The organism is Streptomyces sp. NPDC031418 (assembly GCF_055581605.1).
In genome coordinates this window covers 55,700-148,673 of record NZ_JBVIJC010000022.1, presented here as the reverse complement: position 1 = coordinate 148,673, position 92,974 = coordinate 55,700, and the positions used below count along the sequence as shown (strand labels likewise).

Below are 92,974 nucleotides of genomic sequence, written 5' to 3'. Positions count from 1 at the left end.
ACAAGGAAGGGGGGGGGGGGGTAAGGACAGGCAGCGGCAACGCAAAAAAGACGGAAAAGAAAAAGACACCCCCCCCCCCCCCCCCCCCCCCCCCCCCCCCGGGGCGTCGGCGCCGTGGCCGACCCGATCCGAAAGAGAGGCCCAGCCCCTCTCCCCGCCCCGCCGGGCCTCGGCGTACGGTTCCAGGCCGGACTCCGTCACCCACCGCTGCTCGGCGAAGAGCCGGGTGCCCCGGGCGCACAGCGCCGCGTCACCGCGGGCCCGGGCGGCGAACTCCTCCGGTGTGTGCCCGAACAGCTGCCGTAACCGGGCCGACCGCCCGAGCAGTTCGGTGAGCAGGGGCCGCTGGCCGGGGTGCCGGCGGGGAGCGCCGTCGCCGTTGTGCAGCACACCGTGCCGGTTGACGTACGTGTACACGCCCGGCAGCACCGAGCCGTCCGCCAGCTCGACGCGTACGTCCGGCGAGGGCAGCCACGCCCGCCGGAAGTTGCCGTCGGGCAGCGGCACCCCCTCGCTCGCGTCGATCGCCTCCAACTGCCGCCGGTCGAGCCAGATGACGAACAGCTCGCACCACCCGCGCCGCGCTCGCACGGGGGAGGCGGACACATAACCCAGCCGGCTCACGTGCGCCGAGACACCGATGTCCACGCCGGACACCCGGGCCCGCACCATGGGCAGCGGCGCGTCGATGCGGAACTCGGCCATCTTGTGCCGCAGTTGGCCGGGGCTGGCGTTGGAGCCGACCGCGAGCACCGGCGCCCGGTCGGCGTGCACCAGGCGCTCCAGCGGCAGCATCCGGTCGCCGTGCAGCAGCCCGGAGTCGGCGGGCCAGGCGCCGGGATAGGCCAGCGGATGATCGCGCGGAGCCACGGCGAGGCCGAGTTCCTCCAGGGTGCGCCCGGTCATCGGCGGCTCAGTCGGCGGGCGGCAGCTCGCCCGAGCCCCGGGTGATCAGCCGGGTCGGCAGCTCGATCCGCTCCGGCGCCACCAGCGTGCCGTCGAGCTGGCGGAAGAGCCGGTCGGCCGCGGTACGGCCCAGAGCGGCCGAGTCCTGGGCGACCACCGTGACACCCGGCTGGAGCAGGTCGGCCAGTTCGAAGTCGTCGAACCCGACCAGGGCGACCGGGCGGGACCGGGACCGCTCGGCGAGGACCCGGACCACCGTGACCGTCACCCGGTTGTTGCCCGCGAAGACCGCGGTGACCGGGTCGGGCCCGCCGAGCATGTCCTCCGCCGCCCGGCGCACCCGCTCCGCGTCCGTCGCCCCGAGGGACATCCAGTGCTCCGCGACGGGTATCCCCGCGTCCTCCATCGCCGCCCGGTAGCCGCGCAGCCGCTCGGCCGCGGTGTGGATGCGCGGCATGTCGCCGATGAACCCGATCCGGCGGTGGCCGTGGGCGATGAGATGGGCCACGCCGTCGCGGGCGCCGCCGTAGTTGTCGGACAGCACCACATCCGCGTCGATCTTCCCCGCCGGACGGTCCACGAACACCGTCGCGACGCCCGCCCGGATCTCCGGCTCCAGATAGCGGTGGTCGTCCCCGGCCGGGATCACCACCAGACCGTCCACCCGCCGGGCGCACAGGGCCAGCGCCAGCTCCTGCTCGCGCTCCGGGTCCTCGGCGCTGGAGCCGTTGATCAGCAGGGCGCCGTGGGCGCGCGCGACCTCCTCGACGGCGCGGCTCAGCGGGCCGTAGAACGGGTCGGCCAGATCCTCCAGCACCAGCCCGATGCTGGCCGTACGGCCCTTGCGCAGCACCCGCGCGCTGTCGTTGCGGCGGAAGCCGAGCGCGTCGATCGCCTCCTGCACCCGGCGCTCGGTGTCGGGCGTGACCCCCGGTTCGCTGTTGACCACCCGGGAGACCGTCTTCAGCCCGACCCCGGCCCGGGCCGCCACGTCCTTCATGGTGGGGCGGGTGCCGTAGCGGGTGCCGGGGACGCGGTCTGCGCGGCGGGTGGTCTCGGGCACGGTGCGCCGTCCTGTCTGATCGTCGGTCATGTCCGCCACCGGGGTGCATGATCCGTGGGCTTGTATGAGGATGTGGCGTCGAGCATAGAGTGTGGACAACGTTGTCAGATGCGCGAGAGACTGTCCACCGCTGTCTGTCGGCCTGCGCCCCACCGCTTGACCGGCCTGTCTCATTCTGGGTTCTCGAGCTTCAACGGGGAGATCTGACTCTGATGCACACCGACCTCGTGGCAGCACTGGACATCGGCGGCACGAAGATCGCCGGCGGGCTGGTGGACGGCCGTGGCCGGATCCTGGCCCGCGCCCAGCGCGCCACCCCCGCCCAGCAGGACGGAGAAACGGTCATGCGGGCCGTCGAGGAGGTGCTCGGCGACCTCGCCGGATCGCCCCTGTGGGACCGGGCCGGATCGGTCGGCATCGGCAGCGCGGGTCCGGTGGACGCCTCGGCGGGCACCGTCAGCCCGGTGAACGTGCCGGGCTGGCGGGACTATCCGCTGGTCGACCGAGTCGGCGCGGCCACCGGGGGGCTGCCGGTCGAGCTGATCGGCGACGGCGTCGCCATCACCGCCGCCGAGCACTGGCAGGGCGCCGCCCGCGGCCACGACAACGCCCTGTGCATGGTGGTCTCGACCGGCGTCGGCGGCGGCCTGGTCCTGAACGGCCGGCTGCACCCGGGCCCGACGGGCAACGCCGGGCACATCGGCCACATCAGCGTCGACCTCGACGGAGACCCGTGCCCGTGCGGCTCGCGCGGCTGTGTGGAGGGGATCGCCAGCGGCCCCAACATCGCCCGCCGGGCCCTGGAGCAGGGCTGGCGGCCGGGTCCCGACGGGGACACCTCGGCCGCCGCGGTGGCCGAGGCCGCCCGGGCGGGCGACCCGGTCGCCCGGTCCTCCTTCGAGCGAGCGGCACGGGCCCTGGCCGCGGGTATCGCCGCCACCGCCACGCTGGTGGAGATCGACATAGCGGTGATCGGCGGCGGTGTGGGCAAGGCGGGCGACATCCTCTTCACCCCCCTGCGCAAGGCCCTCGCGGACTACGCGACCCTGTCCTTCGTCCGCCGCCTCACGGTCGTCCCGGCCCGGATGGGCACGGACGCGGGCCTGGTCGGCGCGGCAGCGGCGGCCCTGACCCGGGGACCGGCTGTCCACGGCTAGGCGCTTCCGCCGGACGTCAGCAGCTCAGCCGTGCATCCGCCCAGTCCGCGTGGTCGGAGTCGACGCCGTCGCCGCCGTCGGTGACGACGAGCCGGATCACCTCGGCACCGGTGACATCCGCGGTGACCGGCCGGGCCGGCATCGCGTTGGTCAGCACTCCGGTGGAGGCGACCTTGGTGCCGTCCGCCCAGATCTCGAAGGCCACGGTGCCGTCCGTGCCCTTCTCGTCGTCCACCCCGACCTCCGCGGTCACCTCGGTGCAGCTCCCGCCGGTGTAGAAGGAGACGTCGCTCAGGGCGTGCACGCCGAGCCCCTTGGCGTGCACCGCCCCGCCGATGGTGATCGGGTGCCCGTCTCCCGCGGCGTTCTCCCCGTTGCTGGTGTCGCGCTCCACCGGCCCCCAGCCGTTGACCGCGGACAGCCACGGCAGATCGCTCAGGTAGGACGTCCCGGAGGGCGGGGGTACGACGACCGTGGCGGTCAGGGGCAGCACGCCGTCGACCCGCTCCCCGGACGGCCCGCGGTAACTCGTCCTGAGGGTGAGGCCGTAGGACCCGGTCGGGGTGCCGGCCGGGGCGGTCACCCGCCAGCCGGTGCGCAGCGAGCGGCCGGTGGCGAGGGTGGTGGCCGTGGTCGCGGAGGCGGGCCGTACGGTCCACCCGTCGGGGCCGGTCAGCGAGACGGACACCGTGTGTGCCGGGGTACGGCCGAGATCGGTGACGGTGCTGGTCAGGGTGGCCGGGGTGCCCGCCTTCAGCAGGGGGTTGCCGTCCAGGCCGAGTTCGACCGCGGGCGGATGGGCCGCCCAGCGCGGGTCGGCCGAGACGCGCAGCAGGACGGTGCCGTGGGCCGGGACGGTGGCGGCGAGGGTGCCGGCGGTGTTGTAGCTGCGGTGCTGCCACAGGTCCCGCAGGGTGTAGGCGTCGGCGGCGGGCAGGCCGACCGCGCTCGCGGTGGTGCTGATCCGCTGGGCGGTGCCGGACTCGTTGAACAGGGCGACCGCGCGGCTGCCGTCCCGCATCTCCTTGGCGACGACCCAGCGTCCGCCCGCCGAGGAGACGACCGTGCCCTGCTTGCCGAGCGGGTCCTGGTCGACCGCGATGACCTCCTTGTTGCCGAGGATGCCGAAGGTCGCCGGGGAAGCCTTGCGCAGATCGGTGCCGATGAGCAGCGGCGCGGCCATGACCGACCACAGCGAGAAGTGCGAGCGGTACTCGGTGTCCGTCATGCCGCCGTTGCCGACCTCCAGCATGTCCGGGTCGTTCCAGTGGCCCGGGCCCGCGTACGGCGCGAGCGGGAGGTTCTGCTTCAGGATGGACAGCATCGAGGACCAGTTGTCGCTGATGTCACCGGTGGTCCGCCACAGGTGGCCGACGTCCGAGGCCCACTCCCAGGGCTTGTTCTCCCCCCATTCGCAGATGCTGTAGACGATGGGCCGCCCGGTCGCCTTGAGCGCGTCCCGCATGGTCCGGTAGCGCGAGCGGGCGTCGACGCCCTGGTTGTTGCAGTTGTCGTACTTGAGGTAGTCCACGCCCCAGCCGGCGAACTGCCGGGCGTCGCTGTACTCGTGGCCCAGCGCGCCCGGGAAGCCCGCGCTGTTGCAGGTCCTGGTGCCGGCGCTGGTGTAGATGCCGAGCTTGAGCCCCTTGGCGTGGACGTAGTCGGCGACCGCCTTGATGCCGTGCGGGAAGCGGGCCGGGTCGGGCACCAGCTTGCCGTCCGCGTCCCGCTGCGGCAGCGCCCAGCAGTCGTCCAGGTTGACGTACTGGTAGCCGGCGTCCTTCAGTCCTTTCGCCACGAAGAGGTCCGCGATGCCCTCGACCATGGTCTCGTCGAAGTCCGCCCGGCAGTGCGTGGAGTTCCAGTTGTTGAAGCCCATGGGCGGGGTCGCGGCGAGACCGTCGGCCAGGGCGGGGGCGAGGGGCTGTGTGACCGGGACCGCGACGGCGGGGGCGGCCAGCCCCGCCGTGCACAGCAGGGCGGCGGCGAGCGCTCCGGCCGCTCTTCGCAGGGGTGTGCGGGTCGTGCGGGGGTGAGGCTGACGCATCGTCGATCCTCCGACTCGCGGAAAGGCGGGATGACGGCAGGCGCTGCCCGAAGGCATGCACGCGTCATCGGTGCGCGTTTACGGTAGGACCTGTCGGACTCTGTTGGAAGAGCTGTGTCCGCTGTGTTCGATGACCCGTCAGAAGCCCTGATGCAGCGGGTGGTGCAGGGCAGGACGTTCGGATCTGTTCGTCCCGGCGGTGGTCAGGGTTCGTCGCCGACCCGGCCCCAGCCGGGCAGCGGCGGCTGGGGCCAGACGGGCGGATCGGGCAGCGCGCGAGCGGGTCCGTCCACCGTCAGGGCGTGGGCCGAGGTGCGGCCCGCGAGCCAGCCGAGGAGCTGGTGACCGGTCCCCGCGACCGAGGGACCGTCCGCCGAGACGGACCAGCGCCGCCCGAGATCGACGGCTTCGGCCGAGCCGATCGGGAATCCCTGGGCGCGCAGCGTGGTGAGGGTGTCGTCCAGGGCCCGGACGACGTACAGATCCGGCCAGTCGGCGGTGGTGTAGCCGGTGCCGAGGTCCAGGTGATGGGTCTCCAGCTCGCGCAGACAGCGCAGCAGGAGGTACCGGGCCGGGTGCCGCCAGCCCGCCAGCGCCGGGACGAGCCGGTCCCAGGCGGGCGCGGGCAGCGCGTGCGCCTCGGCCGCGAACCGGTCGAGGCTCTCCCGCAGGCGGGCCGTCAGGTCGCCAGGGGGCAGTACGGCGTCCCGCTCGACGCCCGCGGCCAGCGCCGCCGCGTCCGCGCGTGGCCCCGGCGCGCGGCCGGTGTGCGCGAGCCGCAGCAGCCATACATAGGCGTCCGCGCTGTGGGCGACATGCGCGAGCAGATGGCCGCGGGTCCAGGGCGCGAGCGCCGTGGGAGCCCGCAGCTCCGCGGCGGTCAGGCCGGCCGCGGCACGGACCATCCGCGCGGCCGACCGCTCGGCCTCCGCCAGCAGGTCCGCACCGGCCGTGCCGGATGCGAGGGAACCGTTCACGCACACTCCCGATCCGTTGCGCTCCGGCTCACCGGAACTCGTGGACGACCTCGATCCGGCCCACGATATGGCGGTTGAACTCGTCCAACTCCTCGGCGGGAACCCACAGTTCGAGGATCGTCTCACCTCCGGCCCGCTGCACCGGGTACCGGCCCAGAAACTCGGAGTCCACCTCGAAGCGGGTCACGAACCCCGCGCCGTCGTGCCTGACGTTCCAGTCCCGGGCGATGCGGATCGCGTAGTCCTCGTTGAGGACGGGGTAGAAGATCGGCTGCTCGGGCAGCCGGGGCGGCCAGGCACGCCACTGCGTCGCGCGCACCAGCTCCAGCTCCTTGGGGCCGGTGGGGCGTCAGAGGGTCGTGGTGGGGCGTGGGCCGGTCATGGTGCGCTTCCTGAAGTACGGGGGCGAGACGCCCGCATCGGAGCGGGCGGGACGAGATGCCGGACGATACCGGCGTGCCGAGCACCCCGGCCAGCCGTTTTCGGCGCACCGGGTGCGGGCGGCCCCGGTGGGCGGCGGACGCGGCCCCGCCCAGGTTCGGCCGCCGTTGGATTGCCGCGTGACCCCTGGCCGTCCCGGCAGTTGATCAGCGCATGAAGAAGCGCAGCATGCTCGCCCTCGCGACCCTCGCCACCGGATTCGTCGTGGCCGCCGTCACCCCGTCCCACGCGGCCGCCCCCGCCGCGGAACCTGGCCCCCTCGGCGGCCTCAACCTTCCGGACACCCTCGACTCCGCCGGCCACCTCGTCAGCCAGGACAGCTTCTCCGTCGACGACCACGCCCTCGGGCAGAACTAGGGGCGACCCCACGGCCGTACGGCGTGTGTGCCGGTGTCCCCGCCGCCGGGGGCACCGGCACTCCTGTGCGGGCGCCCTCACCGGGAGGGGGTTTCCGTGGCAGGGTGTTGCGGGCAAGCCACAGGGGGCCGACACAGGAGGGGGAGTCCGTGACCGTCGTCTGGATCAACGGCGCGTTCGGTGCGGGGAAGACCGCGACCGCACGGGAACTGATCGAGCTGGTCCCGCACAGCACGCTCTTCGACCCCGAGGTCGTCGGGGCGGCGCTGCCCCACCTGCTGCCGCCGAAGCATCTCGCCGAGGCCGGCGACTTCCAGGACCTGCCGATCTGGCGCCGGCTCGTGGTGGACACGGCGGCCGCGATGCTCGCCGAGCTGGGCGGCACCCTCGTGGTCCCCATGACCCTGCTGCGCCAGGAGTACCGCGACGAGATCTTCGGCGGCCTGGCCGCCCGCAGGATCCCCGTGCACCATCTGCTCCTCGCCCCGGCGGAAACGATCCTGCGCGAGCGGATAGCCACCCGGGACGTCCCGCCGGACCTGCCCGACGGCGAGCTGCGGACCCGCCAGTGGGCCTACGACCACCTCGAGCCCTACCGCGCCGCCCTCGCCTCCTGGCTGACCGCCGACGCCCACCTCCTCGACACCAGCGAGCTCACGCCGTACGAGACCGCCGTGCGCATCGCCGACGCCGTGGGCAGCGGCGCCGTACCCGCCTGCGACATCGTGCAGACGCCCGAGCCGACCGCGGAGACGCTCGCCGCGGGGGTGCTGCTCTTCGACGAACAGGACCGGGTGCTGCTGGTCGACCCCACCTACAAGCCCGGCTGGGAGTTCCCCGGCGGAGTGGTGGAACCGGGCGAGGCCCCGGCCCGCGCCGGGATGCGCGAGGTGGCCGAGGAGACCGGGATACGGCTCGCCGAGGTGCCCCGGCTCCTCGTCGTGGACTGGGAGCGGCCCGCGCCACCCGGCTTCGGCGGGCTGCGGCTGCTCTTCGACGGCGGCCGGCTGGCGGCCGATGCGGCGTCCCGGGTGCTGTTGCCGGGGCCGGAGCTGCGCGGCTGGCGCTTCGCCAGCGAGCAGGAGGCCGCCGAGATGCTGCCGCCGGTGCGGTACGAACGGCTGCGCTGGGCCCTGCGCGCCCGCGAGCGCGGCACCGCGCTCTATCTGGAGGCCGGCGTACCGGTCGGCTGAGGCCCGCTGACCGGGATTCAGCCGGCGGCCGCCCCGCGCAGCGCGGCGGCGGCGTCCCCCACGACCGGGTCCCCGTGCCCGAAGCACGCCACGTCCGCGTCCAGCCCGGCCAGCCGCCCCAGCGAATCGAGCAGGCGAGGACGGTCGAGGTTGAACACCCCCGGGATCACCGTGCCGTCCACCGGCGACGCCGCCACCGTGTCCCCGGTGAACAGCACGCCCTGATCAGGAAGGAACAGGGCGATGCTGCCGTCGGTGTGCCCCGGCACATGGACGACCCGCGCACCCCCGCCGAAATCCAGCACCGCGCCGTCGGGGACACCGGTGACCGCGCGCGGGGGCACCGGCCGATCCTCGGGCAGGGCGGCGAGCGCCGCGGCGTGCAGCGGCCGCTCCCACTCCACCAACCTCGGTGGCGGGCCCGCGAGTTCACCCCGGACGAACGGAGCGTCCAGGGGATGCGCCAGCACCTCGGCACCGCTCAGCGCGGCGAACTCGCCCGCCCCGCCCGCGTGATCCTCATGAAAATGGGTCAGCACGATCCGCCGTACGTCCCCGGGGGCGCGCCCCAGCGCCGTGAGCGCTTCGGCGATGACCCGCCCGGACCCGACCGGCCCCGCGTCGATCAGCGTCGACTCCCCGCCGTCGGACCAGAGATAGGCCTGACCGACTGGGAAGCGGAACAGGTGCAGGTGCGGCAACAGCGCGATGACGTCCATGCACCGACCGTAGGCAGCGCCCCCACCGGAGCACGAGAGCGCTCTGCCGTGGGCAGAAGACGTCAGCGCGTGGAGGGGGCTGGCGGGAATGCCGTCGGCAGATGGCGCCAGTGCTTGGGAACCCAGCGGCGGAGGGTGCCAGCGGGGGTCGTGCTCCCCGGGCAGCTGTCGGCACATGGCGTCAGCGTGTGGCGGGGTCGCCGGGGAGCCGTCGGAACATGGGGTCAGCCCGCGCCGCTGTCCCCGACCGGCCTCGGCTGACGCCAGTGTCGCCGGACAGCCCGCAGGTGGAGGGCGCGAGCCCATGCTGCTGTCGCCGGGCAGCCGTCGGCAGTTGGCATGAGCGCCTGGCGTGGTCGCCGGAATGCCGTCACCAGATGGCGTCGGCTCACCCCGCTGTCGTCGTACCCCCGTCGGCCGAAGGCATCAGCCCACGCCGCTGGCACCGCGCGGTCGCCAGGATGCCGTCAGCAGGTGGCTTCAGCCCACCGCGCGGTCACCACCCTGCCGACGGCAGACCGCCTCAGCTCACCGCCCGTCACCACCGTGCCGGCCGGCGGCAATCGCCTCAGCCCGCCGCGTAGTTGCGCAGGAACAGGGCCTCCGCGACCGACAGCCGCTCCAGCTCCTCCGGGGACACGCTCTCGTTGACCGCGTGGATCTGTGCCTCCGGCTCGTTCAGGCCGATGAGCAGGATCTCCGCCTCCGGGTAGAGCCCGGAGAGGGTGCTGCACAGCGGGATGGAGCCGCCCTGACCGGCGTACTGGAGGGTCTCGCCCGGGTAGGCGACCGCCATCGCGTCGGCCATCGCCTGGTAGGCCGGGCTGGAGGGGTCGGCGCGGAAGGCCTGGCCCTCGCCGATCTGCTCGGTGGTGACCCGGGCACCCCACGGGGTGTGCGTCTCGAGGTGGGCCTGGAGCAGCTTGCTCGCCTGCGCCGCGTCCACGCCCGGCGGCACCCGCAGGCTGATCAGCGCGCGGGCGCTGGCCTGCACGGACGGGGTGGCGCCGACGACCGGCGGGCAGTCGATGCCGAGGACGGTGACCGCGGGGCGGGCCCAGATGCGGTCGGCGACCGAGCCGTCACCGATCAGCTCCACGCCGTCCAGCACCTTCGCGTCCGCGCGGAACTGCTCCTCGGTGTACTCCAGGCCCTCCCAGGTCTCCGCCGCCCCGAGCCCGTCGACCGTGGTGGAGCCGTCCTCGGCGCGCAGCGAGTCCAGGACCCGGATCAGCGCGGCCAGCGCGTCCGGCGCGGCACCGCCGAACTGGCCCGAGTGCAGGTTGCCCGCGAGGGTGTCGATCCGGACCCGGACCAGGGTCATGCCGCGCAGAGTGGTGGTGACCGTCGGCAGACCGACGCGGAAGTTGCCCGCGTCGCCGATCACGATCGAGTCGGCCGCCAGCAGCTCCGGGTGCTGCTCGGCGTACCGCTCCAGGCCGCCCGTGCCCTGCTCCTCCGAGCCCTCGACGATCAGCTTCACGTTCACCGGGACTCCGCCGTTCGCCTTCAGGGCGCGCAGCGCGAGCAGGTGCATGATGAAGCCGCCCTTGCAGTCGGCGGTGCCACGGCCGTACCAGCGGCCGTCCCGCTCGGTCAGCTCGAACGGCGGAGTGGTCCAGCCGCTCTCGTCCAGCGGCGGCTGCACGTCGTAGTGGGCATACAGAAGAACCGTTTTTGCGCCCTCGGGTCCCGGCAGATAGCCGTACACCGACTGGGTGCCGTCGGGCGTGTCGAGCAGGGCCACGTCGGTGCAGCCCTCGGCGCGCAGCGCGTCCGCGATCCAGTTGGCGGCGGCCTCGCTCTCGCTCCTCGGGAACAGCGTGAAGTCCGCCACCGACTTGAAAGCGACCAGCTCGCCCAGCTCCGCTTTGGCCCGGGGCAGCAGCGAGGCGACGGTCTCGGCGACCGGATTCGACGACATGGGCACGCTCCTCGTGGGTGCGACGTTTACCTGGTGAGTAACCCGATCCTCCCACAGTGGCCTGCGACGACGGCCGCCGTAGGATGCGGGGGACACTTCGGCAGCGGCTTGATCGGAGCAGTAGACCATCGTGAGCGGCGAGAACTCTTCGGCGGACGACGTGCAGCAGGTCTGGGACGTCGTCGTGGTGGGCGCGGGACCCGCGGGGGCCTCGGCGGCCTACGCGGCGGCGGTCGCGGGGCGCCGCGTCCTGTTGCTGGAGAAGGCCGAGTTGCCCCGCTACAAGACCTGCGGCGGCGGCATCATCGGCCCCTCGCGCGACGCGCTGCCGCCCGGCTTCGAGCTGCCGTTCCGGGACCGGGTGCACGCGGTCACCTTCTCGAACAACGGCCGCTTCACCCGCACCCGCCGCTCCAAGCAGATGCTGTTCGGGCTGATCAACCGGCCCGAGTTCGACCAGCAGCTGGTCGAGCACGCCCAGAAGGCGGGCGCCGAGCTGCGTACGGGCGCCACCGTGCAGCGGGTCGAGCAGCACGGCTCGGCGGTGCCGGACCGGCGCACGGTCGCCGTGGTCCTCCAGGGCGGGGAGACGGTGCTGGCCCGCGCGGTCGTCGGTGCCGACGGCAGCGCCAGCCGGATAGGGGCCCATGTCGGGGTCAAGCTCGACCAGGTCGACCTCGGCCTGGAGGCGGAGATCCCGGTCCCCGAGCCGGTCGCCGAGGACTGGAAGGGGCGGGTGCTCATCGACTGGGGCCCGCTGCCGGGCAGTTACGGCTGGGTGTTCCCCAAGGGCGACACGCTCACCGTGGGAGTGATCTCCGCGCGCGGCGAAGGCGCGGCCACCAAGCGGTACTTGGAGGACTTCATCGCCCGGCTGGGGCTGGCCGGCTTCGAGTCCGCCATCTCCTCGGGGCACCTCACCCGCTGCCGTGCCGACGACTCCCCGCTCTCCCGCGGCCGGGTCCTGGTCTGCGGCGACGCGGCGGGACTGCTGGAGCCGTGGACCCGCGAGGGCATCTCCTTCGCGCTGCGCTCGGGCCGGCTGGCGGGGGAGTGGGCGGTCCGCATCGCCGAGGCGCACGACGGCGTCGACACCCGCCGCCAGGCCCTGAACTACGCGTTCGCGATCAAGGCCGGGCTCGGCGTCGAGATGAGTGTCGGCAAGCGGATGCTGGCCCTGTTCGAGCGGCGCCCCGGCCTCTTCCACGCGGCCCTCACCGGCTTCCGCCCGGCCTGGCGGGCCTTCCGCGACATCACCCAGGGCTCGACCTCGCTCGGCGAGATCGTCCGCACCCGCCCGATCGCCCAGCGCGCCCTGACCGCGCTGGACCGGGGTCCGTCGGCTCCGGTGGAGGCGGAGGCGGAGGACGCGTCCGCCTCCTGAGGAGCGGGCCGGCGGGCCGGGGGCACATCCCTGCCGCGCCGGAGTCCCGAGGGGGCGTCCGCCGGCCGGGCCGGCGGACGCCTCACCGGGTGACGGTGATGCGGAACACCGGGTGATCGGGGGCGGCCGCGAGCAGCTCCGCATCGGAGGACGCGGCCGTCACCCCGTTGAAGTAGTCCTTGACCTGCCAGCCCCACCGCTCCAGGTAGGTCCGCAGCACCGGCACCTTCTCCGCGTCGGGCAGCTCCACCGCGGTGAACGCGCGCACCCCGCGGCCGACGCGCAGCTCCCCGCCCCCGGCGGCCCGCATGTTCCGAACCCACTGCGAGTGCCCGCGCGCCGAAACCAGATACTGCCCGCCCTCGTACGTGTGCGGGTTGACCGGGATGCGCTGCATCCGGCCGCTCGTCCGGCCCCGCACGGACAGTTCCGCGGAGCCGGCGAGGCTGAGCCCGTGCCGGGCCAGCCAGCCGATCACGCTGTTCAGGCGGACGGTCATCGGGCTGCCCTTGAGGTAGTACGGCGAAGACGACGACATGGTGACCCCCACGGTCCGGGAGAGCGGTGCTCTCGCTTGCCCTCAGTCTGGAGCAGATCGGTGCTCCGAAGCAAGAGCACTGCTCTCTTTTGTGTGCACCGCTCTCGTTCGTGGCACACTGCTGGCATGAGCACCGCACAGGGCGCCCGCGCACGGGTCAGGTCGGAAGTCACCGCGGCCATCAAGGAAGAGGCCCGCAGACAGCTCGCCGCACAGGGGGCGGCGAAGCTGTCACTGCGTGCCGTGGCCCGCGAGCTGGGCATGGTCTCGTCGGCCCTGTACCGCTACTTCCCCAGCCGCGACGATCTGCTGACCGCCCTGATCATCGACGCCTACGACTCCCTCGGCGAGGCGGCGGAGAAGGCTCTGGGCGCCGCGAGCGACGCCCCCGCGGTGGCCCGCTGGACCGCGGTGTGCGAGGCGGTGCGCGGCTGGGCACTGGCCCATCCGCACGAGTACGCGCTGATCTACGGCTCGCCCGTGCCCGGCTATGCCGCCCCCGAGACCACCGTCCCGGCCGCCTCCCGGGTCGGCCTGGTCCTCATCGGCATCGTGCGGGACGCCCACCGGAGTTCCGGCCTCGCCGAGCTGAGCCTGTCCGACGGGCTGCGCCCCGAGGCCGAGCGCATGGCGGCGGACCTCGTCCCGGACCTGCCGCCGGAGGCCGCCGCGGCGCTGGTGGCGGCCTGGGCCCAGCTGTTCGGGCTGGTGAGCTTCGAGCTGTTCGGCCAGTTCCACAACGTGGTCGAGGACCGGGCCGCCTTCTTCCGTCACGCGGCGGCGGGGCTCGCCCACGGCGTGGGGCTGCGCTGACGCGTGGTGCCGCGCTGGCCCGGCGGCCGATCGTCGCCGTACTCCTTGGCGAGTACCCGTGAGCGGGAGCGGGAGGACCGCGCCCAACTCGCCGTCCTCGCCTACGAGTCCGGGTTGGTGCGCCCCGGCCGGCCGGGCTGAGCCGCCCGGCGGAAGCGCCACAGCACACTCACCACCCGCACCACGAACACGGCCAGCGCCAGAAACAGCCCGAGCCGCGGCAGCACCAGGGCCATCGGCTTCGGCAGGTCGAACAGCAGCACCGGCCCGGCCACGGCCCCCAGCACCACGAACGCCGCGAACGCGGCGCTGGCCAGCGCGTACCCGATCTCGACCGTCGCCGCGTCCCGCTCGGCCGCGGTGCGGCGTCCCCCGTAGGTGTCCATGACCCCAGTGTGCCCCAGCGCCCGCCGCCGATACGCGGGCGCGCCCGGGCGGGCAACTGCCGCCGCCGGGCGCGCTGTCGGGCTGTCGTCGGGGACGGCTCAGTCGTGCACCGCCACCCGCTCCGCCTCCGTCTGTGCCGCGGCGGACCGGGCGACCACGAGGGAGGGCTGGGTACGACGGCTGCGCATCCCGGTGAGGGTGAGCAGCAGCCCGGCCAGGGCGACGCAGGCGACCACGGCGAAGCCGGGACGGTAGCTGTCGAGGACGGCCTGCGGGGTGGGGTGCGCCGGGGCGTGCGCGGTCACCACGGCCGTCACCACCGCCAGGAAGATCGCGCCGCCCACCTGTACGGAGGTGTTGAGCAGTCCGGAGACCATGCCCTGCTCATGGTCCTCGACGCCGTTGGTGGCCTGGATGTTGAGCGAGGGGAAGACCAGCGCGCAGGCCGCGCCGATCAGCAGCATGGAGGGCAGCACGGCCGCCGCGTACACCGGGTGCAGGTCGACGCGGAGGAACAGCGCGTACCCGAGGACCATGAACGCGAAGCCGGCCGCGATCAGCCGCGGGGTGCCGAACCGGTCGACGATCGCGCCGACCTTGGTGGAGGACACCGCCACCAGCGCGCCCGCCGGCAGGAAGGCGAGCGCCGTGTGGAGCGCCGACCAGCCGAGCAGGGACTGCATGTAGAGGGTGGTCAGGAACTGGAAGCCGACGTACGACCCGAAGAAGGCGACCGCGCCCAGCTGGGCCCGCAGCTGGCTGCCCGAGCGCAGCACGCCCAGCCGGATCAGCGGGCTCGGCGAGCGCCGTTCCACCCGCACGAACGCGGTCAGCAGCACCACCACGGCCAGGAAGGACAGCAGGGTGCGGGGCGCGGTCCAGCCGGTGTCCGGAGCCTGCACGACGGTGAAGACCAGGAGCAGCATCGACGCGGTGCCGAGGACGGCGCCCGGGATGTCGTAGCCGGCGTGCCGCTCCTCGCGGGCGCTGCGCGGCAGCAGCCGCAGCCCCGCGGCGAGGGCGATCAGTGCGACCGGCGCCGGCAGCAGCATGGTGAAGCGCCAGCTGGCCTCGGTGAGCAGGCCGGAGAGGACCAGGCCCATCGAGAAGCCGGTGGCCGCGCAGGTGGTGTAGATCGACAGGGCGCGGTTGCGCAGCGGGCCCTCGGGGAACGTCGTGGTGATGATCGACAGGCCCGCCGGTGCCGTGAAGGCCGCGCTCAGACCCTTGATGAAGCGGCTGGCGATCAGCAGCGGACCGGAGTCCACGACCCCGCCGAGCAGCGAGGCGAGCGCGAAGACGCCGAGCGCGACGAGGAACACCTGGCGCCGGCCCAGCAGATCGGCGGTACGGCCGCCGAGCAGCAGCAGACCGCCGTAGCCCAGGATGTAGCCGCTGACGATCCACTGCAACGTCGAAGTGGACAGATGCAGGTCGGAACCGATGGACGGCAGGGCGACACCGACCATCGACACATCCAGCGCGTCCAGGAACATCGCGGCGCACAGCACCAGCAGGGTGCCCCAGAGCCGAGGCGTCCAGCGCCCGTCGGACGGGGTGGGGGTGAGCGGAGAGGTCATGGCCGGGACACTACATGCACGTGCATCGAATGCAAATGCATTTAATGCCGATGCAACAAAATCGTTTTTCTGCTACGGTGCGCTCATGGCGGCTAAGAAGCCTGAGCAGGCGCTTGTGGAGCAGTGGCGGGACCTTCTGTCCCTGCATGCCCGCACCCAGTGCGAGGTGGACCGGGCGCTGCACCAGCACGGTCTGTGCGCCAGCGACTTCGAGGTGCTCGACCTGCTGGCCGAGGGTGCGGCGGCGGACGGCGGCTGCGCCTACCGGGTGCAGGAGATCTCCGAGCGCGTCCATCTCAGTCAGAGCGCGCTGTCCCGGCTCATCGGCCGGCTGGAGAAGGACGGCCTGGTCGAGCGGGGCATGTGCGCGGAGGACCGGCGGGGCGTCCGGGTCGCCCTCACCGCGAAAGGGCGCGCGCTGCACGGCGAGGTACGGCCGGTGCAGCGCGCGGTACTGGCCCGGATGCTGTCCGACGCGGACTGACCGGGCGCCGGATCCTCCGGCGGGGCGTCAGATCGCGGACGTCTCCCGCCACAGCTCGGCCAGCGACCGGTCGCCGGTCACCTGCGGCACCGGCAGCCGGTTCCACAGCGCCAGGTACAACTGGTCGGCGGGGCCCGACAGTTCGGCCTCGGCCGGGCCCGACTCCGCCCGCTCGGCCACCGGCGGCTGGTCCGACAGCCGTACGGTCCACACGGCATCCGGTCCCGCGTCCGTCGCACGCACCCGCAGCACCCGCGGCTGCTCGGTGCGCACCCGGCTCCGCTCCCGGGCGTGGAAGCCGCGCAGCAACTCGTCGATGCCGTCGGCCGCGAAGTCCACGGCGATCGGGGACGCCACACCGTCGCGCGCCATCTCGGCGTCGTACCGGTGGACGGCCGTCTCGTGCGCCTGGCGCCGGGTCCAGAAGGCGAGCGGGGAGGGGCTGTTGGGCAGGAAGGTGAAGCACTCCACGTCGGCGGGGGCGGCCGCGAGGGTGTCGACCAGCAGCCGGTGACTGTCCCGGTACCAGTCGACCAGCTCGGCCCCGTCCAGGTCCGGCTGCTCACCGAAGGGCTGCCGCTCGCGATGTCCGTCGGTGATGAACGACGCGGCCCACCGGTGCACCGCACCCGTGTGCCGCAGCAGGTCCCGCACCTGCCACTCGGGGCAGGTCGGCACCTTGGCCTCGGTGCCCGATACGGCGGCGGCCGCCGCGAGCAGCCGGCCCTCGCGGTCCAGTGTCTTCAGGAAGTCGGCAGTATCCATGGGGCGAGTGTGCCGGATGGAGGGCACTCGAAGACCGCGATTTTCCGGCGCCGGCCGGACCTGACGGACAGCCCGGCGCACCGCCGCCGCAGCCGCGTCAGTGGCCCAGCGCCCGCCGCGTCGACACCCCGACGGCGGCGGCGACCGCGGCGAGCACGGCCACGCTCGTGAGCGCGGCGGAGAGCGAGAACCACTCGGCCATGAAACCGATCGCGGGCGGCCCGAGCAGCATGCCGCCGTAGCCCAGCGTGGAGGCGACGGCCACCCCGGACGGCCCGGTCAGGGCACCGGCCCGCTCCACGGCGACCGGGAAGAGATTGGCGAGCCCGAGCCCGGTGACGGCGAAGCCGGCCAGCGCGGCCCACACGGAGGGGGCGAGCGAGCCGAGCAGCATGCCCGCCGCCGCGACCGTGCCGCCGGCGATCACGGTCCGGGCCCGGCCGAGCCGGGCCAGCAGCGTCGTCCCGGTCAGCCGGCCCAGGGTCATGGCGAGCGCGAAGCACGCGTACCCGACGGCGGCCGTGCCCGCGGAGGCCGCCAGGTCCTGCTGGAGATGGAGGGCGCCCCAGTCGGCCATGGCACCCTCGCCGTAGGCGGTGCACAGCGCGACCAGCCCGAACACGAAGACCAGCTGCCGGGATCCGCCGGGCCGGGGTGCCCGCCCCGGGTCCGGCGCCGCCGGACGCGTCCCCGGCGGGGGCGCGGGCGGCTCCAGCCGCAGCAGGGCGCGCCCGGCCGCGGCGGTGACGAGCAGTCCGATCACCGCCAGGCCGAGCAGATGGCGGGTGGGGGAGAGGGTGCCGGCGACCAGTCCGCCGAGCCCCGCGCCCAGCATTCCGCCCAGGCTGAAGGCGGCGTGGAAGCTGGGCATGACCGGCCGGCGCAGGGCGGCCACCAGATCGACGGCGGCGCTGTTGAAGGCGACGTTGATCCCGCCGTACGCGCCGCCGAACAGCAGTAGTACGGCGCCGAGGGCGGGCGCGGAGTGGGTGAGCGGGGGCAGGGAGATGCTGAGGGACAGCAGCACGGCACAGACCACGGTGACCGGATGGCTGCCGTAGCGGCGGCACAGGCGCCCGGTCAGGGTCATGGTCAGCACGGCCCCCGCGGAGACGCCGAGCAGCGCGAGCCCGAGCGCACCGGCGGAGGCGTGCGTCTGGTGCTTGATGTCGGGGATGCGGACGACCCAGCCGGCGAAGAGGAAGCCGTCGACGGCGAAGAAGGCGGTGAGCGCCGTGCGCAGGCGGCGCAGGGAGCTGCCGGGACCCGGCACGACGCTGTGCGTTCGGGTTTTGTTTATTTGCGGCACAAACTCAGCGTAGGGTGGGCACGGGAGGTGCCGCAAGGGCGCGGTGGCGCCCGCGGGAACGGTCGCGAAGCTGTACGGCGACGACGGGAGATGCCGGGTGCAGGAGTCGCCCGGTGTGCCGGCAGGGGCTCGCCGAACTCTCCCGGCTCCGCCCCGACTTCCTGAGGGGTGCCGCGGCAGGGCTGCGACCCGGCATGGGGGTTGCACCGGCGATGGGCGGGTTCTCGCCGTCACCCGGGGCTGCCCCGGAGGCGGGCGGGTTCTCGCCGTCACCCGGTCCGGCGACTGCCTCCGCCTTCGCCGGTGTACGGCGCACCGGTTGCCCCGGCGTCCGGCCCCGGGCGTCCATGGACCCCCGAGGCCGCCTTGACCTGCGGCGACTTGGGGCCACTGGCCGGAATGTGCGGTCAACATGGCCCGCTGCGCGGCCGCTTAGGGCCCGTCGCCCACAGTCCCCGCGCGAATACAGGACGGTTAATGCTTGCGCACGAGCTGGTTGCGGGCGGGTGAGCGCGCCATGATGGCCCCATGACGTTGGCCTCGCGCGCATTCGCGCAACTGGCGACCTGGCCGGATCTGAATCAGGCGGTACCGAGCTGCGGGCTGGGACAGGCCGTCAGCTCGGCGCAGGGCGAGATCGCCCACTTCCACTCGGACCGTGATGTCGATCTGCGGCTGACCGCCCGGTGCATCCGGCGGTTCGCCAAGGACCTCCGGGGCTCGGGCGCGATCCGGATCGTGCCGGGCTCCCAGTGGGTGACCCTGCGCCTCGACGCCGCGAGCGACGTCGACCTGCTGCTCACCCTGGTGAGCGTGGCGCTCCAGGCCCAGCAGTCCTGGCCCGACCCGGCCGACCGGCCACCGGTGGGGTGCAACGACCAACGCGGGGCGGGGTTCGTCAGCGCCGACCACAGCGGCAGGTGAGGTCCGGGCCGGCGGGGGCCCGGCGGTTCACACGGCGAGGACGCCGACGCCCGCCTCCTCGAAGCGCCGCACCATGCGCTCGTCCACCGCCGTGTCCGTCACCAGGGTGTTCACCAGTTCGGTGCCGCAGATCCGGGCAAACGCCCGCCGGCCCAGCTTGCTGGAGTCCGCGGCGACCACGACCCGCTCCGCGCGCTCGCACAGCAGGCGGTTGATCGCCGCCTCCGCCTCGTCGTGGGCCGCCGCGCCGTGCCCCGCGTCGAAGGCGACGACACCGAGCACGGCCACATCGAGCGTGATCTGCCCGAGCACCCCGTCCGCGAGCGGGCCGATGAGTTCGTACGACTGCGGACGCGCCACCCCGCCGGTCACCACGATCTTGAACTGGGGGCGCACGGCCAGCTCGTTGGCGATGTTCAGCGCGTTGGTGACGACCGTCAGCGCCGGTGAGCCGGTGGCCAGATCCCCGCGTACGGCGAGCGCGCGGGCCACCTCTGTGGTGGTCGTGCCGCCCGTCAGCCCCACTGCCTCGCCCGGCGCGAGAAGGCCGGCCACCGCCTTGGCGATCCGCTGCTTCTCGGAGGCGCGCCGCGCCGTCTTGTAACGCAACGGCAGTTCGTACGACACCCCGTGCACCACCGCGCCGCCCCGGGTGCGGACCAGCATCTGCTGTTCCGCGAGCTGGTCGAAGTCCCTGCGGATCGTCGCCGCCGACACCGCCAGCTCGGCCGCCGCCTCCTCGACCTCCAGCCGGCCGCGCTCGACGAGCAGCTCCAGCAGCGCCTTCCAGCGGGCGTCCCGGGACATCCCCACCCTCCGTTCTCCGGTCGTTCTTTCGACCTCCCGTGACCCTAGCGCACCTCTCTCTGCGCCTAGATGCTTGATTGTGCTCGAAAATTCGCTATATCTTGCAGGAACAATCAGCAGGGAGGGTGTCGGCATGACATATGTCGAGGACGAGCTGAACAGCCAGCCCGAGTGCTGGACCCGGGCGGCGGCCGAGGCCGGACGGCACCGCGAGGCGCTCCCGCGCCCCGGCGAGCGGGTCGCCGTCGTGGGCTGCGGGACCTCGTACTTCATGGCGCAGGCGGTGGCCGCGCTGCGCGAGGGCGCCGGGCAGGGCGAGACCGACGCGTTCGCCGCCTCCGAGTTCCCGCACGGGCGGTCGTACGACCGGGTCGTCGCCCTCACCCGCTCCGGCACCACCACCGAAGTGCTGCGGCTGCTGGGCGAGTTGGGCGACCGCACGGCCACCACCGCGATCACCGCCGACCCGGACACCCCCGTCTCCTCGGCCGCCGGACACCTCGTCGTCCTGGACTTCGCCGACGAACGCTCCGTCGTCCAGACCCGGTTCGCCACCACCGCCCTCACCCTGCTGCGCGCCCACCTCGGCCTGCACCGCGAGTCCACCGTCACCGACGCACGCACGGCCCTCCGGGAACCCCTGCCCGAACAGCTCGTCGACCGCACCCAGTTCACCTTCCTCGGGCGCGGCTGGACGGTCGGACTCGCCCACGAGGCCGCGCTGAAGATGCGCGAGGCCGCGCAGTGCTGGACCGAGTCCTACCCGGCGATGGAGTACCGGCACGGCCCGATCAGCATCACCACCGAGTCCACCGCCACCTGGATGTTCGGCGAGGCACCCGACGGGCTCGCCGAACAGGTCCGTGCCACCGGCGGACTGTGGACCGCGGGCACCCTGGACCCGCTCGCCGAACTGGTCCGCGCCCAGCGGCTTGCGGTCGCCGTCGCCGCCGCGCGCGGCCTCGACCCGGACCGGCCCCGCCACCTCACCCGCTCGGTGATCCTCGCCTCCTGACACCGCGCCCGGAAGGACACCTTCGTGCCTCTCGCGTCAACCGGTGAGCTGGTCGCCCGGGCCGCCGCGGCCCGCTCCGCCGTCGCCGCGTTCAACGTCATCACCCTGGAACACGTCGAGGCCGTCATCGCCGGCGCCGAGTCGGCCGGTGCGCCCGTCGTCCTCCAGGTCAGCGAGAACGCCGTCAAGTTCCGCTACGGACGGCTGCTGCCGCTGGCCCGCGCCGCGGTCGCCGCCGCCGAACGCGCCGCCGTGCCCGTCGCCTTGCATCTCGACCATGTGCAGAGCGACGACCTGCTCCGCCAGGCGCCCGGCGCGGGCTTCAGCTCGGTGATGTACGACGCCGCCCGGCTGCCGTACGCCGAGAACCTGGCCGCCACCCGGGCCGCCGCCGACTGGGCGCACGCCCAAGGGCTGTGCATCGAGGCCGAGTTGGGGCAGATCGGCGGCAAGGACGGCCGCCCCCCGCTGGACGCCCACGCCCCCGGCGCCCGCACCGACCCCGACCAGGCGCGGGACTTCGTCCGCCGGACCGGGGTCGACGCCCTCGCCGTCGCCATCGGCAGCGTGCACGCGATGACCACCCGCACCGCCGCCCTCGACCACGGCCTGCTCAAGCGGCTCTCCGCCGCCCTGCACATCCCGCTCGTGCTGCACGGCTCCTCCGGCGTGCCGGACGACGGACTCGTCGCGGCGGTCGCGGGCGGCATCGCCAAGGTCAACGTCGGCACCGCCCTCAACGCGGCCATGACCCGCGCCATCCGCACCTTCCTCGCCGCCCGCCCCGAAGCCGTCGACTCCCGCACCTACCTGAGCGTGGGCCGCGAGGCGATGGCCACCGAGGTACGCCGCATCATCGGCGTGCTGGGCGCGACGGCGACGCGGGGGTGATGGGCTGGTGGTTGTTGGGGGTGTGTGGGCGCGGTGGGCATGCCGACCGGCCACACGCCCGCGCGCGCCTCTGTGAGGTGCTCAGCCCCGCTTGACCGCCCGCAGCACCACGAACTTCGGGTCGCTGGCCACCAGCTCGCTGTTGCCGAACAACCGCCTCAGCTTCACGTGGTACCCCAGGTGCCGGTTACCGATCACCCACAGCTCGCCGCCCGTCCGCAGCGCCCGCTTCGCCCCGGTGAACATCCGCCACGCCGTCGCGTCGGTCGTCGCCTGATGGGAGTGGAACGGCGGATTGTTCAGGACCAGGTCCACACTGTCGTGCGCCACCCCGGCCAGCCCGTCCCCGACCCGGAACTCCGCGTGCCCGGGCACCCCGTTGGCCTTGTACGTCGCCTCCGCCGAGGCGACGGCCTGGAACGACTCGTCCACGAACAGCACCTCGGCCGACGGATCGGCCAGCGCCACCGCCGTACCGACGACACCGTTGCCGCACCCCAGGTCCACCACGCGCCCCGCGCCCGGGGCGGGCAGATGCCCCAGGAGGAAACGGGTGCCGATGTCGAGCCGGTCGGCGCAGAACACACCGGCGTGGTTGACGACCGTGCGGCCGGAGATCGCGCCGATGCCGTCCGGCAGCGCGTAGCTGTACGGCCACGGGTTCGCGGGCCGCTCCAGCGCCGGGTCCGGGGTGCAGAAGATCAGCCGGGCCTTCTGCCGGGCCAGCGAGGTCCGGGTCGGCCCGAGAATCCGCTCGAACAGCTGAAGCGTGGAGGTGTGGATCTCCTTCACCATGCCGGTGCCGACCACGACCGTGCCCGCGTGCACCCCGGGCGCCAGCCGCAGCAGCTGGTCCTCCAGCAGCGCCAGGCTCTTCGGCACCCGCACCAGCAGCACGTCCACCCGCTCCGGCGGCGGGTCCTGGGTGGTGAGCAGCTGGACCGCCCCGGGCTGCACCCCGGCGCGCGCCAGGTTGCCCCGGGTCGCCTCCTGGCTCAGGAAGGAGTCGGTGATCTGCGTCGGCCGGTGCTCCGCCAGGGCGGTCACCAGCGCCCCCCAGCGATCGCCGACCACGACGACCGACCCGGTGAGCGGCACCCCCTCCTCGGCCAGATGGCTCAGCAGGTACGCGTCGGAGGCGTCCCAGGCACGCAGCCGGTCGCGGGGATCCTCGGGGAAACGGGTCAGCTCGACCTCGCCCCACGGTGTCGTCATACGCTCGCTCATCGTGCCTCCAGGCTAGCGGAGCCGCAGCTCAGCGAGGGTGGGGGCAGGATGGGGGCATGGATGCGGAGCTGTTTCCGAGGGAGCGCGCGCAGGTCGCGCCGGGCGCCGTGCACGTCCCGGACTGGCTCGACCCCGACCGGCAGCGCGAACTCCTCGCCGCCTGCCGGGCGTGGGCGCAGCCCCCGGCAGGCCTGCGCACGGTGCGCACCCCCGGCGGCGGCACGATGACCGCGCGGCAGGTCTGTCTGGGCTGGCACTGGTATCCGTACACCTACGCCCGTACGGCCGTCGACGGCGACGGCGCGCCCGTGAAGCCCTTCCCGGCCTGGCTCGGCGCACTGGCCCGGCGCGCCGCCGCCGACGCGCTCGGCCCGCAGGACCACCACGCCTACGACATCGCACTGATCAACTTCTACGACGGCACCGCCCGCATGGGGATGCACCGCGACAGCGACGAGCTGGCGGACGCGCCGGTGGTCTCACTGAGCCTCGGCGACAGCTGCACGTTCCGCTTCGGCAACACCGGAACCCGCGCCCGGCCGTACACCGATGTGGACCTGCGCAGCGGCGACCTGTTCGTCTTCGGCGGACCGTCCCGGCTCGCCTATCACGGCGTGCCGCGCGTGCATCCGGGCACGGCACCGCCCTGGCTGGGCCTGACGGGACGGCTGAACATCACCCTGCGGGTGAGCGGCCGGTAACCGGCGGCGCGGGCCACCAGCGGAGCGGATCATGGGAGACTCGCCCTCATGAGCGGCAAGGATTCCCGGACGGCGGGGGAGCGGACCACCTCGAGGGCGCGGCTGGACCGGGGGCGCGGCGCGCTCGGACCCGCGCTGGAGCTGGTGCACACCGGACGCGCCCCGACCCGGGCCGTGCTCACCGCCGAACTCGGCGTCACCCGCGCCACGGCCGGAGCCGTGGCCGCCGAACTGGAGGCGCTGGGCCTGATCCGGGTGGACGCCCGGCCGGGCGCGCCGGCCGGCGCCCAGGGCCGCCCCTCGCACCGGCTGGAGGTCGCCGAGGACGGCCCGGTGGCCCTCGCCGCACAGGTCCACGCCGACGGCTTCCGGGCCGCACTCGTCGGCCTGGGCGGGCGCATCGTGGCGACCGCGCCCGGCTGCGAGACCATCGACGCCGACCCGGCGAAGGTGCTCGGCTCCGTGGTGGAGGCGGGCGCCGAACTGCTGCGCAGCACCGGCCGCCGGTGCGTGGGCGCCGGACTCGCCGTGCCGTCCGCCGTCGCCGAACCCGACGGCCTCGCCCTCAACCCGCTGCACCTGGCCTGGCCCGTGGGCGCCCCGGTGCGCCGTATCTTCGCGGAGTGCGTCCGCGAGGCCGGGATCACCCAGCCCGCCTTCGCCGGCAACGACGTCAACCTCGCCGCCCTCGCCGAGCACCGGCACGGCGCCGGCCGGGGCGCCCGGGACCTGCTGTGCGTGGCCACCGGCCACCGGGGCGTCGGCGGCGCGCTGGTGCTGGACGGCCGTCTGCACACCGGGAGTTCGGGCCTCGCCCTGGAGGTCGGCCACCTCACCGTCAACCCGGAGGGCCGCCCCTGTCACTGCGGCAGCCGGGGCTGCCTGGACGTCGAGGCGGACCCGCTGGCGCTGCTGGTCGAGGCGGGTCGGGAGCCGGGCCCCGAGGTCTCGCTCCTCCAGCAGGCCGACGACCTGCTGCGCACCCAGTACGACGATCCCGCCGTCCGCACCGCGGCCGAGGCCCTGATCGACCGCCTCGGCCTCGGCCTGGCCGGACTGGTCAACATCCTCAACCCCGACCGGATCATCCTCGGCGGCCTGCACCGCACCCTGCTGGACGCCGACCCCGGCCGGCTGCGCGCGGTCGTCGCCGACCGCAGCCTGTGGGGGCAGAGCGGCGGTGTACCGATTCTGCCGTGCACCCTGAACCACAACAGCCTGGTCGGCGCGGCGGAACTGGCCTGGCAGCCGGTGCTGGACGACCCACTGGAGGCACTGCGGTGACCCGCGACCAGGCCGCTGACGGTCTCCCTTCGAAGGACCTGCCCATTCCCGGTCTCCCTTCGAAGGACCTGCCCGCGGTGGAACTGCTGCCCGCCGGACGCATCCGGCTGGTGGAGACGGCCCCGCCCGGGCTGTCACCGCAGCACCGCTCACTGATGGACCGCCGCTGGGCGGAGGCGGTCCGGGCCAACCCCGCGCTGTTCGACGGCCCGGTGGCCGCCCTGACCGGACTGGCCCGCGACGGATCCGACGGCCTGGTCCTGTCCTGGGCCCGGGCCACCTACCGCTGCCGGACGCTGCGCGGAGTGCCGGACGCCCCCGTGCTGTGCTCGCTGTTCGTGTCCGTGGTGCAGCCGTGCCCGGACGGGCGGGTGCTGGTGGGCCGCATGTCCGCGTCGACGGCGACACCGGGCCGCTGGCAGCTGCCCGGCGGGACCCTCGAACCCCCGCCCGCCGACGCCGGGCTGGACGGCACGAGCCTGCGCCTGCACGCGGCCCGCGAACTGGCCGAGGAGACCGGATCAGACACCCCGGCCGACGCCCTGACCCCCTGGCTGACCACCCGGAGCGCCCGCGGCAGCGTCGGCGTACTGTTCCTGGCCCCGCCCCGCCCGGCGCACGAACTCCGCGCCGACTACGCTCGGTTGGTGAGCCAGGAGACCGCACGCGGCGCGGACCCCGAGTTCGACCGCGTCGAACTGATCGGCTCCCCGGCCGACCTCGCCCGCCTCCCCGGCCCCCGCACCGACTACCTGGAACCGGTGCTACGGCACTACATCCGGACCTCGCCCTGAACCAGGGGACCACCCCGCGGCCGTATCCGGCACATTCCCCGGCCGGGACCGCTGCGCCCAGCGGACCGCCGGCGGCGCCAGCAGCCCCGCACAGACGAACACGGCGCCCATGGCGATCCAGCCCGGCTCGCCCGCGCCGAGACAGAGCCAGGCCAGCGCGGACGGCGCTGCCACGCCGGCCAGTCCGCTGCCGAAGCTGAACACACCCGAGTACTGGCCCTGCGCATGGGCCGGGGCGAGCGTGTAACGCAGCTCGAACGAACCCGCGGCATGGCGCAGTTCACCGAGGGTGTGCACGCCCACCCCGGCCAGGATCAGCAGCACCGCGGCCCAGCCGGGCAGGCCGGCGGCCAGACCCATGAGGGACATCCCGGCCAGGAAGGCGAGGCCCGCCTGCCGCCAGGCCCGTGCGGCCCTGTCCGTGGTGTCGACCCGGCCGCCGGTCCTGACCTGGAGGAAGATCACCATGACGGTGTTGAGCAGCACACCGGTGCCGGCGAACCAGCGCGGCGCGTGCGTGTGACCGACGATCCACAGCGGCAGCGCGAAGAGCAGCACCGCGCCGTGCAGGGACATGATGCCGTCGAGCATGGTGATCAGCAGGTACCGGTGGTCCCTGAGCGCCGTCCAGCGGCCCGTGCCGGCCGTGCCCGCCGGGACCGGCACGGCCGGCAGCCCGGGCAGCCGGCTGACGATCGCGGCGGTGGCCAGGAAACTGAGGGCGTTGCCCAGCACGAGACAGAGATACGCCGTGTGCGTGTCCAGCTGCACGACGAGCGCGGCCGGCAGGGCAGCGAGGGTGTGGGCCAGGTTGACGGCGGCACGCAGGTAGGCCCGGAACCGCGCCGGTTGCGGACCGGCGAGAGCGCGCACCAGCGGTGCACGGGCCGCTCGGCTGGCCGAGCCGGCCAGCTCGGTCAGGCAGACCACCACCGTGAACAGCCAGAACGAACGGACCAGGACCAGCATCGACATGGCCACGGCCTGCGCCGTGAGCGTCACCAGGTACACCCCGCGCGGGCCGCGCCGGTCGGCGATCCGCCCCACCGGGATCCCGGAGAGCAGCCCGACCAGGGCACCGACACCCATGCCGAGACCGACCCGCGCCGCCGACAGGCCCACGGAACGGGTGAAGAAGACGGCGGCCGTCAGCGCGAACACGCTGCTGCCGAGCATGTTCACAAAGCTGGCGACCGCCAGGGTCCGCCTCGGGCCCGGCTCCGGCAGGATGCCGCGCGCCACGAGCCAGGACCTCTCGCGGCTGCGGTTCGCTACCTGTGTTCTCAACGATCCCCCCTCTCCGCCCGTCGTCGTCCGACGGGGCCCACTGCGCCGACGGGGGAGTATGCGGAGCGCGGAGCGGCTAGGAAAAGGCCTGTTCAGCGGGGGAAGAGTCACATCCGGAACGGGAACGATCCCGGTTGCCCGCAGCGTTGGAGATACAGGAGAGGGCCGCCCGGAAGGGGCTGCGGGGGGGGGTGCCCCTATCTGTTTCGTCAACCCTGGTGGGGTCGGCTTGTAGGGGTTGATCCTGGTTTTCGGGAACGTCCCGCGAAGCGGGATGTTCCCGGCGGATCGGGTGGCTGATGGGCAGCCCGGTGGCCGGCAGGGCCGGAGTGGCCGTGCCGGTGCGCGGGCGTGATGGGGCCCGGAGGGTAGGGGCGGTGGAGTCGTCGCTATGCGGCGAGGTCGACGTCGCCCGGGGTGCGTGGTTCGTAGAGGGCCCCGGTGCGGATCATCGCGTGGATGACGTTCACGCGCTGGCGGGCCAGGCGGAGGATCGCCTGGGTGTGGGTCTTGCCGCGTGCGCGTTGCCGGTCGTAGTAGATCCGGGAGGACGGGTCGGACTTGCAGCCGATCGCGGCGAACGCGGCCTGGAACAGGGCGCGTTTGAGGAGGCGGTTGCCGCAGTGGGGTGCGTGCTCGCCGCGGATGGAGGTGCCCGAGGACTTCGTGGCGGGCGCGAGTCCGGCGTAGGAGGCGAGGTGTCCGGCGGTGGGGAAGCCGGTGCCGTCACCGATCGCGACGATCACGGCCGCTGTGGTCCTGACGCCCAGGCCGGGGAGAGACGTCAGGAGGCGGAAAAGAGGGAGGGTCTCCAGCAGGGCGGCGATCTCCTGCTCGGCCTGGCGGCGCTGGGTGTGGGCTGCGGCGAGCTGGGCGGCCAGGCCGGGCACGATCAGCGCGCTGGCCTCGGTGCCCGGAACGACAAGGGCCTGCTCGGCGAGCGGTTGGAGGTCTCCCCCGACACTCCGGTGACGGTCCGTCTGGAGGTGGCGGGCGCGCCCCGCTGCACGATCCGCTTCGTCACCGACCAGGGGGTGCTGTTCACCAGCGATCCGCTGCCGGTTTCCGGTTCGGGGGTGGCCGAGTGGCGTACGACCCCGGCGCACGCGGCGTATGTACGGGCGGAACTGCGCCATGAGACGGCGGCGGGGCCGGTTCCCGGGGCGCTTGCGGCGTTCACCAATCCGGTCTTTCTCGGACGTCGGTGAAGCTTTCTTTCGAGGCAACCGCGTCGCTTTTTTTCTCATCCTGTTCACCAGCACCAGATCGCAACTGACCGCAGAACAGGACGTCTTCGTGATCCTCAAGCCCACCCGCCGCGGCGTCGCCGTGGCCGCCGCGCTCGGGGCGCTCGCCCTGGTCCTGCCCGAGTCCGCGCATGCCGCCCCGCAAGGGGCCTCGGCCCTGAAGTGGGGTGCCTGCCCAAAGAGTTCGGACGCCCCGCGCGGCACGTACTGTTCCACCCTCAAGGTGCCGTTGGACTACGCGAAGCCGGACGGCCGCCAGATCACGCTGACGCTGTCGATCGCGGGTGCCGTGAACGCCGAGCGCACCCTGGTGGTGAACCCGGGCGGGCCCGGTGAATCAGGAATCTCCCTGGCCAAGACGGTGTGGAGCTCACTCCCGCAGAACCTCTCCGAGAAGTACAACGTCGTCAGCTTCGACACCCGAGGGGTCGGCGCGAGCACCCCGGTCTCCTGCGGGGACACCTCCGGCCTGATCAATCACCCCGCCTCGCCGTACACCCCGGCGAACGCACAGCAGGAGCTGAAGCGCCGCGACGTCGCGAGCAAGATCGCCCAGCAGTGCCAAGGCAAGTCCGGTGCTCTGCTGCCGTACATCACCACCGAGAACGCGGCCCGCGACATGGACGCCATCCGCGCCGGGCTCGGCCGTACCAAGCTGGACTACCTCGGTTATTCGTACGGTACGAAGCTGGGCGCCACCTACGCGACGCTGTTCCCCCAGAGCACCGGCCGCATGATCCTAGACAGCGTGGTGGACCCGACAGTCACCACGTACGCCACGCAGTTCCAGCAGAACCCGGCGCTGCAGAAGCGTGCGGAGCAGTTCTTCACCTGGGTCGCCAAGTACGACAGCAGCTACCACATGGGCGCCACCGAGGCCAAGGTCTCGGCCGCGTGGGAGGCGGCCCGCGAGAAGCTGGACGCGCACCCCGCCGGGGGCCGGGTCGGCAGCGCCGAGCTGGATGACCTGCTGGCTTCCGCCATGTACACCAACGTGGAGTGGGGATCGGCTGCCGACATGGTCGCCAAGTACCAGGCGGGTGACACGAGCGCTCTGCTCGCCGCCGCGGACCAGCTGGCGTCCGGCGGCGGCGTGAACGCGGCGCAGCTCGCGTACAACTGCGTGGACGACGCCTGGCCCCAGGACTGGAACACCTGGCACAAGGACACGGTCGCGTCGGCGGCAAAGGCACCGTTGTTCGCCTGGCTGAACACCTGGTACAGCGCACCGTGTGCCTACTGGAAGACGGCGCCCGTCAAGCCGGTGAAGATCGGCTCGTCGAACGTCCCGCCGGTGCTGCTGCTCCAGGCCGCTGACGATGCGGCTACGCCGCTGGTCGGTGCGCAGCAGATGCACAAGGTCATGACCGGCTCGCGGCTCGTCGTGGCGGACGGCGGCAACCACGGCCAGTACCTGTTCGACGGCAACTCCTGCATGGACGCCCAGGGCAACAGCTACCTGCTCACCGGGAAGCTGCCGGCCAAGGACACGACCTGCAAGGGTGTCGCCGCGCCTACGCCCTGAGGCCACAGGCATCCACAGCGTCCGAGGCGGACGTCATGGCCGCCTCGGACGCTTCGCCGGTTCCTCTGCCTTCTGTGCGCGTCTTCTGCACGCGGGGGGCCCTATGGGCTTCGTCAAGGAAACCAGGGTGCGTTGTGTTGCCGGTGGGGTCAGCATTGCTTGGTGTCTGAGCTGCTGTGGGATGACGTGAAGGATTTCTTCGACCTTGAGTGGGAGGGGTGCCTTCCGGATGTGTGGGTCGCTGGGACTCTGGTTGAGGATTGGCAGGCGGTCCTCGATCTGATCGATGCGAGTGGCTGGCGGAGTGAGTACTCCGAGGGCGGTGTGGTCATGCCGCTGCCGCGTGCTGAAGAGGTGCTGTCGCGGCCTGCTGATGCCGAGTGCGCGGATCTGCGGGTCTGGCCGGTTCCGGATGTGTTGGCGATCTTTCGGTTGGAGTCGGCTGACGAGATCGGTTTCGACGTGGATCTGCGGGAGTTGCAGGGGCAGGAGCGGCTGGACGTGCTGTGTGGGTTTCTTCGTGCGATCGGGCGTCGACTGGGCAAGCCAGTGGTGATGACGCCCGAGGGTGACTGGGAGCGAAGCCACCCGGTGCTTGGGTTCGATGTCGAGTCCGACGAGGTGGTATTGCTGGCGAATCCGCAGGTCAGCTGACTGTTGCAGCCAGGCGCACTTCGTAGAAGGTGCCGTCGCGGAGCATGGCGAAGAGGACATCGGCCCGGCGTCGCGCGAGGCAGAGCAATGTCTGGGTGTGATGCTTTCCCTGGGCGATCTTCTTGTCGTAGTAGGCCCGGGAGTCCGGGTCGCCCAGAGCGGCGAATGCGGAGAGGAAGAAGGCCCGTTTGAGCTGCTTGTTTCCTCGTCTGGAGGGCTGTTCGCCGCGGATCGAGGAGCCCGAGCTGCGGGTTGCAGGGGCGAGACCCGCGTAGGCGGCGAGATGGCCGGCGGTCGGGAAGGTGCTGCCGTCGCCGACCTCGATCAGGATCCGGGCTCCGGTCCTGACGCCGACCCCTGGCATCGACGTCAGGACTTTCGAAAGAGGGTGCGCCTCCAGCAGTTCCTCGATCCGGCTGGCCAGCAGCTTGCGCTGGTCAAGGACGGCCGTCAATGAGGCGGCCAGGCTCGGGACGATCAGCGCGGCAGCCTCGGTCCCCGGAACCGTCACGGTCTGCTCGTCCAACGCGGCGAAGATGTCCTCGACCAGCCGCTCGGCCATCCGCGGTGCCTTTGGCCGCAGCAGGGTGACCAGCTGCCGACGGCCGGCTTTGCGGATCTGGGCCGGAGATCCGAACCGTTCCAGCAGCGTGAGGACGGCCGGGTGCTGCAACCGCGGCCCCAGCACCCGTTCCAGCGAGGGGTGGATCTGGGTCAGCAGGCCGTGCAGCCGGTTAGCGACCCTGGTCGCCTCGCCGGCCAGGTCGTCGTCGAAGCCCACGATCATCTCGAGCTCGGCGATCGTCTCGTCCTCTCCGTCGATCGCCCGCAGCGTGTGAGGCATCGCGCGAGCGGCGTCGGCGATGATGAACGCGTCCCTCGCGTCGGTCTTGGCTTCGCCGGGGTAGAGGTCGGCGATTCGCCGCATCGTCAGCCCCGGCAGATAGGCGACCGGGCAGCCCAGGTCCCTTGCCACCGCCAGCGGCAGAGCCCCGATCGAGGCTGGTTGGTCCACCACGACAAGTACGGTCCCGTGCTTGGCCTGGAGCTTCGCGAACAGCTCGCGGAGCTTGGGTTCGGTGTTGGGCAGGCGCTTGTCGAACGCCTTCTTCCCGGCTGGGGTCAGGGCGGTGGCGTGGTGTTCGCCCTTGCCGACATCCAGTCCGAGGAAGACGTCGATGTCGCCGGTGTCGATCACGTGCAGGCCCCTCCATCACGCTTTCGTCCGGCCTTGCCAGGGCATCGAGCTGCCACATCCACGTTACGGAGAGCTCTTCCGGCCCGGGTGAAGCCGGTGCTCAAGCCCCTCATCAGCGGTCCGTCGATGCCTCCGGACCCGGTGACACCACCCCCCGGATCATCAACAACAAGGGGGGGAAGTCATGCCGGACCCGAAGGCCGGAGGCCCCATTGCGGGGCCACGAAGACGGTAACGGGGGGGCTGTCGGCCGGTCGGGGCGGAGCGGTCAGACGGCCCCGGCACGCCGGCGCGGGCGCGCGACCAGTTCCCCGCCGCAGTTGGGGCAGACCTGCTCCAGCGCCTCGCCGCACGCCTCGCAGAACGTGCACTCGTACGAGCAGATCAGGGCCGGCCCCTCCGCCGGCAGGACGGTGGTCGTACAGCGCTCGCAGCGGTCGCGCATCTCCAGGGGCATGGCGGATCGTCTCCTCGGCATGAACAGGCGGTATGTCCCGCCCATCCTCCGAAGCCGGGGACCGCGCCGAAACCAGCGGCCGGGACAGGAACCGACATGATCGAGCCACGGTCCGCCCCGCCCCGCCTCACTTCCAGTCGACGCCGAACGCCCTCCCGGGATGCTCGCCGAGGATGCGGTCCACCAGCTCCGCACCCACCGCCGCCACCAGCCGGTCCCGCACCCGGCGCAGCAGGTACGGCATCCCCGGGCCGCCGTCGACCGAGCGCGCACCGGCGACGACGGTGTCCCCGCCGAGGAGCAGCCGGTCCCCGAACCCGGCCTCGGCCAGCGCCCGTACGGCCTCCGGCATGCGCCAGTCCGTGGCGTGATGGGCCCGGGACGGCCCGTCGAAGGCCAGCCAGCAGCCGGACGCGGCGGCCTCCCGCTGCACCACGGGATCGGGCGAGCGGTTCAGATGCCCGAGCACCACCCGGTCACCGGGCACCCCCAACTCGCCGCACAGCAGGTCGAGTACGTCCAGCGGACCGGTGCCCAGTTCCAGGTGTACGGCGATGGGCGCGCCGGTGGCATGGTGCGCCTCGGCCGCCGCGGCCATGGTCCAGCGGGCGTGCGCGTCCAGGGCGTGGAAGCCGCCCGCCACCTTGATCAGCCCGGCCCGCACCCCCGTCGTACCGATGCCCTCGGTCAGTTCGGAGACGAACACCTCGGCCAGCCGACCGCGCAGCCCGTCCAGCAACTCCGTGCTGTAATGCGCCGCTTGGTGCAGCCCCGTGGCGCACACCAGCCGTATCCCGGTCCTCCCGGACAGCGCGGCCAGCTCCCCCGCCCGCCGGCCCATGCCGTACGGCGTCCACTGCACGACCGCGGCGCCGCCCGCCGCCCGGAACGCCTCCAGTTCGGCCTCGGCGGCGGCGACATCGGCCAGCGCCTGCCCGGGGAGCTGCGGACTGCGCAGGAAGAGATGGTCATGCGCGTCGCACACGCCCAGCTCCTCGGGCCGGATGTCCCCGAGGACCGTGCGGACGCCGGTCACCACTGCCGCCCGCGGGGGAGCAGGGCACGACCGGGGGCGGAGAGATGGAGCACCTGGAAGACATCGCCGTCGGCCTTCGGCGTGTCGTGCTCCCAGAGGGAGAAGTGGACGACCTCCCACGCGCGCGTGTCCACGGCGGACGCCGCCAGCACCGCACCGTCCTCCGCAGCCAGCCGCTCGGTCTCGGCCGCCGCCTCCGCCATGAACGCGGCCAGCTCCACGCCCTCGGGCACCGGCAGCCGCCTGCGTACGGCGAACGACGCGGCGGAACCGGAGGCGCTGCCCTCCTCGAACGCCAGCCCCGTCCACTGCCGTATCTCCGGCCGCCCGAAGCTGTCGACCGGCCCCTGGAACAGCCCTCCCCACAGGAAGCCGTTCATGCCTTCCATGGTGTTCCAGAGGTAGAACGGTCCGTACTGGTTCACCGGGGAGCCGTGCACCCCCCGCTCGCGCATCACATAGGTCTTGATGCCCAGGCCGTCCCAGTCGTCCAGGAGATGGCCGACGCGGTCGACGCGGGAGCGGATGACGCCCATGTCGTAGTCCGCGGGCAGGGTGAACTCGTACTGCATCGCATGCATGCGGGCTCCCTCTCAGGCGGGGTAGTCGTCGTCGTGGACATGGGCGTCCCACTCGGTCGTGGTGCCGTCCGCGGCGGCCTCCACCACGGCGAGGTGGGTCATGAAGGTGCGCGGCCCGGCGCCGTGCCAGTGCCACTCGTCCGGTTCGATCCAGACGGTGTCGCCCGCGCGGATCTCCTCCACCGCACCGCCCCTGCGCTGCACCAGCCCCTCGCCCTCCAGGACGTGCAGCACCTGTCCGTGCGGATGCCGGTGCCAGGCCGTGTGGGCGCCGGGGGCGAAGTGGACGTTGAACATGCGCAGCCGGGAAGGGGCGGCCGGGGCGGCTATCTCGTCCAGCCAGACCGTGCCGGTGAAGTTCTCCGCCGGGCCCCGCACGGTGTCGGGACGCCGTCTGGTGATGTGCACGTGGCTCACTTCTCCTGTCGGGCGGTGGGGGCGAGCAGGGAGAGCAGTCCGCGGACGCCCGCGTCGAAGGCGGTGGGGGAGCCGGAGGCCCGGGCGAGGACATAGCCGCCCTGCACGGTCGCGACGACCGCCGCACCGATCTCCGCGCCGTCCAGCTCGGGCGCGAACTGCCCCTGCTGCTTGCCCTCCTCGACGATCCCGGCGATCCGCGACCGGATCCACGCGATCGTCTCGTCCACCGGCGCGCGCAGCTCGTCGCTGGCCATCACGTCCGGGTCCATGGTCAGCCTGCCGATCGGGCAGCCGCGCAGCACATCGCGCTCGCGCAGCAGATACGCCTCGATCCGCTGGTACGGCGTGCCCGGACCGTCCAGGGCCCGCTCGGCGGTGGCGCGCAGCTCCTGCGCGGTCCGCCGGATGGCGGCCAGGGCGAGGTCCGGCTTGCCCTTGAAGTGGTGGTACATGCTGCCCTGGCCCGCGCCGGCGCGCTCCAGGATCGCCTTGGGGCTCGTGCCCACGTACCCGCGCTCCCACAGCAGCTCACGGGTGGACTCGATCAGTCGTTCCGGGGTGCTCATGAGATCACTGTACATACTAGTAGTTACAGTTCGCCAGTCCCCGGTGCCGGTGCGGTGGGCCGAGCGGTCGTACGGCAGGACGCCGCGCGCCCCGCGGGCCGTGGCCCGCGGGGTCGACGCGAGGGTTGGTCACCGCCCGGTCAGCCGGGGACGGCCGACCGGGCGGGAGCCTGCGCGGCGGCGTGCGCCACCGCGGGTGCGGTGGCCGCGCTTGCCGGTGCGGGGCCGGTACTCCCCGGCGCGCCCGCGCTCGCCACCGGAGCCACCGACAGCGGCGCTCCTGCTCCCGCGCCCGCGGGTACGGCGGTCCCGGCGCCGACGGGGGTGGCTCGGGGTGTCACGGCGGCCGGTCCGACGCGGACGGGCTCCGGAGCGGGCCGGGTCTCGGGCGCGGTGTGCGGCGCGTGCGCCGGCTGGGTGCGCACCGCTGCCGTCGCGGGCAGCGTGAACCACACCACCTTGCCGTTCTCGCCGTCGGGCCGCGCGCCCCAGCTCTCGCTCACCGCGGCCACCATCGCCAGCCCCCGCCCGCAGGTGGCCAGCGGGGTGGCGTCCAGCGGGTCCAGGGCGTCGGTCAGAGCCGGCGCGTCCGACAGGTCCACCGTGTCCGTCGCGCCCGCGGCCTCGGCCGGTACGGGGAGGCGCGGGTCGTTGTCGCGCACCGAGACGGTGAGCCGGTCCGGCAGCAGCTCCAGCTCGACGGTGCACGACTTGTCGGGTCTCGCATGCCGGTGGACGTTGCTCAGCAGCTCCGTCACACCGAGCGCGGCCCGGTCTATCAACGGGTCCAGATGCCAGTAGCGCAACTGCGCAGATACGATTCTGCGGACCTGGCCGATCCGCGACGGCAGGGCTTGGAGCTCCACCGTGCAGTGCCTGCTTGGATGACTGATCACGGCTGCGACTCCCCGATGTAGAGGTCCTGAAGGACCGGAAGAACACGGAGAACAACGGATCCAGCAGGGTGCTTGCGTCCAAACGTCCGCCTGCTGTCGTGGCCGGCGGGCTGGTTCGCAGCGTTATCGCCGGTAAACCCAGAGTGACGTGAGACCAGCGTGACGCAGCGGAAGCGCTCCCGCAACTCGCCGCGACCGGATGACCCCGCTCGGCGCCCGCGCCCGGGAACCGGCACGCACGCGCACCGGCGCAGCGGTGCACCGGCCGGCATGCAGGCACACCGGCGCCCGGGCGGCGCGGTGTTCAGTTGCCGCGCCCGGCCGCGCGCCGTACCGCCTCGATGAACCGCCGTGCCGTGGGTGGCCCGGACCGGCCCGGCGCCGGGTCCTGCTCGCCCAGTGTGAGCAGATACCGCGTGCCGTTGAGATCGGCCAACGCCCGGTCGTCCGGGGCGTACCACGGCTTGGACGCGCGCACCGCCTGCACCGGCGCGCTGTCGATCTCGCTGCCGTAGCTGGTCAGCAACTCCAGCCTGCCGCCGTTGATCCGGACCTGCCCGGCCCGGGTGAGCGAACGCATCCGCTTGCCGATCCGCACGCCCGTGGCCGTGAACTCCGGCTCCGCCATTCCCTGCCGCCCCCTTGCGCCTGTTCCCGTGGCTCTCCTGCTCCTGACTGCGCCCCCGTTCGGGACGATCGTCCCGTCGCGTGCAGTCTGCCCCGATGCGGCGAGGAGCACCAGTACGCACGAGGCACACGAGTACGGAGCCCGGAGCACTCGCGCCAGTGCGCCCCGGCCGCCTCGCACGCCTGTGCCCCAGCGTGCCTTGGAGTGGCTGAAAGATGTGTTTATGCAGGTGGGAAGCGGTGCTAAAGATGCCTATGCTCGATGTGTCGGCCACGCGAGGCGTCGTCGGCGCACAGCCTAAGGAGCCCGCCGTGAGCATCACCCCCCAGACCCGGACCGGCGCCACCCTCGACGTCGACCGCAGCGACGCCGCCTACCGTGACTGGCTCAAAGAGGCCGTCCGCAAGGTCCAGGCCGATGCCAACCGCTCGGCGGACAGTCACCTGCTGCGCTTTCCGCTGCCCGAACACTGGGGCATCGACCTCTACCTCAAGGACGAGTCGACGCATCCGACCGGCAGCCTCAAGCACCGGCTCGCGCGCTCGCTGTTCCTCTACGGCCTCTGCAATGGCTGGATCCGCCCCGGCCGCCCGGTGATCGAGGCGTCCAGCGGCTCGACGGCCGTCTCGGAGGCGTACTTCGCGAAGCTGATCGGCGTGCCCTTCATCGCGGTCATGCCGCGCACGACCAGCGCCGAGAAGTGCCGTCTGATCGAGTTCCACGGCGGCCAGTGCCACTTCGTGGACGACTCCCGGAAGATGTACGAGGAGTCCGCCCGCCTCGCGGCGGAGACCGGCGGCCACTACATGGACCAGTTCACCTACGCCGAGCGGGCCACCGACTGGCGCGGCAACAACAACATCGCCGAATCCATCTTCCGCCAGATGGAACTGGAGCGGTTCCCGGAGCCCACCTGGATCGTCGCCACGGCCGGCACCGGCGGCACCTCCGCGACGCTCGCCCGCTACGTCCACTACATGCAGCACGACACCCGCATCTGTGTGGCCGACCCGGAGAACTCCTGCTTCTTCGAGGGCTGGACCACCGGCGACCCGGACGTCACCTGCGACTGCGGCTCCCGGATCGAGGGCATCGGCCGGCCGCGCATGGAGCCGAGCTTCGTGCCCGGCGCGATCGACCGGATGATGAAGGTGCCGGACGCGGCCAGCGTCGCCGCCGTACGGGCCCTGGAGCGGGCGATCGGCCGCAAGGCGGGCGGTTCCACGGGCACCGGACTGTGGAGCGCGCTGAAGATCGTCTCCGAGATGGTGGCCGAGGGCCGTCGAGGCAGCGTCGTCACCCTGCTGTGCGACCCGGGCGACCGCTACCTCGACAAGTACTACTCGGACACCTGGCTCGAGGAACAGGGCCTGGACATCACGCCGTACACCGCGGCGATCGAGACCCTGCTGACCACCGGGGTGTGGCCGGAAGACTGACCCGGAGGGGGCGAACAGCTCACTCGAACACGCCAGGCGGGGACTCTAGGCGAGCCGCCCGTCCAGAGCCGTCATCGCCTGTCCGAAGGCCCGGCCCACCGCGGGGCGGGCCAGGCGGCACGCCAGGCGGAACGGGGAGGTGCCGTCGAGGGCGAAGGTCATCCGCACCCGGGTACCGGCGCCCGCCGGATCGAGGCGCCACTCCTCGACCCAGGCCCGGGCGCCCGGGACGTCGGTCACGTCGACCCGGTAGGCGTACACCGCGGGCGCCTCCGCCTCCAGCACCGTCTCCCGGAAGCGGACGCCGCCGCGCAGCCGTACCTCGCGACCGCCCTCGGTGGGCCGGGCGGAGGCCACCGCGGAGAACCACTGCGGCCAGCCGGGCACATCCTCGGCGAGCGCGTGGAAGACCCTGCCCGGGGCGGCGGCCAGCTCCCGGGTGAAGGCGAGCCGCACCGGCGCGGACGCGACGAACTCCGCTCCGACCGGACGCAGACGCTGAGCCATGACGGCGAACTCCTCGTGAAGTCCCGTAAGTCCGCGGCGAACGCGGGGCGTTGACGGTCAGCGTAGTTGACGCTGCGTCAGATGTCCTCGTCCGATTCGGATTCCGGTTCCGGCTCGCCCGCCACGATCAGCCGCGGCAGATACTCGGAGATCTCCGCGCGCGCCGCGGCCGGCAGGCCCGCGTCGGTCACGAGCGTGTCCACCTGCTCCAGCGTGGCGAACGAACTCAGGCCCACCGTGCCCCACTTGGTGTGGTCGGCGACCACCACGACCTGGCGCGCGGAGTGCACCAGGCGGCGGTTGGTCTCGGCCTCCGCGAGGTTCGGCGTGGACAGGCCCGCCTCGACCGATATCCCGTGCACCCCGAGGAACAGCAGGTCGAAGTGGAGCGCGGCGATCGCCTGGTCGGCCACCGGCCCCACCAGCGAGTCCGACGGGGTGCGCACCCCGCCGGTCAGCACCACCGTGGCCGCGCCGGGCCGCTGCCCCGCGGTGCGCTGCGCCGCGTGGAAGACATCGGCGACCCGCACCGAGTTCGTCACCACGGTCAGGTCCGGCACCTCCAGCAGGTGCTGCGCCAGCGCGTAGGTCGTCGTACCGCCGGACAGGGCGATCGCCGTGCCGGGCGTGACCAGCCGGGCGGCGCTGCGGGCGATGTCCTCCTTGGCGCTCAGCTCCAGCCCGGACTTCGCCTCGAACCCGGGCTCGTGGGTGCTCGCCTCGACCACCGGTACCGCTCCGCCGTGCACCTTCTCCAGCACACCCTGGCGGGCGAGCGCGTCCAGGTCCCGGCGGACGGTCATGTCCGAGACGCCGAGCTTGCGGGTCAGCTCGTTGACCCGCACTCCGCCCCGGCGCCGGACCTCGTCCAGGATCAGGGCGCGGCGCTGCTCCGCGAGCAGGTTCTGATTCTCGCTCACGTACGCTCCGGTCCTTTCGCCGCCACTCGTCCGAAACACCCTCCGCGAAGGTGCGCGGGCGTCCATCTTTTCACGGGCGGGTACGGGGTGCGCCACCAGCCGTACACGATGCGCACACGCCACTGCGGTCACTGCTGTCACACCGGCCCCACTGCTGTCACACCGGCCCCGCCGCTGTCACCCGGATCGGGGAGAGGGGGTGAGGAGAGGCGTGCCGCCCCGCGGAACCGGAGATCCTGACCCGGGGCGCCCCCCAGGTGGACCACGCCCCGCTGCGCGACCCCCTCGCCTACGGCCGCACCCCCGAGCATCCGCTCCCGGCCCCGATCCTCGGCCACTCCGACTACCAGACCGACCCCGTCTTCACCCACATACGCGCCCGTCCGAGCGCTCACGGCTGCTCCGGCAGGTCCTCCGCGTACAGCAGGGTCAGATCGTCGGTGCTGGGGTCCGCCAGCTGGGCGACCCGGCTCGCATGGCGCTCCACCATCGCCTCGAACGTCTGCCGGGCCGTACGGCCGTTGCCGAACGCGGGGCCCTTCGGGATCGCCGTGAAGTACTTCAGCAGTGCCTCGGAGGCGCCCGGCGTCAGCCGGTACTCGTGCTCGTCGGCCTGCTGCTCCACGATCCGCAGCAGTTCCTCGGGGCCGTAGTCACCGAAGGTGATGGTGCGGGAGAAGCGCGAGGCGACGCCGGGGTTGACGGTCAGGAAGCGCTCCATCTCCGCCGTGTATCCGGCGACGATCACCACGACCGCGTCCCGGTGGTCCTCCATGAGCTTCACCAGCGTGTCGATGGCCTCCTTGCCGAAGTCCCGTCCCGCGTCCTGCGGCGACAGCGCGTAGGCCTCGTCGATGAACAGCACCCCGCCGCGCGCCTTCTCGAACGCCTCCTGGGTGCGGATCGCCGTGGAACCGATGTGCTCGCCGACCAGGTCGACCCGGGACACCTCCACCAGGTGGCCCTTCTCCAGCACGCCGAGGGAGGCGAGGATCTCGCCGTAGAGCCGGGCCACCGTGGTCTTGCCGGTGCCGGGGGAGCCGGTGAAGACCAGGTGCCGCTTGACCGAGGCCGCCTTCAGGCCCGCCTGCCGACGGCGCCGGCCCACCTCGATCATGTCGGTCAGCGCCCGCACCTCGCGCTTGACGCTCTCCAGTCCGACCAGCGCGTCCAGTTCCCCGAGCACGTCCTTCGACGTCCGCACCGGCTTCTCCGGCTCCGTGGGGGCGGCCGACGGCTCCGGTACGGCGGTGTGCTGCACCGGCACCGAGCCGAGCAGCCCGGGGGAGTGCGGCGTCGTCTGCGCGGCCGTCTCGCGGAGCACCGGCTGCCGCAGACTGCCGCTCTCGTCGCTGGTGCAGTCCTCCGCCACCGGGCCGGTTCCGGACCCGCTGTCCAGTCCCGCGTCGGCGAACTCGTACCCACCGCGCGCGCAGCGCTCCGTACGACACCGGCGCAGCGTCGTACGACAGCCGTCGATCACATGGAAGCCGTAGCCCCCGCTGCCGGTCACCCGGCAGTTCAGAAAGCTGCCGCGGCCGCCCGCGGAGACGTAGAAACCGGCCTCGGCGGGGGATTCGACCGTGCAGCGCTCGATGGTCGGGTCGGCGCCCTTGGTGACGATCACTCCGGTCTGGGTGCCGTCCAGCGTGCAGTTGCTGAGCGTGCCGCCGCTGCCGTGGTCCCGGAACCAGGCGCCGGTGGCCGCCTCCCGGATCCGGCAGTCGTCGAGCTGCGCGGTCGCCCCGTCGCTCACCGAGACCGCGGTGTTGCGCACCTGGGACAGGTCGCTGTCCACGACGTCCGCGCGCGAACCGCGGTCTAGCACGAACAGCGCGTCCGGCACGTCGTGCACCCGGCAGGAGTCGAGCACGGCCGTGGCGCCGTCGCTCACCCACACCGCCGGGTAGTCGCCGGTGCTGTCGAAGATCTCGCACTGGTTGGCGTCCACCCGGGTCCCCGGGTCCCACACCGACAGGCCGTTGCGCCCGAACTGACGGACCGTCGTGCGGGTGAGCGTGAGCACCGAACGGGAGCGCAGGTCGACCGCGTTCTCCGGGATGTCGTGGATCCGGCAGTCGGCGAGCGTGAGCACCGCGTCCGTGTCCAGCGTGACCCCGTCGGCGGTGGTGCGGTGCACATCGCAGTCGGTCAGCTGGGCGGTGGCCTGCTGGGTGACCTGCACGCCGGAGCCGCGGACCTCGTAGACCTCACAGCCGACGGCCTCCAGCGAGGAGTTCTCGCCGGTCACGGTCAGTCCGGTGCCCGAGGCGTGGTGCACCCGGCAGCGCTCCAGCCGCGGATGGCCGCCGCCGCGGACCGCCACCCCCGCCTGCCCGGCCGCGACCACCTCGCACTCCTCGAACACGCCGCTGCCGCCGTCGAGTACGGCGATGCCGATGCCCGCCGGGTTGTCGACGGTGGCGCGGCGCACGGTCGGACGGGCGCCGCCGCGCACCTCGATACCGGCGGCGGACCGGGTGACGATCCGCAGGCCCAGCAGCTCGGGCGTGCCCTCCTCGACCAGCAGCGCGGGCGCCGCCGCGTCCTGGCCTTCGACATGCAGGTCCTGCACCACGGCCGAGGCACGCACGGTCAGCGGCACCCCCGCCTCCGGTGCGATCCGCACCGAGCCCGGCGAACCCTCCGGGCCGCGGAGCGTCACCGCCCGCTGCACGACCAGGTTCTCCCGGTAGGTCCCGGGGGCGATGGTGAGGACGTCGCCGTCGGCGGCGGCCTCCAGGGCGGCGGCGAGCGAAGCGTACTCACCCGTGCGGCGCCGCCACCGCGATGTACCGGTGTGCGTCACCTGGACCGTGCCCTGTGCCATGGCGTTGCTGTGCCCCCACCTCGTCGTACTGATGGCTCGCTCCCCGCGGGGGCGCTGCCTCGGCCGCCGGGAGCGGGCAGGCGCTCAGCCGCGTGGGCCGGTGTGCATGCGGACTCCCGAAGACCTGCGTCCCCGCCGGTCGTTCACCCGCGGGTTGTCGCCGAAAGCGCTTCGGCCGGTCCACCGTAGCGTGTGCGTGCACGGTGGGTTGACCAGAGCCGTCAGGCCGTCAGCTGCCGGTGCCCGCCTTGCCCCAGTCCGGGCCCGCCCGCTCCCAGGCCTGGTCCCATCGGGCGTACCGGTGACGGACCATCCGCCAGACGGCCAGGCGCCGGGCGCTCTCCACCAGGGTCGTGGTGACCAGGGCCGCGCCGAGCCCGGCGAGGACCGCGTGTGCCGTGGCCGTGGCGGAGTCCAGCGGGCGGGCCGTTATTCGGCCGTGCGGGTCCGTCCACAGCCGGAAGTGCTCGCCGGAGTGCGGGGATTTCAGGCCCGTGAGGGTCGGGCCGTGCTGGTGCGTGCCGTCCGGTGCGGTCCAGTCCGCGAGGACGCGGCGGGGCGCGTCGCGCGCGGCGGAGGTGTCGGGGTCGGCCTCCGGCGGGGCGCCCCGCAGGGCGTGTACGACGGTGGCGGTGACGAGATGACGGGTGTGCTGCTGCACCCGCACGGCGCGCTGCAACGAGTTCTCGGCGGCGGTACCGACCAGCCAGCCGGCCACGGGTGCGGCCACGGCGATCAGCAGGAGTGCCACGAGGGCCACCCATGCCTCGGCCAGATCGGTCGTGCGGCGCAGCGGATTGCGCCGCCAGCGCCACAGGCCACAGACTGCCCGCAACTCCTCACCCCCTCACGCTCCGTCAAGCCCCCCCGGAGCGGACGCTCACCCGCGCCCGGGTCCGGGAGACGGAGCCCCCATCAGCCGCGACCCCGTCGGCACCAGGTGCCGCACGGATGTCCCACGCCCTCTCAACGAACGGCACCCGCCCGCGGTTCCCGGTCCGGTGCACCGGAAAGCGGGGCCTGCCGGCCGTCGCCCCGGCCTACTCCTCGACCCGCACCGGGTCCCCGACCCGGATCGTCCCGGTGGACAGCGGCACGAGGTTCACGCCGAAGAGCAGCTTGCCGCCCACCCTGCGGTGGCGGGCCAGGGTCCGCAGTGGCTCACGGCCGCGAGCGGCGGTGTCCTGGTCGGTGGTGGTCACCACACATCGGCCGCACGGCTTCGCGGCACGGAAGAGCACGTCCCCGACGGAGATGCGCGACCAGCGGTCCTCGGCCCAGGCGTCGGTGCCGGCCACGACGAGGTTGGGCCGGAAGCGGTTCATGGGCAGGGGGCCCTCATGGGCGTGGTCGCCCTCGGCCAGCAGGGAGTTCAGGGCGTCGAGGGACGCGGTCGTGGTGACCAGCAGGGGATAGCCGTCGGCGAAGCTCACCGTCTCGCCCGGCAGCGCGTGGCCGGGGTCGACCGGGCGGCGGGTGGCCGGGTCGTCCATGTGGACCAGCCGGACACCGGACCCCAGATAGGCGCTGCACCAGGCATGCGCCTCCGCCGCGGCCGGGACCGCCTCGACCTTCGTGCCGAAGATGTCCACCGGCACGGTCGCCGTCGGCTCCGGCACCCGGACCGTCAGCGATATCCGCCCGGGCGCGGACAGACGGACGCCGCCGCCGGCCAAGGGCTCGGCGGCGGCCAGCGCGAGACGCGGCTGCTCGCGCTGTGTGACGACCTTTCCCCCGTCGTCGACCAGTGTCCAGCGTCGGTCCCCGGCCAGGCCCCAGGGCTCCACCACGGCCTCACGGCACCGAAGGCCCCGGAACGCCTTGACCGGATGGACGTGGAGCGAGTGCACTTCGGCGTTTCCCATGACGCCATCGTGCCAGTCGGCACCGACAGCGGGGACCCGTCGGTCAGTAGCCGCGGTACTGCTGGTTGTTGTACGGATCCTGGTACTGGGCCTGCGTGGGCCGCGGGGCGGCCGGGCGCATGGCTTCGTAGCCGGTGCCCGGCGCCATCGGGTTCTGCTGCGGGGCCTGCGGGCCGGGATAGCCGCGCGGGGCGGCCGCCTGCTGCGGGATGTACGCCGTGGGCGCCTGCTGGAGCGGGGCGGGCTGCGGCGTCTGCGGGTAACCGTAGGCAGGGGCCTGCGGGGAGGGCGCTGCCGGGAGGGCGGGCAGCGCCGAGGGCAGGGCGGGGAGGTTGCCGCCCGTGTCGTAGGCGGCGGGGACCCGGATCGGGGCGATCTGCGGGGTGCCCCGCTCGGCCACGAGCGAGTCGTAGATCGGGGTGTCCCGGAAGGAGGCGGAGTAGTAGCCGCCACCATAAGTGGAGCGGGGGGAGGTCATGGCACATAAGTTAAGCCCACGATGTGCTGGTTGGGGAGACCGATAAGAGGGTTGTTTTCCGTGTCGGCAGTGGTCCGGTATCCCCAATCCGAGCGAACTTGGCAAAAAGGGACGCGAATCCATGTTTGGATCGTGTAAAGCCCGAGTTCCTGCGGGGTTACCGCCGGTTGACCGGCGATCTTCCGGCGCTGCTCAGTGGGTGTGCGCCCGGACGGGATTAGGTTGTGCGGGCAGGGGTGATTCCGAGGACCGGAGACACCGGAAAACCGACACGGGTTGGGGGCGGACATGTCAATGCCGAAGGGGTCGAACACGCAGGTGCCGACCGCGGCCCTGCGCGTCGAACTGGGCTGGCGGTCCGGGCCCGGCGTGCCCGACGCGGACGCCTCGGCGCTGCTGCTCGCCGAGGGAAAGGTCCGCTCCGACGGCGACTTCGTCTTCTACAACCAGCCCGCGCACTCCTCCGGCGCGGTGCGCCACGAGGGCAAGCGGACGGCCGGCGCCCAGGTCACCGACACCCTCTCCGCCGACCTCGCGCGCGTGGAGAGCGCCGTGGAGCGCATCGTCCTCGCCGCCTCCGCGGACGGCGGAACGTTCGGGCAGGTCCCCGGTCTCTACATCGAGGTGACCGACGCCGCGACCGGCGCCGTGGTGGCCCGCTTCGACAGCCCCGGCGCCACCAGCGAAACGGCGTTCGTCCTCGGCGAGTTCTACCGCCGGCAGGGCGGCTGGAAGTTCCGCGCCGTCGGCCAGGGCTACAGCAGCGGACTCGAGGGCCTCGCGACGGACTTCGGTATCACCGTGGACCAGCCGCAGCACGCCGCACCGCCCGCGGCGAGCGCCCCGGTGAACGCGCCGCCGCCTCCCGCGGCCCCGCCGGTGCAGCCGACTGCGGCCCCGCCGGTGCAGCCGACCGTGACCCTGCCACCGCCGCCGGCCGGGCCCCCGCCGCAGCCGGCCGCGACCACCCCGCCACCGCCGCCCGCCGCCCCGCCGACGCCCGCGGCCCGGCCGGTACGGCTGTCCAAGGTGACCCTCACGAAGGCCGCCCCCTCGGTCTCGCTGGCCAAGCAGGGCGGCACCTCCGGCACGCTGCGCGTAAACCTCAACTGGCAGGTCCGCAAGCAGTTCCCCGGCTGGGGCGGCCGCCGGGGCGGCGGCCAGAGCGACCTCGACCTCGACCTGTGCGCCCTGTACGAACTCGCCGACGGCCGCAAGGGCGTCGTCCAGGCCCTCGGCAACTCCTTCGGCTCCCTGCACCGGCCCCCGTACATCCACCTCGACGGCGACGACCGCACCGGCGCCGTCGCGAGCGGGGAGAACCTCACCGTCAACCTCGACCACATCCAGGAGTTCCGGCGCATCCTCGTCTTCGTCACCGTCTACGAGGGCGCCGCCTCCTTCGCCGGCCTGCACGCCACCGTGACCCTCCAGCCCCAGTACGGCGCGCCGATCGACTTCTCGCTGGACGAGTGCACGGTCCCCTCCACGGTGTGCGCGCTCGCCCTGATCACCCACCAGGGCGGCGACCTCATCGTCCAGCGCGAGGCCCGCTATCTGGTCCCGGAGCGCGGGGTGAGCCCGCAGCGGACCGTGGACCGCGCCTACGGGTGGGACATGAACTGGACGCCCGGCCGCAAGTGACCCCGCTCAGCCCTCCTCCGGCACCGCGTCCGGACGCGCATACGTACGCCCCTTCCAGGCGGCGCCGCGCCCCCGGTAGTGCTGCACGGCGGAGTCGACCGTCATCAGCAGATACAGGAACGCGGTGAACGGAAGCAGCGGAGCGAGCCACAGCGGCTGCCGGTAGTACCGCAGCATCGGCACATACGTACCGGTCATCACCGCCCACGTCACCGCACCCAGGACCGCGGTCGCCGCACCGCCGGCGGCCGCGCCCGCGACCACCGCGGCGGGCGGCACCAGATAGACCAGCGCCAGCCCGGCGACCGTACCGAGCAGCAGCAGCGGGTTGTGCCGCAGCTGCGCGTACGCGCTGCGCGAGACCATCCGCCACAGGTCGTGCAGCCGCGGATACGGGCGCACGCTGTCCACCCCCTCGGCCAGCCCCAGCCAGACACGGCCGCCGGCACCCTTCACCGCGCGGGCGAGTGCCACGTCGTCGATCACGGCGTGACGGATGGCGTCCGGGATCCGTGCCCGCTCCGCCGTACCGGCGCGCAGCAGGACGCAGCCGCCCGCGGCCGCGGCCGTACGCGTGCCCTCACGGCTGATCCACCGGAAGGGATACAGCTGCGCGAAGAAGTAGACGAACGCCGGGACGACCAGCCGCTCCCACAGGCTCTCCACCCGCAGCCGGGCCATCTGCGACACCACGTCGAAACCGCCGGTGCGGGCAGCCGCCACCAAGGCGCGCAGGCTGTCCGGCGCATGCGCGATGTCCGCGTCCGTCAGCAGCAGGAACTCCGGATCGCGCGCGCGTGCCAGGCCGATACCGTGGCGCACCGCCCACAGCTTGCCCGTCCAGCCCGCGGGCGGCTCCCCGGGCGAACCGACCGTCAGCGGCAGCCCGCCGTGCCGCCGGGACAGCTCCCGGGCCAGTTCCCCGGTGCCGTCCGTGCTGCCGTCGTCCACCAGGAAGACCTCGGCCCGCCCCGGATAGTCCTGCGCCAGCAGCGACGGCAGACTCGCGGGCAGTACGGCGGCCTCGTCCCGGGCCGGTACGACGACACAGACCGACGGCCACCCGTCCGGTTCCCGGCGCGGCGGCAGCCGGACGTCCGTGCGCCAGAAGAAGCCCTGGCCGAGCAGCAGCCAGCACCAGGCGGCCAGGGACACGACGGTGATCCACATCAGGGCACTCACGGCCGCAGTCTGCCCCACCGCAACGGCCGGCAAGACTCCATCGTCTATCGTGGCCGGGTGAAGATCGCGCTCATGGACTCCGGAATCGGCCTGTTGGCGGCCACCGCCGCGGTACGGCGACTGCGGCCCGACGCCGATCTCGTGCTCTCGCTGGACCCCGACGGCATGCCCTGGGGGCCGCGCACCCCCGAGGACGTCACCCAGCGCGCGCTGGCCGTCGCCGAGGCCGCCTCGGCCCACCGGCCCGACGCCCTGATCATCGGCTGCAACACCGCCACGGTGCACGCCCTGCCCACCCTGCGCGCCCGGCTGGAGCCCGGGATCCCGGTGATCGGCACGGTCCCGGCGATCAAGCCGGCCGCGGCCGGCGGCGGCCCCTTCGCGATCTGGGCCACCCCCGCCACCACCGGCAGCGCCTACCAGCGCGGGCTCATCGAGGACTTCGCCGACGGCGTCCGGGTGCACGAGGTGCCGTGCTGGGGACTCGCCGAGGCCGTCGAGCACGCGGACGAGGCGGCCATCGACGCGGCTGTCGCCGCCGCGGCCGAGCTGACCCCGGACGATGTGACGACCGTCGTCCTGGGCTGCACCCACTACGAGCTGGTGGCGGAACGTATCCGCGCCGCCGTGCAGCGCCCCGGCGCCGCCCCGCTCGTGCTGCACGGCTCCGCCGGAGCGGTGGCCGCGCAGGCCCTGCGCCGGATCGGCGAACAGCCCGCCCCCGAGGCCCCCGCCGAAGGCACCCTGACCGTGCTGCTCAGCGGCCGCGAGGGCGAGCTGCCCGCGCCCGCGCTGCACTACGCCGAGGGCCGGCTGCTGCCCGTCCCCGGCCCGGTCGCCGACCGCAGCTGACCCGACCGGACGCACCCATGTGCGGCGTATACACATGAGGGTCGCCCTTTGTATATGCGTCCTCTGTGTGCGCGCTCACAGGTCCCTGTCACCCACTGGGCCGGACGGGTGCGGTCACCCTCCGCGAGCGGGTACCCGCGGATCGAAACCTGAGTAACCTCATAAACATGAGGGACCATCCCCGAGCCGACGACACCGCGCGCACCGACGTCTGGACCGGCCGCGCCACCAACCGGGTCCAGTGGCTGCTGGCGCTGGTCGGCGCGGCCTGCCTGGCACTCGGCATCGAGCTGGCCGTGGACTCGGCCTGGACCTCCGGCGTCGCAGCCCTGGCGATGTCCGTCGTGGGCTGTATCGCGGCCGGCCTGCTGGTCCTCTTCGGCACCCTCGCCTTCGTGCACGTCGACCTCCGGTGCGACCGGGAGTGCGTCGAGGTGCGCTGCGGCCACATCGGGCTGCCCCGCCGCCGTATTCCGCTCTCCCATGTGGCGGGCGCCGACTTCACCGCCCATGTGACCCCGCGCCACTGGGGCGGCTGGGGCTACCGCTGGCGCCCCGAGAAGGGCACCGCCGTCGTCGTGCGCCGCGGAGAGGGCGTCGTGCTCCGGCTGTGGGACGGCCACACCTTCACGATCACTGTCGACAACGCGGAGTCGGCGGTGCGGGTCATCCGGGACCGGCTGCGGGCGATCACCCCCGGCACGGCCGGCTGAGTCCGCCGCCCATTCCTCCACGGGTCAGGGTCGCGGCCCCGCGTCGTCGCCCGCCCACGGCCGTGCCGTCGCCCAGCCGGCCAGCAGACCCGCGCCCGCCGTGACCGTCGGAAAACTGAGCGCGTTGCCCCCCGCGGCGAGCCCGGCCAGCGCCGTCAGGGCCGCCCCCGCGGTGAGGGCGACCGGCGTCGTACGAGGGCTGCGCCACAGCGCGTGCAGGACCCAGCAGAACACGGCGCCGAGCAGCACGACCCCCACCACGCCCTGCTCAGCGGCCTGCTGGAGCAGCGCCGAGTGGGCCCTGCCGTCGGACGCGGACGCCGGTGCCGTCGTACGGCTCAGCTCCCCGAACCGGCCGGGCCCGACGCCGAGACCGCCCGCCCCCTCCCCGAGCCCCAGCGCCTCCCGCCACACCCGCACCCGGTGCGGACCCGACCACCGCGTGAGCACCTCGGCAAGGCCGCCCGGCAGCACATCCGCGGCCAGCGCCCAGACCGTCGCCGCCACCCCGGCCGCCGCCACCGCCAGACCCGCGAGCCCCCCACCCCGGCGCGGCACCGCGCCCGCGGCCAGGGAACACAGCAGGACGGCCGCACCGGTCGCGCAACCGGCCACCGACCCCAGTGCCGCCCCGGCTCCGACGATCCCGGCGGCCAGCGCCCACAGACCCAGGCGCAGCGCCGGTACGGGCGTCGCCCAGGCGGCACAGCACGCCGCTCCGGTGGCCAGGGCCAGCAGGGCGGCGGTGGCCCCGGCATGCCCGAGGGGTACGGCGTACCCGGGGCCGGGGGAGAGGCCGGGCAGGGCCACGGCCAGGGCCAGCCCGGCCAGCGCACCGGCGCCGGGCGCGGCCACCGGCAGCAGGGTGCCGGAGACCCGGCCCGCTGCATAGCCGGCGGTCGCGGCCAGCACCGCGAGCAGCAGCCCCTCGGGCCGCCCGTCATGCGCTGCCGCGGTGATCAGCGACCATGCCGCGCAGGCCCCCAGCAGGATCATCCCGACCCCGTCGGAAACGTTTCTCTCGCCGCTCTCGGTGTCCGTGTCGTCCGCACCGGTCGCGGACCTCGTCCCCGTCGCCCCCACCCGCCGCCCCTCGCACCTGGTCCCCCGACCTATGGCAAGCCCGGACACACGCACCGAGAACGGCCGCATCGCCCAGGCTGCGCTCACCGTAACGGCTCATGGCGGGTTTGGGGACGATGTGCGCGCAGAGGTCCGCATTCCGGTAGTCGTCCGAACCACTCTCCCGGTCCGGGAAAGCGGGCGCCCGCGGCAGCGGGGGACAGCCGGCCCGGGGGCGGCCACACCAGCCCCTCGCGATCAGCAGGCCCCCCGGCCCGCGCTGTCAACAGCAAGGTCGACGGCCGTACACTCACCCGGGTGACCGTCACCGCACCTTCCCTGGACCAGCCGGACCAGCTCCGGCCGTCCCCCGCGCCCAGCGCGCTCGGCGGCCGCCTGCTGCGCCTGGTCCCGGCCGTCGCCTCCGCCCTGTGCGGAGTGCTGCTCTACGTCAGCTTCCCGCCACGCACCCTGTGGTGGCTCGCCCTGCCCGCCTTCGCCGGCTTCGGCTGGGTGCTGCGCGGCCGGAGCTGGAAGGCGGCCCTGGGCCTCGGCTACCTCTTCGGGCTCGGCTTCCTGCTCCCGTTGCTGGTGTGGACCGGTGTGGAGGTGGGGCCCGGACCGTGGCTCGCCCTGGCCGCGATCGAGGCGGTGTTCGTCGCCCTGGTCGGCGTGGGCGTCAGCGCCGTCTCCCGGCTGCCTGCCTGGCCCGTGTGGGCAGCCGCCCTGTGGATCACGGGGGAGGCCGTACGCGCGCGCGTGCCCTTCCGGGGCTTCCCGTGGGGCAAGATCGCCTTCGGCCAGGCGGACGGTGTCTTCCTGCCGCTCGCCGCGGTCGGCGGCACCCCTGTGCTCGGCTTCGCGGTCGTGCTGTGCGGGTTCGGTCTGTGCGAGGCCGTCCGGCTGATCGCCGAGCGGCGCCGCGGCCATGCCGTCCGGCGCGGGACCGCGGCCGCCGCACTGCTGAGCGTGGCCGTACCGGTCGCCGGAGCGGCCGCCGCGATGCCCCTGGTCAGCGACAAGGCCGAGGCCGGCACCCGCACCGTCGCGCTCATCCAGGGCAATGTGCCGCGCTCGGGCCTGGAGTTCAGCGCCCAGCGCCGGGCCGTCCTCGACTACCACGCGCGCGAGACGTCCAAGCTCGCCGCCGACATCCGGGCGGGCAAGGTCGCCAAGCCCGACTACGTGCTGTGGCCGGAGAACTCCTCCGACATCGACCCCTTCGCCAACCCGGACGCGGCCACCGTCATCGCGGGCGCCGCCAAGGCGGTCGGCGTGCCCGTCTCGGTCGGCGGCGTCGTGGAACGGGACGGCAAGCTGCTCAACGAGCAGATCCTCTGGGACCCGGTCAAGGGGCCGACCCAGACCTACGACAAGCGGCAGATCCAGCCGTTCGGCGAGTACCTCCCGCTGCGCGGGCTCGTCGGCGCCATCAACAAGAACTGGACCGGCATGGTCCGCCAGGACTTCAGCCGGGGCAGCAAGCCCGGCGTCTTCGACCTCGACGGCGCCAAGGTGGGCCTGGCCACCTGCTACGAGGCCGCCTTCGACTGGGCGGTGCGGGACACGGTCACCCATGGCGCGGAGATGATCTCCGTGCCGAGCAACAACGCCACCTTCGACCGCAGCGAGATGACCTACCAGCAGCTCGCCATGTCCCGCATCCGCGCGGTCGAACACAGCCGCACGGTGACCGTGCCGGTGACCAGCGGGGTCAGCGCGATCATCATGCCGGACGGCAAGATCACCCAGCGGACCGGCATGTTCGTGCCCGCCTACCTCGTGCAGAAGGTGCCGCTGCGCACCTCCCGTACGCCCGCCACCGAGCTGGGCATCCTGCCGGAGATGGCCCTCGTGCTGGTCGCCGCGGGCGGCATCGGCTGGGCGATCGGGTCGGGCCTGCGCACCCGGCGTCGCACCGCCGGCGCGTGAGCGTACGGCGTCCCGGGCTTCCCCCGGACGGACGGAACGGCGGACCGGCCCGTTAGGGTCGGCCGCATGGCTACCCCTGACTTCATCCGCACGCTCCGGTCCTCCGCCGGACAGCAGTTGCTCTGGCTCCCCGGAGTCACCGCGATCGTCTTCGACGACGACGGCAGAGTGCTGCTGGGCCGGCGGGCCGACACCCGCACCTGGTCGGTGATCGGCGGCATCCCGGACCCGGGCGAGCAGCCCGCTGCCTGCGCCGTGCGGGAGGTCTTCGAGGAGACGGCGGTGCACTGCGTTCCGGAGCGGGTGGTCCTCGTCCAGGCCCTGGAGCCGATCACCTACGACAACGGCGACATCTGCCAGTTCATGGACATCACCTTCCGCTGCCGCGCCGTGGGCGGCGAGGCCCGGGTCAACGACGACGAGTCCCTGGACGTGGGCTGGTTCCCGGTGGACGCGCTGCCCGACCTGCACGAATTCGGCCTCTTCCGGATCAAACAGGCCATGTCCGAGGCACCCACATGGTTTGACCCTATGACTCTTGGCTGAAGTATGGGCGGCGACCATATGTGGTGAGGGATGGGGTCCGCTTAGGGTCGGCACATGACCTCGCCCACCCCGTTGAACGGCCCCCCTGTCCAGCCGCTCGCCCTCGACCTCGGCGGCCGTACCGCTCTCGTCACCGGTGCCGCCAGCGGCATCGGACGCGCCTGCGCGCTGCGGCTCGCGGCCGCCGGGGCCGAGGTGCGGGCCGTCGACCGGGACGGCGCGGGCCTCGCCGCCCTGGCCGACGAGGCCAAACGCGCGGACCTCGCGGGGACCGTCGTACCGCACGTCGTGGACCTCACCGACCTCGACGCCGCCGAACAGGCCGCCGCCGGCACCGACGTCCTGGTCAACAACGCGGGGCTGCAACTGGTGCGTCCCCTCGAGGAGTTCCCGCCCGACGTCTTCCACACGGTGCTGACCGTGATGCTGGAGGCGCCGTTCCGCCTCATCCGCGGCGCGCTCCCGCACATGTACGCACAGGGCTGGGGCCGGATCGTGAACGTGTCCTCCGTCCATGGTCTGCGCGCCTCCGCCTATAAGTCCGCCTATGTGGCCGCGAAACATGGTCTCGAGGGGCTCTCCAAGACGGCCGCCCTGGAAGGCGCCGCCCATGGGGTGACGTCCAACTGTGTGAACCCGGCCTATGTGCGCACCCCACTGGTCGAGAAGCAGATCGCCGACCAGGCACAGGCCCACGGCATTCCCGAGAGCCGGGTGCTGTCCGAAGTCCTGCTGAAGGACAGCGCGGTACGGCGGCTCATCGAACCGGAGGAGGTCGCCGAGGCCGTGGCCTACCTGTGCAGCCCGCAGGCCTCCTTCGTCACCGGCACCTCGCTGGTGCTCGACGGCGGGTGGACGGCCCACTGACGGGCCGGACGCCGCCGGCCCCGAGAGTTTTCCACAGGCCTGACGGGCCGGGTGGCCGATGCGGAATCCTGTGACCATGTCTCGCGATCACGTTCACTCGGCAGCACGCGACAGCACGGAGGCCCCGTTCCTCGAGCTGCTGGCCCGCGACGCCTCCGCGGAGGCCTACGAGCAGCCGGCGCTCCTGGCCCGCGCCGAGGGCGGGCCGGCCGAGCGGATCGCCGCGCTGGAGCACGCCAAGCGGCTCGCCCTGCGCGTCCGGGCGGAACTGGAGGGGCGCCGGCGCCGCGAGGCGGAGCTGTCCGCGCTCTTCGAGACCGCCCACGACCTGGCCGGGCTGCGCGATGTGGACGCCGTGCTCCAGGCCATCGTGCAGCGCGCCCGCTCACTGCTCGGCACGGACATCGCCTATCTGAGCCTCAACGACCCGGTGCGCGGTGACACCTACATGCGGGTCACCGAGGGCTCCGTCTCCGCGCGCTTCCAGCAGCTGCGGCTCGGCATGGGGGAGGGCCTCGGCGGACTCGTCGCCCAGACCGCGCGGCCGTACGTCACCGACGACTACTTCCACGACGACCGGTTCCAGCACACCCACACCATCGACGCCGGCGTTCACGACGAGGGCCTGGTCGCCATCCTCGGTGTGCCGCTGATGCTCGGCCCGCACGTCATCGGCGTCCTCTTCGCCGCCGACCGCAGAGCACGGGTCTTCGAACGCGAGCAGATCGCACTGCTCGGCTCCTTCGCCGCGCTCGCCGCGGCCGCCATCGACACCGCGAACCTGCTCACCGAGACCCGCTCGGCGCTGGCCCGGCTCGAGCGCGCCAACGAGATCATCCGGGACCGCAGCGGCGTCATCGAACGCGCCTCCGAGGTCCACGACCGGCTCGCCGAACTCGTGCTGCGCGGCGGCGGCGTCCATGACGTGGCCGCCGCCGTCTCCCAAGTCCTCGACGGAACGGTCGAGTTCACGGAGGAAGACGCGGCGCCGGCCGAACCGCTGGAGGCCTCCCGCGCCGACGGGCACGCCGTGCGGCACGGCAGCGACTGGATCGCGGCGGTGGCCGCGGGCGGTGAACTCCTCGGCGCCCTGGTACTGCGCGGCCATCCCGGCCTCGACCCGGTCGACCAGCGCACCCTGGAGCGCGCGGCGATGGTCACCTCGCTGCTGCTGCTCGCCCGCCGCTCCGCCGCCGAGGCCGAACAGCGGGTCCGTGGCGAGCTGCTGGACGACCTGCTGGACGCGCGCGACCGGGACCCGCGCCTGCTGCGCGAACGCGCGGCCCGGCTGCACGCTGACCTCGACGCCACCCATGTGGTCCTCGCCGCGCGCATCGACGGCCCGGCGGCCGACGCCGACGAGGAGGCGGCGGCCCGCCGTCGCCTGTGGTCCGCCGCGTCCCACCTCGCCGCGACCCGGCACGGCCTGGCCGCCGCCCGCGACGGCGGCACCGTCCTGCTGCTGCCGCTCGGCTCCGCCGACACCGCCACGGAGGTGGCCCGCCGCACCGCCCGCCGGCTGGGCACCGCCGTGCGCCAGCCCGTCACGGTCGGCGCCTCCGCCCCCGTCACGGACCTCGCCGCACACCCCGGCTCCGTGGTCGCTGCCTATGCCGAGGGCCGCCGCTGCCTGGACGCGCTGCTGCTGCTCGGCCGGGCCGGAGACGGCGCGGCAGCCGAGGACTTCGGCTTCCTCGGCCTGCTCCTCGCCGGCGAACGGGACGTCACCGGCTTCGTGGAGCGCACCATCGGACCGGTGGTGTCGTACGACGAGCAGCGCGGGACGGAACTGCTGCGCACCCTGGACGCGTACTTCGCCAGCGGGATGAGCCCGGCCCGCACCAAGGAGACGCTGCACGTCCATGTGAACACGGTCGCCCAGCGGCTGGAGCGGGTGGGCCGGCTGCTCGGCGCGGACTGGCAGACGCCCGCCCGGGCCCTGGAGATCCAACTCGCCCTGCGCCTGCACCGGTTGGCCGCGCCGGAACGGCACTGACCGGCCCCCGGGCGGGGACCGGTCAGTGCGGGGGGACGAGCGCGCGGGGCTCAGGCCGTGCGAGCCTCGGCGGCCGAGCCGGTCCCGGCGGCCTCTTCGTGCCCGGCCTCGTCCTGGGCCAGATCCCGGTGCCGGGTCTCCCGGGCCACGCCCACCGCGACGAGCGTCAGCAGCGCGGCGCCGATCACATACAGCGCGATCGGCGTCGAGCTGCCGTAGTCGGAGAGCAGCGCGGTGGCGATGAGCGGGGCGGGCGCACCGGCCGCCACGGAGGCGAACTGCGCGCCGATGGAAGCCCCCGAGTACCGCATCCGGGTGGCGAACATCTCCGCGAAGAAGGCGGCCTGCGGCGCGTACATGGCGCCGTGCAGTACCAGGCCGACCGTCACGGCCAGCACCAGGTACCCGAACGAACCGGTGTCCACCAGCGAGAAGAAGGGGAAGATCCACAGGCCGACACCGGCCGCGCCGAGCAGGTACACCGGCCGCCGCCCGACCCGGTCGGACAGCGCACCCCAGGCCGGAATGACGGCGAAGTGCACGGCGGAGCCGATGAGTACGGCGTTGAGCGCGGTCTGCTTGGAGACCCCGGCCGAGGTCGTGGCGTAGACGAGGACGAAGGCGGTGATGACGTAGTAGCCGATGTTCTCGGCCATCCGGGCGCCCACCGCCACCAGCACATCGCGCCAGTGGTGCCGCAGCACCGAGACGAGCGGCAGCTGCTCCGGCGCGCCGGCCCGCCGGGACTCGGCCCGCGCCAACGCCTCCTTGAACACCGGCGATTCGTCCACCGACAGCCGGATCCACAGCCCGACGATCACGAGCACTCCGGAGAGCAGGAAGGGGATCCGCCAGCCCCAACTGCCGAAGGCGTCGTCGGACAGCAGGGCGGTGAGCAGCGAGAGCACCCCGGTGGCCAGCAACTGCCCGGCCGGGGCGCCGGTCTGCGGCCACGACGCCCAGAAGCCCCGACGGCGCGCGTCGCCGTGCTCCGACACCAGCAGGACGGCGCCGCCCCACTCACCGCCGAGCGCGAACCCCTGCACGAGCCGGAGTGCCGTCAGCAGCACGGGTGCGGCGGCGCCGACGGTCGCGTGGGTGGGCAGCAGCCCGATGCCGAACGTCGCCCCGCCCATCAGCACCAGGCTCAGCACCAGCAGCTTCTTCCGCCCCAGCCGGTCACCGTAGTGCCCGAACACCAGGGCCCCCAGCGGGCGGGCCGCGAAGCCCACGGCATAGGTCAGAAACGACAGCAGTGTCCCGACGAGGGGGTCGGAGTCGGGAAAGAACAGCTTGTTGAACACCAGCGCGGCCGCGGAGCCGTAGAGGAAGAAGTCGTACCACTCGATGGTGGTGCCGATGAGACTGGCGGCGACGATGCGGGGGAGGCTGGACGGGGCTGGTGGGGCGCTTGCGGGCGACGACATCGGCACCACTTCCTGGCATGGGACGGGGACGTTTGCGTGTCGCCACACCGTAGGAACGCGCAGGTCAGGCGCACATATGGCGGGGCAACATAGTTCGAGGGTTCGCTATGCGTGCGGCCACCATGCCGACTCGTGGAAAGGCGCGGTCTTCGAAGGTGACCGCGCACCGCTGGTTCATGGTTCGGGCGCGAGCCGGCGTACGGGGCCGTCTGGACGAAGCGGTTCTGCACCAGGCATGTCCCCACCGGTACGTCCGGGGAGGTAACCGCGGGTCGTTCTCCGGACCGATGTCGCGGCCGGCCTCGCCTCCTACGATCACTGTGTGCACAAGCGGGGTCTTCGCTTTGACGTGGGCGCGGCGGCTGGCTTCTTCGTCGTGCTGGTGGCGTTGATCGTGGTCACGCCGACCGGCCCGGACTCGACGGTCGGCTACGCGCTCGCGCTGACCTGCGCCGCCGTGCAGGCGGCTGCGGTCGCGCAGATGCGCCGCCACCCCGAGCTCTCGATGGCCGTCGGCATCCTCGCCGGTGTCGGCATCGAGTTGGTCAGCCCCGACATCGGCTGGCTCGGCCAGGTCGCCGCGGTGCTGGCCGGCTACGCCCGGGTCCGCCCGCCGACCCGGTCGCTGTGGGTGCTGGGCCTGCTGCTGGCGAGCACACCGTGGAAGCTGGTGCACGGCGACTGGACCACCATGCTGCTGGCCATGGCCGGGCCGTCGCTGGCCTGGACGCTGGGCGAGCTGGGGCGCACGAGGGCGCTGCGCCGACAGGATCTGGCGCGCCGCATCCTCACCCAGGAGCGGGAGCGGATCGCCCGGGAGCTGCACGACGTGCTGGCCCACACGGTGTCGGTGATCGTGGTGCAGGCGGGCGCTGCCGGAGACGTCTTCGACACCCGGCCCGACCTGGCCCGCAAGGCGCTCGCGTCGATCGACCGGGCCGCCCGGTCCACGCTGTGCGAGCTGCGGCTGCTGCTACAGACGGTAAGCCCCCAGGAGGACCCGGAAACCGACGCACCCCAGCCCGGGCTGGACCAACTCGATGCGCTGGCCACGTCGTTGCAGGCCACTGGGCTGCGGGTGGAGCTGGAGCGGGAGCGGGACGCGGCGGCCTTGCCCCTGCCGGCCGCGGTGGACTTGTCGGCATACCGGATCGTGCAGGAGTCGCTGACCAACACGCTGCGCCACAGCCAGGCCACCCGAGTCCGGGTGATCGTCCGGCACGGACCGGGCTCGGTGCGACTGGAGATATCCGACGACGGCCCGGCGCGCCCGGTCGGACGGGCCGACGGGTCCGGGCGTCGGGGCATCGTCGGCATGCGGGAACGCGCCCGGCTGCTGGGCGGTACCCTCGACGCCGGCCCGCGTCCCGACGGCGGCTTCCGGGTGCGTGCCGAACTGCCGGTGGAAGCGGCATGATTCCCAAGGAGATGCGGCGGTGACCGTCCGTGTGCTGATCGCCGACGACCAGGACCTGGTCCGGGCCGGCTTCATGATGATCATCGACAGCCGCGAGGACCTCGAGGTGGTGGGCGAGGCGGGCGACGGTATCGAGGCGGTCGCGCTGGCCCAGTCGCTGGTCCCGGACGTGATCTTGATGGACGTCCGGATGCCGCGGATGGACGGTATCGAGGCCACCCGCCGGCTGGCCGCAGCCGGCAATCCGGCCCGGATCATCATCCTGACAACGTTCGACCTGGACGAGCCGGTGTTCTCCGCACTCCGGGCGGGCGCCAGCGGCTTCCTGCTCAAGGACATCCGGCCGGACGAACTGGCCGCCGCGGTCCGGCTGGTGGCCCGCGGAGAGGCACTGCTCGCGCCCACAGTGACGCGGCGGTTGCTGGACCGATTCGCCGGCAAGCTGCCCGGCGGTACCGCTCCGCCCGCGCTGGACGCGTTGAGCGAGCGCGAGATCGAGGTGCTGACGCTGGTCGCGCGGGCGCTGTCCAACGATGAGATCGCACAGGAGCTGACACTGAGCCGGGCCACGGTGAAGACGCACCTGTCGGCCATTCTGACCAAGCTCGGCCTGCGCGACCGGGTGCAGGCGGCCGTCCTGGCGTACGAGACCGGTCTGGTGCGCCCCGGCACGGCTCCTCAGTCTCGGGGATGACCGCGGGTCCGATCCCGGAACCGATCCGCTGAACCCGTATCGGTCACTAGCGTCCCTCGATGAAGGAGGGAGCACGATGATCCGGAGATTGCTGACCCTGCTGGTCGCGGTCCCCTTGATGCTGGGCGGAGCGAGCGCCGCCGCCCACGGGGCTACCGCGCTGAACTGCGCCGGGCTCACCGCCGCCCACGTCCCGCAGGGGACGGTCACCTCGGCCGCCGCTGCCGATGGCTACTGCCAGGTCCAGGGCGTGCTGGAACCGGCCACCACGTTCACCGTCAAGCTGCCGGTCAGCGGCTGGACCGGCGAGTACGTCCAGCAGGGATGCAGCGGCCTGTGCGGCACGGTCCCCGACCTGAGGTTCCCGCTGTTCGGGTTCAGCTGCCCGGCCGCACTGGACAAGACGCTGGTGGTGGCCGGCGACGACACGGGGCACGCCGGGGACCCCGCGGGCGCGCAGCCCGCCACCTGGGGCCGCGACCCGCGGGCCCGCATCGAGTTCGGGCTGACGTCCGAGCACCGGCTGCGGCTGGCGTCAGACGCACTGATGACCGCGTACTACGGGCACGGTCCGGCATACCGGTACTTCGACGGCTGCTCGACCGGCGGCCGCCAGGGTCTCAACCTGGCCCAGCGGTTCCCGGCCGACTTCGACGGCATCCTGGCCGGCGCCCCGGCCAACAACGAGGCGCCGCTGGCCCTGTTGGCGGCATGGGTCGCCACCCGCAACACCGACGCGCACGGCAAGCAGATCCTCGGCCCGGAGAAGATCCCCACCCTGCACGACGCCGTGGTCAAGACGTGCGGCGACGTCATTCAGGACCCTCGGCAGTGCGGCTTCCAGCCGTCGTCGCTGCGCTGCCCGCCGGACGTGGACCGGCCGACGTGCCTGACACCGGGGCAGGTGGCCGCCGTGGTGGCCTTCTACCGCGGACCGCACGGCCTCTACAACGGGGGGATGCCGTACGGGTCCGAACTCGGCTGGATCGACCAGTTCGTGGTCCGGTCCGGATCACCCCTGGATGGCAACGCCGGGAAAATCGCCTTCGACTACCTCAAGTACCTGGGCTACCCGAGCGTGCTGCTCGACAGTTTCAAGCTCACCGACGTGCGGTTCACCACGGCCACGTACGACCGGCTCAACCTGCTCGGCAACGCCCTGTACAACGCCAACAACCCCGATCTGTCAGCGTTCCGCGCGCACGGAGGCAAGCTGATCATGTACCACGGCTGGGCCGACCCGTCCATCCCGCCGTTCTCCACGCTGGACTACTACCGGGCGGTGCAGAAGCGGGGTGGCGCCGACGCCTACACGCGGCTGTACATGATTCCGGCGGGCTACCACTGCCTGTTCGGGCCGGAAGCGGCCGCTCCGTCGGAGATCGGCTGGCCAGAGTTCCTTCAGCCACTGATGAACTGGGTGGAGAAGGGCACTGCCCCGGGCGTGATCAACGTACCGACGTTGAGCGGTGACTACACCGACGTGATCCGGGACGTGGACGTGGCACCGTTCAACGCGCTCGCCCCGGTCAAGACCGCGCCGGGCAGCCTGAACGCGAACTACCACTATGTCGGCCGCTACTAGTTGGACAGTCTGCGGTAGCGGATGAGGGTGGCGGCGCGGGCAGTGAAGGCCGGGAAGTGGCTGGCCTCGGGTGCGTGGCGGCGGTGCAGTCGTCGCCATCCGCTGAGCTTCGCCTCGGCCGGCCTGTCGAAGGGCGTTCGGGTGACGCCGGACGGCCGGGGCGCGAACTCCGGTCCTGGAGGAGGTGCAGTCCGGCCGCTCAGCCCTTCACGCCCGGGTCAGATCCCGGCCAGACGCGGGAAGAGCGCCTCGGCGCTGACGCGGTTGATGGCGTCGAGCTGGCCCGGCTCGAAGCCGTCGTAGCCGTCGAGGACGGAGTCGAGGAGGAGGCCGGACTCTTCCGGGGCGAAGGGGTGATCGCTGCCGTAGAGGATGTGTCCGGGTGCGGCGAAGGCCAGCAGGGAGGGCAGCGCGGCCGGGGTGGAGGACAGCGCGGTGTCGAAGTAGAAGCGCTGGAGGTCGGTCAGGATGCCCAGGGGTGTGGTGCCGGGGTTGAACTGGGCGCCGGCGGTGAACCGCCAGGCGGCGTACGGCAGGAAGCCGCCGGCGTGGGAGAGGATCACCTTCATCCGGGTGTGTCGGCCCATCACGCCGTTCAGCGTCATGTGGACCGCGGTGCGGGTGGTGTCGTAGGGGAAGTCGAGCAGCGGGCCGGGCATGCCCTCCAGCATGGGCAGCGGCGGTACGTCGGGGTGGACGAACACGACCGTCTCGCGGGCGTCGAGTTCGGCCCACAGCGGCTCGTACTCCTTGTCGCCGAGGTAGCGGCCGCGGACGTTGGAGAGCAGCACCACGCCGTCGGCGTGCAGTTCGTCCAGGGCGTGCGTCGCCTCGGCGAGGGCTCCGTCGACGTCCGGCAGCGGGAGGCTCGCGAAGAAGCCGAAGCGGTCGGGGCGGTCCTTGGCCAGTTCGGCGGCGTACTCGTTGACCATGCGGGCGATCGCGCGGGCCTCGGTGTCGTCGCCGAAGTGGGTGCCGGGCGCGCTGATCGAGAGGATGCCGGTGGCGATGGAGCGGCGGTCCATCGCGGCGAGCGCGCTGCCGGCGTCCCAGGCGGGGATGGGCCAGCCCCCGGCCGTCACGCCGTGGCGGTCCATCACGGCTCGGTAGGCCGGGGGGATGAGGTGCTGGTGGACGTCGATGCGGTACGGAGAGGTCACGAGTTCCCTCGCTTCTTAATATTTGGTGGACCAATATTTAGTTAGCTAATTATTACTCTGGTAAGTTACACCTCCATGAGCAAGGAGTACAGGGCCGATCAGGTCACCGCGGTCGGCGACGTCAGCGCGGAAGAGATGGCGCAGGCAGCCGACGCGCTCTTCGTCGCCATGCGCCGGGCCCGCTCGGCGGGCGCCGACCACTACGGCGGACTCTCCCTGGCCCAGGTCGCCCTGCTCGAACCGCTGACCGCGCAGCCGGACCTGCCGGTGGGCCGGCTGGCGAGCGGCGCGGACGTCAGCGTGCCGACGGCCACGCGGATGCTCCAGCAACTGGAGACCAAGGGCATCGTGGTGCGGCGCCGGTCGGCGCAGGACGAGCGGCGGGTCCTGGTCAGCCTGACCGCACAGGGCACCGAGCTGCTCGCCACGCTCCGGGAGCGATTGCGGGAGCGGCAGGCGCGCGCCTACGAGGCGTTCACGGCGGACGAACGCGTCCAACTGGTCACGCTCATGCGCCGGCTCACGGACTTGGTCTCCGACTCCGACTGACACGAACCCGCCGGACGGTGCAGGAAGCCGCACGGCGCACGAGTCCCCGCCGGGCAGCCGGTCCGGCAACACACCGCCGCGGGCGTCGTCCAGGGTGCGCAGGACGGGTTCGCCCCGCTGCCCGGGGGCTGCGAGCCGTCGGGCGTCCGCGCCGGTGGCGACGATCAGCGCGTCGTAGCCGGCCTGTCGGCCGTCGGCGGTCGTCACGACACGGCGCCGGATGTCGGCCGCGACGGCGGCCGGATCTTTCAGGGCCGCCTTGGGCAGCGGCGGGCGGGAGTAGGCGCCGCCCGGTGTGGCCGAGGCTGCGCAGGTGGCGCGCGGCGGTGGTGCCGGCGAGTGACTCGCCGGCGACGAGCACCGAGTGCGGTGCGGTCACGACAGGGCTCGCAGGGCGGCGACCGGGCAGGCGTTGACGGCCGTGCGGGCGGCGGACTGATGCTCGTCGGGGACTTCGGTGCCGTCGAAGCGGTAGGTGAGTTCGGCGTCGTCGTCCAGGCTGAAGATGTCGGGAGCCTGGCCGGCGCACAGGCCGTGGCCTTCGCAGCGGGCGTGGTCGACGGAGATCTTCATGGTGCGGTCCTCAGCGGTCCTCGAAGGGGGCGTGCGGGGGGTCAGGCGGGGATGAGTTCGAGCGGCAGGCGCTCGAGGCGGTGGATGACGTTGTTCAGCGCCCATTCAGGTGTGCCGACGGGCTCGATGCGGTCGACACGTGCGACCAGGGCGCTGAGCAGTGCGGAGGTCTCCATGCGGGCCAGGCCCTGGCCGGCGCAGCCGTGGGTGCCGTATCCGAAGCCGAGTTGGCGGGCGGCGTCGCGGCGGATGTCGAAGGTGTCCGGGTCGTCCCACTCCAGCGGGTCGCGGTTGGCGGAGCCGTAGAGGACCAGCACTCGGGAGCCCTTGGGCAGGGGGATGCCCGCGAGTTCCGTGTCGCGGGCGGCGGTCCGGGAGAAGCCTCGGATCGGCGACTCGTAGCGGACGATCTCGTTGACCGCTTTCGGGGCGAGGCCGGGGTCCGCCTTCAGCAGGCGCCACTGTTCGGGGTGGGTGGCGAACAGGTGCAGGGCGCTGGAGATGGCGCTGATCGTGGTGTCCAGGGACGGCGCCAGGTAGTCGATCATCATCGTGGCGCACTCGGCCGGCATGATCCGGCCCTCGTCGGCGGCGCGCAGCAGGTCGTGGCCCATGCTGCCGTCCAGGACGGACCGGTCCCGTACGACACCGCGCGCGTAGCGCAGCATGCCGAGGGACGCCGGAAGTGTGCGTACCGTCTGGCAGTTGAGCGGGCCCAGCGCGTCGAAGGTGGCGCCGGCCCAGCGCAGCAGGTGTTCGCGGCCCTGCTGGGGCCAGCCGACCAGGTCGGGTACGACGGACATCGGCAGGGCCGTGGCGACCTCGAGGGCATCCACCGTCCGGCGGGCAACGGCCGCGGCGACCACGGCGGCGGCCTGTTTCTCGACTGTGTCCTTCATCGTGCGCAGCGCCCTGGGGGTGAGGCGGTGCGCGAGAAGGGAGCGGCGGCGGGCGTGGTCGTCGCCGTCACTGAACAGGGTGGTGCCCTGGCCCACGCGGTTGGCCACGGGGTTCAGGGCGACGCCGTCCGAGGAGGCGAAGGTCTCGTCGTCCAGCAGCACTTGCTTGCATTCGGCGTAGCGCGGCAGGGCGTAGACCTTGTGCCTGCTCAGCCAGACCACGGGGCCGAGGTCACGCAGCGCGGCGTAATGCGGATGAGTGTCACGGATGGCCGAGGCCGAGTACAGATCGGGGTGGTAGACGGGGATCTCCGTACGTATGGGCATGAACAGCCCTCCTGAAGGAGCCGTGAGAGAGCGGAGTCGGGACGTGCGGGCCCGAGCGCAGGCGTCAATTCCCGCGCCCATCCCGTGGCGCAGCCCGGTGATGACGCCCACAAGCCGACACCAGGTGTCTCCGAGTAACACCGTCGCAATGATGAAATAATCAAGCCTGACGGAATGCTCCGTCAAGGGTCATGGCAGAGAAGCGCGTTGAGCTCACAAAGACCGCGGTGCTCTCCCTTGCCGTCCGTGGCCGGCGGCGGCCGGCAGCCCTGGCCGGCTATCCGACCGGTCTCAGCGCCCGCGAGAGCGCGTCGACGGTCACACCGACGATCGCCCGGAGTTGCTCCGGGCTCGACCCGGCCCTCCCCATCACCGCGAGGGACTGGTTCACGGCCGCTACGTGTACGGCGAAGTCCTCGGCGTCCTCGTCGGACATTCCGCCGGCCTTCAGCGCGGTGCGCAGGCGCCGGCGCTGTCGGCCGAACAACTCTTTGACATGCTCTGCGACGCTCGGGCTCAGCGTCGGACTCGCCATGACCGACTGGGCCATCAGGCATCCGTCCGGCACGGCGGGGTCGGCGATGCGCCGCAGGGTGACATCGAAGAACGCCCGGACGGCGGCGACGGGGTCCTCGGCCGCGCACGAGAGGGCGGCGTCGAACTTGTCGCCGTAGCGCGTGGCGTAGCGATCCAGGCAGCGAAGGAAGAGCGTGTCCTTGTCGCCGAGCGAGGAGTAGATCGAGCTGCGGTTCAGGCCGGTCGCCCGGGACAGGTCGTCGAGCGAGGTGTCGGCGTAGCCGGAGCGCCAGAACTGGATCATCGCGGCGTCGAGCACCGTGTCCATGTCGAACTGCTTCTTGCCTGCCATGCGGCCCATCCTCTCATCTTGAACTGATCAGTTCAAGATGTGCTAGCGTCGAGTGACGGTCCACCCGCCTCGACGGAGGATTCCCATGACCAATCCCGTCCCCGCCCTGCCCCTGCATGACCTGGCCGGATTCACGCACCGCTGGGTCGACGCCGATGGCGTCCGCCTGCACGCCGTCGAAGGCGGTCGGCCGGACGGACCGGCCGTCGTCCTGCTCACCGGGTTCCCGCAGACGTGGTGGGCCTGGCGAAAGGTCATGCCTGCTCTCGCCGATCGGTTCCGGGTCATAGCGATCGACCGGCCGGGCCAAGGCAATTCCGAGCATCCGGAGCTCAGCTACGACACGCACACGGTCGCCGCGCACATCCAGGCCGCTGTGAACGCTCTCGGCGTGCGGGACTACTGGCTCGCCGGGCACGACATCGGCGCCTGGGTCGCCTTCTCCCTCGCTCTGAACCACGAGAGCCGACTGCACGGGGTCGCGCTGCTCGACGCCGGAATTCCCGGCATCACCATGCCGGAAGCGATCCCTCTCGACCCGGCTCTGGCCTTCAAGACCTGGCACTTCGCGTTCCACGTGGTGCCCGGTCTTCCCGAGACGCTGATAGCCGGACGCGAGCGGGAGTACATCAGCTGGTTCTTGAAGACCAAGTCCCTCGCGCCCGACGCGTTCGAGGAAGCAGAGCTCGACCACTACGGCGCGGCCCTCGCCGTCGACGGCGGCCTGCGCGCCGGCCTCGCCTACTACCGCGCCGCCGCCGAGTCCGCGCGCAAGAACCGCGCGGCACTCGAGCAACGGCGCCTGACCGTGCCCGTCCTCGCAATCTCCAGCAGCCACGGCTCGATCCCGGACATGGCGGCCTCCATCAGCCCGTGGGCCGAGAACGTGACCGGCGTCATCGTGCCCGACGCCGGTCACTACATCCCCGAGGAGCAGCCCGAGGCCGTCGCTGCCGCCCTCACCGACTTCTTCAGCGGCCGTTAGTGCTCTAGCAGGAGGGCTTGCCGTGTACCAAGGCGTCCAGCCCCAGCCGCTCGCCGACCGCCCTGACCTGCACCGGGCCGTCCGTATCCCGCACGATCGGCAGGATCTTGCGGGAGGCGCCAGGCAGCCCGCCCCCCATCGGCCGCGTCGCCGCGGTGCCGGATGAACAGGACTGCCCGCCCAGCCACCTTGCCGATGCCGGAGCGACAGCCCGGCATCGGCCCCGGCCTGCTCGGCCAGGCGGTTCAACGCTTCGCTCCGGGATCGCCAGTTCGTTCCGCTCGGCCTGCCTCCCGGAGTTGCTTGCCCACTCCTCGGCGAGACATGACCAGGGGTGACTGACCGGGGTGCGCCGGCTACTTTCCGATGTCCTCACCCTCCGGCCCGCATCCCTATGCTGCGATAAACTATGACAAAAGCATCTGTGTCCGCCGGTGTCTCGCGGCTCAGTCTTCCGTGGGGTCCGTTCTCTCGTAGGTCGGTTTTCAATGGACCTCAACACCATCACCGAAGTAGTCCGGCGACCGTCCGAGCGGCCGGGCACGGACTGGCGCGAGGGCGATGCCTGGCTCGCGGGCGGAACGTGGCTCTATTCCACGGAGCAGCCGGACCTGCGACGGCTGATCGACCTGACGGCGCTGCGTTGGGAGCCCCTGGTCCTGACGGACGAGGGCCTGGAGATCGGCGCCACCTGCACCATTCGTGACCTGTACGCCCACCCATGGCCCATGGACTGGGTCGCGGGAATCCTCTTCCGGGAGAGCTGCGAGGCGTTCCTGTCCTCGTTCAAGGTCTGGAACGCGGCGACCGTCGGCGGAAACATCTGCATGTCCCTGCCCGCCGGCCCGATGATCACGTTGACGGTCGCGCTGGAGGCGCAGTACGAACTGTGGGCGCCCGACGGCTCCTTGCGCCGTGTCGACGCCCTCGACTTCGTCACCGGCGACCACCGCAACATCCTCGCCCCCGGGGAGCTGCTTCGGCGCATCACCATTCCGGAGCACGCGCTGCGTAAACGCACCGCGCACCGCCGCTTCACGCTGACCCGGCTCGGCCGTTCGACCGTGTTCCTCGTCGGCACACAACGGCTGGGAGCCAGCGACCTGTTGCTCACCCTCACCGCCGGCACCACGCGGCCGGTCCGCATCGCCTTCGACTCCCTGCCCGATGTCCGAACCCTGCGGGAGAGTATCGACGCCCTGCCGGCCGAGGTCTGGTTTGCCGATCCCAACGGGACCCCTGACCACCGCCGGCATCTGACACGGCACTTCGCCGAGGAGATCTGCCGCGAACTCACGGCTGGGGACCTGGCATGAGCTACGTCGTCAACGGCAGGGAATTCGACCGGGAGCCGGCCCCCGGCCAGTGCCTGCGTACCTTCCTGCGCGAACTGGGCCACTTCGGCGTCAAGAAGGGCTGCGACGCGGGTGACTGCGGCGCCTGCACGGTGTGGCTGGACGGCGCACCGGTACACAGCTGCATCACCCCCGCGTTCCGTGCGGACGGCCGTGAGGTGACCACGATCGAAGGCCTGGGACGACCCGGCGCCCTGCATCCCGTGCAGCGGCAGTTCGAGCAGGCGCCGGGGTTCCAGTGCGGCTTCTGCACCGCAGGGATGATCATGACGGCGGCGACCTTCAGCGAGGACCAGAAGGCTGATCTGCCACGGGCGTTGAAGGGCAACCTGTGCCGCTGCACCGGATACCGGGCGATCGAGGACGCCGTGCAGGGCATCAGCGCGGTGGAGACGGCAGCACCGGGCAGGGCCGTCGGGACGAGCGTCGGCGCGCCCGCGGGTCACGACGTGGTGACGGGGCGCGCCGAGTTCACCATGGACACGCGGATCGACGGCATGCTGCACCTCAAGCTGCTGCACTCACCCCACGCGCACGCCCGGATCCTCTCGATCGACAAGGCCGCCGCCCTCGCGGTGCCCGGCGTACACCGGGTCTACACCTGGGAGGACGTCCCCCGCAGACGGTTCACCACGGCGATCCACACCGACCACCTGGTCGACCCGGACGACACCTACATCCTCGACGACACGGTCCGCTTCGCCGGCCAGCGCGTGGCCGCGGTGCTGGCCGACACGGTCGGTGCGGCCGAGGAGGGCTGCCGGCGGCTCGCGGTCGAGTACGAGGTGCTGCCGGCGGTGTTCGACCCCGAGGCGGCGATGGCCGACGGCGCCCCCCAACTGCACGGCTCCCACGACCCCTTCGTCCGCGACCCCGTCCGCAACATCCTGCTCGAACTGCACTCGCACATCGGCGACGTCGACGCGGGATTCGCCGCGGCCGACGTGATCCACGAAGGCACGTACTTCTCGCCGCGGGTGCAGCACGCGCATCTGGAGACCCACGGTTCGATCGCGTGGATGGAGGACGGCCGGCTGAACGTCCGTACCAGTTCGCAGTCTCCGTCGATCGCGAAGGTCAAACTGGAGTACCTGTTCGCGCTGCGCCCGGACCAGCTGAGGGTGTTCTGCAAGCGGGTCGGCGGCGGGTTCGGCGGCAAGCAGGAGGTGATCGCGGAGGACCTGGTCGCGCTCGCCACCCTGGACACCGGGCGGCCCACCTGTCTCGAGTACACCCGTGAGGAGGAGTTCACCACGGCCTCGCCCCGGCATCCGATGACCCTGACGGTCAAGCTCGGCGCGAAGTCCGACGGAACGCTCACCGCCTTCCAGGTACGCAACGTGTCGAACACGGGCGCCTACGGCAACCACGGCGGCGAAACGCTGTACGCGGGCGGAGCCGCCGTCATGATCTACCGCTGCCCCAACAAGAAGTACGACGCGTACTCCGTCTACACGAACACCGTGCCGAGCGGGGCGCTGCGCGGTTACGGGATGACGCAGCCGGCGTTCGCCGTGGAGTCGGCGATGGACGAACTGGCCCGCGCTCTTCACCTCGATCCGCTGGAGCTGCGCCGGCGCAACATCGTGCGGCCGGGTGAGCCTCTGGTGGCCCTGCACGAGGGCCCCGACGACGTGACCTTCACCGAGGACGGGCTCGCCACCTGCATCGACCTGGTGGGTGACGCCCTGGCCCGGACGGCCGCCCCGCCACCTCCGGGCCCCGAGTGGCTCGTCGGAACCGGCGTGGCGAGTTCCCTCCACGAGACCGCTCCTCCGACGGAACACATCTCCGAGGCCTGGGTCACGCTGGGCGACGATCTCGTCTACGAACTGGCCGTAGGCACCCCCGAGTTCGGGGAGGGAACCTCCACGGCCCACGTGCAGATCGCGGCCGACCAGCTGGGCACCACGCCGTCGCGGATCCGTCTGGTGCAGTCCGACACCGACCGCACGGCATTCGACACCGGTGCCTTCGCGAGCGCGGGCCTCTTCGTGGCGGGCAACGCGGTCCTGCGGGCGGCCGATGCCGTGCGCGACCGCATCCTGCACTTCGCCGCGGCCCACACGGGCGTCCATGTCGTGATGTGCATGATGGACGACGACGGTGTCGTCTGCGGGGACCGACGGGTGTCGCTGGCCGAACTCGTCGCGCTGGCCCGGACGCGCGGGATCCGTTTCACCGCCGCACGCAAGGCATACGGCTCGCCCCGGAGCGTCACCTCCAACACGCAGGGGTTCCGGGTCGCCGTACACCGCGTGACGGGTGAGATACGGATCCTGTACAGCGTGCACGCGGCGGACGCCGGAGTGATCATCAACCCGGCGCAGGTCCGGGGACAGGTGGAGGGCGGCGTCGCCCAGGGAATCGGCTTCGCGCTGACCGAGAACCATCACCTCGACGACAGCGGCGTCATGGTCAACCCGAACCTCCGGAACTACCGCATCCCCACCTTTGCCGACATCCCCCGTACCGAGGTCCTCCTGGTGGACTCGACGGATTCGGTGGGGCCCCTGCGGGCGAAGGGGATGGCGGAGTGCTGTATCAACCCGGTTGCTCCCGCGCTGGCGAACGCGGTGCATGACGCCACGGGCGTCCGCTACCGTGCGCTGCCGCTGACCCCGGAACGCATCTACGGCCGGCTCCCTGCGGAGCACTCGGTGCCGACAGGTTGAGCCACCATGACCACCGAAAGGAACGTAGCCGCCGCGGCGACGGCGATCATCGGCCAGAAGGTGCTGCCCGGGATGGAACGGGAGTACGAGTCGTGGCAGGAGGATCTCAACGCCGCGGCCGCCTACTACCCCGGTTTCCTGGGTGCCGAGATCTCCCCGCCGACATCGCTGCAACCCGACTGGGTCGTGGTGTACCGGTTCGACTCGGTGGCGCATCTCCAGGCGTGGATCAACAGCGGGACCAGGCAGACATATCTCGACGCCGGCGCCAGGTACTTCGACGGTCCGGCGACCCAGCAGGTGGTCAGCAGCGGCACCCAGTCACTGGATCCACTGGTCACCGTGGTGGTCACCCACCGCGTCGCCCCGAACCAGGTCGACGACTTCCTCGACTGGCAGCACCACATGGTCGAGGAGGAGAGCAAGTTCGAGGGGTTTCGGGGGACCGAGCTCTTCCGCCCCATCGAGGGTCTCCAGGAGGAGTGGACCACGCTGTACCGCTACGACACCGCCGAGCACCTCGACGCCTGGTTGACCTCGCCCCAGCGTCAGGAGATCCTGGCCGAGGGCGAGAAGTTCAGCGACTTCGGACTGCGTACGATCGACAACTCGTTCGGCAGCTGGTTCGCCTTCGAGGGCAACGGCAGGCAGGCACCGCCGCCGCCCTCCGAGACCAGGACCTCCCTCGCCATCTGGGTCGGCCTCTACCCGACCGTCGTGCTGCTGACGCTCGCTCTGTCCCCGCTGCAATTGCCGCTCTGGATCGGCCTGCTCGTGGGCAACCTGCTGTCGAGCTTCATCATGAGCTTCCTGACCATGCCCTACTACGTGAACCCGCTGCTCGGGCGATGGCTGCGGCCACCGCCGGACGAACCGGCGGCACGGAGCAACCTCCGTGGCCTCGGTGTCGTCGCGGTGGTGATGACCTTCTGGGTTGCCGTCTTCTACCTCGTCACCGTCCGGTGGTGGACGCTGCCCTGACCGGTGGCGGATGCGGGGCCGGTCGATTGTCAGTGGTGCGTGAGACGGTGAGGACATCGCATCGGAACCAGGGGGAGCCGTCATGTCCGGGAGCCAGAACTACATCAATCACGTCGCCCTCGTGCTGGACGCCAGTTCGTCCATGTCGCACCTGAGCCGCGCGGTCGTCGACGTCGCCGACCGGCAGATCGCCTACCTCGCCCGCAGGTCGAGGGAGCTGGACCAGGAAACCCGCGTCACCGTGTACGTCTTCGCGGACAAGGTGGAGTGCGTCATCTACGACAAGGACGTGCTGCGCATGCCGTCCCTGAAGCAGCTGTACCGGGTCGGTGGCATGACGGCGCTGCTGGCGGCCGCACTGACCTCGCAGCGGGAGCTGGCGCAGACCGCCCAGTTGTACGGCGACCACAGCTTCCTGACGTTCATCCTCACCGACGGGCAGGAGAACGCGAGTCACCGCTGCCCGGGAACGCCGTCCCAGGATCCGCAGGAGCTGGTCCGGGCCGTGGCCGGGATGATCGAGACGCAGCAGGACAACTGGACGCTGGCCGTCCTCGTGCCGGACCAGATGGGCAGGCGCGAGGCCATGCAGTGCGGTTTCCCGAAGGACAACATCGCCATCTGGGACGCCACCAGCACGCAGGGTCTGGAGGAGGCCGGACAGGTCATCCAGCTGGCCACGGAGAAGTTCATGGTGGGCCGCACGAAGGGCATCCGCGGGTCGCGGGCGGTGTTCTCCATGGGCGCCGAGGCGGTCAACAAGGACACCATCAAGGCGGCCGGCCTCACCCCGGTGGACCCGTCGGGCTACGAGCTGATCCCGGTGACGCGGGACGCGGCGATCCGGGAGTGGGTCGTCGAGTGCGGGCACACCTACCGCACCGGTGGCGCGTTCTACCAGCTGAGCAAGTCGGAGAAGATCCAGGCCCGCAAGCAGATCGCGGTGCTGGAGAAGAAGACGGACCGGGTGTACACGGGGCCCGAGGCCCGGTCCCTGCTCGGTCTGCCGGACGCGGAGATACGCGTCAAGCCGGACCACAACGACGACTTCACGATCTTCGTGCAGAGCACCAGCGTGAACCGCAAGCTCGTCCCCCAGACACGGCTGCTGCTGATGCTCTGACGCCTGCGGCCGCTTCCTTTCCGTACGCTGGCGGCATGCGCATGCGCCCTACTCTGAGCTGGACCCCCACCGGGGAGCTGCCGCCGGGCACCACGGACCTGGAGCCGGTCGTCGATGTGCTGAGCGCCGGCGGTGTGCTGGTGCTCAGCGGGGCGGGCATCTCCACGGAGTCGGGCATCCCCGACTACCGGGGCGAGGGCGGGAGCCTGAGCCGGCACACCCCGATGACCTACCAGGACTTCACCGCGAGCACCCGGGCCCGGCGCCGGTACTGGGCGCGCAGCCACCTCGGCTGGCGCACCTTCGGCCGCGCCCGCCCCAATGCGGGGCACCGGGCGGTGGCGGCGTTCGGGAGGCACGGTCTGCTCGCGGGGGTGATCACCCAGAACGTCGACGGCCTGCACCAGGCCGCCGGCAGCGAGGACGTCGTGGAACTGCACGGGAGCCTGGACCGGGTCGTCTGCCTCTCCTGCGGCACCGTGAGCCCGCGCCGGGAACTGGCCCGCAGACTTGAAGAGGCCAATCCGGGCTTCGCACCGGTGGCGGCGGGAATCAACCCGGACGGTGACGCCGATCTCACCGACGACCAGGTCGGAGACTTCCGGGTGATGCCGTGCGCGGTATGCGGCGGCATCCTCAAACCGGACGTGGTGTTCTTCGGCGAAGCCGTTCCGCCGCATCGGGTCGAACACTGCCGCGAGCTGGTCCGTACGGCGTCCGCGGTGCTGGTCCTGGGCTCCTCGCTGACGGTGATGTCCGGGCTTCGGTTCGTCCGCCAGGCGGCCCAGGCCGGGAAGCCGGTGCTGATCGTCAACCGGGACCCCACCCGGGGCGACCCGCACGCCGTCACCCGGGTCGCCCTCCCTCTCGGAACGGCCCTCACCACCGTGGCCGACCGGCTGGGCGTCCCCGTCGACGGCGAGGCGACGACCGGGTGAAGCGGTGGGCGTCGACAAGGTCGACCGAGACGGCGCGAGGGTTCGCCTGACGGTAGGCGTTGGCCTGGGGTGGCAGCGGAGCGCGGTTCTGCGCCACGATGCTGCGATGCACGAGGAGCCGTTGGAGGAGTGGGCGCGGCGTCGTGAGGAGCGCCGGAACGCCGCGAAGGGGAAGCTGCGCGCGGTGCCGCTCACCTCGGGTCCCCACCGTGGGGCGCACATCGAGCCCCACCAGCCCAGAGTGATCGAGGAATGGAACGGCACCGAGTGGGTGACCGTGGGGATCGTCCCTGACCTGGCGGCCGCGAAGGCGTTGCTGTATCCGCCGCCTCCGGCAGATCCCGTGGTTCCCCCGGAGGCGAAGCTCTCCGGATCGGACCGGCCGGCGCTGGGCAAGGGCCGGGGAAGGCACCGTAAACCCTCCCCGGCGGACGACCGGAATCGGTGAGCCGCCCGCTCCGCGCAGGGCTCGCCAGGCCCGCCTGGAGGACTACGCAGCCGGGCGCCAGGAATGGCTCGGCACCACCTCCTCGACGGGGCTTCAGAACGGGCGCTCGGTCCCGCCCAGGGCGACGAGTTCGGTGCTGTCCAGCACCTCCGCGAGCGCCTGCGGCGCGCCCCGCATATGGAAGTAGTCCCACTGGGCGCAGCGGATCACCTGGTCCGGGTGGCTGAGCCCGCGCAACACATCCCAGTGCAGGGCCTGGGCCCAGACATAGCCCGGTTCACCATCCACGTCCATGTCCTCCACGTCGATCGGGGTGTCCGCGAGCGCGGAGGCCAAGCGGTGGCTGTCCACGGGCCCGGCGGCGAAGTCGAGGAACGCTGCGGGGTCGGCGCCCAGCGGTGCGTCGTCGGCGGTCTCATCGTCCCGGACCGGCCAGGAGTCGTAGCGATGGGCGCGCACTCCGTCCCGCCAGACCTCCAACTCCAGCCGGTCACCGTCGTACTGGAAAGCGGCCAGCACCGGGACTTCCAACTCGACGCTGATCGGCCCGGCGAGCGCGAAGACATTGTTGTCGTCGACGGACCGGTCCGGATGGACGAGGCAGAATCCCGGCCCGGCACACGTCGCGTAGCCGGCCGCACAGATCTCGCGCAGAACGGGGGCCGCCTGGTCGAGCGGCACGGGAATCAGAACGGTGCCGTACGTGGTCACGGCCTCACCTCCTGGGGCGCGGTGACCCTACGGGGCGGTGAGACCGCGAGGCAAAGGAGATTCGGCGGTGGCCCGCCGGCCGGACGCTGGGCAACCGGCTCCGCGGGCACCTCGTCAGCCGCCGGTCCAGTCGGGGGCGCCGAGGGTGTAGAGGAGGACGGCGATCGAGGCGAGGGTGAAGGCGATCAGCGTCAGGCGGTGCCAGGTGAGGCTGTGGGACATGGCGGGTTCCCTTCTCGAGCGGGGGTGGCTGGGTGGTGCATGGCGGCCGCCACCAGCACGGCCGCGGCGGTCGCCAGGAGCACGTCGCCGATGCTGACGACGGCGTGCAGCGGCGGAAGAGGGATGGTGTCGCCCAGGACGAGCAGACGGGTGCCGTGCCCGGCCGGCACGTTCTTGACGGTCTGGGACCCGGCGCGCAGTCCGGCGTCGGCCGCCGAGGAGGGGCGGTAGGGCATCCGGCCGTTGACGGCGATCGGCAGGGCATTGAGAACCGCACCCGTGAGTGCCAGTCCCACCCCCGTCTTCAACGGCCACGACCTGCCCCGTGCGTTGACGCCCAGCCACAGCAGGGCAAGGCCGAAGGCCAACGCAAGCAGCGGTGCCCCGAGATGGCGTCCGGCAGCGCCGGGCAGGCCGGCGGTGGCCAGCTGCGCGACCTGCACGGCGGCCGCGAGCCACAGCAGCCACAGCCGTCGCAGTCGTACGCCCGGCAGCCTGCTCAGCCGGCCGCCGCTGAGGTATCCGGCAGCCGTTCCGACGGCAACCGGTCCGCCGAAGAGGATCAGCGCGGTGGCGCCCATGGCCCCACCCCGCAGGTGACGTGCCGTGACACGCTCATCACCGCCCCCGTTGCGTTCTTGCGCCGCAAGAAACGACCGGCCTGCGTCCCCGGGCACATGGCGCGTCTCGGCGAGACCGTCATCGGATCGTGGCAGAGCCCGGACACGGCCGCAAGCGCCCGGGACCGACGTCATCAGCGCGGCGCTGGACGCGCAGCTCAGCGAGGAGGAGAACGCCGAGATCGATGCCCTGTGCGAGCAGGGCCGCTTCCACGGCACGGACAGCGCCGCCGGCAAACCGCTCGCGTCGGGGGAGGGCGACCGCTGAAACTGATCATCGACTGCAACCGGATCATCACGCGGGAGACACCGACGCATGAACGCGCCCACATCGCGACGACCTGGAGCGGAGCGGAATGACGGATCGTCCGTCCGGATCGGTGCCCTCGTTCCGCTGACCCGGCCCGGTTGGGTCGAGGCAGGCCGGCATCTGCTCGCCGGACTGGAGCTGGCCGTTCGGGAGGTCAATGACGCCGGCGGCATCGGCGGCAGACCACTTGAGCTGGTGGTCCGGGACACCGCGGCCGATCCACAGCGGGCCGCGGCGGCCGTGGACGAGTTGGCTCGCCTGGGCGTGGCCGCCGTGGCAGGGGAGTACCACAGCGTCGTCGCGCGCGCCGCCGCCGAGCGGGCCGATGCCCTCGGCCTGCCGTTCCTCTGCTCTTCGGCGGTTCTCGACGCGCTCACCGAAGAGCCGACGGAATGGGTCGCGCGCCTCGCCCCGGCGCAGTCCCGCGGCTGGCAGACATACGCGGACTTCCTCCTCGGCGCGGGCCACCGCCGCATCGCCGTGGCAGCTCAGCCGAGCGTCTACTGGGCTTCCGGGACGCGCATCCTGCGCGACCGTCTCGCTCCGCGCGGCGGCACCGTCATCGAACTCGACATGAGCGCGCTCACCCCCACGGCCGTGTGCGACGCGCTCGTCGAGCATCGCGCGACGGCCCTGCTCCTCCTGGTCGGCCACCCTGAGCCGGCAGTGTCGCTCGCGCGGTCCGTCCGCCGCGACCAGCGCCTCGCCGGGATCCTGATGGGTGCTCCGGCCGGGCAACCGGAGTTCGCCGAATGGGCGGCATCGCTGGGCGGCGACGGCGCCGCGATCCCGTTCCTGCGCTATCTGCCCGAGCGCCTCGGCCCCCTCGGCGCCCGGGTCGGGACGGCCCTGCGCGAACAGCTGGGCGAGGAGCCCTCCTTCGTCGCGTTCGAGGGCTACGACACGATCGCCGTCCTCGCCGAAGTGCTCCGTTCTCAGGGCGCGGACCTGGCGTGCATCGCCGAATCCTGGCAGCAGGTCGCGGTCGAGGGTACCCGCGGGACGATCCGGTTCTGCCGCACGCCGGGCATCAGCGTCTGGCAATGGACCTGGCCGCCGATCCAGATCGTCGACCGGGATCCGGCGGACCCCGGTCGCTTTCGGATCCTCCACACCGGCTGAGGCCGGCTGCGCCCGGCTGCTCCGGATCCCTCAGAGGCTGATGACCGACACCGTGTCGGCGAAGAAGTTGGTCACGTAGAGGTGGGTTCCGTCCGGGCTGACGGCCACACCCCGGGGTGCGCCGCCGACCGGGATCGTACCCACCACTTCCTCGCGCCCGGGATCGATCACCGACACGCTGTCGAAGGGGAAGTGGGCCACGTACACCCGGTCTCCGTCGGGGCTCACCCCGACGCCGTACGGCCCGATGGGGACCGGGACACGGCCGAGCAGTGTCTTGCCCGCGATGTCGATGATGGACACCTGGTCGGCGAAGTAGTGGGTGACGTACAGCGTCCGCCCGTCGGGGCTCACCGCCACGCCGACCGGGAAGTCCAGGCCGGTGAACGTTCCGAAGTCCCCTTTCGCGAACGCGTCGGTGACGAACACCCGGTCTTCCAGGGCCAGCGCCAGATAGACGCGCTTTCCGTCGGGACCGGCTGCCACCCCGTACGGCGCATGGCCGAAGCCACTGCCCTGCTCGTCGTCCGGAAGGTTGATGATGAACAGCGTCTCGGTCTCCGGAACGGTGACGTGCAGTGTCCGTCCGTCGGGATTGGCCGCCACGCCGTACGGGCCCTCGCCGACCGGGATGGTGGCCACCGCCTCCCCACGGGAGAGGTCGACCTCCGACAGGGAGTCCCCCTTGAACTCGGTCACGTAGAGGCGGGTTCCGTCCGGGCTCACCGCGACGCTGTGCGGGCTGCGCCCGACCGGGATGGTGGTGACCCCCGCCGTGACCGGGGGCGCGGTCTCGGCCTGGGGCACCCGCCGGTTCTTCTGCCGGGCCGCCTCGAGGAGGCGCTGCAACGGCGGGTCCATGTGCGCCGCCGCCAGTTCCCGGCTGTCGTGTTCGATGGTCATGGCATGTCCTGCCTGCTGGGGGACGGACGCGCGGTCGTCACAGGCTGCTCAGGAACGGCAGCGAGGGCATGAAGAAGTACTCGCCGCCCTTCATGGTCACGGCCTGCGTGGGAGCGGGGGTCTCCTGCGTCCCGTCCTCTCCCCAGACCAGCGGCCATGACTGCGGGGGCCGGCTGCCCTGGCCGATGACCGGGTCGACGCCGGGCTCGGGAGCCTGGCCGTGTCCGGGGAATCCGGGGTTGTTCACCCACAGTTGCTGCACGAACTGAAACTGCTGGTCGATCTCGGAGTTGAACGCCATGAACAGCAGGCCGACACCGCTCTCCGGGTCGACGCCCGGCGTCCGGTCCCCGTAGGTCTGTCCGCGCCGCGCCATCAGATGCCGCTTCTCCCCCTCCGGATCCTCGAACTGGCCGGACCCGCGTGGGTTGGTCTTGCGGATGTGCGCCTGGAACGGGCACTTGTGGGCGTCGGCGTCCTGGTCGTAGGTGAAGTTGTTCATCACCGGCGTGTGGCCTATGGCCTTGGGCTGGAGAGTGAGCGGGGTGCCGTCCCTGAAACGGCCGACGAACATCGCACCGGCCCGCGCGCGGTCGTCATTGGTGAGATTCAGGGTATTGGCGAGCTCTTCCTCGGCCGCCTTGAAGGCCCGCACGTTCTGTTCCAGCTTGCGCAGCACGAAGTAGCTGCCGAAGTCCGTGCCGGGGTCGGGGGCCCCCGGGTCCGGGACCAGCACCCGGCCCAGCGACAGGAACGGATTCCATACGTCGGTTCCGTCCATCGTGTCGCGCTCCGCGTCCAGGTCCTCGGCGAGGAACAGCGGCAGGCTGCGCCCGTCGACATAGCCGAACTGCTCGATCCCGCGGCCCGCGTCATCGCGCTGGGTCTGGCCGGTCTCCTCGGCGATCACGGTGATCGAATCGGTGAGCAGCGCCTTGACCTCGGCGAGCCGAGCGTCGGCAGGGTCGTCATCGTGGTCGCCCACCAGGACGATGGCGTGGATGTTCTTCTCCTGGTACTCCTGCTGCCACTGCGTGGTCTCGGGATCGCTCAGGCGGGCCACGGACTCGGGATCTTTCATCCCCTTGTTGAAGACATCGTCGTGGAACTCCACGTTGTCCAGTCCCAGCGCCTGGTAGCCCAGCGCCGACAGCCCCACGCCGACATAGGGGGTGCCGTTCGTGCCGTGTTGGTTGTGCGCGTCCGCTTCTTCGAGCGCCGTCCTGGCCGACTTCATGAGGGGGACCAGACCGGCCAGGAAGGCCCGGCCCGCTGACGCGTCGGCGAACCCGAGGATCAGGATGTGCAGACGGTCGCGGACATGCCCCTTGAGGATGTTCGGCTGCAAGTGCTGGAGCATGGTGGCGTCGTCGCCGGTGGCGTTCTTCCATGACAGCGGTGCTGTGTTGTCGAGGTTCACGGGCATGTCAGCCCCCTTTTTCGATATTCGGCACCTTTTTTCAGTCTGGTTGAGGGAGCCGAAATATGCGAATTGATCGAGGCTCTGGCATGTGCCGGTGCGCGGCATCGCCGGTTCACGGGTGACAAATTGAACGGTGAAAATCTCGGTTGACAGGAAAAGTACTTCGCTTCAGGAAAAGTACTTCGCTTCAGCGGAACGATGTGCGAACAGGATGTGCCGGACAAACACTTGACGTGTAGGGAGGTCAGCTGCCGGACCGCACGGCACCCACAGGCCATACGACGTCGACGGCCAGCCCGGCCGAGCGGGCCGCGGCCACGGTGTCCGCCGTACCGCCGCCGCGGCCCGTGGGGGCGCTGCCGTCCCAGACGGCGACGAGACGGTCCGCACCCTGGAGCAGTCGGCGATTGGCCGCTTCGTAGGCGGCGCGCCCCGCGTGCTCGTAGGGCATGACCACCACGTCGGAGGCGGCCTTCCGCAGGGCGTCGAACCCGGCGAGGTCCGCGGGCGGGACCACCGCTTCCCGGTAGTCCCGGGACGGGATGATCACCGACAGCCGGCCGCCGAGCGAGAGGACCACCTCGGCGAAGAGGGTGTCGGCGCCGCGGGCCAGACACGAACGCCCCACCAGCGTGTCGTCGCGCAGACCGGCCAGCAGGTCACGGAGTTCCGCGCGCACGGGGCCGACCGCTTCGTCGGCCAGGTCCATGTGACCGGTGACGGCGATGGTGACCATGTGACAACCCGCTTCCCGGCAAGGCGATGTGCCCTTCACCCTAACCTGCCGCGTGGCACGGAGAGCGGGAGCCGGCACGCGGCAGCTGGTGGGTGCCGCGGCCGTCACCGCGCGAGGGCGGCGAAGCCCAGGAGGTAGGCCACGGCGAACAGGAGAGGGACCCAGCGCTCCACGCGGCCGAGCGGGAGATAGACACGCCAGTCCCGGCCCTCGCCGAGCGCGCCCCATTCGGCGGCCACGAAGGCGCGGGCCGGCAACCGCTCCTCGAGCGCCCCGATCACCTCGAACTTGCCCTTGTTCAGCTGCTGGTAGGACCGGACCGTGATCCACCAGGCGGCGCACATGCCCAGCAGGACCAGCAGAGCCGCGAAGGCCAGCGCGACCGGGAACCTGCGGTGGTGCTCCTGGGACAGCCAGGTGCCGAGGAAGACGAGCAGACCGCTGTGCAGGGTCAGGAAGAAGGTGTTGGCGAGGTTGCGCCGGGCACTGACCCGATCGGCCATCTCCACGCACAGCTTGTACTGCTCGAAGACCGCGGCCTGGTACGTCGCGGACGTGTCCCGGTAGTGGTCCGCGTCGATGGCCTCGTTCCACAAGGAGTCACCGATTCCGGCCATGTGCCGGCCACCTTCCCCATGTTCGTCACCGTCATGCCGCGTTCCGGACACCCTGGGCCTGCCACGCGGTGATGCGCCTGACGACGAGGATGACCAGCACACCGGCGCCCACGTAGAGCGCCGTGAGCAGCGTGGACACGTTCGCGTTGGACTGCACGTCCTGCAAGCTGTCGAACCTCGCGGACATGCGCCACTGGATCGGCTTGACGATGATGGTGGCCGCGAACAGCGCCCACCAGGCGTTGACCAGGGTGACGGGGACGGTCCGCCGCGGGGCGCTGGCCCGCCAGATGTCCGACACGACCTGGTAGGGGACCCACAGGTTGACCACCGGGCCGATCCAGCCGCCCACCACCCAGCCCCGGGACCGGCGGTGCGCGGCGGCACCGCTCATCAGCTCGGCGTTGATCCGGGCCCGCCACAACCAGACCAGGAACACCACACCCGCCGCGATCATCACCACGAACGACGGCCAGGACACCAGCTGTGCGAGGGTGTCGGAGTCGGCGGCATCGAGTTCCGCGCTGGCCGCCCGCCCGGCCAGATAGTCGCGGGCGACGAAGTACAGGCGCCAGTTGGCCACCGTCACCAGGACCTCACGCACCAGCTCCAGCGAGATCAGTACCGTCACGGCGGTGGCCGGACCGGTCACCTCCCTGCGCCGCTCCACACCGACCGGGCCGGCGTTCGCCGGAACGCCCTGCTGTGCACCGTCCATGATCCTCCCCCGAAGACCGGCGGCCCGCTGCGCACAGCCCGGGACCGGGATGCGGTGGGCCGCTGCCCAGTTGTGTCCCCGGTTTCCCGAGAGGTCATGCGGGACGGCCGTAACGAATCGCGTCAGCCGAGGCCGAACAGGCGCAGCGCCCGGACCACGAGCCAGGCCAGCAGGGCCAGGGCCGTCACCAGCACGAGCCCTTTCCACAGCGAGGTCTGCGTGGCGAGGGTGGCCCGCCAGGCCATCGTCCGTCTGCGGACCCCCACGGACGCCAGCGCGTCCTTCATGGTGCGGGCCACGTGGTGCGCGGGGGAGAGCAGCATCATGGAGACCAGGCCCCCCTTCACGGCGCCTCCGGCGCGACGCAGCAGCGCTCCCCGCGGGGCCGTGGCCCGGGGCACGGGCCCCACCGGGTGCACACGCGGCGTCCAGTCGGGAGAGAACGTGATGACGGCGGAGGTCCAGAGATCGCCCCCGGCCAGCTCGTTCAGCCGGGACGGGACCGGCAGATGCTCGTCCAGCCGCTCGGCCACCTCCGGCAGCCCGCCCGGCGCCAGCAGCACGAGCTTGTGCGCCGGCTGGCTGTCCCGGGCCTGCTGGATCTCCCACCACAGCCCGTCGCCCAAGCCCAGCCGCAGCACGATGAGTTGGGACAGGTCCATCAGCCGCAGCACCGTCGGCTGCCAGTCGTCCAGCGGCAGATAGAACCGCGCCGCCCCCAGCCGTGGCAGCGGCTCCCCGGGCCGGCCCACCGTGATCACCGGGCCGACGGCTCCCAACGCCCCGGTGAGCTGCTCCTCCCGCGAGTGCAGACCGATGAACGCCGCCGAGTCGTCGACCTGCGCGGTGGTGTCGTCGTCGGTGAAACTGCGCAGGTAGAGCACGGGCCGGCGGCCGTCGGCCAGCAGCGCCTGGGCCGCTCCGCGCGCCGAACGGGGGCGGCTGGGGCGCAGGATCAGCACCCCGGCACCCAACGCGGCCAGGCCACCGACCAGCGACAGCATGAACGCCGTCGGCGGCATGTCGGAGCCCTTGCGCTGCGCCGTGCTGACGGCGATGACACCCGACGCGAACAGCACATAGCCGACACCGCTGGCCACCAGGAACAGCGGCCGCCGCCACCAGGGCCGGTGCGGGAGGAAGCGGTTGACCACGCGGACGATCTCCGCGGCGCCCGACCGGCGACGCCGCCGCAGCCACAGAGCCGGCACGGGCAGCAGCACGGCCGGCACCGCCCACGCCAGCGCGGTCACCCGCGACGAGCCCAGCCGGTGAGCGAGCCTCGTCCGATCCCGCTCGACCTCGGCCGCCAGCCCGGCGGCCCGCGTACGGGCCGGGGAGAACCGGCCCGCCTCGGCGTCGCGGGCGACGGCGGAGACCACGCTCCGGCTGCCTCCTGACGGGGCGTTCTGCGTGAACCACCGCTCGCCCGCACGGAGTTGGGCGCGCGCGGACACATCCCCCGCGGTGGCGTGGTCCAGCGCGGCGGTGAACGCGGCGGCCCGCGCCGGGGCGCCGTGGAAGCGGTCGCAGGCCCGCAGGTCCAGGCCCGCGGTGATCGCCAGGTGCAGCGCGACGTACGCCGTGACGATCGCGGCCGCCGTGACCAGCCGCGCGAACGCCCGTAAGCCCGAGGACACCCCAGCCCACCCCCCACCGGACCAGCGCCGTCCGGCGCAGACTGCGTCCTGTCCTACCACCCCGGCCCACCGGCCGTAAGCGGTTCGGGCCGCAACCGCGCACCGCCGAGCCCCTGGGCGACCTGTCACCGATTGCGTCCGCTCCCGTACAGTCCGTGCTGTCGGTCCCCTTCGACCAGGAGAAGACAAGCATGGACGTCGAAACCGGTCCCGGTGCTCTTCCGTGCGATGCCGCGACGGTGCGGCCCGTGCCCGAGGCCGGACCCGGACTGGTGGAGCGCTGGCGCGCGGGCGGGGGCGAGCTGGCCGAGCTGCTGTCCGAGGTACGGCAACAGGTGGGCGGTGTCGCCGCGTTCCGGCTCGGGACGGCCCCCACGGTACTCGTCACCGACCCCCTCGCGGTCCAGCAGGTACTCGCCCGGTACCCGGAGCTGTACGTCAAGCGCTCCCATCGCGCCCGGCTGCTGATCGGCGACGGGGTGCTCGCCGCCACCGGGACGGCCTGGAAGCGGCAACGCCGGTTGCTCCAGTCCCAGTTCACCGGCACCGGGATGCGCCGCTACGCACAGCGGATCACCGAGGCCGCCCGGACCACCGCACGGCGCTGGGCCGGATACGCCCGCACGGGGCAGACCTTCGACGTCGGACAGGAGATGCGCCGCTTCGCCCTGGACGCCATCTGGCGCTCACTCACCGGGCATCCCCTCGACGAGAGGACCGAGCGGGAACTGGCCGCCGTGGCCGCCGTCGCCACCGCCCTGCCGACCCTGCCCGCCGACACCGGCGACGCCCGGGCCGCCGTCGCCGCCGATCTCGCGCGGATCGACGCGGTCGCCCGGCACGCCATCGACGCCGCCCGGGCCGGCGCGGCAGGTCCCGACGGGCCGGGCCTGCTGCGCGTCCTCCTCGACGCCGCCGCGGACCACCCCGAGTACACCGACCGGCTGATCCGCGACGAGCTGGTCACCCTGCTCATGGCCGGGCACGAGACCACGGCCACCACGCTGACCTGGCTGTACCTCCTCCTCGACCGGTATCCGGCGGCCCGTGAGGCCGCGCTGGCCGCGGGCGGCGAAGGCTCGGCGGAACGCCGGCAGGCCGTCCAGGCCCTGGTCCACGAGACGCTCCGGCTCTACCCGTCCGCCTGGCTCCTGCCCCGGCACGCCACCGAGGACCACACCCTCGCCGGCCACGCCGTCGAGGCGGGCACCGACATCCTGGTCTGCCCCTACCTCACCCACCGCGACCCCGAACTGTGGCCGGAGCCGGAGCGCTTCGACCCCCGGCGCTTCCTCACCCCGGACGGCCGGCCCTCCCACCCGGGCGCCTACTTCCCCTTCGGCATCGGCCCCCGCGCCTGCCTCGGTGTGCAGTTCGCGCTGCGCGAGTCGACCGTCCTGCTCGAACACCTGCTGCCGAGCCACGTCCCGGTCTTCGAGGCCACCCCCGCCAAGACGGCGTACGGCATCACCGTCCGCCCCGACGGCCCCGCCCCGGCCCGCCTGCGGGGCTGACGGCCCGGCCACGTCGGCCGCGCACCGGGCCCGTTCACGGCGCCTCGGGCAGCAGACAGACCGCGAGTGCCGCGGTGTCGTCCGTCAGACCGGTGTGGCTGTAGGCCAGCAGGTCGTCGTGGAGCCGGGCGAGCAGATCCCCCGGCGGCAGCGGACCCCACGAACGCAGGCGCTCCACCAGGGGATAGAAGACACCGGCCGCGTTCCGTGTCTCCGTGACGCCGTCCGTGTACAGCAGCAGCTGATCACCGGGGCGGAACGGGTACGCGTCCACCTGATAGGGGTCGTCGACCAGCATGCCCAGGTTCAGCGGCGGAGCCGACCGCCCGCTGTCCAGCTCGCGCACCTCGCCGGCCCGCAGCGAGAGCGGGGGCGGATGGCCGCAGTTGACGATGCGGACGACCTGGCCGTCGGCCGGGATCTCGGCGAAGACCGCGGTGACGAACCGCTCGCCGGTCTCCCGGCCGCCGAGCTGCGTCGCCCGGCGCCTCATGCTCGTCTCCAGGCGGCCGACGAGAGCGGGCAGATCGGGTTCGTCGTGCGCCGCCTCCCGGAACGCGCCGAGCAGGGCCGCCGCGGTCTCCACCGCCAGCAGTCCCTTGCCGCGGACATCGCCGATGAGCAGCCGGACCCCGTGCCGGGTGGGCACGGCCTCGTACAGGTCGCCGCCGATCCGGGCCTCCGCGGCGGCGGAGAGGTACAGACTCTCCAGGAGCAGGTTGCCGATGCGGTGCGGCACCGGGCGCAGCAGCACCCGCTGCGCGGTCTCCGCCACGAAGCGCACATCGGCGAGGGTGCGCTCACGCCGGATCCGGTGGGCGGCCAGGATCGCGCCGAGGCCGCCCACCAGGGCCGTACACACATAGGAGGCGACGTAGTGACGGTCCCACAGATAGCCGACGGCCCGGCCGGCGCAGCACGGGGTGCCGGCCAGCACCCCTTCCAGGACGAGGGCGAACAGCGTGGCGGCGGCGACACCGGCCGGTCCATGGGCGAAGGCGGCCACCAGGGGTACGGCGATCAGCACGAAGCTCACCGGCCAGTCCACCGGAGTCACCGGCTCCAACAGCAGCACGACCACGACATAGAGGACCGGCAGCCAGCGCAGCCACGCGGGCGGCGCCGGCGGCCGCGCCCGGGTGTCGGCGGCGTCCTCCGGCTCCCGGCCGGTCCCTGGGTGCTTCACCCGTCCAGCCTGGTGCGCCACGGCCCGGCACACCGGTGATTGCTCCGCTCAGCGGCATGTCAACGGCGCGCCCAGGGGTTCCTCGGGCCCGGCCGCCCGTACGGCACGCGGGCTCGCGCCCAGCTCCCGGCGGCAGGCCTTGTTGAAGGCCTGGAGGTCGGCGATGCCGACGGCCGCGGCGATGGCGGAGACGGACAGCGTGGACGACAACAGCAGATGACGGGCGCGTTGCAGACGCCGGTATCGGATGTACGACACCACCGTGCGGCCGGTCTCGGCACGGAACACCCGGGTCAGATGGGTGTGCGAGACACCGACCGCGCGCGCCACCTCCGGTACGGACAGCGGCCCGGCCAGGTGTTCCTCCAGGTAGGCCTGGGCGGCGGCCACATAGGGGTGCACGCGTCCGGCTTCGGCGCCCCTCGGCAGCTCGGCGATGCGCCACAGGGCGGACCAGACCTCGGCGGAGGCACGTGCGGGAGAGTCTGGCATGGCCGTCACGGTGTGCCGGAGCAGATCGGTCAGGACCGCACGCTCGGCCGCGGCGTCCTGCATCACCGGGACCTCCCGTGCGCTTCCGGTGCCCCGCAGCCGGAAGTGGACGTAGAGATGCTCCGACCTGCCCCGGTAGTGGAAGTGCACCTCGGTGTCCGGGGGCACCAGGCTGACCCGGCCGGGCCGGACGGTGTGCACCGACCGGCCGAGACGCAGCTCGCCGTCGTAGCCGTAGAGGTGCAGCTGCCACAGGCCGGGCAGCCGGAAGACGTCGTGTGCGGTGGCCACGCCGTGTACCCCGATACCGGCGCCGACCACGGTGGGCGGCTCGTCGAGCCGTAGCGTTGCGCGCTTCACGAGGGTGGAAAGCTACCAGCGGTGGACGATTTCGGCCCACGACCCGGGCCGCCGGGGCCCGTACGGTCGTCGCATGCCCACCACCAAGCGACTCCTGACCTCGGTTCAGGTGGCACGGTTCGTCGCGCACGGATATGTGCGGCTGGACGCAGTGGTGCCACCGGAGATCAACGAACGGGCCCTGGCAGCCCTGACGGAAGGCCTGCCGCCGGTGCCGTACGGCACCCCGCTGGCCGAGGCGTTCGCGCAGGACACCTTCGTCCATCAGCTGCTCGCCCTGCCGGCCGTCGCCGGCGCGGTGGAGAGCCTGGTCGGTCCCGGGCCGACCGTCGACCACCACGCGGTGCACGTGCGCGAGCCGTGCGAGGGACAGGCGCAGCCCCTGCACGCCGACGCGATCATCGATGTGCGGCCGGACGCCTTCGACATCCAGCTCATGTACTACCCGCACGAGGTGACCGCCGGAATGGGCGGCACGCTCAGTGTGCCCGGCAGCCATCTGCGCAGGATCAACGAGACGGACATCGGCCGGGTGCAGAACCTCCGGGGGCAGACGCGGCTGACCTGCCCGGCCGGCACGGTCGTCCTCGTGCACCACGGCATCTGGCACAGCGGCCGCCGCAACGACACCGCGGACCGCCGGTTCATGTACAAACTCCGCCTCAACCCGACCGTGCCGCAGGTGCTGCTCTGGGACACCTCCGACCTGCACGACCCCGCGGTGACCGCGGAACTCGGCAGGTACTTCCCCTGGTACGAGCAGGCCACGGCCCGGCTGGAGATCCACCAGCGGGTGCTGCTGTGGCGCGCCCTGACCGGTGACGACTCCTTCGACGTCGAGTACTGGGTCACCCGCGTCAGCAACCGGCCGGCCCTGAGGAGTCACCGATGAGGCAGCACGTCCTGGTGCTCTACCTCGCGACGTCGGCACTCGACTCCGATGTCGTGGGCTGGTCCCGGTACGACGGCACCGGCCGGTCCCGTCCGACGACCGGTGACGGCGACGAGCCGCCGTACCCCACCGGGCTCGCCGCGCTGCACGACGGCTGGCGCCTGTTCCAGGTCTCCCAGCTGCTGCCGCCGCAAGCAGGCCACGAGTACGACGTCTCCTTCCTCAAGCACGAGTTCTTCTTCGAGAAGCTGGAGGAAGATGTGCCGCACCCGCCCGGGCCCGGACCCGGTGTCCCCGGACCGCCGGGGGCCACCGGGCCGCAGGCACCGCGCGGGCTCAGCGGTTGAACGTCAGACGGGGTACGGCGTTGCGGGCCAGGGTGTGCGCCTGGTCGGGCCACCAGGCGCCGGCGGGCGGGTCGACGATGCCGTACTCGGGGTCGATCGTCCCGCCGGTGTTACGGGTGCAGCTGCCGTCGGACTCGCCGGGGGTCTTGATCCACAGATAGGCGTCGACCAGCGGGACGCCGGTGTCGGCGGTCGGGCGCGGGCCGAGACCGCGGCCGGGCGCGTTGCACCAGACCTCCGGGTCCCCGGTGTACTTGCCCGGCGCCGGACTCCAGGCGCCCTGACCGTTGCGGCTGGTGTCGATCACGAAGTGGCGCAGCTCGTCGGCGGGCGGGGTGCCCACGTTCTGGTCGTACCAGGCGTCGGTCCACCGCCAGGTGGTGGGGTCGGTGGAGGAGACGGAGCCGCCGGGGGTGCCGTCGTTGGGGGCGGCGGACGAGTAGTACTGGCTGGCGCACCAGTCGGTGTGGCCGCGCGCCTGCTCCGGGCCCTCGGTGGCGTACCAGAGGCACTTGGCGATCCAGGTGCCGTATCGGGCGTTGTGGTCGGTGGGGAGCATGTTGGACACGTTCAGGGAGAAGCCGTCGGCGTCGCGGACCCCGGCGTCCTCCAGCCGCTGCGCGATGTCGCCGACCGCCCGCCACTGCACGTTGCCCGCATCCAGGTAGACCGTGCTGTGGGACCTGGCCTTCAGGGTCTTCACGGCATACGCGAGGTCGGCGATGCGGGCGGTGGTGAGGTCGCCGGTCGGGTCGGTGGTGGGCCCGCAGTCCTTGGGCAGGTTGGCCAGCCCGTCGGGTTCGACGACGACCACCGCCTCGGTGTCGCCGATGCCGGCGGCGAAGGCGTCGATCCACTGGCGGTAGGCGGCGGAGGACGCGGCTCCGCCGCTGGAGTACTGCGAGCAGTCCCGGCCGGGGATGTCGTACGCCACCAGGACGGGGGTCCGGTCGACGGCGTGCGCCCGGCGGACCAGCTGGTGGACCCTGCCGCGCACCTCGTCGGGTGTGCCGTCGGTGAACCACGCGGCCTGCGGCCAGCTCGCGAGCCTGGCCATGTCGACGGCGTCCTCGGTGTCGCCGTTCCTGAGGTCGACGAGGGCCTGCCGGGCGGCCTTGCTGTGCGGGTCCACGTAGAACTTCGTGGCCGGGCTGAGCGCGTGGTGCGCGGGCGTGGCCTGCGCCTGCGTCGCGGTGAAGGCGGCGCAGGCGGTGAGCGCCGCGAGGAGGGCGGTCGCGCGGCGCCGTAGGCTGCAGGGTGTCATGGCTGCTCCTGGTCGGGGATGGCTGGGGGAGGGTCCGCCGCCCGGCCGCGGGGAAGGGGATGGCCGGGCGCAGGGTCCGGGATCAGTAGCCGTAGATCATCTTGTAGGCGACCTCGGGGAGGAACTGGCCCGCCGTGGAGCCGGTTCCGACGCCGCAGTTGCCGTCGGACTCGCCCGGGGTCTTGATCCACAGCAGCATCTCGGCGCCTCCGCCCTTCTGGGTGGGCGTGCCGATCCGTCGGCCGGAGGGGTTGCACCACTGGCCGTTGGAGCCGTTGCCGTTGCGGCTGGTGTCCACGACGAACGGCTTGGTGTAGCCGTAGCGGGCGCTCAGTTCGCTGTTGACGGCGTTGCCGTAGGCGATGTTGTCCGCCGTGGGGAAGTAGTTGGAGATGTTGAGCGAGAAGCCGTGGGCCTGGCGCAGGCCGGCCGCGTTGAGGCGCTGGGCCATGGTCGCGGCGCTCACCCAGCCGGAGTTCCCGGCGTCGAGATAGACCCAGGTGTTGGGCGCCTGGCGGGCGAACTCGGAGACGGCGCCGGTGATCATGCCCTGGCGCTCGTCGATCTGAGCCTGGGTCATACAGCTGTAGTCCGCGAGGGAGTCGGGTTCCAGGAGGACGAGGGCGGGGCGGCCGGCGATCCCGCCGGCGAACTGGGAGATCCAGTTCGCGTAGGCGGACGGCGAGGAGGCTCCGCCGGAGGACTGCCCGCCGCAGTAGTCACGGTGGTAGATGTTGTACGCGACGAGCAGGGGCAGCTTGTCCTGCTGGTCCGCCGCGCCCACGTAGGCACCCGCGGCGGTGCCGATGGTACCGCTCCAGGAGCCGAACCAGTGGGCCATCGGGGTGTTGGCGATGGCCGCGCCGATGGCGGCCGCCCGCCCGTCGCCGGGGTTGGCGGCCACCCACTGCTTCGCGCTGGAAGCGGGGTCGACGTAGAAGCCGTTGGTCATGGTGGTCGGGTCGGCCGCGTGCGCGGACGGTGCGACGGCGAGCAGCAGCGGCAGAGCGCCTATCGCTGCCATGAGGGTACGGAGCCTGTGGCGGCGCATGTCGGTACCTCGGTTTCCTGGTGGGGGTGCGCCGCACGCTCTCGTCCCGGGCGTGCGACGCGCTGAGGAAGTGCGGTGGTGCGAGCTTGGGAGCGCTCCCATTGGAAGCGGTTCCAGTGACACGGAGGGCCTTCTGGGTACGGCCGGTATCGTGTTACGCACTGGTAAAGCTGTCAAGAGTCGATGCCTCAACTGCCCTTCCCACGCGGAACGGTGAGTCGTACAGTCCTGTGACTGGAAGCGCTCCCGGTGCGGAAAGGCGGATGGCCCATGGCGGCAGACGTGCCCCGTCGGCAGGCGACGCTCGACGAGGTGGCACGGCTTGCCGGCGTCTCCCGCTCGGTGGCCTCCCGCGTCCTCAACAACGCCCCGCACGTCAGCAGCGCCAAGCGCGAGGCGGTGGAACAGGCCGTACGGCAGCTGGACTACGTCCCCAATCCGACCGCCCGCGCGCTGGCCACCCGGCAGACCGGAGCGGCTGCCCTGGTCGTCTCGGGGGAGGACCCCTCGATCTTCGCCGACCCGTTCTTCGCCCAGGTGATCGTGGGGGCGTCGGCCGCTCTGGAGGAGGCCGACCTGCATCTGATGCTGTGTCTGGCCGCCTCCGAGCGGGGCCGCAAGCGGGTGGCCGAACTCCTCCGGTCCCGGGGCGCCGACGGGGTCATGCTGATGGCGCTGCGCGAAGGCGATCCGCTGGCCCGGGTGGCCGAGGAGGCGGAGATGCCCGTCGTGTTCGGCGGCCGCCCGGTCGGTTCGACTCCCCGCTGGTACGTGGACGTCGACAACGTCGGGGGCGCCCGGGAGGCCACCGAGCACCTGGTCTCGCGCGGGCGGACCCGCGTGGCCGCGATCTGCGGGCGGCTGGACACCGAGGCCGGGCGCGCGCGGTACCGCGGCTACCGGGACGCCGTGCTCGCGGCCGGACTCGAGCCGTTGCCGCCGCAGGAGGGGGACTTCACCGAGACCGGCGGAGCCGCCGCGATGGCCGCGCTGCTGGCCCACCACCCGGACCTGGACGGGGTGTTCGCCGCCAACGACAACATGGCCGTGGGAGCGCTGCGCGTTCTGCGCGAGGCCGGGCGGACGGTCCCCGCCGAGGTCGCGGTGGTCGGCTTCGACGACCTGGCCGTCGCGCGGATCGCCGATCCGCCGCTCACCACGGTCCACCAGCCCATCACGGCCCTCGGGCGGGAGATGGCGCGCATGCTCGTCGCGCTCGTCGACGGGCAGGACCCCACCCCGCTGATCCTGCCCACCCGCCTGGTCACCCGCTCCAGCGCCTGACGGCCGGGCACGGGCCCGGGTCGCCCTGGCCGCCGGGCGGGGGCCGGGGCGGGCGGCCGGTCAGGAGGCCGAGCCGGTGACCGTGCTTCCGGACCTGGTGACGTGGTAGGTGACGACGGTGCCGCTCCAGAAGTGGAACTTCAGCGTCACCGGTTCCCCGTCGCGCAGCGTGTTCAGGAAGTCCGTGGTCAGGATGATCGTGCCGTTCGGATAGTCAGGCGAGAAGGCCCTGTTGAACTCCTGGTACGGCGTCCACGAGGCCTGTCCCGCGTTGCTGCCGTCGGCGTAGGTGGCCTCCATGGTCGCCAGCAGGTCACCCCGGTACTGCGTGGGAAGGGCGAACGAACCGGTCGTACCCGTGGCGTCCGACAGCACCGGAGGGTCGTAGGTGACGATGTCGATCTGCCAGGGAAGTCCCGCGGAGAACCGGGCCTTGAGCGTGGCGTCGACCCCGTAGGCCCGGTCGCCGGCGAGCCGGGTCAGGGCGCCGGCCGTGAGGGTGAGCCGGTCGCCGGAGACGGTGTAGTCCCGTCCCGGGACGAGCCGGGTGCGGCCCTGCCACAGGCCCCGGAACGAGGTGCCGTTCAGGTTGAGGGTGAGCGTCTGGGCGGTGATCGGGCCCGACTTCGGCAGGAAGACCTTGTCGAAGGAGGCGGTTCCCGAGCGGGTGGTCCAGCTCGACCTGATCCAGGCGAACAGGGCCGGGTCCCGCCACTGGAGGGTGGAGCGGTTCAGCAGGGAGAAGGGGTCCCACAGGGCCGTCGTGACCCCGGCGACGCGCGCCTGGTAGCCGAGCTGTTCGAAGTACTTCAGCCCCTCACCCCGCTCGATGGGGTCGGGGTGGGTGTAGTCGGGCCAGCTGAGCGTGCCGTACTCGCCGAGGTAGACCGGGATGCCCTTGGCGACGAACGTGTCGTGCATCCGGGCGAAGGCGTCGGTGAGGTCCTTCTGCGCGGTCGCGTCGTACCGGGTGCCGCCCGCGATGTTCACGCTGAACGGGTACCAGCTGTAGTAGTGCACGGTGGGGACGAGGTTCTTGTCGTGCAGCCTGCCCATCGTGGCGGCCAGGTCGTCCATCAGGGGCTGGGTGGGTGAGCAGCCCAGGGTGGGCAGGACCAGCAGACGGCCGGCGTTCCGGCCGCCCGAGGCGCGGACGATGGTGTGGAAGGACGTGTTGAGTTCGTCGAGGAACTGGGTCTTCTGCGCGTCCGTGGCGTTGTTGAACTGCGGCTCGTTGATGCTCTCGAAGAGCAGGGTGCGCGGCTCGTCCCGGAACGCCGTGGCGACCTGGGACCAGATGGCGTCGAAGCGGGCCAGCACCGTGTCGTGGTGGGCCGGCATGTCCGCGATCCACTGCCACGAGTCGTGGTGGACGTTGATCACGACATAGAGCCCGTCCGCGAGCGCCCAGTCGACCACCTGCCTGACGCGGCTCAGGAACGTGGCGTCGATGGTGTAGGGCGCGCTGGCGGACTGGTGGCCGCTCCAGGTCACCGGGATGCGGACGCTGCGGAAGCCCTGCGCGCGGATGGTGTCGAACAGCGCCTTGGTGACCGGCGGGTTGCCCCAGGACGTCTCGTCGGGAATCGCGTCCAGGGTGTTGCCCAGGTTCCAGCTCGGCTGCATCGCGGCCACCGCGCCCCTGGCGGAGGCCGGAACCCTGACCGCCCCGCCCGCCGGTTCCCGGGTGCTGCCGGGCGCGGCCAGGGCGGTGCCGCCGGCCAGCCCCAGGAGGACGGCCAGCGCCAGCAGCAGGGCCGCCAGGCGACCGGGTGGGCGGCCGCGGTGGCGTGCGGGATGCCGTATGTCTGCCATATGTCGTCCCTTTCGGATCCGTCGTGCCTTTCGGTGGGCGGTGGGCGTGGTGCGCCGCGCGGCCGGGAGGAGGTCAGCCGTCGAGCGGCTCGTAGTCGAACCAGTCGAAGTGGACGGTGTTCTCGGTGGCGTACATGCCGATGACGCGGCCGGTGAAGCCGCCGGCGACCTCGGTCGACAGATAGCGGCCGTCGAGCGAGGCGAGGGCGGTGAACGTGCCGTCGGGCTGTTCGACGCCGAGGGTGACGACATCCGGCCCGGTGCACGGTCCGACCGGTGGCGTCGGATCACTGACGGTGATGCCGAGAACCACCGGTCCGGTGGGGGCGGGCTGCGCGGCCACGACCGTGCGCAGCGGGCCGATGCGCGCGACCACCCGCACCTCGGCGCCGGCCACCTCGATCGCGTAGTGGTGCTGCTCGTCGAGCCGGACGGCGAGACCGCCGCTGCCCTCCGCCGCGTCCACCAGGACCCGGGCCCGGCACGACGGGTGCTGCTGGCGCCGGCCGAGGAAGACGACGTCGGGCTCGTCCAGGGAACCGCCCCGCGCGCGGAGCGTCAGCCACCCCGGGCGCTCCTTGGTGGTGCAGTGCTCCGCCGGGCGGTCCCGCAGGGAGATCCACGAGGGACCCGGTTCGGCCAGGTCGAAGTCCTCCCGCGGCGCCTCGGCCGGGCCGGGGACGAGGGGCCAGGGCAGCGTGGCCGGGTCCGGGGCCACCGGGCCGACG

Annotated in this window: 87 protein-coding genes and 3 pseudogenes (1 of these 90 only partly in view); 39 read left to right on the top strand and 51 right to left on the bottom strand. The window is 72.4% G+C overall.

The window, feature by feature from the left end; translation table 11 throughout:
* Nucleotides 1–144: 144 nt before the first annotated feature.
* Together ACZ5CZ_RS29720 and ACZ5CZ_RS29715 are read right to left on the bottom strand one after the other, a co-directional pair.
* Nucleotides 145–906: pseudogene (locus ACZ5CZ_RS29720) on the bottom strand (hypothetical protein); the annotation flags it as partial.
* Between the two features lie 7 nt (nucleotides 907–913).
* Entirely contained in the window at nucleotides 914–1,999 is a 1,086-nt protein-coding gene (locus tag ACZ5CZ_RS29715) for a LacI family DNA-binding transcriptional regulator (RefSeq protein WP_385842387.1), read from the bottom strand.
* Nucleotides 2,000–2,181: 182 nt separating this feature from the next.
* Here ACZ5CZ_RS29715 and ACZ5CZ_RS29710 point away from each other — a divergent pair, with 182 nt between their 5' ends.
* Nucleotides 2,182–3,126, top strand: coding sequence for an ROK family protein (locus tag ACZ5CZ_RS29710; RefSeq protein WP_468947367.1), 945 nt, complete (start codon nucleotides 2,182–2,184; stop codon nucleotides 3,124–3,126).
* A gap of 16 nt (nucleotides 3,127–3,142) precedes the next feature.
* Here the strand turns inward: ACZ5CZ_RS29710 and ACZ5CZ_RS29705 are convergent, their stop codons facing one another.
* The 3 genes from ACZ5CZ_RS29705 to ACZ5CZ_RS29695 all read right to left on the bottom strand — a co-directional run bounded on the left by ACZ5CZ_RS29705 (nucleotide 3,143) and on the right by ACZ5CZ_RS29695 (nucleotide 6,478).
* The gene (locus ACZ5CZ_RS29705) at nucleotides 3,143–5,173 is read right to left on the bottom strand and encodes an NPCBM/NEW2 domain-containing protein (protein WP_468947365.1); all 2,031 of its coding nucleotides are present in this window, start codon (nucleotides 5,171–5,173) and stop codon (nucleotides 3,143–3,145) included.
* Nucleotides 5,174–5,376: 203 nt separating this feature from the next.
* Entirely contained in the window at nucleotides 5,377–6,150 is a 774-nt protein-coding gene (locus ACZ5CZ_RS29700) for a maleylpyruvate isomerase family mycothiol-dependent enzyme (RefSeq protein WP_468947364.1), read from the bottom strand.
* Between the two features lie 28 nt (nucleotides 6,151–6,178).
* On the bottom strand, nucleotides 6,179–6,478 hold the full coding sequence (locus ACZ5CZ_RS29695) for a hypothetical protein (protein WP_468947376.1): 300 nt from the start codon (nucleotides 6,476–6,478) through the stop codon (nucleotides 6,179–6,181).
* 266 nt (nucleotides 6,479–6,744) lie between these two features.
* On the opposite strand from ACZ5CZ_RS29695, the gene ACZ5CZ_RS29690 reads away from it, so the two are divergent.
* Both ACZ5CZ_RS29690 and ACZ5CZ_RS29685 read left to right on the top strand, forming a co-directional pair.
* Nucleotides 6,745–6,948, top strand: coding sequence for a hypothetical protein (locus tag ACZ5CZ_RS29690; protein WP_385842392.1), 204 nt, complete (start codon nucleotides 6,745–6,747; stop codon nucleotides 6,946–6,948).
* Between the two features lie 149 nt (nucleotides 6,949–7,097).
* Nucleotides 7,098–8,141 (top strand): NUDIX hydrolase, encoded by a 1,044-nt coding sequence (locus ACZ5CZ_RS29685; RefSeq protein WP_385842393.1) that lies wholly within the window; start codon nucleotides 7,098–7,100, stop codon nucleotides 8,139–8,141.
* Nucleotides 8,142–8,158: 17 nt separating this feature from the next.
* On the opposite strand, the gene ACZ5CZ_RS29680 is transcribed toward ACZ5CZ_RS29685, so the two are convergent.
* Nucleotides 8,159–8,860: an MBL fold metallo-hydrolase gene (locus ACZ5CZ_RS29680; RefSeq protein WP_468947363.1), complete on the bottom strand. Its 702-nt coding sequence runs from the start codon at nucleotides 8,858–8,860 to the stop codon at nucleotides 8,159–8,161.
* 568 nt (nucleotides 8,861–9,428) lie between these two features.
* Nucleotides 9,429–10,784 carry a M20/M25/M40 family metallo-hydrolase gene (locus ACZ5CZ_RS29675; protein ID WP_468947362.1) on the bottom strand — a complete coding sequence of 452 codons (1,356 nt, stop codon included), beginning with the start codon at nucleotides 10,782–10,784 and terminating at the stop codon, nucleotides 9,429–9,431.
* A 130-nt stretch (nucleotides 10,785–10,914) separates the two neighbouring features.
* Here ACZ5CZ_RS29675 and ACZ5CZ_RS29670 point away from each other — a divergent pair, with 130 nt between their 5' ends.
* Entirely contained in the window at nucleotides 10,915–12,168 is a 1,254-nt protein-coding gene (locus ACZ5CZ_RS29670; protein ID WP_468947361.1) for a geranylgeranyl reductase family protein, read from the top strand.
* Nucleotides 12,169–12,250: 82 nt separating this feature from the next.
* Here the strand turns inward: ACZ5CZ_RS29670 and ACZ5CZ_RS29665 are convergent, their stop codons facing one another.
* Nucleotides 12,251–12,706 (bottom strand): nitroreductase/quinone reductase family protein, encoded by a 456-nt coding sequence (locus ACZ5CZ_RS29665; protein ID WP_385842397.1) that lies wholly within the window; start codon nucleotides 12,704–12,706, stop codon nucleotides 12,251–12,253.
* A 126-nt stretch (nucleotides 12,707–12,832) separates the two neighbouring features.
* On the opposite strand from ACZ5CZ_RS29665, the gene ACZ5CZ_RS29660 reads away from it, so the two are divergent.
* A complete protein-coding gene (locus tag ACZ5CZ_RS29660) occupies nucleotides 12,833–13,519 on the top strand; it encodes a TetR/AcrR family transcriptional regulator (protein ID WP_468947359.1) in 687 nt (228 codons plus the stop codon).
* 101 nt (nucleotides 13,520–13,620) lie between these two features.
* Here ACZ5CZ_RS29660 and ACZ5CZ_RS29655 read toward each other — a convergent pair whose 3' ends face one another.
* Together ACZ5CZ_RS29655 and ACZ5CZ_RS29650 are read right to left on the bottom strand one after the other, a co-directional pair.
* A complete protein-coding gene (locus tag ACZ5CZ_RS29655; protein ID WP_385842399.1) occupies nucleotides 13,621–13,905 on the bottom strand; it encodes a DUF6332 family protein in 285 nt (94 codons plus the stop codon).
* 99 nt (nucleotides 13,906–14,004) lie between these two features.
* Complete coding sequence (locus ACZ5CZ_RS29650; RefSeq protein ID WP_468947357.1) at nucleotides 14,005–15,486, bottom strand: MFS transporter; 1,482 nt, start codon at nucleotides 15,484–15,486, stop codon at nucleotides 14,005–14,007.
* Nucleotides 15,487–15,571: 85 nt separating this feature from the next.
* On the opposite strand from ACZ5CZ_RS29650, the gene ACZ5CZ_RS29645 reads away from it, so the two are divergent.
* On the top strand, nucleotides 15,572–15,970 hold the full coding sequence (locus ACZ5CZ_RS29645) for a MarR family winged helix-turn-helix transcriptional regulator (protein ID WP_387056518.1): 399 nt from the start codon (nucleotides 15,572–15,574) through the stop codon (nucleotides 15,968–15,970).
* A 27-nt stretch (nucleotides 15,971–15,997) separates the two neighbouring features.
* On the opposite strand, the gene ACZ5CZ_RS29640 is transcribed toward ACZ5CZ_RS29645, so the two are convergent.
* Both ACZ5CZ_RS29640 and ACZ5CZ_RS29635 read right to left on the bottom strand, forming a co-directional pair.
* A complete protein-coding gene (locus ACZ5CZ_RS29640; RefSeq protein WP_468947354.1) occupies nucleotides 15,998–16,735 on the bottom strand; it encodes a maleylpyruvate isomerase family mycothiol-dependent enzyme in 738 nt (245 codons plus the stop codon).
* Between the two features lie 97 nt (nucleotides 16,736–16,832).
* Nucleotides 16,833–18,008 carry an MFS transporter gene (locus tag ACZ5CZ_RS29635; protein ID WP_468947353.1) on the bottom strand — a complete coding sequence of 392 codons (1,176 nt, stop codon included), beginning with the start codon at nucleotides 18,006–18,008 and terminating at the stop codon, nucleotides 16,833–16,835.
* Nucleotides 18,009–18,572: 564 nt separating this feature from the next.
* On the opposite strand from ACZ5CZ_RS29635, the gene ACZ5CZ_RS29630 reads away from it, so the two are divergent.
* Nucleotides 18,573–18,968, top strand: a complete 396-nt coding sequence (locus tag ACZ5CZ_RS29630; RefSeq protein ID WP_385842403.1) for a luciferase domain-containing protein — start codon at nucleotides 18,573–18,575, stop codon at nucleotides 18,966–18,968.
* Between the two features lie 27 nt (nucleotides 18,969–18,995).
* Here ACZ5CZ_RS29630 and ACZ5CZ_RS29625 read toward each other — a convergent pair whose 3' ends face one another.
* A complete protein-coding gene (locus ACZ5CZ_RS29625) occupies nucleotides 18,996–19,775 on the bottom strand; it encodes a DeoR/GlpR family DNA-binding transcription regulator (RefSeq protein WP_385842404.1) in 780 nt (259 codons plus the stop codon).
* Nucleotides 19,776–19,908: 133 nt separating this feature from the next.
* Here ACZ5CZ_RS29625 and ACZ5CZ_RS29620 point away from each other — a divergent pair, with 133 nt between their 5' ends.
* Nucleotides 19,909–20,790: an SIS domain-containing protein gene (locus ACZ5CZ_RS29620; RefSeq protein WP_468947351.1), complete on the top strand. Its 882-nt coding sequence runs from the start codon at nucleotides 19,909–19,911 to the stop codon at nucleotides 20,788–20,790.
* Nucleotides 20,791–20,814: 24 nt separating this feature from the next.
* Nucleotides 20,815–21,681, top strand: coding sequence for a class II fructose-bisphosphate aldolase (locus ACZ5CZ_RS29615; RefSeq protein ID WP_468947349.1), 867 nt, complete (start codon nucleotides 20,815–20,817; stop codon nucleotides 21,679–21,681).
* Nucleotides 21,682–21,762: 81 nt separating this feature from the next.
* Here ACZ5CZ_RS29615 and ACZ5CZ_RS29610 read toward each other — a convergent pair whose 3' ends face one another.
* A complete protein-coding gene (locus ACZ5CZ_RS29610) occupies nucleotides 21,763–22,896 on the bottom strand; it encodes a methyltransferase (protein ID WP_385842479.1) in 1,134 nt (377 codons plus the stop codon).
* 68 nt (nucleotides 22,897–22,964) lie between these two features.
* Between ACZ5CZ_RS29610 and ACZ5CZ_RS29605 the strand changes: the two genes are divergently transcribed.
* Genes ACZ5CZ_RS29605 through ACZ5CZ_RS29595 form a run of 3 tightly spaced genes read left to right on the top strand, consistent with a single transcriptional unit; the run spans nucleotide 22,965 to nucleotide 25,687 of the window.
* Nucleotides 22,965–23,609, top strand: coding sequence for an alpha-ketoglutarate-dependent dioxygenase AlkB family protein (locus tag ACZ5CZ_RS29605; protein ID WP_385842407.1), 645 nt, complete (start codon nucleotides 22,965–22,967; stop codon nucleotides 23,607–23,609).
* Between the two features lie 48 nt (nucleotides 23,610–23,657).
* Nucleotides 23,658–24,893 carry an ROK family protein gene (locus tag ACZ5CZ_RS29600; RefSeq protein ID WP_385842408.1) on the top strand — a complete coding sequence of 412 codons (1,236 nt, stop codon included), beginning with the start codon at nucleotides 23,658–23,660 and terminating at the stop codon, nucleotides 24,891–24,893.
* Nucleotides 24,890–25,687 carry an NUDIX hydrolase gene (locus tag ACZ5CZ_RS29595; protein ID WP_468947347.1) on the top strand — a complete coding sequence of 266 codons (798 nt, stop codon included), beginning with the start codon at nucleotides 24,890–24,892 and terminating at the stop codon, nucleotides 25,685–25,687. Before ACZ5CZ_RS29600 ends, ACZ5CZ_RS29595 begins: the two co-directional genes overlap by 4 nt.
* Here ACZ5CZ_RS29595 and ACZ5CZ_RS29590 read toward each other — a convergent pair.
* Complete coding sequence (locus ACZ5CZ_RS29590) at nucleotides 25,658–26,974, bottom strand: MFS transporter (protein WP_468947345.1); 1,317 nt, start codon at nucleotides 26,972–26,974, stop codon at nucleotides 25,658–25,660. The genes ACZ5CZ_RS29595 and ACZ5CZ_RS29590 overlap by 30 nt on opposite strands.
* A gap of 389 nt (nucleotides 26,975–27,363) precedes the next feature.
* A complete protein-coding gene (locus ACZ5CZ_RS29585) occupies nucleotides 27,364–27,864 on the bottom strand; it encodes a transposase (RefSeq protein WP_385842411.1) in 501 nt (166 codons plus the stop codon).
* A 42-nt stretch (nucleotides 27,865–27,906) separates the two neighbouring features.
* Between ACZ5CZ_RS29585 and ACZ5CZ_RS29580 the strand changes: the two are divergent.
* From ACZ5CZ_RS29580 to ACZ5CZ_RS29570, 3 genes and pseudogenes are all read left to right on the top strand, one after another.
* Nucleotides 27,907–28,182, top strand: a pseudogene (locus ACZ5CZ_RS29580) (CehA/McbA family metallohydrolase); the annotation flags it as partial.
* Nucleotides 28,183–28,270: 88 nt separating this feature from the next.
* Entirely contained in the window at nucleotides 28,271–29,746 is a 1,476-nt protein-coding gene (locus ACZ5CZ_RS29575) for an alpha/beta hydrolase (RefSeq protein WP_468947344.1), read from the top strand.
* 162 nt (nucleotides 29,747–29,908) lie between these two features.
* Nucleotides 29,909–30,400, top strand: a complete 492-nt coding sequence (locus ACZ5CZ_RS29570) for a hypothetical protein (protein WP_385842413.1) — start codon at nucleotides 29,909–29,911, stop codon at nucleotides 30,398–30,400.
* Here the strand turns inward: ACZ5CZ_RS29570 and ACZ5CZ_RS29565 are convergent.
* From ACZ5CZ_RS29565 to ACZ5CZ_RS29530, 8 genes and pseudogenes are all read right to left on the bottom strand, one after another.
* Nucleotides 30,393–31,598 carry an IS110 family RNA-guided transposase gene (locus ACZ5CZ_RS29565; protein WP_468947343.1) on the bottom strand — a complete coding sequence of 402 codons (1,206 nt, stop codon included), beginning with the start codon at nucleotides 31,596–31,598 and terminating at the stop codon, nucleotides 30,393–30,395. The two genes, ACZ5CZ_RS29570 and ACZ5CZ_RS29565, sit on opposite strands and share 8 nt — an antisense overlap.
* A 268-nt stretch (nucleotides 31,599–31,866) precedes the next feature.
* Nucleotides 31,867–32,055, bottom strand: coding sequence for a DUF1272 domain-containing protein (locus ACZ5CZ_RS29560; RefSeq protein WP_385842414.1), 189 nt, complete (start codon nucleotides 32,053–32,055; stop codon nucleotides 31,867–31,869).
* 127 nt (nucleotides 32,056–32,182) lie between these two features.
* Nucleotides 32,183–33,091, bottom strand: a complete 909-nt coding sequence (locus ACZ5CZ_RS29555) for a phosphotriesterase family protein (RefSeq protein ID WP_468947340.1) — start codon at nucleotides 33,089–33,091, stop codon at nucleotides 32,183–32,185.
* Entirely contained in the window at nucleotides 33,088–33,672 is a 585-nt protein-coding gene (locus ACZ5CZ_RS29550) for a DUF4865 family protein (protein WP_468947338.1), read from the bottom strand. The genes ACZ5CZ_RS29555 and ACZ5CZ_RS29550 overlap by 4 nt, the downstream gene beginning before the upstream one ends.
* Before the next feature lie 12 nt (nucleotides 33,673–33,684).
* Nucleotides 33,685–34,080 carry a (R)-mandelonitrile lyase gene (locus tag ACZ5CZ_RS29545; RefSeq protein WP_385842417.1) on the bottom strand — a complete coding sequence of 132 codons (396 nt, stop codon included), beginning with the start codon at nucleotides 34,078–34,080 and terminating at the stop codon, nucleotides 33,685–33,687.
* Between the two features lie 5 nt (nucleotides 34,081–34,085).
* Nucleotides 34,086–34,673 carry a TetR/AcrR family transcriptional regulator gene (locus ACZ5CZ_RS29540; RefSeq protein WP_385842418.1) on the bottom strand — a complete coding sequence of 196 codons (588 nt, stop codon included), beginning with the start codon at nucleotides 34,671–34,673 and terminating at the stop codon, nucleotides 34,086–34,088.
* A 275-nt stretch (nucleotides 34,674–34,948) separates the two neighbouring features.
* Nucleotides 34,949–35,554, bottom strand: a pseudogene (locus tag ACZ5CZ_RS29535) (ATP-binding protein); the annotation flags it as partial.
* A 304-nt stretch (nucleotides 35,555–35,858) separates the two neighbouring features.
* Nucleotides 35,859–36,182, bottom strand: coding sequence for a hypothetical protein (locus tag ACZ5CZ_RS29530; protein ID WP_385842419.1), 324 nt, complete (start codon nucleotides 36,180–36,182; stop codon nucleotides 35,859–35,861).
* A 311-nt stretch (nucleotides 36,183–36,493) separates the two neighbouring features.
* Between ACZ5CZ_RS29530 and cds1 the strand changes: the two genes are divergently transcribed.
* Entirely contained in the window at nucleotides 36,494–37,621 is a 1,128-nt protein-coding gene (cds1, locus tag ACZ5CZ_RS29525; RefSeq protein ID WP_385842420.1) for an L-cysteine desulfhydrase Cds1, read from the top strand.
* 45 nt (nucleotides 37,622–37,666) lie between these two features.
* Here cds1 and ACZ5CZ_RS29520 read toward each other — a convergent pair whose 3' ends face one another.
* The 6 genes from ACZ5CZ_RS29520 to ACZ5CZ_RS29495 form a co-directional block, all read right to left on the bottom strand.
* The gene (locus ACZ5CZ_RS29520; protein WP_385842421.1) at nucleotides 37,667–38,128 is read right to left on the bottom strand and encodes an SRPBCC family protein; all 462 of its coding nucleotides are present in this window, start codon (nucleotides 38,126–38,128) and stop codon (nucleotides 37,667–37,669) included.
* Nucleotides 38,129–38,205: 77 nt separating this feature from the next.
* Nucleotides 38,206–39,048 (bottom strand): DeoR/GlpR family DNA-binding transcription regulator, encoded by an 843-nt coding sequence (locus ACZ5CZ_RS29515; protein ID WP_385842422.1) that lies wholly within the window; start codon nucleotides 39,046–39,048, stop codon nucleotides 38,206–38,208.
* A gap of 391 nt (nucleotides 39,049–39,439) precedes the next feature.
* Nucleotides 39,440–41,878: a right-handed parallel beta-helix repeat-containing protein gene (locus tag ACZ5CZ_RS29510; protein WP_468947336.1), complete on the bottom strand. Its 2,439-nt coding sequence runs from the start codon at nucleotides 41,876–41,878 to the stop codon at nucleotides 39,440–39,442.
* Between the two features lie 229 nt (nucleotides 41,879–42,107).
* Complete coding sequence (locus tag ACZ5CZ_RS29505) at nucleotides 42,108–42,713, bottom strand: Rv1733c family protein (protein WP_468947334.1); 606 nt, start codon at nucleotides 42,711–42,713, stop codon at nucleotides 42,108–42,110.
* Nucleotides 42,714–42,918: 205 nt separating this feature from the next.
* Nucleotides 42,919–43,743 carry an MOSC domain-containing protein gene (locus ACZ5CZ_RS29500; RefSeq protein WP_468947333.1) on the bottom strand — a complete coding sequence of 275 codons (825 nt, stop codon included), beginning with the start codon at nucleotides 43,741–43,743 and terminating at the stop codon, nucleotides 42,919–42,921.
* A 43-nt stretch (nucleotides 43,744–43,786) separates the two neighbouring features.
* Nucleotides 43,787–44,221 (bottom strand): DUF6643 family protein, encoded by a 435-nt coding sequence (locus ACZ5CZ_RS29495; RefSeq protein WP_385842425.1) that lies wholly within the window; start codon nucleotides 44,219–44,221, stop codon nucleotides 43,787–43,789.
* Between the two features lie 294 nt (nucleotides 44,222–44,515).
* Here ACZ5CZ_RS29495 and ACZ5CZ_RS29490 point away from each other — a divergent pair, with 294 nt between their 5' ends.
* A complete protein-coding gene (locus tag ACZ5CZ_RS29490) occupies nucleotides 44,516–45,865 on the top strand; it encodes a TerD family protein (protein ID WP_468947331.1) in 1,350 nt (449 codons plus the stop codon).
* A gap of 6 nt (nucleotides 45,866–45,871) precedes the next feature.
* Here the strand turns inward: ACZ5CZ_RS29490 and ACZ5CZ_RS29485 are convergent, their stop codons facing one another.
* Nucleotides 45,872–47,035 carry a glycosyltransferase gene (locus ACZ5CZ_RS29485; RefSeq protein WP_468947374.1) on the bottom strand — a complete coding sequence of 388 codons (1,164 nt, stop codon included), beginning with the start codon at nucleotides 47,033–47,035 and terminating at the stop codon, nucleotides 45,872–45,874.
* 69 nt (nucleotides 47,036–47,104) lie between these two features.
* Between ACZ5CZ_RS29485 and ACZ5CZ_RS29480 the strand changes: the two genes are divergently transcribed.
* Nucleotides 47,105–47,899 carry a glutamate racemase gene (locus tag ACZ5CZ_RS29480; RefSeq protein ID WP_468947329.1) on the top strand — a complete coding sequence of 265 codons (795 nt, stop codon included), beginning with the start codon at nucleotides 47,105–47,107 and terminating at the stop codon, nucleotides 47,897–47,899.
* Nucleotides 47,900–48,066: 167 nt separating this feature from the next.
* Complete coding sequence (locus ACZ5CZ_RS29475) at nucleotides 48,067–48,612, top strand: hypothetical protein (protein WP_385842429.1); 546 nt, start codon at nucleotides 48,067–48,069, stop codon at nucleotides 48,610–48,612.
* 24 nt (nucleotides 48,613–48,636) lie between these two features.
* Here the strand turns inward: ACZ5CZ_RS29475 and ACZ5CZ_RS29470 are convergent, their stop codons facing one another.
* Nucleotides 48,637–49,608 carry an O-antigen ligase family protein gene (locus tag ACZ5CZ_RS29470; RefSeq protein ID WP_468947328.1) on the bottom strand — a complete coding sequence of 324 codons (972 nt, stop codon included), beginning with the start codon at nucleotides 49,606–49,608 and terminating at the stop codon, nucleotides 48,637–48,639.
* A 384-nt stretch (nucleotides 49,609–49,992) separates the two neighbouring features.
* Here ACZ5CZ_RS29470 and lnt point away from each other — a divergent pair, with 384 nt between their 5' ends.
* The 4 genes from lnt to ACZ5CZ_RS29450 all read left to right on the top strand — a co-directional run bounded on the left by lnt (nucleotide 49,993) and on the right by ACZ5CZ_RS29450 (nucleotide 55,015).
* Complete coding sequence (gene lnt, locus ACZ5CZ_RS29465; protein ID WP_385842432.1) at nucleotides 49,993–51,606, top strand: apolipoprotein N-acyltransferase; 1,614 nt, start codon at nucleotides 49,993–49,995, stop codon at nucleotides 51,604–51,606.
* Nucleotides 51,607–51,672: 66 nt separating this feature from the next.
* Nucleotides 51,673–52,152: an NUDIX hydrolase gene (locus tag ACZ5CZ_RS29460; RefSeq protein ID WP_467540478.1), complete on the top strand. Its 480-nt coding sequence runs from the start codon at nucleotides 51,673–51,675 to the stop codon at nucleotides 52,150–52,152.
* Between the two features lie 54 nt (nucleotides 52,153–52,206).
* Complete coding sequence (locus tag ACZ5CZ_RS29455) at nucleotides 52,207–53,019, top strand: 3-hydroxybutyrate dehydrogenase (protein ID WP_468947326.1); 813 nt, start codon at nucleotides 52,207–52,209, stop codon at nucleotides 53,017–53,019.
* Nucleotides 53,020–53,095: 76 nt separating this feature from the next.
* Nucleotides 53,096–55,015, top strand: coding sequence for a helix-turn-helix domain-containing protein (locus tag ACZ5CZ_RS29450; RefSeq protein WP_468947324.1), 1,920 nt, complete (start codon nucleotides 53,096–53,098; stop codon nucleotides 55,013–55,015).
* A 50-nt stretch (nucleotides 55,016–55,065) separates the two neighbouring features.
* Here the strand turns inward: ACZ5CZ_RS29450 and ACZ5CZ_RS29445 are convergent, their stop codons facing one another.
* Nucleotides 55,066–56,442, bottom strand: a complete 1,377-nt coding sequence (locus ACZ5CZ_RS29445) for an MFS transporter (protein ID WP_468947322.1) — start codon at nucleotides 56,440–56,442, stop codon at nucleotides 55,066–55,068.
* A gap of 322 nt (nucleotides 56,443–56,764) precedes the next feature.
* Between ACZ5CZ_RS29445 and ACZ5CZ_RS29440 the strand changes: the two genes are divergently transcribed.
* The 3 genes from ACZ5CZ_RS29440 to ACZ5CZ_RS29430 all read left to right on the top strand — a co-directional run bounded on the left by ACZ5CZ_RS29440 (nucleotide 56,765) and on the right by ACZ5CZ_RS29430 (nucleotide 60,138).
* Nucleotides 56,765–57,859: a sensor histidine kinase gene (locus ACZ5CZ_RS29440; protein ID WP_468947320.1), complete on the top strand. Its 1,095-nt coding sequence runs from the start codon at nucleotides 56,765–56,767 to the stop codon at nucleotides 57,857–57,859.
* Nucleotides 57,860–57,878: 19 nt separating this feature from the next.
* Complete coding sequence (locus ACZ5CZ_RS29435; protein WP_468947318.1) at nucleotides 57,879–58,553, top strand: response regulator; 675 nt, start codon at nucleotides 57,879–57,881, stop codon at nucleotides 58,551–58,553.
* A 76-nt stretch (nucleotides 58,554–58,629) separates the two neighbouring features.
* Nucleotides 58,630–60,138: a tannase/feruloyl esterase family alpha/beta hydrolase gene (locus ACZ5CZ_RS29430; RefSeq protein ID WP_468947317.1), complete on the top strand. Its 1,509-nt coding sequence runs from the start codon at nucleotides 58,630–58,632 to the stop codon at nucleotides 60,136–60,138.
* Between the two features lie 218 nt (nucleotides 60,139–60,356).
* Here ACZ5CZ_RS29430 and ACZ5CZ_RS29425 read toward each other — a convergent pair whose 3' ends face one another.
* Nucleotides 60,357–61,298: an amidohydrolase family protein gene (locus ACZ5CZ_RS29425; RefSeq protein WP_468947316.1), complete on the bottom strand. Its 942-nt coding sequence runs from the start codon at nucleotides 61,296–61,298 to the stop codon at nucleotides 60,357–60,359.
* Between the two features lie 75 nt (nucleotides 61,299–61,373).
* On the opposite strand from ACZ5CZ_RS29425, the gene ACZ5CZ_RS29420 reads away from it, so the two are divergent.
* The gene (locus ACZ5CZ_RS29420; protein WP_385841331.1) at nucleotides 61,374–61,847 is read left to right on the top strand and encodes a MarR family winged helix-turn-helix transcriptional regulator; all 474 of its coding nucleotides are present in this window, start codon (nucleotides 61,374–61,376) and stop codon (nucleotides 61,845–61,847) included.
* Nucleotides 61,848–62,222: 375 nt separating this feature from the next.
* On the opposite strand, the gene ACZ5CZ_RS29415 is transcribed toward ACZ5CZ_RS29420, so the two are convergent.
* The 3 genes from ACZ5CZ_RS29415 to ACZ5CZ_RS29405 form a co-directional block, all read right to left on the bottom strand.
* Nucleotides 62,223–62,420 (bottom strand): ferredoxin, encoded by a 198-nt coding sequence (locus ACZ5CZ_RS29415; RefSeq protein ID WP_468947315.1) that lies wholly within the window; start codon nucleotides 62,418–62,420, stop codon nucleotides 62,223–62,225.
* A gap of 41 nt (nucleotides 62,421–62,461) precedes the next feature.
* On the bottom strand, nucleotides 62,462–63,646 hold the full coding sequence (locus tag ACZ5CZ_RS29410; RefSeq protein ID WP_468947313.1) for a cytochrome P450: 1,185 nt from the start codon (nucleotides 63,644–63,646) through the stop codon (nucleotides 62,462–62,464).
* A gap of 277 nt (nucleotides 63,647–63,923) precedes the next feature.
* Entirely contained in the window at nucleotides 63,924–64,514 is a 591-nt protein-coding gene (locus tag ACZ5CZ_RS29405) for a TetR/AcrR family transcriptional regulator (protein WP_468947312.1), read from the bottom strand.
* An 85-nt stretch (nucleotides 64,515–64,599) separates the two neighbouring features.
* Here ACZ5CZ_RS29405 and ACZ5CZ_RS29400 point away from each other — a divergent pair, with 85 nt between their 5' ends.
* From ACZ5CZ_RS29400 to ACZ5CZ_RS29370, 7 genes are all read left to right on the top strand, one after another.
* On the top strand, nucleotides 64,600–65,499 hold the full coding sequence (locus tag ACZ5CZ_RS29400) for an alpha/beta fold hydrolase (protein WP_468947311.1): 900 nt from the start codon (nucleotides 64,600–64,602) through the stop codon (nucleotides 65,497–65,499).
* Between the two features lie 488 nt (nucleotides 65,500–65,987).
* A complete protein-coding gene (locus ACZ5CZ_RS29395; RefSeq protein ID WP_468947310.1) occupies nucleotides 65,988–66,815 on the top strand; it encodes an FAD binding domain-containing protein in 828 nt (275 codons plus the stop codon).
* Nucleotides 66,812–69,529, top strand: a complete 2,718-nt coding sequence (locus tag ACZ5CZ_RS29390; protein WP_468947309.1) for a molybdopterin-dependent oxidoreductase — start codon at nucleotides 66,812–66,814, stop codon at nucleotides 69,527–69,529. Before ACZ5CZ_RS29395 ends, ACZ5CZ_RS29390 begins: the two co-directional genes overlap by 4 nt.
* Before the next feature lie 6 nt (nucleotides 69,530–69,535).
* Nucleotides 69,536–70,510, top strand: coding sequence for an antibiotic biosynthesis monooxygenase (locus tag ACZ5CZ_RS29385; RefSeq protein ID WP_468947307.1), 975 nt, complete (start codon nucleotides 69,536–69,538; stop codon nucleotides 70,508–70,510).
* Between the two features lie 82 nt (nucleotides 70,511–70,592).
* Nucleotides 70,593–71,633, top strand: a complete 1,041-nt coding sequence (locus tag ACZ5CZ_RS29380) for a vWA domain-containing protein (protein WP_467540443.1) — start codon at nucleotides 70,593–70,595, stop codon at nucleotides 71,631–71,633.
* A gap of 35 nt (nucleotides 71,634–71,668) precedes the next feature.
* Nucleotides 71,669–72,571, top strand: a complete 903-nt coding sequence (locus ACZ5CZ_RS29375) for an NAD-dependent protein deacetylase (protein WP_468947305.1) — start codon at nucleotides 71,669–71,671, stop codon at nucleotides 72,569–72,571.
* 4 nt (nucleotides 72,572–72,575) lie between these two features.
* Nucleotides 72,576–73,019 (top strand): DUF6087 family protein, encoded by a 444-nt coding sequence (locus ACZ5CZ_RS29370; protein WP_468947304.1) that lies wholly within the window; start codon nucleotides 72,576–72,578, stop codon nucleotides 73,017–73,019.
* 93 nt (nucleotides 73,020–73,112) lie between these two features.
* Here ACZ5CZ_RS29370 and ACZ5CZ_RS29365 read toward each other — a convergent pair whose 3' ends face one another.
* Nucleotides 73,113–73,730: a hypothetical protein gene (locus tag ACZ5CZ_RS29365; RefSeq protein WP_468947302.1), complete on the bottom strand. Its 618-nt coding sequence runs from the start codon at nucleotides 73,728–73,730 to the stop codon at nucleotides 73,113–73,115.
* 191 nt (nucleotides 73,731–73,921) lie between these two features.
* Nucleotides 73,922–74,533 (bottom strand): DUF5317 family protein, encoded by a 612-nt coding sequence (locus ACZ5CZ_RS29360; protein ID WP_468947300.1) that lies wholly within the window; start codon nucleotides 74,531–74,533, stop codon nucleotides 73,922–73,924.
* Nucleotides 74,534–74,888: 355 nt separating this feature from the next.
* On the opposite strand from ACZ5CZ_RS29360, the gene ACZ5CZ_RS29355 reads away from it, so the two are divergent.
* Nucleotides 74,889–76,004, top strand: coding sequence for an ABC transporter substrate-binding protein (locus tag ACZ5CZ_RS29355; protein WP_468947298.1), 1,116 nt, complete (start codon nucleotides 74,889–74,891; stop codon nucleotides 76,002–76,004).
* A gap of 30 nt (nucleotides 76,005–76,034) precedes the next feature.
* On the opposite strand, the gene ACZ5CZ_RS29350 is transcribed toward ACZ5CZ_RS29355, so the two are convergent.
* The 6 genes from ACZ5CZ_RS29350 to ACZ5CZ_RS29325 all read right to left on the bottom strand — a co-directional run bounded on the left by ACZ5CZ_RS29350 (nucleotide 76,035) and on the right by ACZ5CZ_RS29325 (nucleotide 82,041).
* Entirely contained in the window at nucleotides 76,035–76,907 is an 873-nt protein-coding gene (locus ACZ5CZ_RS29350; protein ID WP_468947296.1) for a YncE family protein, read from the bottom strand.
* 37 nt (nucleotides 76,908–76,944) lie between these two features.
* Complete coding sequence (locus ACZ5CZ_RS29345; protein WP_468947294.1) at nucleotides 76,945–78,333, bottom strand: Dyp-type peroxidase; 1,389 nt, start codon at nucleotides 78,331–78,333, stop codon at nucleotides 76,945–76,947.
* 241 nt (nucleotides 78,334–78,574) lie between these two features.
* The gene (locus ACZ5CZ_RS29340; protein WP_385841311.1) at nucleotides 78,575–79,066 is read right to left on the bottom strand and encodes a hypothetical protein; all 492 of its coding nucleotides are present in this window, start codon (nucleotides 79,064–79,066) and stop codon (nucleotides 78,575–78,577) included.
* A 104-nt stretch (nucleotides 79,067–79,170) separates the two neighbouring features.
* Entirely contained in the window at nucleotides 79,171–79,683 is a 513-nt protein-coding gene (locus ACZ5CZ_RS29335) for a RipA family octameric membrane protein (protein ID WP_385841310.1), read from the bottom strand.
* 31 nt (nucleotides 79,684–79,714) lie between these two features.
* Complete coding sequence (locus ACZ5CZ_RS29330; RefSeq protein ID WP_468947292.1) at nucleotides 79,715–80,401, bottom strand: DUF4328 domain-containing protein; 687 nt, start codon at nucleotides 80,399–80,401, stop codon at nucleotides 79,715–79,717.
* Nucleotides 80,402–80,523: 122 nt separating this feature from the next.
* Nucleotides 80,524–82,041, bottom strand: coding sequence for a transferase (locus ACZ5CZ_RS29325; protein ID WP_468947290.1), 1,518 nt, complete (start codon nucleotides 82,039–82,041; stop codon nucleotides 80,524–80,526).
* Between the two features lie 191 nt (nucleotides 82,042–82,232).
* Between ACZ5CZ_RS29325 and ACZ5CZ_RS29320 the strand changes: the two genes are divergently transcribed.
* Nucleotides 82,233–83,555 (top strand): cytochrome P450, encoded by a 1,323-nt coding sequence (locus ACZ5CZ_RS29320; protein WP_468947289.1) that lies wholly within the window; start codon nucleotides 82,233–82,235, stop codon nucleotides 83,553–83,555.
* A 34-nt stretch (nucleotides 83,556–83,589) separates the two neighbouring features.
* Here the strand turns inward: ACZ5CZ_RS29320 and ACZ5CZ_RS29315 are convergent, their stop codons facing one another.
* Together ACZ5CZ_RS29315 and ACZ5CZ_RS29310 are read right to left on the bottom strand one after the other, a co-directional pair.
* Complete coding sequence (locus ACZ5CZ_RS29315; RefSeq protein WP_385841358.1) at nucleotides 83,590–84,663, bottom strand: PP2C family protein-serine/threonine phosphatase; 1,074 nt, start codon at nucleotides 84,661–84,663, stop codon at nucleotides 83,590–83,592.
* A 126-nt stretch (nucleotides 84,664–84,789) separates the two neighbouring features.
* Nucleotides 84,790–85,593: an AraC family transcriptional regulator gene (locus ACZ5CZ_RS29310; RefSeq protein ID WP_468947287.1), complete on the bottom strand. Its 804-nt coding sequence runs from the start codon at nucleotides 85,591–85,593 to the stop codon at nucleotides 84,790–84,792.
* A 73-nt stretch (nucleotides 85,594–85,666) separates the two neighbouring features.
* On the opposite strand from ACZ5CZ_RS29310, the gene ACZ5CZ_RS29305 reads away from it, so the two are divergent.
* Both ACZ5CZ_RS29305 and ACZ5CZ_RS29300 read left to right on the top strand, forming a co-directional pair.
* Nucleotides 85,667–86,485, top strand: a complete 819-nt coding sequence (locus ACZ5CZ_RS29305) for a phytanoyl-CoA dioxygenase family protein (RefSeq protein WP_468947286.1) — start codon at nucleotides 85,667–85,669, stop codon at nucleotides 86,483–86,485.
* A complete protein-coding gene (locus ACZ5CZ_RS29300; RefSeq protein ID WP_468947284.1) occupies nucleotides 86,482–86,832 on the top strand; it encodes a hypothetical protein in 351 nt (116 codons plus the stop codon). The genes ACZ5CZ_RS29305 and ACZ5CZ_RS29300 overlap by 4 nt, the downstream gene beginning before the upstream one ends.
* Here ACZ5CZ_RS29300 and ACZ5CZ_RS29295 read toward each other — a convergent pair.
* Both ACZ5CZ_RS29295 and ACZ5CZ_RS29290 read right to left on the bottom strand, forming a co-directional pair.
* Nucleotides 86,822–88,096, bottom strand: coding sequence for a glycoside hydrolase family 6 protein (locus tag ACZ5CZ_RS29295; protein ID WP_468947283.1), 1,275 nt, complete (start codon nucleotides 88,094–88,096; stop codon nucleotides 86,822–86,824). The two genes, ACZ5CZ_RS29300 and ACZ5CZ_RS29295, sit on opposite strands and share 11 nt — an antisense overlap.
* Before the next feature lie 82 nt (nucleotides 88,097–88,178).
* Entirely contained in the window at nucleotides 88,179–89,120 is a 942-nt protein-coding gene (locus ACZ5CZ_RS29290; protein ID WP_385841300.1) for a glycoside hydrolase family 6 protein, read from the bottom strand.
* Between the two features lie 297 nt (nucleotides 89,121–89,417).
* Between ACZ5CZ_RS29290 and ACZ5CZ_RS29285 the strand changes: the two genes are divergently transcribed.
* A complete protein-coding gene (locus tag ACZ5CZ_RS29285; RefSeq protein WP_385841298.1) occupies nucleotides 89,418–90,431 on the top strand; it encodes a LacI family DNA-binding transcriptional regulator in 1,014 nt (337 codons plus the stop codon).
* Between the two features lie 60 nt (nucleotides 90,432–90,491).
* Here ACZ5CZ_RS29285 and ACZ5CZ_RS29280 read toward each other — a convergent pair whose 3' ends face one another.
* On the bottom strand, nucleotides 90,492–92,246 hold the full coding sequence (locus ACZ5CZ_RS29280; RefSeq protein ID WP_468947280.1) for a cellulase family glycosylhydrolase: 1,755 nt from the start codon (nucleotides 92,244–92,246) through the stop codon (nucleotides 90,492–90,494).
* Between the two features lie 73 nt (nucleotides 92,247–92,319).
* Nucleotides 92,320–92,974, bottom strand: partial view of a glycoside hydrolase family 43 protein gene (locus tag ACZ5CZ_RS29275; RefSeq protein WP_468947279.1) — the 3' portion only. Its footprint extends 857 nt past the window's final position; 655 of the gene's 1,512 nt are visible here — the last part of the coding sequence; its start codon lies beyond the right edge, outside the window; its stop codon occupies nucleotides 92,320–92,322.

Excerpts from the sequence above, each read along its gene's own strand:
- ACZ5CZ_RS29350 (WP_468947296.1), bottom strand. The coding sequence starts at position 76,907 with ATGACCATCGAACACGACAGCCGGGAACTGGCGGCGGCGCACATGGAC.
- ACZ5CZ_RS29400 (WP_468947311.1), top strand. The coding sequence starts at position 64,600 with ATGACCAATCCCGTCCCCGCCCTGCCCCTGCATGACCTGGCCGGATTC.
- ACZ5CZ_RS29360 (WP_468947300.1), bottom strand. The coding sequence starts at position 74,533 with ATGGGCGCCACCGCGCTGATCCTCTTCGGCGGACCGGTTGCCGTCGGA.
- ACZ5CZ_RS29410 (WP_468947313.1), bottom strand. The coding sequence starts at position 63,646 with ATGCCCATACGTACGGAGATCCCCGTCTACCACCCCGATCTGTACTCG.
- ACZ5CZ_RS29715 (WP_385842387.1), bottom strand. The coding sequence starts at position 1,999 with ATGACCGACGATCAGACAGGACGGCGCACCGTGCCCGAGACCACCCGC.
- ACZ5CZ_RS29660 (WP_468947359.1), top strand. The coding sequence starts at position 12,833 with ATGAGCACCGCACAGGGCGCCCGCGCACGGGTCAGGTCGGAAGTCACC.
- ACZ5CZ_RS29335 (WP_385841310.1), bottom strand. The coding sequence starts at position 79,683 with ATGGCCGGAATCGGTGACTCCTTGTGGAACGAGGCCATCGACGCGGAC.
- ACZ5CZ_RS29285 (WP_385841298.1), top strand. The coding sequence starts at position 89,418 with ATGGCGGCAGACGTGCCCCGTCGGCAGGCGACGCTCGACGAGGTGGCA.
- ACZ5CZ_RS29655 (WP_385842399.1), bottom strand. The coding sequence starts at position 13,905 with ATGGACACCTACGGGGGACGCCGCACCGCGGCCGAGCGGGACGCGGCG.
- ACZ5CZ_RS29355 (WP_468947298.1), top strand. The coding sequence starts at position 74,889 with ATGAACGCGCCCACATCGCGACGACCTGGAGCGGAGCGGAATGACGGA.
- ACZ5CZ_RS29620 (WP_468947351.1), top strand. The coding sequence starts at position 19,909 with ATGACATATGTCGAGGACGAGCTGAACAGCCAGCCCGAGTGCTGGACC.
- ACZ5CZ_RS29290 (WP_385841300.1), bottom strand. The coding sequence starts at position 89,120 with ATGGCAGCGATAGGCGCTCTGCCGCTGCTGCTCGCCGTCGCACCGTCC.
- ACZ5CZ_RS29495 (WP_385842425.1), bottom strand. The coding sequence starts at position 44,221 with ATGACCTCCCCCCGCTCCACTTATGGTGGCGGCTACTACTCCGCCTCC.
- ACZ5CZ_RS29475 (WP_385842429.1), top strand. The coding sequence starts at position 48,067 with ATGAGGGACCATCCCCGAGCCGACGACACCGCGCGCACCGACGTCTGG.
- ACZ5CZ_RS29455 (WP_468947326.1), top strand. The coding sequence starts at position 52,207 with ATGACCTCGCCCACCCCGTTGAACGGCCCCCCTGTCCAGCCGCTCGCC.
- ACZ5CZ_RS29375 (WP_468947305.1), top strand. The coding sequence starts at position 71,669 with ATGCGCATGCGCCCTACTCTGAGCTGGACCCCCACCGGGGAGCTGCCG.
- ACZ5CZ_RS29345 (WP_468947294.1), bottom strand. The coding sequence starts at position 78,333 with ATGCCCGTGAACCTCGACAACACAGCACCGCTGTCATGGAAGAACGCC.
- ACZ5CZ_RS29405 (WP_468947312.1), bottom strand. The coding sequence starts at position 64,514 with ATGGCAGGCAAGAAGCAGTTCGACATGGACACGGTGCTCGACGCCGCG.
- ACZ5CZ_RS29390 (WP_468947309.1), top strand. The coding sequence starts at position 66,812 with ATGAGCTACGTCGTCAACGGCAGGGAATTCGACCGGGAGCCGGCCCCC.
- ACZ5CZ_RS29665 (WP_385842397.1), bottom strand. The coding sequence starts at position 12,706 with ATGTCGTCGTCTTCGCCGTACTACCTCAAGGGCAGCCCGATGACCGTC.
- ACZ5CZ_RS29485 (WP_468947374.1), bottom strand. The coding sequence starts at position 47,035 with ATGTGGATCACCGTCGTGTCCCTGGCCGCCTGGTGCTGGCTGCTGCTC.
- ACZ5CZ_RS29420 (WP_385841331.1), top strand. The coding sequence starts at position 61,374 with ATGAGCAAGGAGTACAGGGCCGATCAGGTCACCGCGGTCGGCGACGTC.
- ACZ5CZ_RS29640 (WP_468947354.1), bottom strand. The coding sequence starts at position 16,735 with ATGGATACTGCCGACTTCCTGAAGACACTGGACCGCGAGGGCCGGCTG.
- ACZ5CZ_RS29295 (WP_468947283.1), bottom strand. The coding sequence starts at position 88,096 with ATGACACCCTGCAGCCTACGGCGCCGCGCGACCGCCCTCCTCGCGGCG.
- ACZ5CZ_RS29705 (WP_468947365.1), bottom strand. The coding sequence starts at position 5,173 with ATGCGTCAGCCTCACCCCCGCACGACCCGCACACCCCTGCGAAGAGCG.
- ACZ5CZ_RS29490 (WP_468947331.1), top strand. The coding sequence starts at position 44,516 with ATGCCGAAGGGGTCGAACACGCAGGTGCCGACCGCGGCCCTGCGCGTC.
- ACZ5CZ_RS29560 (WP_385842414.1), bottom strand. The coding sequence starts at position 32,055 with ATGCCCCTGGAGATGCGCGACCGCTGCGAGCGCTGTACGACCACCGTC.
- ACZ5CZ_RS29675 (WP_468947362.1), bottom strand. The coding sequence starts at position 10,784 with ATGTCGTCGAATCCGGTCGCCGAGACCGTCGCCTCGCTGCTGCCCCGG.
- ACZ5CZ_RS29300 (WP_468947284.1), top strand. The coding sequence starts at position 86,482 with ATGAGGCAGCACGTCCTGGTGCTCTACCTCGCGACGTCGGCACTCGAC.
- ACZ5CZ_RS29520 (WP_385842421.1), bottom strand. The coding sequence starts at position 38,128 with ATGGCTCAGCGTCTGCGTCCGGTCGGAGCGGAGTTCGTCGCGTCCGCG.
- ACZ5CZ_RS29280 (WP_468947280.1), bottom strand. The coding sequence starts at position 92,246 with ATGGCAGACATACGGCATCCCGCACGCCACCGCGGCCGCCCACCCGGT.
- ACZ5CZ_RS29625 (WP_385842404.1), bottom strand. The coding sequence starts at position 19,775 with ATGTCCCGGGACGCCCGCTGGAAGGCGCTGCTGGAGCTGCTCGTCGAG.
- ACZ5CZ_RS29650 (WP_468947357.1), bottom strand. The coding sequence starts at position 15,486 with ATGACCTCTCCGCTCACCCCCACCCCGTCCGACGGGCGCTGGACGCCT.
- ACZ5CZ_RS29470 (WP_468947328.1), bottom strand. The coding sequence starts at position 49,608 with ATGATCCTGCTGGGGGCCTGCGCGGCATGGTCGCTGATCACCGCGGCA.
- ACZ5CZ_RS29600 (WP_385842408.1), top strand. The coding sequence starts at position 23,658 with ATGAGCGGCAAGGATTCCCGGACGGCGGGGGAGCGGACCACCTCGAGG.
- ACZ5CZ_RS29610 (WP_385842479.1), bottom strand. The coding sequence starts at position 22,896 with ATGACGACACCGTGGGGCGAGGTCGAGCTGACCCGTTTCCCCGAGGAT.
- ACZ5CZ_RS29430 (WP_468947317.1), top strand. The coding sequence starts at position 58,630 with ATGATCCGGAGATTGCTGACCCTGCTGGTCGCGGTCCCCTTGATGCTG.
- ACZ5CZ_RS29385 (WP_468947307.1), top strand. The coding sequence starts at position 69,536 with ATGACCACCGAAAGGAACGTAGCCGCCGCGGCGACGGCGATCATCGGC.
- ACZ5CZ_RS29415 (WP_468947315.1), bottom strand. The coding sequence starts at position 62,420 with ATGAAGATCTCCGTCGACCACGCCCGCTGCGAAGGCCACGGCCTGTGC.
- ACZ5CZ_RS29550 (WP_468947338.1), bottom strand. The coding sequence starts at position 33,672 with ATGCATGCGATGCAGTACGAGTTCACCCTGCCCGCGGACTACGACATG.
- ACZ5CZ_RS29540 (WP_385842418.1), bottom strand. The coding sequence starts at position 34,673 with ATGTACAGTGATCTCATGAGCACCCCGGAACGACTGATCGAGTCCACC.
- ACZ5CZ_RS29710 (WP_468947367.1), top strand. The coding sequence starts at position 2,182 with ATGCACACCGACCTCGTGGCAGCACTGGACATCGGCGGCACGAAGATC.
- ACZ5CZ_RS29450 (WP_468947324.1), top strand. The coding sequence starts at position 53,096 with ATGTCTCGCGATCACGTTCACTCGGCAGCACGCGACAGCACGGAGGCC.
- ACZ5CZ_RS29530 (WP_385842419.1), bottom strand. The coding sequence starts at position 36,182 with ATGGCGGAGCCGGAGTTCACGGCCACGGGCGTGCGGATCGGCAAGCGG.
- ACZ5CZ_RS29330 (WP_468947292.1), bottom strand. The coding sequence starts at position 80,401 with ATGGACGGTGCACAGCAGGGCGTTCCGGCGAACGCCGGCCCGGTCGGT.
- ACZ5CZ_RS29340 (WP_385841311.1), bottom strand. The coding sequence starts at position 79,066 with ATGGTCACCATCGCCGTCACCGGTCACATGGACCTGGCCGACGAAGCG.
- ACZ5CZ_RS29645 (WP_387056518.1), top strand. The coding sequence starts at position 15,572 with ATGGCGGCTAAGAAGCCTGAGCAGGCGCTTGTGGAGCAGTGGCGGGAC.
- ACZ5CZ_RS29380 (WP_467540443.1), top strand. The coding sequence starts at position 70,593 with ATGTCCGGGAGCCAGAACTACATCAATCACGTCGCCCTCGTGCTGGAC.
- ACZ5CZ_RS29460 (WP_467540478.1), top strand. The coding sequence starts at position 51,673 with ATGGCTACCCCTGACTTCATCCGCACGCTCCGGTCCTCCGCCGGACAG.
- ACZ5CZ_RS29305 (WP_468947286.1), top strand. The coding sequence starts at position 85,667 with ATGCCCACCACCAAGCGACTCCTGACCTCGGTTCAGGTGGCACGGTTC.
- ACZ5CZ_RS29445 (WP_468947322.1), bottom strand. The coding sequence starts at position 56,442 with ATGTCGTCGCCCGCAAGCGCCCCACCAGCCCCGTCCAGCCTCCCCCGC.
- ACZ5CZ_RS29605 (WP_385842407.1), top strand. The coding sequence starts at position 22,965 with ATGGATGCGGAGCTGTTTCCGAGGGAGCGCGCGCAGGTCGCGCCGGGC.
- ACZ5CZ_RS29690 (WP_385842392.1), top strand. The coding sequence starts at position 6,745 with ATGAAGAAGCGCAGCATGCTCGCCCTCGCGACCCTCGCCACCGGATTC.
- ACZ5CZ_RS29500 (WP_468947333.1), bottom strand. The coding sequence starts at position 43,743 with ATGGGAAACGCCGAAGTGCACTCGCTCCACGTCCATCCGGTCAAGGCG.
- ACZ5CZ_RS29680 (WP_468947363.1), bottom strand. The coding sequence starts at position 8,860 with ATGGACGTCATCGCGCTGTTGCCGCACCTGCACCTGTTCCGCTTCCCA.
- ACZ5CZ_RS29510 (WP_468947336.1), bottom strand. The coding sequence starts at position 41,878 with ATGGCACAGGGCACGGTCCAGGTGACGCACACCGGTACATCGCGGTGG.
- ACZ5CZ_RS29320 (WP_468947289.1), top strand. The coding sequence starts at position 82,233 with ATGGACGTCGAAACCGGTCCCGGTGCTCTTCCGTGCGATGCCGCGACG.
- ACZ5CZ_RS29395 (WP_468947310.1), top strand. The coding sequence starts at position 65,988 with ATGGACCTCAACACCATCACCGAAGTAGTCCGGCGACCGTCCGAGCGG.
- ACZ5CZ_RS29630 (WP_385842403.1), top strand. The coding sequence starts at position 18,573 with ATGACGTTGGCCTCGCGCGCATTCGCGCAACTGGCGACCTGGCCGGAT.